The organism is Variovorax sp. RTB1 (genome assembly GCF_035018765.1).
In the GTDB taxonomy this organism is placed as follows: domain Bacteria; phylum Pseudomonadota; class Gammaproteobacteria; order Burkholderiales; family Burkholderiaceae_C; genus Variovorax.
In genome coordinates, this window is the sequence record NZ_JASJXG010000009.1 from 1 (window position 1) to 113,876 (window position 113,876).

Annotated in this window: 111 protein-coding genes, 2 tRNA genes and 1 pseudogene (1 of these 114 running past the window's edge); 46 read left to right on the plus strand and 68 right to left on the minus strand. The window is 62.4% G+C overall.

From position 1 onward, the window contains the following. Window positions 1–6: 6 nt before the first annotated feature. Window positions 7–456: a DUF1993 domain-containing protein gene (locus QN397_RS08305; RefSeq protein WP_323500710.1), complete on the plus strand. Its 450-nt coding sequence runs from the start codon at window positions 7–9 to the stop codon at window positions 454–456. Here QN397_RS08305 and QN397_RS08310 read toward each other — a convergent pair. The 6 genes and pseudogenes from QN397_RS08310 to QN397_RS08335 all read right to left on the minus strand — a co-directional run bounded on the left by QN397_RS08310 (window position 440) and on the right by QN397_RS08335 (window position 7,550). Continuing rightward, complete coding sequence (locus QN397_RS08310; RefSeq protein ID WP_323500642.1) at window positions 440–1,402, minus strand: GSU2403 family nucleotidyltransferase fold protein; 963 nt, start codon at window positions 1,400–1,402, stop codon at window positions 440–442. The genes QN397_RS08305 and QN397_RS08310 overlap by 17 nt on opposite strands. Window positions 1,403–1,531: 129 nt before the next feature. Continuing rightward, window positions 1,532–3,874 (minus strand): SbcC/MukB-like Walker B domain-containing protein, encoded by a 2,343-nt coding sequence (locus QN397_RS08315; protein WP_323500711.1) that lies wholly within the window; start codon window positions 3,872–3,874, stop codon window positions 1,532–1,534. A 555-nt stretch (window positions 3,875–4,429) separates the two neighbouring features. Then, window positions 4,430–4,999, minus strand: a pseudogene (locus tag QN397_RS08320) (AAA family ATPase); the annotation flags it as partial. Continuing rightward, complete coding sequence (gene sbcD, locus QN397_RS08325) at window positions 4,996–6,231, minus strand: exonuclease subunit SbcD (protein WP_323500643.1); 1,236 nt, start codon at window positions 6,229–6,231, stop codon at window positions 4,996–4,998. The gene sbcD and the pseudogene QN397_RS08320, both read right to left, overlap by 4 nt. 84 nt (window positions 6,232–6,315) lie before the next feature. Further along, the gene (locus tag QN397_RS08330; protein WP_323495111.1) at window positions 6,316–6,957 is read right to left on the minus strand and encodes a DUF1109 domain-containing protein; all 642 of its coding nucleotides are present in this window, start codon (window positions 6,955–6,957) and stop codon (window positions 6,316–6,318) included. Then, window positions 6,954–7,550, minus strand: a complete 597-nt coding sequence (locus tag QN397_RS08335) for a sigma-70 family RNA polymerase sigma factor (protein ID WP_323500644.1) — start codon at window positions 7,548–7,550, stop codon at window positions 6,954–6,956. Before QN397_RS08335 ends, QN397_RS08330 begins: the two co-directional genes overlap by 4 nt. A 191-nt stretch (window positions 7,551–7,741) precedes the next feature. Here QN397_RS08335 and QN397_RS08340 point away from each other — a divergent pair, with 191 nt between their 5' ends. From QN397_RS08340 to QN397_RS08370, 7 genes are all read left to right on the plus strand, one after another. After that, window positions 7,742–9,070, plus strand: a complete 1,329-nt coding sequence (locus QN397_RS08340) for a GTP cyclohydrolase II (protein WP_323495109.1) — start codon at window positions 7,742–7,744, stop codon at window positions 9,068–9,070. Further along, entirely contained in the window at window positions 9,067–10,491 is a 1,425-nt protein-coding gene (locus QN397_RS08345; RefSeq protein WP_323500645.1) for a URC4/urg3 family protein, read from the plus strand. The genes QN397_RS08340 and QN397_RS08345 overlap by 4 nt, the downstream gene beginning before the upstream one ends. A 90-nt stretch (window positions 10,492–10,581) precedes the next feature. Beyond that, window positions 10,582–11,625 carry a cyclopropane-fatty-acyl-phospholipid synthase family protein gene (locus QN397_RS08350; protein ID WP_323495107.1) on the plus strand — a complete coding sequence of 348 codons (1,044 nt, stop codon included), beginning with the start codon at window positions 10,582–10,584 and terminating at the stop codon, window positions 11,623–11,625. Window positions 11,626–11,654: 29 nt separating this feature from the next. Further along, complete coding sequence (locus tag QN397_RS08355; RefSeq protein ID WP_323500646.1) at window positions 11,655–12,209, plus strand: DUF2878 domain-containing protein; 555 nt, start codon at window positions 11,655–11,657, stop codon at window positions 12,207–12,209. Continuing rightward, entirely contained in the window at window positions 12,202–13,029 is an 828-nt protein-coding gene (locus QN397_RS08360) for a DUF1295 domain-containing protein (RefSeq protein WP_323500647.1), read from the plus strand. The genes QN397_RS08355 and QN397_RS08360 overlap by 8 nt, the downstream gene beginning before the upstream one ends. After that, entirely contained in the window at window positions 13,026–13,712 is a 687-nt protein-coding gene (locus tag QN397_RS08365) for a DUF6134 family protein (protein ID WP_323500648.1), read from the plus strand. The genes QN397_RS08360 and QN397_RS08365 overlap by 4 nt, the downstream gene beginning before the upstream one ends. Before the next feature lie 76 nt (window positions 13,713–13,788). Beyond that, on the plus strand, window positions 13,789–14,214 hold the full coding sequence (locus tag QN397_RS08370; RefSeq protein ID WP_323495103.1) for a DUF2177 family protein: 426 nt from the start codon (window positions 13,789–13,791) through the stop codon (window positions 14,212–14,214). 43 nt (window positions 14,215–14,257) lie between these two features. Here the strand turns inward: QN397_RS08370 and QN397_RS08375 are convergent, their stop codons facing one another. Then, window positions 14,258–14,914, minus strand: coding sequence for a ChrR family anti-sigma-E factor (locus tag QN397_RS08375; protein WP_323495102.1), 657 nt, complete (start codon window positions 14,912–14,914; stop codon window positions 14,258–14,260). Continuing rightward, complete coding sequence (locus QN397_RS08380; protein ID WP_323500649.1) at window positions 14,911–15,570, minus strand: sigma-70 family RNA polymerase sigma factor; 660 nt, start codon at window positions 15,568–15,570, stop codon at window positions 14,911–14,913. Before QN397_RS08380 ends, QN397_RS08375 begins: the two co-directional genes overlap by 4 nt. A gap of 134 nt (window positions 15,571–15,704) precedes the next feature. Here QN397_RS08380 and QN397_RS08385 point away from each other — a divergent pair, with 134 nt between their 5' ends. From QN397_RS08385 to QN397_RS08405, 5 genes are all read left to right on the plus strand, one after another. Beyond that, on the plus strand, window positions 15,705–17,126 hold the full coding sequence (locus tag QN397_RS08385; RefSeq protein WP_416352319.1) for an NAD(P)/FAD-dependent oxidoreductase: 1,422 nt from the start codon (window positions 15,705–15,707) through the stop codon (window positions 17,124–17,126). Next, complete coding sequence (locus QN397_RS08390; protein ID WP_323500650.1) at window positions 17,123–17,953, plus strand: DUF1365 domain-containing protein; 831 nt, start codon at window positions 17,123–17,125, stop codon at window positions 17,951–17,953. Before QN397_RS08385 ends, QN397_RS08390 begins: the two co-directional genes overlap by 4 nt. Then, a complete protein-coding gene (locus QN397_RS08395; protein WP_323500651.1) occupies window positions 17,950–19,254 on the plus strand; it encodes a cyclopropane-fatty-acyl-phospholipid synthase family protein in 1,305 nt (434 codons plus the stop codon). Before QN397_RS08390 ends, QN397_RS08395 begins: the two co-directional genes overlap by 4 nt. 162 nt (window positions 19,255–19,416) lie before the next feature. After that, a complete protein-coding gene (gene upp, locus QN397_RS08400; protein WP_323495098.1) occupies window positions 19,417–20,046 on the plus strand; it encodes a uracil phosphoribosyltransferase in 630 nt (209 codons plus the stop codon). 33 nt (window positions 20,047–20,079) lie between these two features. Beyond that, window positions 20,080–21,363 (plus strand): amidohydrolase family protein, encoded by a 1,284-nt coding sequence (locus QN397_RS08405; protein ID WP_323500652.1) that lies wholly within the window; start codon window positions 20,080–20,082, stop codon window positions 21,361–21,363. On the opposite strand, the gene QN397_RS08410 is transcribed toward QN397_RS08405, so the two are convergent. The 3 genes from QN397_RS08410 to QN397_RS08420 all read right to left on the minus strand — a co-directional run bounded on the left by QN397_RS08410 (window position 21,341) and on the right by QN397_RS08420 (window position 23,762). Next, on the minus strand, window positions 21,341–22,204 hold the full coding sequence (locus tag QN397_RS08410) for an NAD-dependent protein deacetylase (RefSeq protein ID WP_323500653.1): 864 nt from the start codon (window positions 22,202–22,204) through the stop codon (window positions 21,341–21,343). The genes QN397_RS08405 and QN397_RS08410 overlap by 23 nt on opposite strands. A gap of 80 nt (window positions 22,205–22,284) precedes the next feature. After that, a complete protein-coding gene (locus QN397_RS08415) occupies window positions 22,285–22,875 on the minus strand; it encodes a hypothetical protein (protein ID WP_323500654.1) in 591 nt (196 codons plus the stop codon). Between the two features lie 125 nt (window positions 22,876–23,000). Beyond that, the gene (locus QN397_RS08420; RefSeq protein WP_323500655.1) at window positions 23,001–23,762 is read right to left on the minus strand and encodes a response regulator transcription factor; all 762 of its coding nucleotides are present in this window, start codon (window positions 23,760–23,762) and stop codon (window positions 23,001–23,003) included. A 156-nt stretch (window positions 23,763–23,918) separates the two neighbouring features. Here QN397_RS08420 and QN397_RS08425 point away from each other — a divergent pair, with 156 nt between their 5' ends. Then, the gene (locus QN397_RS08425) at window positions 23,919–24,692 is read left to right on the plus strand and encodes a response regulator transcription factor (RefSeq protein ID WP_323495092.1); all 774 of its coding nucleotides are present in this window, start codon (window positions 23,919–23,921) and stop codon (window positions 24,690–24,692) included. A 46-nt stretch (window positions 24,693–24,738) separates the two neighbouring features. Here the strand turns inward: QN397_RS08425 and QN397_RS08430 are convergent, their stop codons facing one another. The 5 genes from QN397_RS08430 to clpS form a co-directional block, all read right to left on the minus strand. Next, entirely contained in the window at window positions 24,739–25,071 is a 333-nt protein-coding gene (locus QN397_RS08430) for an FHA domain-containing protein (RefSeq protein WP_323495091.1), read from the minus strand. Window positions 25,072–25,419: 348 nt separating this feature from the next. Beyond that, window positions 25,420–26,859 carry an exodeoxyribonuclease I gene (gene sbcB, locus QN397_RS08435; protein WP_323500656.1) on the minus strand — a complete coding sequence of 480 codons (1,440 nt, stop codon included), beginning with the start codon at window positions 26,857–26,859 and terminating at the stop codon, window positions 25,420–25,422. A 1-nt stretch (window position 26,860) separates the two neighbouring features. Next, the gene (cls, locus tag QN397_RS08440) at window positions 26,861–28,306 is read right to left on the minus strand and encodes a cardiolipin synthase (protein ID WP_323500657.1); all 1,446 of its coding nucleotides are present in this window, start codon (window positions 28,304–28,306) and stop codon (window positions 26,861–26,863) included. 174 nt (window positions 28,307–28,480) lie between these two features. Continuing rightward, window positions 28,481–30,802 carry an ATP-dependent Clp protease ATP-binding subunit ClpA gene (clpA, locus tag QN397_RS08445; RefSeq protein ID WP_323500658.1) on the minus strand — a complete coding sequence of 774 codons (2,322 nt, stop codon included), beginning with the start codon at window positions 30,800–30,802 and terminating at the stop codon, window positions 28,481–28,483. Between the two features lie 76 nt (window positions 30,803–30,878). Beyond that, window positions 30,879–31,238 (minus strand): ATP-dependent Clp protease adapter ClpS, encoded by a 360-nt coding sequence (clpS, locus tag QN397_RS08450; protein ID WP_187052173.1) that lies wholly within the window; start codon window positions 31,236–31,238, stop codon window positions 30,879–30,881. A gap of 365 nt (window positions 31,239–31,603) precedes the next feature. Between clpS and QN397_RS08455 the strand changes: the two genes are divergently transcribed. The 3 genes from QN397_RS08455 (at window position 31,604) to QN397_RS08465 (ending at window position 32,824) form a co-directional block, all read left to right on the plus strand. Further along, on the plus strand, window positions 31,604–31,921 hold the full coding sequence (locus QN397_RS08455; protein WP_187052174.1) for a cell envelope biogenesis protein TolA: 318 nt from the start codon (window positions 31,604–31,606) through the stop codon (window positions 31,919–31,921). 155 nt (window positions 31,922–32,076) lie between these two features. After that, window positions 32,077–32,271, plus strand: a complete 195-nt coding sequence (locus QN397_RS08460; RefSeq protein WP_187055160.1) for a hypothetical protein — start codon at window positions 32,077–32,079, stop codon at window positions 32,269–32,271. Between the two features lie 88 nt (window positions 32,272–32,359). Continuing rightward, complete coding sequence (locus QN397_RS08465) at window positions 32,360–32,824, plus strand: DUF192 domain-containing protein (protein ID WP_323500659.1); 465 nt, start codon at window positions 32,360–32,362, stop codon at window positions 32,822–32,824. Window positions 32,825–32,902: 78 nt separating this feature from the next. Here the strand turns inward: QN397_RS08465 and QN397_RS08470 are convergent, their stop codons facing one another. Together QN397_RS08470 and xseA are read right to left on the minus strand one after the other, a co-directional pair. Further along, window positions 32,903–33,484 carry a superoxide dismutase gene (locus tag QN397_RS08470; RefSeq protein WP_323500661.1) on the minus strand — a complete coding sequence of 194 codons (582 nt, stop codon included), beginning with the start codon at window positions 33,482–33,484 and terminating at the stop codon, window positions 32,903–32,905. 48 nt (window positions 33,485–33,532) lie between these two features. Continuing rightward, window positions 33,533–34,846 carry an exodeoxyribonuclease VII large subunit gene (gene xseA, locus QN397_RS08475; RefSeq protein WP_323500662.1) on the minus strand — a complete coding sequence of 438 codons (1,314 nt, stop codon included), beginning with the start codon at window positions 34,844–34,846 and terminating at the stop codon, window positions 33,533–33,535. Window positions 34,847–35,156: 310 nt separating this feature from the next. On the opposite strand from xseA, the gene QN397_RS08480 reads away from it, so the two are divergent. The 6 genes from QN397_RS08480 (at window position 35,157) to adk (ending at window position 39,078) form a co-directional block, all read left to right on the plus strand. Beyond that, window positions 35,157–35,789, plus strand: coding sequence for a MotA/TolQ/ExbB proton channel family protein (locus QN397_RS08480; protein WP_323500713.1), 633 nt, complete (start codon window positions 35,157–35,159; stop codon window positions 35,787–35,789). An 18-nt stretch (window positions 35,790–35,807) separates the two neighbouring features. After that, window positions 35,808–36,233 carry an ExbD/TolR family protein gene (locus QN397_RS08485; protein WP_187052176.1) on the plus strand — a complete coding sequence of 142 codons (426 nt, stop codon included), beginning with the start codon at window positions 35,808–35,810 and terminating at the stop codon, window positions 36,231–36,233. A 2-nt stretch (window positions 36,234–36,235) separates the two neighbouring features. After that, window positions 36,236–37,228, plus strand: a complete 993-nt coding sequence (gene lpxK, locus QN397_RS08490) for a tetraacyldisaccharide 4'-kinase (protein ID WP_323500663.1) — start codon at window positions 36,236–36,238, stop codon at window positions 37,226–37,228. After that, the gene (locus QN397_RS08495; protein WP_187052178.1) at window positions 37,209–37,391 is read left to right on the plus strand and encodes a Trm112 family protein; all 183 of its coding nucleotides are present in this window, start codon (window positions 37,209–37,211) and stop codon (window positions 37,389–37,391) included. The genes lpxK and QN397_RS08495 overlap by 20 nt, the downstream gene beginning before the upstream one ends. An 80-nt stretch (window positions 37,392–37,471) precedes the next feature. Beyond that, the gene (kdsB, locus tag QN397_RS08500; RefSeq protein ID WP_323500664.1) at window positions 37,472–38,272 is read left to right on the plus strand and encodes a 3-deoxy-manno-octulosonate cytidylyltransferase; all 801 of its coding nucleotides are present in this window, start codon (window positions 37,472–37,474) and stop codon (window positions 38,270–38,272) included. Between the two features lie 149 nt (window positions 38,273–38,421). After that, window positions 38,422–39,078, plus strand: a complete 657-nt coding sequence (gene adk / locus QN397_RS08505; RefSeq protein ID WP_323495082.1) for an adenylate kinase — start codon at window positions 38,422–38,424, stop codon at window positions 39,076–39,078. A gap of 77 nt (window positions 39,079–39,155) precedes the next feature. Here the strand turns inward: adk and QN397_RS08510 are convergent, their stop codons facing one another. Beyond that, on the minus strand, window positions 39,156–40,175 hold the full coding sequence (locus QN397_RS08510; protein WP_323500665.1) for an asparaginase: 1,020 nt from the start codon (window positions 40,173–40,175) through the stop codon (window positions 39,156–39,158). Window positions 40,176–40,247: 72 nt separating this feature from the next. On the opposite strand from QN397_RS08510, the gene lexA reads away from it, so the two are divergent. The 4 genes from lexA (at window position 40,248) to QN397_RS08530 (ending at window position 43,691) form a co-directional block, all read left to right on the plus strand. Continuing rightward, window positions 40,248–40,922, plus strand: coding sequence for a transcriptional repressor LexA (lexA, locus tag QN397_RS08515; protein WP_323495278.1), 675 nt, complete (start codon window positions 40,248–40,250; stop codon window positions 40,920–40,922). Between the two features lie 140 nt (window positions 40,923–41,062). Continuing rightward, complete coding sequence (locus tag QN397_RS08520; RefSeq protein WP_323495080.1) at window positions 41,063–41,428, plus strand: hypothetical protein; 366 nt, start codon at window positions 41,063–41,065, stop codon at window positions 41,426–41,428. An 83-nt stretch (window positions 41,429–41,511) separates the two neighbouring features. Continuing rightward, on the plus strand, window positions 41,512–42,519 hold the full coding sequence (locus QN397_RS08525) for a D-2-hydroxyacid dehydrogenase family protein (protein ID WP_323495079.1): 1,008 nt from the start codon (window positions 41,512–41,514) through the stop codon (window positions 42,517–42,519). Window positions 42,520–42,527: 8 nt separating this feature from the next. Next, window positions 42,528–43,691 (plus strand): MFS transporter, encoded by a 1,164-nt coding sequence (locus tag QN397_RS08530; RefSeq protein WP_323500666.1) that lies wholly within the window; start codon window positions 42,528–42,530, stop codon window positions 43,689–43,691. A 24-nt stretch (window positions 43,692–43,715) separates the two neighbouring features. Here QN397_RS08530 and QN397_RS08535 read toward each other — a convergent pair whose 3' ends face one another. Both QN397_RS08535 and QN397_RS08540 read right to left on the minus strand, forming a co-directional pair. Next, on the minus strand, window positions 43,716–45,083 hold the full coding sequence (locus QN397_RS08535; RefSeq protein WP_323500667.1) for a hypothetical protein: 1,368 nt from the start codon (window positions 45,081–45,083) through the stop codon (window positions 43,716–43,718). A 119-nt stretch (window positions 45,084–45,202) separates the two neighbouring features. Continuing rightward, the gene (locus QN397_RS08540; RefSeq protein ID WP_323500668.1) at window positions 45,203–45,520 is read right to left on the minus strand and encodes a hypothetical protein; all 318 of its coding nucleotides are present in this window, start codon (window positions 45,518–45,520) and stop codon (window positions 45,203–45,205) included. Between the two features lie 566 nt (window positions 45,521–46,086). Between QN397_RS08540 and QN397_RS08545 the strand changes: the two genes are divergently transcribed. The 5 genes from QN397_RS08545 to QN397_RS08565 are packed head-to-tail and all read left to right on the plus strand — an operon-like array spanning window position 46,087 to window position 51,591. After that, window positions 46,087–47,607, plus strand: a complete 1,521-nt coding sequence (locus QN397_RS08545; RefSeq protein WP_323500669.1) for a 3-hydroxyacyl-CoA dehydrogenase — start codon at window positions 46,087–46,089, stop codon at window positions 47,605–47,607. An 11-nt stretch (window positions 47,608–47,618) separates the two neighbouring features. Continuing rightward, entirely contained in the window at window positions 47,619–48,398 is a 780-nt protein-coding gene (locus tag QN397_RS08550) for an oxepin-CoA hydrolase, alternative type (RefSeq protein WP_323495075.1), read from the plus strand. A gap of 59 nt (window positions 48,399–48,457) precedes the next feature. Further along, window positions 48,458–49,177, plus strand: coding sequence for a Crp/Fnr family transcriptional regulator (locus QN397_RS08555; protein ID WP_187052185.1), 720 nt, complete (start codon window positions 48,458–48,460; stop codon window positions 49,175–49,177). 7 nt (window positions 49,178–49,184) lie between these two features. Next, the gene (locus QN397_RS08560) at window positions 49,185–50,291 is read left to right on the plus strand and encodes a phosphotransferase (protein ID WP_323495074.1); all 1,107 of its coding nucleotides are present in this window, start codon (window positions 49,185–49,187) and stop codon (window positions 50,289–50,291) included. A gap of 28 nt (window positions 50,292–50,319) precedes the next feature. Further along, a complete protein-coding gene (locus tag QN397_RS08565) occupies window positions 50,320–51,591 on the plus strand; it encodes an acyl-CoA dehydrogenase family protein (RefSeq protein ID WP_187052187.1) in 1,272 nt (423 codons plus the stop codon). 30 nt (window positions 51,592–51,621) lie between these two features. Here the strand turns inward: QN397_RS08565 and QN397_RS08570 are convergent, their stop codons facing one another. From QN397_RS08570 to QN397_RS08595, 6 genes are all read right to left on the minus strand, one after another. After that, entirely contained in the window at window positions 51,622–52,101 is a 480-nt protein-coding gene (locus tag QN397_RS08570) for a GNAT family N-acetyltransferase (protein ID WP_323500670.1), read from the minus strand. Beyond that, window positions 52,098–52,640 carry an MOSC domain-containing protein gene (locus QN397_RS08575; protein ID WP_323495277.1) on the minus strand — a complete coding sequence of 181 codons (543 nt, stop codon included), beginning with the start codon at window positions 52,638–52,640 and terminating at the stop codon, window positions 52,098–52,100. Before QN397_RS08575 ends, QN397_RS08570 begins: the two co-directional genes overlap by 4 nt. Before the next feature lie 8 nt (window positions 52,641–52,648). Beyond that, the gene (gene glmM, locus QN397_RS08580) at window positions 52,649–53,986 is read right to left on the minus strand and encodes a phosphoglucosamine mutase (protein WP_323495072.1); all 1,338 of its coding nucleotides are present in this window, start codon (window positions 53,984–53,986) and stop codon (window positions 52,649–52,651) included. Next, on the minus strand, window positions 53,983–54,891 hold the full coding sequence (gene folP / locus QN397_RS08585; protein ID WP_416352121.1) for a dihydropteroate synthase: 909 nt from the start codon (window positions 54,889–54,891) through the stop codon (window positions 53,983–53,985). Before folP ends, glmM begins: the two co-directional genes overlap by 4 nt. Window positions 54,892–54,951: 60 nt before the next feature. Beyond that, window positions 54,952–56,871, minus strand: a complete 1,920-nt coding sequence (gene ftsH, locus QN397_RS08590; protein ID WP_323495071.1) for an ATP-dependent zinc metalloprotease FtsH — start codon at window positions 56,869–56,871, stop codon at window positions 54,952–54,954. 177 nt (window positions 56,872–57,048) lie between these two features. After that, window positions 57,049–57,717 (minus strand): RlmE family RNA methyltransferase, encoded by a 669-nt coding sequence (locus QN397_RS08595; RefSeq protein WP_323500671.1) that lies wholly within the window; start codon window positions 57,715–57,717, stop codon window positions 57,049–57,051. Between the two features lie 20 nt (window positions 57,718–57,737). Here QN397_RS08595 and QN397_RS08600 point away from each other — a divergent pair, with 20 nt between their 5' ends. Continuing rightward, window positions 57,738–58,217 (plus strand): YhbY family RNA-binding protein, encoded by a 480-nt coding sequence (locus QN397_RS08600; protein ID WP_187052192.1) that lies wholly within the window; start codon window positions 57,738–57,740, stop codon window positions 58,215–58,217. 62 nt (window positions 58,218–58,279) lie between these two features. Continuing rightward, entirely contained in the window at window positions 58,280–58,999 is a 720-nt protein-coding gene (locus tag QN397_RS08605) for a glycosyltransferase (protein WP_323495275.1), read from the plus strand. Window positions 59,000–59,057: 58 nt separating this feature from the next. Here QN397_RS08605 and QN397_RS08610 read toward each other — a convergent pair whose 3' ends face one another. From QN397_RS08610 to rpsB, 21 genes are all read right to left on the minus strand, one after another. Then, window positions 59,058–59,483 carry a DUF4149 domain-containing protein gene (locus QN397_RS08610; protein WP_323495069.1) on the minus strand — a complete coding sequence of 142 codons (426 nt, stop codon included), beginning with the start codon at window positions 59,481–59,483 and terminating at the stop codon, window positions 59,058–59,060. A 35-nt stretch (window positions 59,484–59,518) separates the two neighbouring features. After that, on the minus strand, window positions 59,519–60,007 hold the full coding sequence (gene greA / locus QN397_RS08615) for a transcription elongation factor GreA (RefSeq protein ID WP_187052194.1): 489 nt from the start codon (window positions 60,005–60,007) through the stop codon (window positions 59,519–59,521). 62 nt (window positions 60,008–60,069) lie between these two features. Continuing rightward, on the minus strand, window positions 60,070–60,939 hold the full coding sequence (locus tag QN397_RS08620; RefSeq protein ID WP_323500673.1) for a Kdo hydroxylase family protein: 870 nt from the start codon (window positions 60,937–60,939) through the stop codon (window positions 60,070–60,072). Window positions 60,940–60,968: 29 nt separating this feature from the next. Further along, window positions 60,969–64,196 (minus strand): carbamoyl-phosphate synthase large subunit, encoded by a 3,228-nt coding sequence (gene carB / locus QN397_RS08625; RefSeq protein WP_323500674.1) that lies wholly within the window; start codon window positions 64,194–64,196, stop codon window positions 60,969–60,971. After that, the gene (gene carA, locus QN397_RS08630; RefSeq protein ID WP_323495066.1) at window positions 64,189–65,373 is read right to left on the minus strand and encodes a glutamine-hydrolyzing carbamoyl-phosphate synthase small subunit; all 1,185 of its coding nucleotides are present in this window, start codon (window positions 65,371–65,373) and stop codon (window positions 64,189–64,191) included. Before carA ends, carB begins: the two co-directional genes overlap by 8 nt. Window positions 65,374–65,521: 148 nt before the next feature. Beyond that, complete coding sequence (locus QN397_RS08635) at window positions 65,522–66,301, minus strand: RNA methyltransferase (protein ID WP_323495065.1); 780 nt, start codon at window positions 66,299–66,301, stop codon at window positions 65,522–65,524. Then, the gene (gene rnhB / locus QN397_RS08640; protein ID WP_323495064.1) at window positions 66,298–67,017 is read right to left on the minus strand and encodes a ribonuclease HII; all 720 of its coding nucleotides are present in this window, start codon (window positions 67,015–67,017) and stop codon (window positions 66,298–66,300) included. Before rnhB ends, QN397_RS08635 begins: the two co-directional genes overlap by 4 nt. Then, window positions 66,989–68,140, minus strand: coding sequence for a lipid-A-disaccharide synthase (gene lpxB / locus QN397_RS08645; protein WP_323495063.1), 1,152 nt, complete (start codon window positions 68,138–68,140; stop codon window positions 66,989–66,991). Before lpxB ends, rnhB begins: the two co-directional genes overlap by 29 nt. A gap of 41 nt (window positions 68,141–68,181) precedes the next feature. Beyond that, complete coding sequence (gene lpxA / locus QN397_RS08650) at window positions 68,182–68,970, minus strand: acyl-ACP--UDP-N-acetylglucosamine O-acyltransferase (RefSeq protein ID WP_323500675.1); 789 nt, start codon at window positions 68,968–68,970, stop codon at window positions 68,182–68,184. Window positions 68,971–68,983: 13 nt separating this feature from the next. Further along, on the minus strand, window positions 68,984–69,466 hold the full coding sequence (gene fabZ, locus QN397_RS08655; protein WP_323495061.1) for a 3-hydroxyacyl-ACP dehydratase FabZ: 483 nt from the start codon (window positions 69,464–69,466) through the stop codon (window positions 68,984–68,986). After that, window positions 69,463–70,452 carry a UDP-3-O-(3-hydroxymyristoyl)glucosamine N-acyltransferase gene (gene lpxD, locus QN397_RS08660; protein WP_323500677.1) on the minus strand — a complete coding sequence of 330 codons (990 nt, stop codon included), beginning with the start codon at window positions 70,450–70,452 and terminating at the stop codon, window positions 69,463–69,465. Before lpxD ends, fabZ begins: the two co-directional genes overlap by 4 nt. 13 nt (window positions 70,453–70,465) lie before the next feature. Beyond that, window positions 70,466–71,008: an OmpH family outer membrane protein gene (locus QN397_RS08665; protein WP_323500679.1), complete on the minus strand. Its 543-nt coding sequence runs from the start codon at window positions 71,006–71,008 to the stop codon at window positions 70,466–70,468. After that, window positions 71,008–73,449, minus strand: a complete 2,442-nt coding sequence (gene bamA / locus QN397_RS08670) for an outer membrane protein assembly factor BamA (RefSeq protein ID WP_323500680.1) — start codon at window positions 73,447–73,449, stop codon at window positions 71,008–71,010. Before bamA ends, QN397_RS08665 begins: the two co-directional genes overlap by 1 nt. Window positions 73,450–73,487: 38 nt before the next feature. Continuing rightward, window positions 73,488–74,858, minus strand: coding sequence for an RIP metalloprotease RseP (gene rseP / locus QN397_RS08675; protein WP_323500681.1), 1,371 nt, complete (start codon window positions 74,856–74,858; stop codon window positions 73,488–73,490). Between the two features lie 23 nt (window positions 74,859–74,881). Further along, window positions 74,882–76,072: a 1-deoxy-D-xylulose-5-phosphate reductoisomerase gene (gene ispC, locus QN397_RS08680; RefSeq protein WP_323495056.1), complete on the minus strand. Its 1,191-nt coding sequence runs from the start codon at window positions 76,070–76,072 to the stop codon at window positions 74,882–74,884. Next, complete coding sequence (locus tag QN397_RS08685) at window positions 76,059–76,928, minus strand: phosphatidate cytidylyltransferase (RefSeq protein ID WP_323495055.1); 870 nt, start codon at window positions 76,926–76,928, stop codon at window positions 76,059–76,061. Before QN397_RS08685 ends, ispC begins: the two co-directional genes overlap by 14 nt. Window positions 76,929–76,943: 15 nt before the next feature. After that, complete coding sequence (uppS, locus tag QN397_RS08690; RefSeq protein ID WP_323495054.1) at window positions 76,944–77,678, minus strand: polyprenyl diphosphate synthase; 735 nt, start codon at window positions 77,676–77,678, stop codon at window positions 76,944–76,946. Window position 77,679: 1 nt separating this feature from the next. After that, entirely contained in the window at window positions 77,680–78,240 is a 561-nt protein-coding gene (gene frr / locus QN397_RS08695; RefSeq protein WP_187052207.1) for a ribosome recycling factor, read from the minus strand. A gap of 13 nt (window positions 78,241–78,253) precedes the next feature. Next, the gene (gene pyrH, locus QN397_RS08700) at window positions 78,254–78,976 is read right to left on the minus strand and encodes a UMP kinase (RefSeq protein WP_187052208.1); all 723 of its coding nucleotides are present in this window, start codon (window positions 78,974–78,976) and stop codon (window positions 78,254–78,256) included. A 44-nt stretch (window positions 78,977–79,020) separates the two neighbouring features. Further along, window positions 79,021–79,944, minus strand: a complete 924-nt coding sequence (tsf, locus tag QN397_RS08705) for a translation elongation factor Ts (RefSeq protein ID WP_323500682.1) — start codon at window positions 79,942–79,944, stop codon at window positions 79,021–79,023. Window positions 79,945–80,024: 80 nt separating this feature from the next. Then, window positions 80,025–80,783 carry a 30S ribosomal protein S2 gene (gene rpsB / locus QN397_RS08710; protein WP_187052210.1) on the minus strand — a complete coding sequence of 253 codons (759 nt, stop codon included), beginning with the start codon at window positions 80,781–80,783 and terminating at the stop codon, window positions 80,025–80,027. A 300-nt stretch (window positions 80,784–81,083) separates the two neighbouring features. Here rpsB and QN397_RS08715 point away from each other — a divergent pair, with 300 nt between their 5' ends. The 3 genes from QN397_RS08715 to QN397_RS08725 all read left to right on the plus strand — a co-directional run bounded on the left by QN397_RS08715 (window position 81,084) and on the right by QN397_RS08725 (window position 85,271). Further along, a complete protein-coding gene (locus QN397_RS08715) occupies window positions 81,084–82,409 on the plus strand; it encodes an amidase (RefSeq protein WP_323500683.1) in 1,326 nt (441 codons plus the stop codon). An 85-nt stretch (window positions 82,410–82,494) separates the two neighbouring features. Continuing rightward, complete coding sequence (locus QN397_RS08720; protein WP_323500684.1) at window positions 82,495–83,751, plus strand: D-amino acid dehydrogenase; 1,257 nt, start codon at window positions 82,495–82,497, stop codon at window positions 83,749–83,751. 14 nt (window positions 83,752–83,765) lie between these two features. Continuing rightward, window positions 83,766–85,271, plus strand: coding sequence for an NAD(P)H-hydrate dehydratase (locus QN397_RS08725; protein WP_323500685.1), 1,506 nt, complete (start codon window positions 83,766–83,768; stop codon window positions 85,269–85,271). Window positions 85,272–85,289: 18 nt separating this feature from the next. On the opposite strand, the gene QN397_RS08730 is transcribed toward QN397_RS08725, so the two are convergent. Both QN397_RS08730 and rnr read right to left on the minus strand, forming a co-directional pair. Beyond that, entirely contained in the window at window positions 85,290–86,051 is a 762-nt protein-coding gene (locus QN397_RS08730; RefSeq protein ID WP_323495049.1) for an SDR family oxidoreductase, read from the minus strand. 47 nt (window positions 86,052–86,098) lie between these two features. Further along, a complete protein-coding gene (gene rnr, locus QN397_RS08735) occupies window positions 86,099–88,390 on the minus strand; it encodes a ribonuclease R (protein ID WP_416352320.1) in 2,292 nt (763 codons plus the stop codon). Window positions 88,391–88,471: 81 nt separating this feature from the next. Between rnr and QN397_RS08740 the strand changes: the two genes are divergently transcribed. Then, window positions 88,472–88,556: transfer RNA gene (locus QN397_RS08740), tRNA-Leu, on the plus strand. A 90-nt stretch (window positions 88,557–88,646) separates the two neighbouring features. On the opposite strand, the gene rimO is transcribed toward QN397_RS08740, so the two are convergent. From rimO to QN397_RS08780, 8 genes are all read right to left on the minus strand, one after another. Next, on the minus strand, window positions 88,647–90,056 hold the full coding sequence (gene rimO, locus QN397_RS08745) for a 30S ribosomal protein S12 methylthiotransferase RimO (protein WP_323500686.1): 1,410 nt from the start codon (window positions 90,054–90,056) through the stop codon (window positions 88,647–88,649). Window positions 90,057–90,096: 40 nt separating this feature from the next. Continuing rightward, window positions 90,097–90,645: a polyhydroxyalkanoate synthesis repressor PhaR gene (phaR, locus tag QN397_RS08750; protein WP_323495047.1), complete on the minus strand. Its 549-nt coding sequence runs from the start codon at window positions 90,643–90,645 to the stop codon at window positions 90,097–90,099. A gap of 103 nt (window positions 90,646–90,748) precedes the next feature. After that, the gene (locus tag QN397_RS08755) at window positions 90,749–91,144 is read right to left on the minus strand and encodes a hypothetical protein (RefSeq protein ID WP_323500687.1); all 396 of its coding nucleotides are present in this window, start codon (window positions 91,142–91,144) and stop codon (window positions 90,749–90,751) included. A 170-nt stretch (window positions 91,145–91,314) separates the two neighbouring features. Then, window positions 91,315–91,391 (minus strand) — tRNA-Val (locus QN397_RS08760). A 46-nt stretch (window positions 91,392–91,437) separates the two neighbouring features. Continuing rightward, window positions 91,438–93,642, minus strand: coding sequence for a bifunctional (p)ppGpp synthetase/guanosine-3',5'-bis(diphosphate) 3'-pyrophosphohydrolase (locus QN397_RS08765; protein WP_323495046.1), 2,205 nt, complete (start codon window positions 93,640–93,642; stop codon window positions 91,438–91,440). A gap of 57 nt (window positions 93,643–93,699) precedes the next feature. Beyond that, window positions 93,700–94,647, minus strand: coding sequence for an alpha/beta fold hydrolase (locus QN397_RS08770; protein ID WP_323500688.1), 948 nt, complete (start codon window positions 94,645–94,647; stop codon window positions 93,700–93,702). A gap of 105 nt (window positions 94,648–94,752) precedes the next feature. After that, window positions 94,753–95,436 (minus strand): SIMPL domain-containing protein, encoded by a 684-nt coding sequence (locus tag QN397_RS08775; RefSeq protein ID WP_323500689.1) that lies wholly within the window; start codon window positions 95,434–95,436, stop codon window positions 94,753–94,755. A 112-nt stretch (window positions 95,437–95,548) separates the two neighbouring features. Beyond that, entirely contained in the window at window positions 95,549–95,932 is a 384-nt protein-coding gene (locus QN397_RS08780; RefSeq protein WP_323500690.1) for a hypothetical protein, read from the minus strand. Between the two features lie 156 nt (window positions 95,933–96,088). On the opposite strand from QN397_RS08780, the gene ompR reads away from it, so the two are divergent. Continuing rightward, window positions 96,089–96,820: a two-component system response regulator OmpR gene (ompR, locus tag QN397_RS08785; RefSeq protein ID WP_068632698.1), complete on the plus strand. Its 732-nt coding sequence runs from the start codon at window positions 96,089–96,091 to the stop codon at window positions 96,818–96,820. A 71-nt stretch (window positions 96,821–96,891) separates the two neighbouring features. Beyond that, window positions 96,892–98,331: a sensor histidine kinase gene (locus tag QN397_RS08790; protein WP_323495273.1), complete on the plus strand. Its 1,440-nt coding sequence runs from the start codon at window positions 96,892–96,894 to the stop codon at window positions 98,329–98,331. Window positions 98,332–98,337: 6 nt separating this feature from the next. On the opposite strand, the gene ispF is transcribed toward QN397_RS08790, so the two are convergent. Further along, on the minus strand, window positions 98,338–98,826 hold the full coding sequence (ispF, locus tag QN397_RS08795; RefSeq protein ID WP_323495042.1) for a 2-C-methyl-D-erythritol 2,4-cyclodiphosphate synthase: 489 nt from the start codon (window positions 98,824–98,826) through the stop codon (window positions 98,338–98,340). Then, entirely contained in the window at window positions 98,823–99,548 is a 726-nt protein-coding gene (gene ispD / locus QN397_RS08800; protein WP_323495041.1) for a 2-C-methyl-D-erythritol 4-phosphate cytidylyltransferase, read from the minus strand. Before ispD ends, ispF begins: the two co-directional genes overlap by 4 nt. Before the next feature lie 146 nt (window positions 99,549–99,694). On the opposite strand from ispD, the gene mfd reads away from it, so the two are divergent. Then, a complete protein-coding gene (gene mfd, locus QN397_RS08805; RefSeq protein WP_323500691.1) occupies window positions 99,695–103,174 on the plus strand; it encodes a transcription-repair coupling factor in 3,480 nt (1,159 codons plus the stop codon). Beyond that, window positions 103,171–103,884, plus strand: a complete 714-nt coding sequence (gene serB, locus QN397_RS08810) for a phosphoserine phosphatase SerB (RefSeq protein WP_323500692.1) — start codon at window positions 103,171–103,173, stop codon at window positions 103,882–103,884. Before mfd ends, serB begins: the two co-directional genes overlap by 4 nt. A 22-nt stretch (window positions 103,885–103,906) precedes the next feature. On the opposite strand, the gene QN397_RS08815 is transcribed toward serB, so the two are convergent. Further along, entirely contained in the window at window positions 103,907–104,449 is a 543-nt protein-coding gene (locus QN397_RS08815) for a Dps family protein (RefSeq protein WP_187052225.1), read from the minus strand. 31 nt (window positions 104,450–104,480) lie between these two features. Then, complete coding sequence (locus tag QN397_RS08820) at window positions 104,481–104,819, minus strand: DUF6172 family protein (protein ID WP_323500693.1); 339 nt, start codon at window positions 104,817–104,819, stop codon at window positions 104,481–104,483. An 88-nt stretch (window positions 104,820–104,907) separates the two neighbouring features. Here QN397_RS08820 and QN397_RS08825 point away from each other — a divergent pair, with 88 nt between their 5' ends. After that, on the plus strand, window positions 104,908–105,135 hold the full coding sequence (locus tag QN397_RS08825; RefSeq protein ID WP_187052227.1) for a hypothetical protein: 228 nt from the start codon (window positions 104,908–104,910) through the stop codon (window positions 105,133–105,135). Window positions 105,136–105,138: 3 nt separating this feature from the next. Here QN397_RS08825 and QN397_RS08830 read toward each other — a convergent pair whose 3' ends face one another. Continuing rightward, a complete protein-coding gene (locus QN397_RS08830; RefSeq protein ID WP_323500694.1) occupies window positions 105,139–106,326 on the minus strand; it encodes a PLP-dependent aminotransferase family protein in 1,188 nt (395 codons plus the stop codon). A 130-nt stretch (window positions 106,327–106,456) separates the two neighbouring features. Here QN397_RS08830 and QN397_RS08835 point away from each other — a divergent pair, with 130 nt between their 5' ends. From QN397_RS08835 to nth, 3 genes are read left to right on the plus strand one after another with little or no spacing between them, the layout of a single operon-like run. Beyond that, the gene (locus QN397_RS08835) at window positions 106,457–106,717 is read left to right on the plus strand and encodes a helix-turn-helix domain-containing protein (protein ID WP_187052229.1); all 261 of its coding nucleotides are present in this window, start codon (window positions 106,457–106,459) and stop codon (window positions 106,715–106,717) included. After that, window positions 106,711–108,096, plus strand: coding sequence for a type II toxin-antitoxin system HipA family toxin (locus QN397_RS08840; protein ID WP_323500695.1), 1,386 nt, complete (start codon window positions 106,711–106,713; stop codon window positions 108,094–108,096). The genes QN397_RS08835 and QN397_RS08840 overlap by 7 nt, the downstream gene beginning before the upstream one ends. Window positions 108,097–108,134: 38 nt before the next feature. Then, entirely contained in the window at window positions 108,135–108,779 is a 645-nt protein-coding gene (gene nth, locus QN397_RS08845; protein ID WP_323500696.1) for an endonuclease III, read from the plus strand. A 36-nt stretch (window positions 108,780–108,815) separates the two neighbouring features. Here the strand turns inward: nth and QN397_RS08850 are convergent, their stop codons facing one another. From QN397_RS08850 to QN397_RS08870, 5 genes are all read right to left on the minus strand, one after another. Then, entirely contained in the window at window positions 108,816–109,379 is a 564-nt protein-coding gene (locus QN397_RS08850) for a histidine phosphatase family protein (protein WP_323500697.1), read from the minus strand. Between the two features lie 14 nt (window positions 109,380–109,393). Further along, window positions 109,394–110,233 carry an adenosylcobinamide-GDP ribazoletransferase gene (locus QN397_RS08855; protein ID WP_323500698.1) on the minus strand — a complete coding sequence of 280 codons (840 nt, stop codon included), beginning with the start codon at window positions 110,231–110,233 and terminating at the stop codon, window positions 109,394–109,396. Next, the gene (gene cobT, locus QN397_RS08860) at window positions 110,230–111,267 is read right to left on the minus strand and encodes a nicotinate-nucleotide--dimethylbenzimidazole phosphoribosyltransferase (protein WP_323500699.1); all 1,038 of its coding nucleotides are present in this window, start codon (window positions 111,265–111,267) and stop codon (window positions 110,230–110,232) included. The genes QN397_RS08855 and cobT overlap by 4 nt, the downstream gene beginning before the upstream one ends. A 44-nt stretch (window positions 111,268–111,311) precedes the next feature. After that, window positions 111,312–112,769, minus strand: a complete 1,458-nt coding sequence (locus QN397_RS08865) for a cobyric acid synthase (protein WP_323500700.1) — start codon at window positions 112,767–112,769, stop codon at window positions 111,312–111,314. Window positions 112,770–112,866: 97 nt separating this feature from the next. Then, window positions 112,867–113,876, minus strand: partial view of a hypothetical protein gene (locus QN397_RS08870; protein WP_323500701.1) — the 3' portion only. Its footprint extends 265 nt past the window's final position; the window shows 1,010 of its 1,275 coding nt (coding positions 266–1,275); its start codon lies beyond the right edge, outside the window — the gene reads right to left on this strand; the stop codon is at window positions 112,867–112,869.

Here is a 113,876-nt window from a genome sequence, read left to right on the forward strand (position 1 = left end):
ACCGCCGTGCCGGTCACGTTCGCCGGAATGGCGGTCACGTTGCCGGAATCACCGGTCACGTTCGACCGGAATACTCAGCGGTTGGCGCCCGACATGTTTCCGCTGCTCAAGCAAGTACAGATTGCTGCCGATTTTTCACGTGGTGTTTCGGCGCGTCTGGCCGGGGTAGATGTGCCCACCTTTGCAGGCCAAGAGAAGAGCTTTGGCGATCTGGATGTGCTTTTGACCCAAACCCTGGCGTTTCTCGACAGCGTCAACGCATCGCAGTTTGAAGGCAAGGAAAGCGCCGAAATCGTCTTGCGCCCCGGCACGCCGAAAGAGAAGAAGCTCAGTGGGCAGACCTACCTCGCGAACTACGGTTTGCCGCAGTTCTTCTTTCATGTGACAACGAGCTACGACATCCTGCGCCACAACGGTTTGCCCATTGGCAAGCGTGACTTCATGGGCGCGTACTGACCTCTTGAAGCTGGGGCAAGTACTGCTCCAGCAGCACCTGCACCGCATCGGCCTGCAGCACGTCACGACGGCGTTTAAGGGCGTCGCGATCGGCTTGCCCGGCCATCCAGCGTTTAAACGCCATCAACGTGGCCGGGTGCACGGTGTTCATGCGCGCCATGGTGCCGTTGGTGGCAACGATCACGGCAGAGAAGCCCGGCGAGTCGAGCAGTACGTTGGCGCGGTGGGCCTGGGCCACCCAGAAGTCGTCGTCTTCGTCGCTGAGCTTGATGGGGTGTGGGTCGCCATCGGTCTGCTCACGGCGAATGATGTCGACCTCGAAGCCGTCTTTGTTGACAGCGGTGTACTTTTGGCTTTGGCGCATGCGAAAGGTTGGGTCCACCTTTTTGAGCACCCCCAACATGGAACTGTCCACGCGTGCGAGCTGGGTAGAAAAGATGATGCGTTTGCGGGTGTCCCACAGCAAATCGATGTCGCGCGTTGCCAGTGCGTCTGCATCCAGGCGGACCCCGGCGGCGGCCTCGTACGCATACAAGGCATGGGTGCCGACCACGCGAAAGTGCTCACTCAGATGAGTGCTGGCCAACCGGTTGAGAAGCGCCACCACCAGCGGGTCCACCCTGCCAACGCGCAGGGCGCGGTTCATGCGCTGCTGCTGGTCCAGCGCAGCTTTCAGGCTGGAAAGCCGTTCGACGCTGGCCTGCTTTCTTCGGGTGAATTTGTTGTAAACGGCTTGCGTCTCTGGCGTGTCCGGGCCCAGACTTTTCTCTGCCCCGGCAGGCGTGGTGCGCACCAGATATCTGGACTCTGGCGACGACGCGGTCCCCGCATGCCAATACATCCCACCGCGCACCTGGGCAGCTTCCGCTACGGCGTCATCCAAGGCTTCGAACACGGCGACAGCATCGATGTACTGGCGGGTGATAGCGGGGCTGAGTTCATGCATTTCGGTAGATTTTAATGTTTTGGCATTTTTTGCCGAAACACAATAAATAACAATAAGTTAGGTGTTTTTTTTAGTCACTTTGTAGTGCGTTTATCTATCTTCTTCGAACGCCGCACGCCAGTTTTTGCACTACACCACCAACCGCGAATGCCCAATTCCCCCGCCCTTCTCCACCCGGATCTGCGCGGGGATGCGCTCTTTCAGCGCCTCTACGTGGCTGATGATGCCGATCATCTTGCCGCTGGCGTTCAGTGAATCCAGCGCCGTCAGCGCGATCTCCAGCGTGTCGCCGTCGAGCGAGCCAAAGCCTTCGTCGAGGAAGAGCGAATCGATGGACGTTTTGTTGCTCACCAGGTCCGACAGCGCCAGGGCCAGCGCAAGGCTGACCAGGAAGCCTTCGCCGCCCGACAGGGTGCGCGTGTCGCGCGTGGCATCGCCCTGCCATGCATCCACGATGTCCAGTTCCAGTTCGCCAGTGGGCTTGCGACGCAGCAGGTAGCGGCCGTGCAGGCGCGCCAAGTGCCGGTTAGCAAGGTGCAGCAAATGGTCGAGCGTGAGCCCCTGGGCGAACTTGCGGAACTTGTCGCCTCTGGCAGAGCCGATCAAGCCGTCCAGCCGTTGCCAGATATCGGCCTCTCCGGTCTGTTCGCTGATTTGCGCAAACAGGGCTTGCTGGTTTTGGCGGTGTTGCGCATCGCTCGTAAGCAAGGCGCGCTGGGCACCGATTTGTTCGCTGAGGGCACTGCGCTGCGCCTCTAGCGCCTCCATTTGCTCAACGATTTCTTCGGCGGCGAGTGGCGTGAGTGCTTGTACTTCCAACTGCGTTTGTTTGTCGCGTGCGGCCTGCAACAGTGCGTTGGCCCGCTGTTGCGCGGCGTTCAGTGAATCTTTCAGCGCACTCAAGCGCTGGCGTTCGGGCTCGGGCAAAAGTGCGACCTCAAACGCTGGCGCGTCGGCAAAAGGGCTGGCGTTCAGGGCGGTGTGCCACGCGCCTTCCGCGTCCAGTAAGGCTGCGCGTTGTTGCGCGAGAGCTGCCTCTGCCTGCGCATGTCGGCCCGTCAGGGCGGCGATGGTTTGGGTCAGGATGGCGATGTCGTGAGTGCAAGCGGCGAGCGCGGCCGGCAGTTCATCGGCCGCCACTTCCTTGTGCGCGGGCGAGGCCATCGCGGGTTGATCCGCGCGGGCCTGCAGGTCGGTCCATCGTTGCGCCCACGAGCTGGCTTCTGTCTGTGTCGCGTCGCACTGGGCTTGCTGGCGGGTGATGGCTTGGGCCAGCGCCTGAAGTTGGCGCTGGGTCTGCTGCCAGTGTTGCCACTCACCGTCTCGCTCTTGTAGCCACGGCTTGGGATCGGCTGGCAGCGCGTAGCCGGCTTCGGCCAGTGTGGTTTGCAGGCTCGCCTCCACGGTCGCGAGCTCTTCCTGATTTGTTTGACCGGTTTGCACCAGCGTCGTCTGGCGCACCTGCGAATCCTTGGCCGCCTGTCGCATCAGGGCCAGCTGGCCCTGTGCCGCCTGCAACGCCTGGGCGCTTTGGTTGGCGGCTGCCTGGGCGCGCTGAATCGTCTGTTCGCCCGTCTCTGCGGCTTGCAGATCGTCGGCGAGTTGGACGAGAGCCTGTGCAACAGTCTGGCGCCCGGCAGCCAAGTGCTCGGCGCTGTGCCAATCGTCAACGGTCAATGCGGGCGTGGTTTTCACCTGGCTGATCGACGCGGTCCAAACGGTTTGCCACTGGCTGATGTGCTGTGCGGCTTTCTCTTGACTGTTCAGCCGCTCTGTTTGGCGAGCGTTGCTCGCAGCCAAAGCGGCGGAGGCGATTTCCCCCTGTGTTTTCAGTTTCTCGAGCGCATCTTGTTTGAGCTTCAAGGTGGCGGCGGTGGCTGAAACATCGAGCGCTTGGTAAGCATCGATTGCGGGGTGTTCCACGGCACCGCACAAGGGGCAAGCCTCCCCGGGCTGCAATGCCAGGCGGTGCGCATCCAGGCTTTGAATGCGGCGCTCCTGGTCGAGCAGTTTTTGCTTGTCTGCAACCTGCTCTTTCACCGCTTTGTATTCTTCCCGCAGCGCTGACACCGCAGCAGTTTGCGTACCTATCGTGGCGTTGCCTTGCTGCACGTCCGCGGCCAGCGTGCCCTGCTGGGTCGCGAGTTCACGACGCTGTTTGGCCAGAGCTTCCAGCTGTTGCCAGCGGTTCAGATGGCCCTGCTCGGCCTGCCACAGCGCGCGCAAACCGGCGGGCGTCTGCCCGGCCAATCGCTGATCTTGTGCGGCCTGCGCCGATTGCTGCGCGGACGCCGATGCGGTTTTTGCCAGGGCCGCTGTATCCACCAGGGCGCTCTGTGCCGTGAGTTTGCGGCTGCGGGCCGCTTGCTCTTCTTTCAGCGCCTGCAAAGCCTGTTGCTGGGTGACTAGGTTGTGTTGCAGCCGATGGCGTTGGTCGAACTGTTGCCGCCAACTGCCCAGGCGTTCGCCCAAGGCGGCGCGCTGTGGGTACGTTACGCAAAAGTCGGTGAGCTGCTGATGCTCACCTTTTCTCAGCGTGAGTTGGTCTTGTGCATGCTGCGCAATTCGGCTGGACAGCGTTTGGGCAAGGTGGTGTTGCTGGTAGTGAGCGGTGGTCTCGCGTTGCCGATCGACGCGGAGCGTTGCCAGCACGGTTTCGCTATGGCCGCATGCGGCTTGCGCTTGTTGCCAAGCGTGGTGCAGCGGCTTGAGCGTTTGCGCAGGCTCGCTGTCGGCAAGGCGGCGAAGTTCGGGTGCGGCGGTTTCCAGCGCCGCTGCCGCTGCAATGCCTTGCGCCTCCATGCTTTGCACCTCTTGCGCGCTTTGCGCCAGGTTCAGCTGCCATTGGCGTTGTGCTTGGGTGACCTGCTGGTTGGCTTGCACGCCCAGCAGTTCATCACCCCAACGCTTCACGTCGCCTTGCATGGCCTCGCGCTTGTCTGCGGTCAACAGTTCCACGCCGTCTGCGCGAGCCTTGAGTTGCTCCAGTTGCTGCTTGGCCTGTCGCGCCTCGTCGAACACTTTCTTGGAGATTTCGCCATAGATTTCAGTGCCCGTCAGCTCCTCCAGCAACTCGGCTCGGTCGTTGGCGCTAGCGTTCAAGAATGCAGCAAAGCCGCCTTGGGCCAGCAGCATGGACTTGGTGAAACGGGGGAAGTCGAGGCCGGTGATCTCCGCCATGCGCTTGAGCTTGTCGCCGCTTTGGCGCGTCAAGATCGTCCCTGCGCCGCTGGTCCGGTCGACGCTGGCCAGTTCCACTTTGGGAGCCTGCAGCGCGCCGTCGACTTTGTCGCGGGCGCGGCGCTGGCTCCAGAACGCGCGGTACACAGCGCCCTTCACTTCGAACTCCACCTCGGCCAGGCAATCGGCGGTGTGCCGCGTCATGATGTCGTTGGCCGACGCCGAGATGCTCTTCAGGCGCGGCGTCTCGTGGTACAGCGCCAGGCAGATCGCGTCGAGCAAGGTCGACTTGCCCGCGCCGGTGGGGCCGGTGATGGCAAACAGGCTGTTGTCGGTAAAGGGGGATTTGGTGAAGTCGATCGTCCACTCACCTTTGAGTGAGTTGAGGTTCTTCAGGCGCAGACTCAGAATTTTCATGCTGCACCCTCCGTGAGACCGGTCACGATGGCTCGGTAACGCTGGCTCAAGGCCACCAGCAGTTCAGGCGTCAGTTCTTCTTGCGCCAATCGGCGCGAAAATACATCGTGGGGGCTGAGTTCATCCAGCGTTTCACTCACCTCGCCAGCCATGCTGGCTGCCGCATTGCCACGCTGGCGCCGCACGCGCAAAACCTCCACGGGCAAGCCTTGCGTCATGACCTCGATGCGCGCAGGCAAGTCGGACAAATAGTCGTCCTCCGCGACGGTGACTTCCAGCCAGACCGGTCGCGCAGCAGACCCTTCAAGAGCGGCTGCGGTGATGGCACTGGCCAGCGCCATCAAGTTGCCGCCGACAGAGATCAACGGCTGGAACCGCGGCACCATCAGCGGCGTGATGGCCGTCAGTCCGTCCGCGCCCAGGTCCACCAGCAACATCTCTTTTTGCTGCCGCGCTTCGTCGAACCCCAGAGGGATGGGCGAGCCGCAATAGCGAATGTGATCGAGTCCACCAACCTTTTGCGGCTTGTGAATGTGCCCCAACGCGATGTAGTCCACCGGCGGAAACGCCGACGTGGGATAGGCATCGAGCGAGCCCACATAGATCTCGCGGACCGACTCATTGCTGGTGGCGCCCACGGTAGTGAGATGCCCGGTGGCGATCAGCGGAACGACGCGGCCCAGTTCGCTTTTCAGTTCTGCTTGCCGTGCGCGGCCCGCCTCGTAGACCGATTGGTAATAGGCCTGAATGGCAGCTCGCATGGACTGCTGTTTTTCGTCGGCACTCTGCCCGGCCTGGCTCTGCAATACGTCACGCGGGCGAATGAATGGAATCGCACAGACGATGCAGCCCGCCTCACCCTTGCCGCCCCGCAACGGCAGCACGACGACTTGGCTTGCGGGGTCGTCCACCGTCGCGATCACTGTCGAGCTCAGGCAGGCGAGCAATCCGCGGCTTTCGCCCAGTGTCGCAACCGAATCATGGTTGCCCCCGAGCAGCAGCAGCGCAACACCCGCGCCGTGCAGTCGAACCACCAATTGGCTGTACAGCTCGCGCGCATAACTTGGGGGAGATCCGGTGTCGAAGATGTCGCCGGCGATAAGCACCGCATCCACCGCATGCGCATCGACTTGAAGCAGCAGCCAGTCGATCAGGCATTGATGCTCCGCCTGGCGGCTCTTGCCCATGAAATGCTGGCCCAAATGCCAGTCGGAAGTGTGAAGAATTCGCATCAGCTCTTGTTCCCTGTCGGTCTGTGGCTCATTTTCACCAACTCATCTTCCGTACTCCTCCCGCCCCCACCCACTCCTGCAGCATCACCAGCGCAGCAAGCGCGGCCCCACGACAGCCCCGATCGCAATCGCCAGGACGATACCGCCCACGTACCAGACCGCCAGGAACGGCGCGGCCAGCTCCATGCAGTGCAGCGCATAGACGCTGCCGCCGATGCCACCCGCCAGTGCACCGGCTGCGGCGCCCGCGAGCGCAGGGCGGGTCGGCGCCAGGCTGCGCAGCGCGACGATCGCCGCGACGAACACCGGCAAGCCGATCAGGCAGATGCTCAATGCGCAGGTCTTCCAGGTCTGCCCCATCAGCATCGGCATGCGTGCATCGGCGGGCGCGCCGAGCCAGGCGACGATCGCCAGCAGCCACACACCCACCGCCGGGAGCAACGCAGCCCACCAGGCATTCCGCACCGGAACTCCGGGCCGCGCCAGCCTCTGCAGCATCACGAAGCCGGCGACAGCGATGCAGGCCGGGAAAAGCAGCTTGAACCAGAACATCGGCCAGAACATGACCTCGACAAGATCGCGCCGGAGGCCGTATTCGGCAAACAGGATCAGCAGCGACAGCGGCAAGCCGACGGCCACCGCCCAGGTCATGCGCCGCGACGCCGCATGCCGCGGCACGGGCGCCACGCCATTGGCGAGCATCGTCACGAGATCGTCGGTCTTCATGGCGCGCTCCTGAATCGTGCAGCCAGCGCCTTCAGGCCGCGGTGCACGTTGACCTTGACGGCCGACTCCGACATGCCGATGAGCCGCGAGGTCTCGGCGACCGACAGCCCTTCGATCTTCACGTGGACGATCGGCAGGCGTTGGCGGTCGGGCAATGTGGCGAGCAATCCACCCAAGTCGCGCCGGGCGTCGCTGGCATCGGTAGCCGACGCGGCGAAGACTTCGAGGTCTTCGTCGATCGGATCGTGCAAGGCCTCGCGGATCGATTTGGAGCGCAGCAGATCGATCATTTTGTAGCGGGCGATGGCATGCACCCATGCCGTCAAGGGCTGGTCGGGCTGGTACGTGTGACGCTGGTTGTGCATTGCGAGCAGGCATTCCTGTACGAGGTCTTCGACCTCATCGGGCCAGCCGAACAGGCGCTTGCCCAAAAACGCGCGAAGGTGCGCGCAGAGTTTCGACAGGAACGTGTGGTACGCCGCGGCGTCTCCGGTAAGTCCACGAAGGAACAAATCACGAAGGACGGTTTCGACCGTTTCGCCGGCATTGGCGCCGCGCGCACCCGTCGCGCTGTCCCTTGTTATTCGTGGCATGGGGTGGAACGGTTACGGCACTGGCGAAAAAAGAGGTCAAAGAATTGTGCCGTGCGCTGGCTTGCCAGTTCACAAGGGGGTCGCTACATTGATGTTTTTGAGGGCCTGCAATGTCTGTTGATGCCGTTTCGATTCCTTCTCTTGCTCCCGCTGCTCCCGCTGCTTCCGCTGTTTCCGGTCCTCCGTCCCTGATGTTCTCTCTGTCGCCCGACATTGCAGTTTCCGTCGACATCCCCGTTGGCGGCGCCTTGCCCTCACCGCTGCCGGCCGTCCCTGCAACACCAGCTCAACGCCACATCCGACTCACCTCGCACAGCGGCGGCTTCGGCGCGCTGCCCATCCGTTGGGCAGCGGCCAGCGCGGCCGAACGCGGTCCGGTCGTCGGCACCACGACCTCGCGCGCGCACCGCAACGTCATCGGCACCCACAGTGGTTCGTACAGCGTGTACCGCGCGCTCGCCGTCGCGGCCGGCGCACTCAAGCGCGAGCATCGCGCCGACCTGACCAACACCGCGCCGACCGACCTCATCGGCCCCTATCCGCAGTGGAGCGAGCCCGGCAAGATCGTCTCGCTAGACCCTTGGGGCGCGCTGGTGGCCGATGTGTTTTCGGGCGAGCTCGCGGCCGGCTACGACATCCGCCCGACTATCGCCATCACGCAGGCCCACGTCATCCTGCCGGAGGTAATCGAGGCGCTGCAAAGCGGACGCCTCAAGGCCGACGGCAAGTTCCTGACCGCCGGCGGTGCCGCGATGGTGACCAAGGCGGCGATCGAGCCCGTCTGGTTTTTGCCAGACGTGGCCAAGCGCTTCGGTTGCAGCGAAACCGATCTGCGCCGCACGCTGTTCGAGGAGACCGGCGGCATGTACCCCGAGCTGGTCACGCGCTCCGATCTTGAAGTGTTCTTGCCACCCATCGGCGGACAGACGCTCTACATCTTCGGCAACCCGCGCGATCTGGCGAATCCGGAGGTCGAACTCACCGCGCGCATCCACGACGAGTGCAACGGCTCCGACGTGTTCGGCTCCGACATTTGCACTTGTCGGCCGTATTTGACCCATGCCATTGAGGAATGCATTCAGGGCGCGCAACGTGGCGGCGTCGGGCTGGTCGCCTACTCGCGCAAGGAAGGCCGGGCGCTCGGTGAAGTCACCAAGTTTTTGGTCTACAACGCGCGCAAGCGCCAGGTCGGCGGCGACACGGCAGACCAGTACTTCGCGCGGACGGAGTGCGTGGCCGGCGTGCAGGACATGCGCTTCCAGGAGCTGATGCCTGATGTCTTCCACTGGCTCGGCATCCGGAAGATTCACCGGCTGGTTTCGATGAGCAATCTCAAGTACGACGCCATCACCGGCTCGGGCATCGAGATCGGCGAGCGAGTCAACATTCCGGACGACCTGATCCCAGCCGACGCCAAGGTCGAGATGGACGCCAAGAAAGCCGCCGGCTACTTCACACCAGGCCATGTGCCCAATGCCGATGAGTTGAAGCAGGCCAAAGGTCGGGGGCTCGCCAAATGAGCCGCGACAACTACGGCGTCGACCCGGAGCGCCCGACACACAACGCAGCCGTTCGAAGTGCGGACGCGGAAGGCCATGTCGATCCGATCGTCGAGCTGACCGACGACAGCAGTCATGCGGCGGGCGCTGCGGCGTTGTTGCGCACCACTGCGGCTGTCCGCGAGCGCTCGGCCGCCTTGCTGGCACGCGCGCGGCGCGGCGAGTCGGCGTGGTTCACCATCGGCAACGACAGCACCATCGAAGATGCCGCACGGGCCGTGGCAGAAGTAACGCTTGAACGATACCCGTGGGACACGATTCCGTACCACAGCCGCTGGCGCCATTTCGAGGCCGGTGGTGTCGACCGGCTGGCCGAGTTGAACACCCTGTTGGGCGAAGCCGCGACATCGCGTGAGCGTGCCCGCGCGCAGATCGATCTGGCGTTGGTCAGCGTGTTGCTCGACGCCGGTGCCGGGCCCGATTGGCGCTACATCGAAACTGCCTTCGGCGACGAAGAAGGCCAGAGCTTCTCGCGCTCAGAAGGCCTGGCCGTGGCGAGCTTTCATGCGTTCACCAGCGGCCTGTTTTCATCCGATCCCGACCGTCCGCTGCAGGCCGACGCGGCCGGTCTGAAGGCACTCGTCACAGACCGTCTCGGCGACGCACTGCAAGTGAGCGAAGCCAATCCGCTGATCGGCCTTGCCGGGCGCGCGATGCTGTTGCGCAGGCTCGGCGAGGCGATGACCGAGCAGCCCGAGGTGTTCGGCGACAGCGGCCGGCCCGGCGGACTGTTCGACGCGCTGGTCGGCCCGTACGGCCCCGCCGCGCCACCGACGGCCGAGGTCACGGCGCACGAGATTCTGTCGCTGTTGCTCGATTCGTTCTCGGGCATCTGGCCGGCATCCAACGCCATCGACAGCCTGGCCGCCGACGGCAGCGACAACGCCGGCGGCTTCGGCACCAGCGACCGGGCATTGGCGCTCGGCGATTGCTGGCGCCACAGCGCAGTGACCGGCCCCGGCTTGACCGATGGATGGATGCCGTTTCACAAGCTCTCGCAGTGGCTGACCTATTCATTGCTGGAGCCGTTCGCTTGGGCCGGCGTCAAGGTGCGGCATCTGGAGACGCTGACCGCACTGCCCGAATACCGCAACGGCGGCCTGCTGATCGACAGTCAGGTCATCGTGCCGAAGGACCCTGCGTTTCTCGAACGCAGCTGGAAGGTCAGCGACGAGTTCATCGTGGAGTGGCGTGCGCTCACGGTCGCGCTGCTCGATGAAGTGGCGCCGCGTGTGCGCAAGGTGCTGAACCGCACGGAAGAAGATATGCCGCTGGCGTGCGTCCTTGAAGGCGGAACCTGGGCGGCGGGACGCGCGTCGGCACATCGCCTGCGCAACGGCGCACCGCCACTGATGATCGAGAGCGACGGCACCGTCTTTTAGAGACGAATTCGACCTGCAGATCCAAACGGCATCGGGCTGCGTAACAGCTCTGGAATCACACACATCGTGTGCCTGGAGAAGAAAGCGCACATGTCGCAAAACACTGCCACCGCGATCCATTGGGTCGAACAGGGCTACGTGCCAGACCGAGTCGTGCGGGCAGGCATCCGCCGCTTGTTGAAAGCGCGGGTGATCGAGCTGGAAAGCGCCGATACCGAATCCACGTCTGATCAGACCAGCGATTTTCTCGCAACAATGCGCAGCGCTGAACTGGCGCCTCTGCCCGAAAAGGCCAACGAGCAGCACTACGAAGTACCGGCCGCGTTCTTCGGCGCCGTACTCGGCAAGCATCGTAAATACAGCAGTTGCTATTGGCCCGACGGCGTCGACACGCTCGAAGCGGCCGAGGCGGCCTCGCTCAACGCAACATGCGAACGCGCCGGCCTGAAAGATGGGCAGCAGGTGCTGGAACTCGGTTGCGGCTGGGGTTCGCTGACGCTCTTCATGGCCCAGCGCTACCCCGGCAGCCAGATCACCGCACTGTCGAATTCCAGCTCCCAGCGCGAGTACATCGAATCCGAAGCGACGCGCCGCGGGCTGACCAACGTTCGCGTGCTCACCCGCGACTTCAACGTCTTCAGCAGCGACGAGCAGTTCGACCGCATCGTGTCGATCGAGATGTTCGAGCACCTGCGGAACTGGCCACGTGCATTCGCCAACGTCGCCTCATGGTTGAGGCCGGGAGGCCGCTTCTTCATGCACGTGTTCGCGCACCGCGACGCGCCCTACCCCTTCGTCGAGCGCGATGCCAGCGACTGGATGAGCAAGCACTTTTTCTCTGGCGGCATGATGCCCAGCGACGACCTGGCATTGCACTGCCAGGACGACTTGCGCCTGCTGCAACGCTGGCGCTGGAACGGCACGCACTACCAGCGCACGTCGGCAGCGTGGCTGCGCAACATGGATGCGCACCGCAGCGAACTGATGCCGCTGTTCGAGAGCACCTATGGTGGTGAAGCCAACGTGTGGTGGACGCGGTGGCGCCTGTTCTTCATGTCGGTCGAAGAGCTGTTCGGTTACGACGAAGGCCAGCGGTGGTGGGTCAGCCACTACCTGTTCGAGAAGCGCGCGTGACAGTCGCTCCAGCGCAACCAACGCGGACCATGCAACTCGCGAACGTGGTGCTGGCGCAGATCGGCTGGTTCGCGGCAGTGCTCGGTGCCGCGCACGACCGGCCGCTCTGGGGATTGGCATGCGGGCTCGCGGTGATCGCATGGCACATCGCCGTTTCCTCGCGACCTGCGCAGGAGGCTGCACTCGTTGCGCTGGTTTGCCTGATCGGCTTTGCATCGGAGACGATTCATGTCGCGCTGGGCAACATCGGCTATCCGTCGGGGCAACCCTTGGCCCATCTGCCGCCCTACTGGATGATCGGTCTTTGGGGCTTGTTCGCGATCCAGTTGAACGTGACATTGCGCTGGCTGCGCCCGCGGCTGTGGCTGGCCGTCGTGCTCGGCGCTATTGCCGGCCCGGCCTCTTTTGCGTCGGGCGTGCGGCTTGGCGGCGCGTCGTTCATTCATGCCACGCCGGCGCTGGCCGAACTGGTCGTTGGCTGGGCCGTGCTGATGCCACTGCTGGTCTGGTTGTCGATCCGATTCGATGGCGTGATCGTCGAGGCGGTCATACATGCCGATCTTCCGGAGACTGCTCATGCGTGAGGTGATTGCAATGTGGCCGATAGCCTTTACTGGATTGGGCGTGACCGCCGTGCTGGCAGTGTTGACCTGGCTGGTGAGCCTGTCGCGCACCGACGTGAGTCTGGTCGACCGCATGTGGCCGATCTTGATCGCGGGTGCGGGGTGCGTTTACTTCGTGCTAATGCCGGCGCCGGGCATTCGAAGCGTTTGCATGATCGCCATCGCGGTCGCGTGGGCGTTGCGCCTCAGTCTGTTCATCACGGTACGCAACTGGGGGCACGGGGAAGATCGCCGCTATCAGGAGATCCGCGCCCGCAACCAGCCGAACTTCGGGTTTAAAAGCCTGTACCTCATCTTCGCTTTGCAGGTGGTGCTCGCGTGGATTGTCTCGGCTCCGTTGTTCGTGGGCGTCGTCGCGGGAAATACCGTTGGCGTTGTCGCACCGAACCCGCTTGGCTTGCTCGATTGGGCGGGCATGTCGATCGCGATCTTCGGCGTGGTTTTCGAAGCCATCGGTGACCAGCAAATGGCCACTTTCAAGTCCGACCCCGCCCAGAAGGGCCAGGTCATGGACCGCGGCCTGTGGCGCTATACCAGACACCCCAACTACTTCGGCGAGGCCTGCGTCTGGTGGGGACTGTGGCTGATGGCGCTGTCCGCCGCAGGCTGGGGCGGTGCGTGGAGCGTCGTTTCGCCGCTGCTCATGACGGTACTGCTGCTCAAGGTGTCCGGCGTGACGCTGCTCGAAAAGGACATTGCTGAGCGCCGGCCGAAGTACCGTGAATACGTCGAGCGGACCAACGCATTCGTGCCGGGCCCGCCGCGCAAAGGTACGCCATGAAAGCGCTGCATGCTGTCCATGTCGGTAAAACGCTGGCGCTTTCGCTCTCGTTCGGCCTGCTGGCAACGGCACCGAGCCATGCGGCGACAGCACCGACCGGCGAATGGAATTTCGTTGCCTCGCTGAACGACAAGCCCATTGGGGAACACCGCTTCAATGTGACCGGTTCCGGCGACGAGCGGCGAGTTGTCGGAGAGGCGAACTTCGACGTCAGATTCATCGGCATATCGGCTTACCGCTACCAGCACAAAGTCGTCGAGAAGTGGCGCGGCAACTGCTTGACCGACCTCGTCTCGAAGACGGACGACGATGGCAAGATCATGCGCGTGCGCACGCAAACCGAAGGCGAAGGCAGCTCTGGAGGCGAAGGGCTCATGGTCTTCGCGGATAACGCCACGGGCTTGTCCGTGGCGGGCTGCGTGATGAGCTTCGCCTATTGGAATCCGGCCCTGCAGACGCAGACACGACTGCTCAACGCGCAGACCGGCAAGCTTGAAAAAGTGCAGATCACGCGCGTCGGTAGCGGCGAGATCGATGTGCGCGGGCAATCGACCGTGGCGACGCGGTGGCGCATCACGGGCGCCACGAATCCGATCGACGTCTGGTACTCAGCCACCGGCGACTGGCTCGGTCTCGACTCGACTGTCGACGGCGGCCGCAAGCTCAGCTACCGGTTGAAGTAAAAGTGGCGCAAGCATTGCGTCTGAAGTGATCCATGGTCGGCCATGCGTCGTAATGGTTGCAGGAGAACCACCCACCATGTCCATTCGAAACTTCCTCATCGCCTACCCCATCACGGCCATTATCTTTCTGGGGCTAGATGCCATCTGGCTCACCACCATGGCCGACCGGCTCTACCGGCCGGCCCTCGGCAACATGATGCTGGAGCGCTTTTCGCCGGCACCGGCGATTGCGTTCTACCTGATCTACATCGTGGGTGTCGTGTTCTTCTGCGTGGCGCCATCGGTCAACGGCCGGGCTTGGCTGTCGGCGCTCGGCTCGGGCGCCTTGCTCGGGCTGGTGGCCTATGCGACCTATGACCTAACCAACCAGGCGACGCTGAAAAACTGGCCTGTACAGGTCACCATGGCCGACCTGTGCTGGGGGACTTTCGTGACTGCCGTGTCGGCCGCAGCAGCCTGCTGGATCACCGGGTGGATCAGCGATTTCATCGGCCGCCGCTGATTTCGCTGGAGCTAAAAAAAACCGCTGCGACGCAGCGGTTTTTTTACATCCCGACCAGCCCGCCGAACCAGCGGGCGATCGCACCTTCGAACATTACCTTGCCGCGCACCGATGCCAGGCAGATGCATTCACCATCGGCGAGGACGACCGGCTGGTGAAGGATGGACCCGTCGGCCTCGTCGAAATCACCCGGCCCGAACAGTGCCCGACCATCGTGGAAGGTGCCGTACAGCACCTGCGTCAATTCGACTTCACTGTGGCTGTGCATCGGCAGTTTTTTACCGGCGCCTATGCGCAACAAGAACACGTTGGCAGCCCGGTCGTAAGGCAGCGTCACGCGGCTCCAGCGCATGCCGGGGCCAAGCCAACGCCAGCGCGTGGTCGTGCAGCCGTGGAGTGACCGTGGCCACTTCATGCCGACCGGCAATGCGGCGCGAAGCCCCACCGCTGTCGGCGGTTGGAACGCCGGCGGCGATGGTGCGTCGATGGCGGCCAGGGCCTTCGTCAGCGCGTCGGTTGCAAGCACTGCAGGGTCAAGCGCCTCCAGCATGTCGCCGCCGATCGTTTCCAGCACGCGAATGCGCTCCTGGCAATGCGCGCAGCCCTCGACGTGGCTGGACACGACCAGCGAAGGGCCGTTATCGAGATTGCCCGCCGCAAGGGCCAGCAAGAAGTCATCGTCCGGGTGGTGGTTCATCATGGTTCGAGGCCGTCGAGCAATCGACGCAGGTGGTTGACGGCAAGCCGCACGCGCGACTTGACAGTGCCGAGTGGAATGCCCAGCTCGAGCGCGATGCGGGAGTGGGGATGCTCTTCGTAGAACGACAGGCGCACGATTTGCGCCTGCTCTGGCGACAATTTGCACATCGCCTCGCGAACGCCCTTTTCGCGCCGGCCAGTCCGCACCTGATCTTCAAGTGCGGGGGCCGTGTCCGGCATGTCGTCGGCTTCGGTGCCGTCGCCTTGCACCTCGCGCTGCCCTTGGCGCCGGAAGTGGTCGACGCGCAGATTGCGCGCTATGGTGAAGATCCAGGTCGACACCGCAGCCTGAGCCGGATTGAACATGGCGGCCTTGCGCCATACCGAAATCATGGTCTCCTGCACCAGCTCTTCGGCCAGACCCTCTGCCGTACCCGACCGCATCAGGAATGCCTTCACGCGCGGCGCGAAATGCTTGAACAGGGCAGCGAAAGCCTGCCGGTCGCCCGCGGCCGCTATGGCCTGCACCAGGGCGTTCAGTTCATCGCTTGTCGGCATCGCTCCCCGTGGTTGTTTCAACGTAACGACCGACAGGCGGGCAGCCGTGGCTGGCTGGGCCAGCAAGGCGGCTACCGTGGACTGTGGGACGGGGCTCATACGGCTTCGTACGGCCCGCTGGGGGAATTAGATCACGTCGAATTACAAATACCGTGATCCAAATGGCCAACCGCCGCGTATCTCCTCCAAGCCCTGTCCTCAGACCTGGCCTCAGGCATTCCAGGAGCCCCAGTATGCAAACGATATCGACCGCCGCTGCGCCTACGATGCGCACGCCGCCCCCCGCCAATGCAGGTGCGGCACTCGATATCGCTGTCATCGGCAGTGGCATCTCGGGTCTGTCTGCGGCATGGCTGCTGTCGCAAAAGCACCGCGTGACCGTCTTCGAGGCCGACACCCGGCCCGGCGGGCACAGCAACACGGTCGATGTGCAATCCACGCAAGGTGGCGCCGGTGCGGTTATCGCTGTCGACACGGGATTCATCGTCTACAACGAGCCGGCCTACCCCAACCTGACGGCGCTGTTCGCGCACCTCGGCGTCGAGACCAAACCGTCGGAGATGTCTTTTGCGGTAAGCCTGGACGACGGTGCGCTCGAGTACTCGGGAACAGGTCTGGGCGGCGTGTTCGCGCAAAAGCGCAACCTGGTCAGCCTGCGCTTCTGGTCGATGCTGCGCGACCTGGTCCGTTTCTATCGTCAGGCACCGGCGCACGCCGCCAGCGCTGGCCTGATGCCGCTCGACCAATACCTCGACATGCAGGGCTACGGCAGGGCGTTTCGCGACGACCATCTGTATCCGATGGCGGCTGCAATATGGTCGACGTCGGCCGCACGCATCGGCGAATACCCGACCGAGGCTTTCGTGCGGTTCTGCGAAAACCATCATCTGCTCAAGCTCACCAACCGGCCGGCGTGGCGCACCGTAGAAGGTGGCAGCCGCCGCTACGTCGAGCAGCTCACCAAGGGAATGGGCGATCGTTTGCGCCTGGACAACGCCGCCGTCGAAATCCGGCGTAGCGCCGAGGGCGTGCATGTCTGCACCGAAGCCGGCTGGGCGCCCGAGCGTTTCGACCAGGTCGTGATCGCCACGCACGCCGACCAAGCGCTGCGACTGCTGCCTGATGCGCACGCCGAGGAATCGCGTGTGCTCGGTGCTTTCGGGTACAGCCGCAATCGCGCCGTGTTGCACAGCGACCCAGCCCTGATGCCGCAACGCCGCGCAGTGTGGTCGAGCTGGAATTACGCGGCCGATCGCGCTCGGCCCGATGCCTTGTGCGTGACCTACTGGATGAACCGGCTGCAGGGGATTCCAGACCACACGCCGCTGTTCCTGACGCTCAACCCCATGCAAGAGCCCCGCCCCGAACACCTGATTCGCAGCGAGACATACGAGCATCCGATGTTCGATGCCGCCGCGATCCGCGCGCAAGACCAGTTGTGGTCGCTTCAGGGTCATAACCGCACCTGGTTTTGTGGTGCGTACTTTGGCTCGGGGTTCCACGAAGACGGGCTGCAGTCCGGCCTGGCGGTGGCCGAGGCGATAGGCGGCGTGCGTCGGCCTTGGACGGTCGCCAACGAGTCCGATCGCATCCGGCTGAAGACTGTGCTTCGACCCGCGATGGCCGAAGCCGCAACGGCTGGTCAAACCGCATGAACACGACACTGCAGCAGTCCGCGCTCTACCCCGGACGCGTCATGCATCAACGGATGCGCCCCGCGCGCCACCGGCTTGCCTACCGTGTTTTCTCGCTGTTGATCGACCTCGACGAACTGCCGGAGCTGGCGCAACGGCTGCGCTTCTTTTCCCTGAATCGTTTCAACCTGTTCAGCCTGCATGAAGCCGACTATGGCGCGCGCAAGGGCAAGGACGGCAACGGCCATAACCTGCGCCAGCGGGTCGATGAGCAGTTGACCGCCGCGGGCCTGCTCGCGGGTGGCCCCATCCGCCTTCTCAGCATGCCGCGCATCCTCGGGTACGCCTTCAACCCGCTCAGCGTGTACTTCTGCCACCTGCCCGATGGCGAGCTGCAAGCGATCCTCTACGAAGTGAACAACACGTTCGGCGAACGCCACAGTTACCTGATCGAAGTGGACAAGGACCAGCGCGCCCGGAGTACTCAGGGTGCGCCGATCGACCAGCACTGCGCCAAGGAGTTTCACGTCTCGCCCTTCCTCGGCTTGCAGATGGACTACGGCTTTCGCGTGCAAGCGCCCCACGTCGACCAGCCCGAAATGCGCCTGGACATCACCGCGAGCGATGCCGACGGCCCGATGTTGTTCGCACGGCTCGACGCACATCGCCGCGTACTGAACGATGCCGCCTTGTTGCTGGCATTCTTTTCGCATCCCCTGCTCACGCTGAAGGTCGTGGGCGCCATCCACTGGGAGGCACTGCGCCTCTGGGTCAAGGGCGTGCGGTTGCACGTTCGGCCGCCCGCACCGACCCGGTCGGTGACCGTTATCAAAGCCGAAGAATCATGAGCACACCTTCTTCTCCGCCAAACAGCCTCCAGACCGAAGAACCGCGCAGCGGCGTTGCCTCGACCCTGTCGTCGCTCGGAGGTTGGCCGATGCGCCGGCTGCTGACGCGACTGTTGCGCGACGTGCGCTGTGGGACGCTCAGCGTCGAGCTGCCCGGTGGCGAGCGCATCGAAGGCCGGGGCACGGCGCCGGGCCCGCAAGCTTCGATACGACTGCATCGCTGGCGCCCACTGGTGCGTTTGCTGCTGCAGGGCGACCTGGGCCTGGCCGAGTCGTACCGCGATGGCGACTGGTCGACGACAGACCTCACCGCGCTGCTTGAATTCGGGATTTGCAACGAGGCGAATTGGGGCCGTGCGCTCGAAGCCTCGCTGCCGGCGCGCTGGCTCACTCGGCTGTTTCACCTGATGCACGCCAACTCGCGGCGGGGCAGCCGCCAAAACATCTCGTTCCACTACGACATGGGCAACGACTTTTACGCCCAGTGGCTGGATCCGGACATGCTCTATTCCAGCGCCCTGTACGCCACGGGCGACGAATCGCTCGAAGAAGCGCAGGCTGCAAAGCTGGATCACATCGTGTCGCTGCTCGACGTGCCCGACGATGGCAAGGTGCTCGAAATCGGCTGCGGTTGGGGTGCGCTGGCTTTGGCGCTGGCCCGCAAGCATCGCGCCAGCGTGACCGGCCTGACCCTTTCCACCGAGCAGCTGGCCCACGCCAACAAACGAGTCGCCGACGAAGGTTTGACGCAGGCCGTCGACCTGCGGCTGCAGGACTATCGCGATGTGCAAGGCGAATACGACCGCATCGTTTCCATCGAGATGCTAGAAGCGGTCGGCGAGCGTTACTGGCCTGTTTACTTCGAGACGCTGCGTCAGCGACTACGGCCCGCGGGTTCGGCGGTGCTGCAGGTCATCACCATTGCCGACGACTACTTCGATCACTACCGGCGCGGTACCGATTTCATCCAGCGCTTCATTTTTCCAGGCGGCATGTTGCCGTCGGTCAGTGCCATGAAGACACAGGCGGCGCAAGTCGGCATGCGGCTTGAAACCGCGGTGTCTTTCGGTGCCAGCTACGGCACCACGCTGGCGGAGTGGCGCAACCGGTTCCTGCGGGCGTGGCCGTCGATCGAGGCGCTGGGCTTCGACGCCTCGTTCAAACGCCTCTGGGAGTACTACCTGTGCTACTGCGAAGCCGGATTTAGAACCGGCCGTGTGGACGTGGGTCTGTTCACCGTGGTGCATGCCGATCACGGCGGCCAACCTGGGCACGCTGGCATAAGCGCCGTCGCAGCTTAAGCGCCGCGACGACAAGCCTGAGCCTGCCAACAAACGACCGAGTGGCAGCGGTCTAGGGTCGACCGGGCGTTGGCTTGGCTCTTGCTTGACACCTGCTAAAAGAAGGGCGATCTTCAGCCCTCTCTTTTGCAACGCAAGAACACGGAAAGCCTCCGCCCCTCCATGAGCAACGTTCACCTCGTCGACCATCCCCTCGTCCAGCACAAGCTCTCTTTGATGCGTCGCAAAGACGCTTCGACCAACAGCTTTCGCCGCCTGCTCAACGAGCTGAGCATGCTGATGGCCTACGAGGTGACGCGCGACATGCCGATGCAGGACATCGAGATCGAGACGCCGCTCGAAACCATGACGACCAAGGTCATCGACGGCAAGAAGCTCGTGCTGGTGTCGATCCTGCGAGCCGGAAACGGCATCCTCGAAGGCATGCTCACCGTGGTGCCAGGCGCACGTGTCGGTCACATCGGCTTGTACCGCGACCCCAAGACACTGACCGCCGTCGAGTACTACTTCAAGATGCCGAGCGAAATGCAGGACCGCGACATCATCGTGGTCGATCCGATGCTGGCCACCGGCAACTCCGCGATCGCCGCCGTCGATCGACTGAAGGAACTGAACCCGAAGTCGATCAAATTTGTTTGCCTGCTGACTTGCCCTGAAGGCGTCAAGGCGCTGCAGACCGCACACCCTGACGTGCCCATCTACACCGCAGCGATCGATCGCGAGCTCAACGACCACGGCTACATCCTGCCGGGCCTGGGCGACGCTGGCGACCGGATCTTTGGCACGAAATAAGGCTCGCGCCACGACTCCGCGGTTTCGCTGACCATGCTCGACCTTCTCGTCACCCACGCCACCCTACCCGACGGTCGCACCGACATGTCGATCGCCGTGCAGCACGGCCGCATCGTTGAGTTGACTAAGGGGCTCGATGCGCCCGCGCACGAAACCATAGACGCCCAGGGGATGCTCGTCGCCCCGCACTTCGTCGATCCGCACTTTCATATGGATGCCACGCTCAGCTACGGCTTGCCGCGCGTCAACGAAAGCGGCACGCTGCTTGAAGGTATCGCGTTGTGGGGTGAGCTCAAGCCGTTGCTCAAGGCCGAAGCCTTGATCGAACGTGCCCTCACCTATTGCGACTGGGCCACCGCCAAGGGCTTGCTCGCGATTCGTACCCATGTCGACACGAGCGACCCGAGCCTGCTCGCAGTCGACGCGCTGCTCGAAGTGAAGCGACGGGTCGCGCCGTACATCGACCTGCAGCTCGTGGCGTTCCCGCAAGACGGCGTGCTGCGTGCGGCCGGCGGCGTCGACAGCCTGAAGCGTGCGCTCGACAAGGGCGTCGACGTGGTCGGCGGCATTCCGCATTTCGAGCGAACGATGGCCGAAGGCGCTGCGAGCGTGAAGCTGCTGTGCGAGATCGCAGCCGAGCGCGGCAAGCTGGTCGACATGCATTGCGACGAATCGGACGATCCGCTGTCGCGCCATATCGAAACGCTGGCGTACGAATCGCAACGCCTTGGCCTGCAAGGCCGCGTCAACGGATCGCATTGCACGTCGATGCACAGCATGGACAACTACTACGTCAGCAAGCTGCTCCCGTTGATCGCCGGGAGCGGCGTCAGCGTGATCGCCAACCCGCTCATCAACATCACGCTGCAGGGCCGCCACGACACCTACCCCAAGCGCCGCGGCATGACACGCGTGCCGGAGCTGATGGCGGCTGGCGTCAACGTCGCCTTCGGCCACGACTGCGTGATGGACCCGTGGTATGGCATGGGTTCGGGTGACATGCTCGAAGTCGCGCACATGGGCCTGCACGTGGCGCAGATGACGAGCCAGGCCGGCATTCGCGCGTGCTTCGAAGCGGTGACCACCAACGCTGCGAAGGTGATGCACCTCGACGGCTACGGGCTCGATGCCGGTTGCGATGCCAGCTTCGTGTTGCTGCAGGCGCGAGATGCTGTCGAGGCGATAAGGCTGCGCGCCACGCGGCTCAAAGTGTTCAAGAAAGGCAAGCTGCTGGCAGACACGCCAGCGTCGACTGCACGTCTGCATGTGGAAGGTCGCGCGGAGGCGACATCTTTCATGCCGTCACGCGGTGCCTGAGTGCCTGAACCAGTGCCGAAAGGGTCTCCCCGACCGGTAACTCGACCTTCAACTCAAAAAGATCGTCCGCGCGGGTACGACCGAGATTGACCGCTGCTACAGGCTTGCCGGCAGCCACCGCCGCCTGCACGAACCTGAAGCCCGAATACACCATCAGCGACGAGCCGATAACAAGCATGGCGTCGGCTTGGCTCAGGGCTGCGAAAGCCGCGGCAACACGATCGCGCGGGACGCCCTCACCGAAGAACACCACGTCGGGTTTGAGCAGGCCTCCGCAGGCGGAGCACGGCGGCACGTCGAATGTGGAGAAGCCGTGGCCTTCGATGTCGGCGTCGCCATCGGGTGCGGCGCGCGCTTCGAGCCTTGCCCATGCAGGGTTGCGACGGCGCAGTTCGATCTGGAGTTCGGAGCGTGGCGAGCACGTCTCGCAGGCCATGCAGCGAACGGTGTCGATACGGCCGTGCAGGTCAATGGTATTGCGGCTGCACGCCGCGTCGTGCAGCCCATCGACGTTTTGCGTGAGAAGGAGTTCGACGCGACCGGATGCTTCGAGTTGCGCCAGTGCACGATGGGCTGGTCCTGGCGTGGCCAGCGCCATGGTCGGCCAGCCGATCAGGCTGCGCGCCCAGTAGCGTTTGCGCGTCGCCTCTTCGCCCATGAAGGCCTGATAGGTGACGGGCGAGGGCCGCTTCCAGTCGCCCTTCTCGTCGCGGTAGTCGGGAATGCCCGATTCGGTACTGCAACCGGCGCCGCTCAACACGAAAAGTCGACGGTGACGCGTAGCGAAATCAGCAAGTGCGGCAAGTGCAGATACCGGGGCTGCGGCGGCGATGTCATCCATTCGGCGGAGCATACGAGGACGCGCAAGTGCTCGCAGCGGCGGGGCTGTTCAGCGACCGCCCCGCGAACGTCCGTCAGCCCTCAGTGGGCAGCTGTTCTTTGCGGCGCTCGACCTTGCCCGGAGGTCAGCACATAGCCCGATCGCAAAAGACTCTGCAGGTTGAAGCCGTGCCGGCCATCGAGTTCGAGATGCTTGCGCAGGTGATCCGTCATGGTCTCGGGCGGGCCACCCATCAGCGCAGGGATTTCATCCCAGGAAGACATGTCGAGACGCGCCTCGGACAACGGGGTGTTCTGGTTGCGAAAGAACGTGAGCGCGACGCTGAAGGCGCTGTCGCTCAGCGACTTCAATTCGTTCTCGACAAAGACCTGACCGGGCGGCCGAAACTCGTAGTTGCCGAACGACAGCGGTGAGGGAGAAATGCTGCCGCCTGCCCTGACCTTGGCCAGCACTTGCTTGACCTTGGCCTGGATTGCTTTTTCGTCCAGCACGCGCAACGCCGGGTCTTGCGCGAACCCGCCTGAGGGCAAATAACTCGCCTTGTTGACCACCATCAACGCTGTGCGCGGGTTGACAAGCAGCCGGATGCGCTCGGCGCTTTCAGACGCGCCGGCCAGGGTTTCCCCGATGACAATCATCGACAACGCCTTGCCGCTCGCAAGCAATTTCAAGAGGCCCGCCGCAGAGTCATAGGCCAGCGATGCACAGCAATTTGCTGCGAGCAAGCGTCGCAGCCGGGCGCGTTCCAATGCGTTTTCACTCCATACTGCCGCCACCGGGCCAGCGCCTTTTTCAATCATTGTGCAGCCTCTGCATAGGACGTGGTAATCAACGGCTGCGCGTATATTCTGTCGCTCGCAGGTGATTTCCAGAGTTGTGTTTTATCGATCAGGCAATAGCCTGTCCCGTGTACCGATCGGAGAATGAAACCATGCTCGCCTTTGAGTTCCAGTGCGCTACGCAATTGAGCAATGGCTGTATCGACCACGCGTGAATTGGTCATTCGTGGCCATATCGCCTCGTAAATTTCTCGACGCGATACCGTACGACCAATTCGACTGAACAACAGACGCGCTAGCCGAAATCGCTTTGGTTGCAGATGAACTTCGTGGCGACCCATATGAATGGTAAACACGGAAGCATCGAATCGGTAGGGCCCGACTTCCAGTGCATCTTCTATCTCGTCGCCTTTGCGACTATAAGCCAATCTGCTGTAAAGCAATTGAATTCGAGCTACCAATTCCTCATCGGAAAAAGGTCGCACCAGAAAATCGAAGAACTCTTTGTGGTCGCTTCGTTGTATATCGCTTATTGCGTTGGGCATGACCACTGCAAGCAGTGGAATGCTGGCGCCGAGGCTGTCGTGCGCTATTTCGACTTCCTCAATCGACGTGGCCTGCTCGCCGAGGCCTAGTACGACGAGGTCGACAACGGCGCCCCACTTCATTGCTTTCGACAGGTCTGCGAGCGAAGAAAAAATCTCGGCTTCGCTTGATACTTTCGACAACATTTCTTGAATGATTGCTGAAGGGCGGGGTCCAACGATAGCGATGTTCATGCACCGGATGATTCCTTTGGTTTGCCTTTTTCGCATTGCAAACGCGAGGATTCGAAAGTATTGAACAGTTATTTTTTACATTTTGTTTAAAAGGTCACAGATCATGAACAGGTTTGACCGAGCTCAATCTGCATTGGGAGATTTTGGTAGATTTGGATGTTTCAATTCGACAAGAATCTAGAGAGAAACTCGGGAGAAATGATGCGTATCGCCTTGCTTGAAGATGAACTACCGCAAATGCAATTACTGGTCGCCACCCTGGAGACGCTGACTGTGGCCGGTTACGAAAACACGAGCTGCGAGCAGTTCACAGACGGTGAGATGCTGCGGACGGCACTGCGAACCGATTCGTTCGACCTTCTGATCCTGGACTGGAACGTGCCGGGGCTGGATGGGCTGGAGCTCTTGCGATGGCTGCGCGACTACCGCCGATTGACCGTGCCGGTCATCATGCTCAGCGCCCGCGGTGCCGAGCGGGATGTGGCCGAGGCACTCAGCGCAGGCGCCAATGACTACGTGATCAAACCTTTCAGGCCGATCGAGTTGGTCGCGCGCGTCAAACGTTTTCGCACGCCGCAGGAAACCGCAAAAGGCTGGGTGGAAACGATCGGTGAGTGGAAGTTTTTCCACGAGAGCGCTACGGTAATCCGTGCCGGTTTGCCTCCGCAGCTTTTTACGTTGAGCGAACGTGAATTCAGTTTGGCGATCGCCCTGTTTCGCAACTTGGGACGGGTCGTCTCGCGCTTCTATTTGCTGGAGGCGACCAACCAGGACGCGCGCTCCAGCAGCACTCGGATTCTGGACAATCAGATCTTCAAGGTGCGCCGCAAACTTTTGCTGGAAACCAACGGGTTGCAGCTCCAGACCATTTATGGGCAGGGTTACCGGCTGGCGCCCAGCCATGCGGCCGAGCCCGATTCGGACAGCTGAAAGAGACACGCCAAGGCCATCGGTAGATTGCTCCGGCAAGTGATCTTCAGGTGCTGTGCATCAACGCCAGCGCGGAGTCTGGTCCGACCGGCGCAGTCTCGAAGAACCTGAAACGCGTGTTGCCGATCCGAATGACATCGAGATGCCGCAGCTGACCGGCCTTGACCTTAAGGCCGTTCACGTACAAGCCGTTGCGGCTCGACAGATCGAGGATGCCGGACGTGTACCGCGACATGGCGATGCGCACATGCTGACGACTGACGCGCTCGTCGTACACGACGACGTCACACACAGAGTCGCGGCCGATCACCACGTTATCGGACGGAAGTATGGTCAGCTTGGAAAGACCGTGGTCGAGCTGAATCAGGCTGCGTTTCATGGAGCACCTCCGGAGTCAAAGAGAGGCGTGGGCGTCAGGCGACCATCACGCACAGCGTGAAAGTCATCGCGACGAGCAGGAGAACGATGTGGACTAGGGTTGGCATACCGCCATCGTCGAACGCCGGGCCAAAATCAGAGACGCGAAAAAAAGGTTCTGATAGGTTTCAAGTAACACTAAGGCACGCGTCGCGCAGAATGTCACACAGCCAACTGCGCTACTCCTGAAGCGGTGTCCAAAGGTCTAGCCGCATGTGAATCTTCGACACAAACGTGCAGTCTGGTAGTGAAGGCGTCCAAATGCTGCGTTTAGCGGGCGACGGATGGACACCACTACGCTCCTTGTTGACTAACGCTCTGGCACGATCGCCTCGGCGTACTCGTACAACGCACCGAGCAGTTCTTCGCCACGCTCGTCTGCACTTTCCGACAAGGCATCGATCTCGGTAAAGAGCATGTCGACGCTGCGAGCGCCGCCCTCGCCTTCGAGCAACCGCGCCGCGCGATGCGCTTCCCAGCGCTCGCTTTCTTCGACTGTCAGCGTCTCGGGCCAGTTGCGCGCGCGGTAGCGGAACACGATCTCTTCGAGCCGCGGGTCGTCGAAGCCGACGCGCTCGCGCGCAAGGTCGGCCGGAGACAGGCCGCGCACGCGAAGCAAACGACGACGGTCCGCATCGCCAACAAAGCCGCCATACAGGTCTTCATCGACGTCAGGAGTCGCCTCTTTGGGCCGCGCATAGACCTGTGGCCAGATCGCGCTCATGTCGGGCAAGCCGCGTGCGATCTCGGCGTTGCGCGAAGCCGCTTCGAGGTCGATGCCCCAGCGTTCGGCCATCGCCGGCGCGAGCGTGCGCAGATTGCCCACGACCATCGGCGACTTGTTGAGATGAATGCCCTTGACCGGCAGTCTCACTACACCTTCCGGCAGGTCTGCAGTGCGGGTGAACAGGCGCAATCGCAACGTTTCGACATCCAGATCGCGCAACTCGGCAGGATCGTATGCAAGATCCCAGGCGATCAGTTCGTTCTTGTTCGCCGGATGGCTCGCGAGCGGCCACATGACGGCCAGGCAGCCGCGCTCGGTTGGGAACATGCCGGACACGTGCAGGAAGGGCTTTGCCGTGTCACGCGTGGACGGCAGGCCGAGCTCACGCGCGACGCGGTCCTTCTTGTGCAGGCTGAAGGCGAACTCGAAGAGCTTGGGCTGCTTGTCGTGAATCAGGCGCGCCAGAGCGATGGTCGCGCGCACGTCGGACAGCGCATCGTGCGCAGCCTCGTGCAGCAACCCATTGGCGCGTGCCAGGTCGCCCAGCTTGAAGCTGGGCTTGCCGTCTTCCTTCTTCGGCCACTCGATGCCGTCCGGGCGCAACGCCCAGGTGAGGCGCACCACGTCGAGCAAATCCCATCGGCCGCAGTCGTTTTGCCACTCGCGGGCGTACGGATCGATCAGGTTCCGCCAGAACATGAAACGGGTGACTTCGTCGTCGAAGCGAATGGTGTTGTAGCCGACGCCAACGGTACCGGGTTGCGCAAAGGCACGTTCGATCTGCGCCGCAAATTCGTGCTCGGGAATGCCGCGCTCGAGGCACAACTGCGGCGTGATGCCGGTGATCAGGCAGGCCTCGGGACTCGGCAAATAGTCGGGCGCCGGCTTGCAATAGATCATGAGCGGCTCGCCGATTTCATTCAGCTCCGCGTCGGTGCGAATCGCTGCAAACTGCGATGGCCGGTCGCGCCGTGGTGTAGCACCGAAAGTTTCGTAGTCGTGCCAAAGAAAGGTGTGGGACATGTCAGAGCAACGGTGAAAAAAGACGAGCGACAGCTTCCCAGAGGCGGCCCTGAAAAGTCTGATGGCGGCGGGCACGCACCGCAGCAGAACTGTGCAGATCGGTTTCGAACTGCGCAGCCAGCGGCTTGGCGAGCGCCGGGCCATAGACCACGGCCATCACTTCGAAGTTGAGGCGAAAGCTGCGATTGTCGAAGTTGGCGGTGCCGATCATCGCGCAGTTGTCGTCGACTAGAAGGGTCTTCGAGTGCAGCATGCGCGCCTTGTACTCCCACACCTTGACGCCGGCGGCGATCAACTCGTCGAAGTACGAGCGCGCCGCCGCGCTGACCACCAAACTATCGCTGCGCCGAGGCACCAGCAGGCGCACGTCGACACCGCGCAGTGCAGCGCTCGTCAACGCCATGAGCGCCGGCTCGCCCGGCACGAAGTACGGCGTCGTAAGCCATGCGCGCTCGTTCGCCAAGTTGATCGCAGACACATGCATGCGATGGATCGCCTCGAGTGGGCTGTCGGGCCCACTGGTCACGATTTGCACCGGAATATCGCCTGCCTCGGCGCGCGGTAGCAAGTGCGGCAGGGTGTCGTCCATGTCACGCGGATCTTCGCCGGTCGCGTACGTCCAGTCTTCGAGAAACGTGGTTTGCAGCCAGCGCACCGCACTGCCCTCTATGCGCAAATGCACGTCGTGGTATGCGTCTGCACGGGTGCGCTTGTCTTCCTCGTCGGTGATATTCACGCCGCCGGTGAAACCGGTAAAGCCGTCGCAGACGACGATTTTGCGGTGGGTGCGGTAGTTGGTTACCGGACGCAAACGTCGGCCGATGCGCGTGTCATGAAAGAGCGCGACCTTGACGCCCGCCGCGTGCATCGGTGCCATGAACTTGCGGCCGATCCGCTTAGAGCCCAAAGCGTCCAGCAACAGCCGCACCACGACACCTTGCTGCGCCTTCTGCACGAGCAGATCGCGCAGGGCGGTGCCGATGGTGTCGGGCTCGAAGATGTAGTACTCGAGGTGCACGTGATCGCGCGCGTCGCGGATGGCTTCGAAGATGGCATCGAAGGTGCACGCACCGCCAGACAGCAACTCGACCTCGGTGGCGCTCGACACCGGCAGGCCGCATGTCGCCGTGCCCAGTCCGGCCATTTGCCTTAACGCAGGCGGTGCGTGCTGGCGTGCCTCGCGAAGCAAGGCGAGGTCGGCCGTCGCGTTGGCGCTGGCACGGCTTCGCAAACGCTTGAGGCGTTGCTTCTTGAGCCGCTGCGGCCCGAGAAAGTAATAGATGACGAAGCCCGCGAACGGCAGCAGTGCGAGCGACAGTATCCAGCTCATCGTCGACACCGGCGCACGCTTTTGCATCACGATCCAGATCGATAACACCGCGATGTAGCCGCTCCATGCGAAAGAGAGGCCGGTTTTCCATTCCTGGCTGAGTTCGGGGAGGATCAAAAGATGCGGGCCAAGAACGAGCGGCCAAAAAATAGAGCCGAAAGAACAGAAACGGGAACGGAAGCGACGAAGGGATCAAGGCAGAAACGACAAAGGCCGGGAGCGAATGCTACCGGCCTTTGGAGGCGACGCGACCACGAGGGCCGCGTACAACGTCAAGTCAACGTGTCAGAGTCAACCCGCTGCAGTCTCTTCCGCTTCGGGCTTGGACTTGCCTTCCTTCTTCGACAACGGCTGAATGTCGAGCAGCACTTCGCCCTTGTCATCGACGTCGACCGACAGACGGCCGCCGTCGATCAGGCGTCCGAAGAGCAATTCGTCGGCCAGCGCGCGACGGATCGTGTCCTGGATCAAGCGCTGCATGGGGCGAGCGCCCATCAACGGATCGAAGCCCTTCTTCGCGAGGTGCTTGCGCAACGCATCGCTGAAAGTGACGTCGACCTTCTTCTCGGTCAGTTGCTGCTCGAGTTGCAGCAAGAACTTGTCCACTACGCGCAGGATGACGATTTCATCCAGGGCCTTGAAGCTGACGGTCGCATCCAGACGATTGCGGAACTCCGGCGTGAACAGTCGCTTGATGTCGGCCATCTCATCTCCCGCTTGACGCGGGTTGGTGAAGCCGATGGTCGCCTTGTTCATGGTCTCTGCGCCCGCATTGGTGGTCATCACGATGATCACGTTACGGAAGTCGGCCTTGCGCCCGTTGTTGTCGGTCAGCGTGCCATGGTCCATGACCTGCAGCAGCACGTTGTAGATGTCCGGATGGGCTTTCTCGATTTCGTCGAGCAGCAGCACAGAGTGCGGCTTCTTGGTAACAGCTTCGGTCAGCAGGCCACCTTGGTCGAATCCGACATAGCCCGGAGGCGCACCGATCAGGCGGCTCACCGCATGACGTTCCATGTACTCCGACATGTCGAAGCGAATCAGCTCGATGCCCATGATGTAGGCAAGCTGCTTGGCGGCTTCGGTCTTGCCGACGCCGGTGGGACCGCTGAACAGGAACGAGCCGATCGGCTTGTCTGCACGGCCGAGGCCGGAGCGCGCCATCTTGACTGCGGATGCCAGCACTTCGAGTGCCTTGTCCTGACCGAACACGACGCTCTTCAGGTCGCGCTCGATGGTCTGCAGCTTGCCGCGATCGTCATTACTGACATTGGCAGGCGGAATGCGCGCAATCTTAGCGACGATGTCTTCGACTTCGGTCTTGGTGATGGTCTTCTTGCGCTTGCTCGGCGGCAAGATGCGCTGGGCCGCGCCCGCTTCATCGATGACGTCGATCGCCTTGTCAGGTAAATGACGGTCGTTGATGTACTTGGCGCTCAATTCAGCCGCAGCTTGCAGAGCCGCCACCGCGTACTTGACGCCGTGATGCTCTTCGAAGCGAGATTTCAAGCCCTTCAGGATGTCGACCGTTTCCTGCACGGTCGGCTCGACCACGTCGACCTTCTGGAAGCGCCGTGACAGGGCCGCGTCCTTCTCGAAGATGCCGCGGTATTCGGTGAAGGTGGTCGCACCAATGCACTTCAGCTGGCCGCTCGAAAGCGCAGGCTTCAGCAGGTTGGAGGCATCCAGCGTGCCGCCCGAAGCGGCGCCTGCACCGATGAGGGTGTGGATTTCGTCGATGAAGAGAATTGCGTTTGGCTTGTCCTTGAGCGACTTGAGCACGCCCTTCAGGCGCTGCTCGAAGTCACCGCGGTACTTGGTGCCCGCCAGCAATGCGCCCATGTCGAGCGAATAAACCTGAGCTTCAGCCAGGATCTCTGGCACTTCGTTTTGGGTAATGCGCCATGCAAGGCCTTCGGCAATAGCGGTCTTGCCAACGCCGGCTTCACCGACCAGCAGCGGATTGTTCTTGCGCCGGCGGCACAGGATCTGGATCACGCGCTCGACCTCGTACTCGCGGCCGATCAGCGGATCGATCTTGCCTTCCTTGGCCATCTGATTCAGATTTTGAGTGAACTGTTCGAGTGGCGAAGCCTTCTCGTTCTTTTCACTCCCGCCCTCTTCGCTCTCGCTCGCAGACGATTCGCCCGCGCCCTTGGCGGCTTCCGGCGGATCGCTCTTTTTAATGCCATGAGCGATGAAATTCACCACGTCGAGGCGCGTGACACCTTGCTGGTGCAAGTAGTACACGGCGTGCGAATCCTTCTCGCCGAAGATCGCTACCAGCACGTTGGCGCCGGTGACTTCCTTCTTGCCGTTGCCGGTGGATTGCACATGCATGATCGCGCGCTGAATCACGCGCTGGAAACCCAGTGTGGGCTGTGTGTCGACATCGTCGGTACCAGCCACCTGCGGGGTGTTGTCCTTGATGAAGTTGGTGAGCGACGCGCGCAGATCGTCGACGTTTGCCGAGCAGGCTCGCAAAACTTCTGAGGCGCTCGGGTTGTCCAGCAAAGCGAGCAACAAGTGCTCTACGGTGATGAACTCGTGGCGCTGCTGCCGGGCCTCGACAAAGGCCATGTGCAAGCTGACTTCCAGTTCCTGGGCAATCATGTGATTTCCTTTTGCCTTGCTGTAAATAAAAACTCAGATGGGTTGGAGCGTACCGAAATCAACAGGTTCATTGCGTTCATTCGATAGGCTCACTCACGCATTGCAACGGATGGCCGGCCTGATGGGCCGCCTCCATTACCTGATTTACTTTGGTGGCAGCCATGTCGCGGGAATAAACCCCGCAAACGCCGCGGCCGTCCAAATGAATCTTCAGCATGATCTGGGTTGCCGTTTCGCGGTCCTTGCTGAAGAACTCCTGAATCACGACGATGACGAACTCCATCGGGGTGTAGTCGTCGTTCAGCATGACCACCTGGTACATCTGAGGAGGTGCTGTTTTCTGCGGTCGACGCTCGAGGACGACCGAGTCGCCATCGTCCCGCCGCGGCTTCTGGGCCGGCGGTGTCTTGGGGGTCGAGGGAATTCTGGTTGCCATGAAAAATGATTCTATAGAGCGTGCAAGCGGCGTGCCGGGGTGAGAGGAATTGGTGGCAGCTTGCCGACAAATCAAGGCTTCGGTATCGTGAACGCTTCGGGGTCACCACAAAAAAGCCCGGACCCACACGCCGAGACGGTGTCGCGAAGGTGCGAGTTGGATGAAGGCGCACTACACGGTGACCTTTTGGCAAGAAGTGGCGACGTAGCGACAGTGCGTTTTCGGCCGACTGAATAGCCTTAGAATTTTAGATGCAACCGGAGGAGGCGCGGGTCGCTGTCAACCGCATGCCCAACGGCATCGTTGTTGACTGACCTTCTGCTGGCCGGGAGGCGTTTTAAAATCAATCCACTGAGGAATCCGTAATGAGCAAAGTTCTCGCAGTCATGATCGCCGGCCTGTTCGCAGCCGGTGCCTACGCCCAAGCCACGAAGCCAGGCGAACTCGACCCCACGGCCCAAGGCAAGTCTGCTGCCAAAGCAGAAGCCAAGGTCGCTGCGCGTCCTGCTGGCATGGTCAAGGCGCCAGGCGGCGACGAACCCAAGACGGCCGAAGGCGGCGCCATCGGCACCGGCAAGGCAGCCGCTGCCGGTGAAGCCCGCGCCGAAACGCGCGATGCACGTCGTCGCAACAAGGACGGCAGCCTGAAGCGCCGCAGCACGCAGGGCGGCACGCCCAACTAATTCGGCTCTCCGCCAGATTGAAAGAAGCGCCCTCAGGGCGCTTTTTTTTCGCGTGGGCTGTGAGCAAACGTGTCAACCGCCACGCATGGCATTCGTTGAAAGTGGATCCTTCCACAGGGGGAGGGTTCTTAAATCAACGATTCACAGGATTTCTCATGAACAAGCTGCTTGCCGTGCTCGTCGCCGGTCTCTTTTCTGCTGGCGCATTTGCCCAGGCTCCCGCTCACGTCACCGTTCCGATGGCGCATGTCCACACAGTGGCGCACGCGCCGGTGCATCACATGAAGAAGCACAAGGTGATGGCTCGTCATTACCACCACCGCAAGGCCGTTCGCCGCCACGCGATGTAAGCCTCACCGCTTGCCGACGATGCCCGCGCCTGCGGGCATTTTTGTTTGCGCCGAGAATTGCGCCTTCGCGTTTTGAAAGTCCCTGTTCATGTTCCAGCGTTTCGTCGCCTTGCTCGCGCTGTCTGCCTTCATGGCGCTGTTCTTGGCTCTGCCTGCCCAGGCACAAGAGCCGCAACTCGACCTCCGGCGCGTCAAACTCACGGCCGGCATGTACCAGATAGACACACAGTTGGCGATGACGCCTCAACAGCGCGAGGTCGGCCTGATGTTCCGGAAGGAAATGCCCCAGGCGGAGGGGATGCTGTTCATCTTCGAGCAACCAGCGACGCAGTGCTTCTGGATGAAGAACACGATCTTGCCGCTGACCGCGGCATTCGTTGCCGATGACGGGCGCATCGTCAATCTGGCGGACATGAAGCCGCAGACCGAAGACTCGCATTGCTCAGAAGAACCGGTCCGATACGTTCTTGAGATGAACCAAGGCTGGTTCGCCAAAAAGAACCTGAAGAAAGGAAACAAGCTCGCTGGAGCACCGTTCGAAATGCAGCGTTGATCGGCGGTGACACCAACTCGATGCCCGCAAAAAAGCCGACTCGCGAGTCGGCTTTTACTGTCTCCGCAGAGTACTGGCTTAACCGAAGTTCTTTGCTGCGAAGTCCCAGTTCGCCAGCTTTGCCAGAAACGTCTCGACGTATTTTGGGCGCAGGTTACGGTAGTCGATGTAATAGGCATGTTCCCAAACATCGACCGTCAGAAGAGCCGTGTCGGCAGTGGTCAGAGGTGTGCCGGCAGCGCCGGTATTGACGATGTCGACCGAGCCATCAGGCTTTTTCACAAGCCACGTCCAGCCAGAGCCGAAGTTGCCGACAGCTGACTTCACGAAGGCTTCCTTGAATGCGTCGTAGCCGCCCCACTTGGCATCGATGGCCTTTGCCAAAGCGCCGGTGGGGGTGCCGCCGCCCTGTGGCTTCATGCAGCTCCAGAAAAACGTGTGGTTCCAGACCTGGGCCGAGTTGTTGTAGACGCCGCCGCTCGACTTCTTGATGATCTCTTCCAGCGTCATGCTCTCGAACTCGGTGCCCTTTTGCAGGTTGTTCAGGTTCACGACGTAGGCGTTGTGATGCTTGCCGTAGTGATACTCGAACGTTTCTTTTGAGTACTCCGGAGCCAATGCGTCCATTGGGTATGGCAGGGGTGGCAGAACGTGTTCCATGTTTTTTTCTCGCGGGTTGGTTGTGGGATAAAGCATTCTAGAAAGGAATCACGACGGTGGTGTCGGACGCGTGCCCGTTGGCCGCACGCCCGTCACGCCAAGGTCGACGGCACCGTCGGCAAGTCGTACTTCAACCGCGTCCTCCACGTGGAGCTGCGAGACGCTCGTGACGGCGTGGCCTTCCGTGTCGGTGAGCCATGCATAGCCGCGCTGCAGCACCAGCGCCGGGTCCAGCAGGCGCAACCGTGAGGCCACGCGCTCCAGCCGCTCACGCCGCTGCGCCTGACTGCGCTTGAGTTGTTGCGGGAAATCTGCGCGCAGCCGGGTCTGAACCTCCCCCGCCCGCTGGGTTTTAGACAGCACCGCATAGTGCAAGCGCTGCGCCTGGTAAGTCAGCCGCAACCTCTGCCGAGCGACAAGGGTCGAAGGACGTGCGAGACGACCGGCCGCCAAATCGAGACGCTGGCTCAAGACATCGATGCGACTGCCCAGCGCACCGACGAGCCGCTCCTCGATCAACACCAGCGCACCGAGCCACAGCTCCTGCGATGCGGCGACGAGTTCTGCGGCGGCAGTAGGAGTCGGCGCACGAAGGTCGGCGCAAAAGTCCGCAATGGTGAAGTCGGTTTCATGGCCGACGCCACAGATGATCGGCACCGGGCTTTGCACGATGGTGCGCGCCAGCGTTTCATCGTTGAAGGCCCACAGATCTTCGATCGAACCGCCACCTCGCACCAGCAGGATGACATCGACCGGCGGCCGCATTGCGTAGAGCGCCTGCAACGCGCGAACCAGTTCGGCGGGCGCATTCGCTCCCTGCACTGCGGCTGGCGACAGCACGACCGGTATGTGCGGTACCCGACGGCGCAGTGCGGTCACGACATCGTGCAAGGCCGCAGCGCCCGTCGACGTAACCAACCCGATGGCGCGGGGCATCGATGGCAGCGGTCGTTTGCGCGCCGGATCGAAAAGGCCTTCATGTTCGAGCTTGGCTTTGCGCTGCAAAAATTGGTCAAAGAGCGCACCCTGCCCCGCACGCCGCAGACTTTCGACCACCAGCTGCAGGTCGCCGCGCGGTTCGTAAACGGTAAGCCGGCCGCGCACTTCGACCTGATCACCGTCGCGCGGCACGAAGTCGAGCAGGCTCGCAGCGCGGCGGAACATGGCGCTGCGCAGTTGCCCAGATTCGTCCTTCAAGGAGAAATAGCAGTGACCGCTCGACGCCCTGGTGAAACCGGAAATTTCACCGCGCACGGTCACTGGGTTGAAGCGCGCTTCGAGCGCGTCGCCCACGGCGTGGCACAGCGCGCCAACGGCCCATACCCGACCACCTGGTGCCGAAAAAAGTCCGTTGTCACTCATCACTATTCGCCTTGCCGCTTATCGACTCGTCCACATTCCACATTGCGATCAGCAAACAGGCCTGACAGGCCAGCAAGCCGCCCGAGTTGCGGTGCAACTCGTTGATTCGATTGGGGAAACAGCTGCTCAAAATTCAATCGATCCAGCGAAAGCCACGGCGGGCGTGGTTTCGCATCGGTTGCTCATGGTGTTAGTCACAAAGTTATCCACAGAATCTGTGCGTCGGCGCCTACAGCAGCACATTGCACTTTGTGAAGCGGGCTCGGTGGATAATCGCCGCGCATTTGCAATCCACGGGCCGGAGGGTTCTTTGTTTTCGATCATAGTTGCTGCGGGCTGGCCAATCTGGCCGCTGCTCGCCTGTTCAATACTGGCGCTCGCGCTTGTCATTGAACGATTCACCAGCCTGAAAACCGCCCGTGTGCTGCCACCAAAGCTGCTCGACGAAGCCATTACCGTGTCGCAGACCTCGATCCCGGGGCCCGACGTGGTGACAAAGCTGGAAAATAATTCGTTTCTTGGCCAGGTGCTGGCTGCCGGCTTTCGTGCGCTGAACGCGAATCCGCGTTGTACTGAAGACGATCTTCGGGCAGCGATGGAGGCGTCCGGTCGCACGGTTGCTCACAAGCTCGAACGCTGGTTGCCGGCACTGGCAACCATCGCTTCGGCAGCGCCGCTGCTCGGGCTGCTCGGTACGGTCATCGGCATGATCGAAATCTTCGGCTCGCAATCGTCGGCCGGCGGGGCGGTGGGAGCAGGCAACCCGGCACAGCTGGCCCACGGCATCTCGATCGCTCTGTACAACACTGCCTTCGGCCTCATCGTAGCCATTCCGACACTGATTTTCTGGCGCTACTTTCGCACCCGGGTCGACGAGTATTTGCTGAATCTCGAACTTGCCGGCGAGCGCTTTGCGCGGCACCTCAACGCGCTGCGCAAGTAACCGATGAAGCCCGGACGCATGCACTTTCGACACGGCGCGCGCGATGAGCCGGAGATCAATCTGATTCCGTTCATCGACGTGTTGCTGGTGGTGCTGATTTTTCTGATGCTGTCGACGACGTACAGCAAGTTCACCGAAATGCAACTCAAGTTGCCGGTGGCGGATGCGGATGCGCAACGCGACTATCCGAAAGAAGTGATCGTTGCGGTGTCGGCGGATGGTCGCTATTCGATCAACAAGAATGTCCTGCCCGACCGCAGCGTGGAAAGCGTAGCGGCTGCTCTGGCTGCTGCGAGTAACGGAGCCAAGGACAACGTCATCATCATCAGCGCGGACGCGATGTCGCCGCACCAGGCGGTCATCACTGTCATGGAAGCAGCACGGCGCGTTGGCCTTATGCAGATCACCTTCGCAACCCAATCGGCCGCGCAGGCGGGGCGCTAGCCTTGCAGACTGGCCTGCAGCTGCAGCGCGAGTGGCTGCGACGCGGCGCACTGGCGCGGCTGCTGCTGCCGCTGGCCGCGGTTTACGGTGTGCTCACCGGCTTTCGGTGCCTGCTCTTTCGCTTCGGGGTTTTAAAGACCACGCGCGTTGGCGTTCCGGTGATCGTCGTCGGCAACGTGATCGCGGGCGGCTCGGGCAAAACGCCTGTTGTCATGGCAATCGTCAGACATCTGCAAAGCCAGGGCTTGTGCGTCGGGGTGGTGTCGCGCGGCTACGGTCGGAACACGACCGATTGCCGCGAAGTCTCGAACGACTCCGATCCTGCCGAAGTGGGCGACGAACCCGCGTTAATACGGCGTTCGACCGGCGCGCCAGTGGTCGTGGCAAGACGACGCGTCGTAGCGGCACAGACGTTGCTGGCGCGCCATCCCGACATACAGGTGATCGTCAGCGACGATGGCCTGCAGCATTTGGCGCTCGCACGCGACATCGAAATCTGCGTGTTCGACGATCGCGGTGTGGGCAACGGCTGGCTGCTGCCCGCAGGCCCACTGCGGGAAACGTGGCCGCGGCGATGCGACCTGGTGCTGCATACGGGAACGCGTCCTGCGTTTGCCGGCTTCAAGGCCACCCGCGAATTGGGCGGCGACGTAGTGCAGAGCAACGAAATGCGCACGCCGCTCGCCGACCTCGCCGGTCCGGAGGTCGATGCCGTAGCGGCCATCGCCCGCCCCGAGGCGTTCTTCGACATGCTGGCAGCCCGTGGCGTGCGGATCGCAAAGCGGATCGCGCTGCCCGACCATCACGACTTCAAGGGCTGGGTCTGGGCGCAGCCGCGTGCAACCCGGCTCCTTTGCACGGAAAAAGACGCATTGAAACTTTGGCGCTCGACGCCGGAAGCGTATGCCGTGCCGCTGGTCTTCACGCCTGAACCGGGCTTCTTCGCAGCGCTCGATGCAAAGCTATCATCGGTCGATGGATACCAAGCTGCTTGAACTGCTCGTTTGCCCCGTGACCAAGGGCCCGCTGACATGGAATGCCGACAAGCAGGAGCTTTCGTCGCGCAGCGCGCGTCTGGCCTACCCGGTGCGCGACGGGATTCCCGTGCTGCTCGAAGACGAAGCCAGAACCTTGTCGGATGAAGAGCTTGGGCTTTGACTCAGCCGGCCGGTCAGTCGTCTCTTGAGCCCGTTATTGCGCCCGTTATTGCGCCGGTGATTGAGCACTTTGCTGAGCCGGTGCCCGCGCCAACGGCCAACGCCGCTTTCATAGTCTTGATCCCGGCACGCCTTGCCTCCAGCCGCCTGCCAGACAAACCTCTGGCGGACATCGCCGGTTTGCCGATGGTCGTGCGGGTGGCGCAGCGAGCGCGATCGTCGCGCGCCGATCGCGTGGTGGTCGCAGCCGATCATCCGAGCATCGTGGCCGCCTGCGAAGCCCACGGCATCCTCGCGCTGCTGACCAGCGCCGACCACCCCAGCGGAAGCGACCGGCTGGCCGAGGCTTGCATTCAACTCGGGCTCGCAGACGACGCGATCGTGGTCAACGTGCAAGGCGACGAGCCGCTGATCGATCCATCGTTGATCGATGCGGTGGCAGAGACGCTCGCCGCCAACCCTGATGCGCCGATGAGCACTGCGGTGCACGCGATTGATGACCCTGCAGATTTCGTGAATCCCAATGTCGTGAAAGCGGTGCTCGACGCCAAAGGGTTTGCGATGTACTTCAGCCGCGCGCCGATTCCTTGGTGGAGAGACGGCGCCGGCCAGGGCGGCCAAAATGGCCAAGTCACCACCCCCGCAATGCCGACGCCACCGCCTTTGCGGCACATCGGCATCTATGGCTACCGGGCCAGTTTCGTGAAACGCTTTCCAAGCCTGCCTCCAGCGCCGATCGAGGCCATCGAGGCACTCGAACAACTGCGCGTTCTGTGGCACGGACACCGGATCGCAGTTCATGTCTCGCAACAGGCGCCGGGTCCCGGCGTCGATACGCTTGAAGACTTGCAGCGCGTACGCGCGATCTTTGAAAAAGCCTGATCGCGACCGCAACTGCAAGCGGGATTTGCCGGCATTTCAGCACGAAGTCGCATGCTATCCTCGACCCGACCCCGCCCGGCATTGCCCCGTAGATCGACGCCTCGGCAGGCTTGGCGCGACACAAATTCCAAGAACCTTCCGAGGACACCATGAGACTGATTTTGTTGGGCGCCCCCGGGGCAGGCAAAGGCACGCAAGCCGCCTTCCTCTGCCAGAAGTACGCCATTCCGCAAATCTCGACCGGCGACATGCTGCGGGCTGCCGTCAAGGCCGGCACGCCGCTCGGTTTGCAGGCCAAGGCGGTCATGGCTTCGGGTGCGTTGGTGAGCGACGACCTCATCATCAATCTGGTAAAAGAGCGGCTGGCATTGCCCGACTGCGCCAACGGCTTTTTGTTCGACGGCTTCCCGCGCACCATTCCGCAAGCAGATTCGATGCGTGCAGCGGGCGTCAAGCTCGACTACGTCCTTGAAATCGACGTGCCTTTCTCGGACATCATCGATCGCATGAGCGGCCGCCGATCGCACCCGGCCTCAGGCCGTACCTACCACGTCAAGTTCAACCCGCCGAAGCGCGTTGGGCACGACGACGTCACGGGCGACGAACTCATCCAGCGCGAAGACGACAAGGAAGAAACCGTCCGCAAGCGGCTCGACGTCTACAGCGAGCAAACGCGACCGCTGGTGGACTATTACGCGACTTGGGCCAAGTCTGATCCGACGGCAGCGCCAAAATACCGCGCCATCAGTGGAGTGGGCTCGGTTGACGAAATCACGCAACGCGCGCTGACGGCTTTGAGCAGCTGAGGTGGCCTTCGAGGCGAACGAAGAAGTCGCTACGGCGGCTTTTTTTGCGCCTTTGATGGGTTGAGCCCCAGGCCACCTCAAGCCGAAACAGGTGGCGAAGCCAACATCAACTCAAGCATCAACGCGATGCGTGCTTTGACCGGGGACAAGCCGCCGGCGTCGGGCCACGTGTCGTCACCGCGCGGCAGGATGCGGCCGTTGACGCAGCGTGTTGCACGTCGAATTTCGATGCCGGCCGCGTGCGCTCGAGCCGCGGCCGCTTCGATCGCGTGGTGCAGCGTGCCGTTGCCCGTCGCAGCGAGGATGAGGCCGCGGACCGGACCGGCCGCATCCTCCGCGCCATGCGCCATCAGCGCATCGATGACTGCACCGGTCGCACCCGCGTGGCTCATGATGATCTCCACACGCGGCCATTTGACGTCCGCACTGATCACTTTGAGTTTGAGTGCTGCGTCGAGGCCGGCAGTACCGACCTTGGCGTCAGGGGCGCCCGGCCAGTCACGGACGCGGCGCACCGCCCCTTCTTCCACATAGCCAAGAGGCCCGGCGTCCCCGGACGCGAAGGCATCGAGCCGGTAGGTGTGTACCTTCTGGACATCGATGGCGCTGTGAATGGTGCCTGCACACACCACGGTCACGCCTCGGGCGCCCGCGGTCGCTGCTACGGCAATCGCATCGCGCACATTTTGCGGACCATCGGGCGCGAGTGCGGAGGCCGGGCGCATGGCACAAGTCAGCGCCACGGGCTTCTCCGCAGGCAACACAGAGTGCAAAAAAAACGCTGTCTCTTCGAGCGTGTCGGTGCCGTGCGTGATGACGATGCCGATCACGTCGGGCACGTTCGACCAATGCATGCATCGTTGCGCCAGCTGGTGCCACACATCGAAGCTCATGTCCTTGCTGTCGAGCTGCGCGACCTGTTCGGCAACTAGCGTCACGCCAGATGGCGCTCCAATCCCAGCGAGCAGATCTGCGACGCCCACCTCGCCCGCGGTGTAGCCGAGGTTGTCCCCAGCGGATGCCGCACGGCCGGCGATCGTGCCCCCGGTGCCCAGCACCACAAGGCGACGCACTTCCGATTGCTCTGACTTCATCATTGCTTGCAAACTTTGAAAAACTGTTTAAAAATACAGCTACTGGACATTCAACCAGTGCCGCAAGGAGTTCCCATGCAATTCGCAGTGAAGCTTACCGCCCGCCAGCAACAAATTCTGGACCTTATCCAGAGCGCCATCGCGAGCACTGGTGCGCCGCCCACCCGTGCAGAAATCGCAACCGAACTCGGCTTCAAATCGGCCAATGCGGCAGAAGAGCACTTACAGGCCTTGGCACGCAAGGGCGTCATCGACCTCATCAGTGGCACGTCGCGCGGCATCCGGCTTCGGGGCGATGCGCTCCGTTCGCTCAACGAGTCGCGCAACAACCAGTTTTCGCTTTCACTGCCGGGCATGGCTCAACTGGCGCTGCCGCTGATTGGTCGCGTAGCCGCCGGTTCGCCCATCCTCGCGCAAGAGCATGTCGATCGAACCTACTACGTCGAGAACACGCTGTTCCAGCGGCAGCCCGACTATTTGCTCAAGGTCCGCGGCATGTCGATGCGCGACGCCGGGATCATGGATGGCGACCTGCTGGCTGTGCAGTCCACCAAGGAGGCGCGTAACGGGCAGATAGTGGTGGCGCGACTGGGCGATGAAGTGACCGTCAAACGTTTGCGCCGCAACAAGCAAGTCATCGAGCTACACGCCGAGAATCCAGATTATCCAACCATCATCGTGCAGCCTGGCGAACCTTTCGAGATCGAAGGTCTCGCCGTTGGCCTCATCCGCAACACGATGCTGATGTGAGGTAGCACCTTTCTTACGCGCATTCAGCGCGCAAAAACCGGCTGCGACAGGTGGCGGGCGTATGGCGAAGAGCCATCACCCTGGCACAGCCGTTCAAGCAATCCTGCCTGTGTTCAACCTCTGACCTATTTGGAGATCGCATGGGACTCGCTTCGCTTACTTTTTCAGACCTCTTCGCCGACCTATGGATGCCGATGCAGTTGCTGGCCGATCGCTGGTTGCCCAATAGAGGGCTCGCCGCATCGCCGCGCAGAAACGCGACCGGCTTGCGCTATGTCGCGGTCAGGCCGTCATGTGGTTCGCGGGCGGCGGAGCCGGGTTGCGCAAGCGCCGTTTCGCCGTCGCGTCCGCTGCGCGTGGTGCGTGTCGTTGACCCGCAGGAGCCCGGTCGTCGCACGGGCCGCGTGGTGATTTCGGGTCGCATAGCGGACGTGTGCGCCGAACTCGATCGACTGGCCGCACTCGAGGCTGCCGAGACAGTCGACGGTCGCCATCGACTTCACTGACGAACATTTCGTTGCCGCCTTCCGTGGCGACAACGACGTCGACTGCCTGTTAAGGCCGATGACGCGAGGCACAATGGCACGCCATGAACATTGTGATCCTCGACGACTACCAGGACGCGGTGCGCAAGCTGCGCTGCGCCGCCAAACTCGACGCCTACGCAGCCAAGGTTTATACGAACACCGTCAAAGGCATCGGACAGCTTTCGGTGCGCTTGAAAGACGCCGATGTGATCGTGCTCATTCGCGAGCGGACGCAGATATCGCGGCAGCTGGTCGAGAAGCTGCCCAAGCTCAAACTGATTTCGCAGACCGGCCGCGTCGGCAGTCACATCGACGTCACCGCGTGCAGCGAGCAAGGTATTGCGGTGGCAGAAGGTTCCGGCTCGCCACTGGCCCCGGCCGAGCTGACTTGGGCGCTCATCATGTCGGCGATGCGCCGTCTGCCGCAGTACATCAGCAACCTGAAGCACGGCGCGTGGCAGCAGTCAGGCCTTAAATCGGCATCGATGCCGGCCAATTTCGGCCTCGGCTCGGTGCTGAAGGGCAAGACGCTCGGCATCTGGGGCTACGGCCGTATCGGTCAACTGATCGCGCGCTACGGCCAGGCATTCGGTATGCAGGTGGTGATCTGGGGCCGTGAGGCCAGCTGCGCCAAGGCGCGCTCCGATGGCTTTCAGGTCGCGCCGAGCCGGGAGGCCTTCTTCATGGCCGCAGACGTGCTGTCGGTCCACCTACGGCTCAACGAAGAGACGCGCGGTGCCGTCAAGCTGGAGGACTTGTCTCGCATGAAGCCGACCGCCCTCTTCGTCAACACCTCGCGCGCTGAACTGGTCGAGCCCGACGCCTTGCTGGCTGCGCTCAATCGCGGCCGTCCCGGGCTTGCCGCTATCGACGTTTTCGAAAGCGAGCCACCGCTGCAAGGACATGCTCTGCTGCGACTCGAGAATTGCATCTGCACGCCGCACATCGGATATGTCGAGCAAGACAGCTACGAGCTCTATTTCGGTCAGGCTTTCGACAACGTTGTGAGCTTTATCAAGGGCAACCCGACCAACATCGTCAACCCGGGCGCGCTGCAGGTTCGACGTTGACATCGGCGGTGCGCCCGCCGCTCCCAGGCGCGCTATGGGCTCTGCTTGCCGGTAACTTCGTCATCGGCACCGGGGTCATGGTGGTGCCCGGCACGCTCAACGAGATCAGCGCGTCGCTGGCGGTTAGCGCAGCGACGGCCGGGCAGCTCATCACGGTGGCGGCCATCGTGATGTGCCTCGGCGCACCGCTGCTGGCAGCCGTGTTCGCCGGGTGGGACCGCCGCGTGCTCCTCGCCTGCACCATGCTCTGGTATGCGGCTGGCCATGCCGTCGGCGCGCTGACGAGCGACTTTGGTGGTTTGCTGCTGGTGCGCACACTGACGGTGATCGCGCCTGCGATTTTCACTGCGCAGTCGGCTGCCTGCGCTGGCCTGCTCGTACGGCCCGAGCAGCGCGGCAGGGCCGTCACCTTCGTTTTTCTCGGCTGGTCGATGGCGTCCGTGCTGGGCCTTCCCATCGGCGCGCTCATTGGAGGTCACTTCGGCTGGCGCAGCGCCTTCATGGTCATCTCGGCGCTCTCGGTTGCAAGCGCGATCGGCATCTGGTTCACTCTGCCGGCCCACATTCATCCGGCCGCCTTGTCACGCGCAGCCTGGGGGCGCGTCTTGAAGAGTCCGATCCTCATGGGCGTGGTGTCGGTCACCGCATTGCAGGGCGTCGGGCAATTCGTGTTGTCGAGCTACTTCGCCCCGATCTTGAAGCTGACACTGAACGCGGACGCGACATCGCTCAGCCTCATGTGGGCATGGTTTGGCGCATGCGGTCTCATCGGCAACGTACTGGTCAGCCGGAACATCGATCGGCTGGGCGCGGGGCGCATGGTCATGCTCACCACAGCGATGATCGCGGTGAGCCTGCTGCTCTGGCCGCTGGGGATGACCATGGCATCGATGGCCCTGGTTCTGGTGCCTTGGGGTCTGGGCTGCTTTGCTGCCAACTCAGCGCAGCAAGCGCGCTTGGTGGGCTTGGCACCGACACTTGCGCCCGGCTCTGTCGCGCTTAACAGCTCCGGCATCTACATCGGTCAGGCAGTGGGTGCTGGCGCTGGCGGCTGGATGCTTGCACATGACGCGATCGATTCCATGCACTGGGTCGGCCTCGCGACGGTGCTGGCCGCGATGCTACTGAGCTTTTTGGTCGAACGCGCTCAGAGGCCTGTCGTCACGGCGTAAAACGCCGAGGCCCCGAGCCTGACCTCAGCGTTTTGTGTCTGGCGACTTCTTCGGCGCGATTTCGGCCTCGGTTGCCGGATCAAAAAGATCAAAGTCGATGATGTGCGGATTTTTCTCACGCTCTGCCGTCGGAGCGGATACCTCGATGGGTGCCGGCATCGTTTCGTAGGCCGTCTTGTCGAACTCGGCCAGGTCCAGATCGACACCCGGACGATGCGGAGCGCGTGGGCGCGCCGCTGGCGGAACGGCAGCAGGGGGCAAAGTGGTGGGCGCCTGAACATACGCCGTGTTGTGCTGCAACCCGTCGTCGATGCCGCCATAGATCGAATCCGGCAACGTCGGCGCACCCTCGATAGCATCGGGTGGCGACCCCGCTTCGAGAGTGTCGAGTGGCATCTCGCGGGTTGGAATTTCGCGATCGATCGGTGCCGGCATCGTCGGCTCGAGCTCGTGGCCGAAGGTATCGACGAACGACAGCGGAGTGACGGGCGCTGGCGGCGCGCTGTCTGGGTCGATGACTTCCTTTGCCACCGAATACAGCAACAGAAGCTCTTGATATGCGGCCAGGTCGAACGCTTCGTCGCCATGCGTTCCGGGTTTGCGGAACACCAGCTCTTCGATCAATGCCAGCGTACCAGGTGCCGGCCACTGCGACTCGATGCGTGCCAGCGTGCTGCGATAGTGTTCGAGGCCGCGTCCGGCTTCCGAGAATTTGTCGAATTCCGGCACGTCGGCATTGAAGGCGCGCTCAAACTCATGGCGCAGGCGCGCGTAGTCATCGCGCCGTCCGAGCGAGTGGAAGATGCGCAGCAAATCGAGGTACGCCAATGCGCTGGTGCCCGGGTTGTCGGCGATGTGTTCGCTCAATACGGCGATGGCCTGGTCGTGCTGCCCTAATGACAAAAAGAAGTCCGACTGCTGCTGCACGTCGAACAACTCCTCGGTGTTAACTGGGCGCACTGGCGCACCATCAGGCGTGCGAACCACTGTGTTTTCCAGCGAGCCGTAGCCGCTGAGATAGGCGGGCTCGATGTCGTCGAGCGGCGCGGGGCGTGACGCCGCGGCAACCTGACGCGTCGGAAATGCGCGTGGCTCTGGCAACCGGCCAGCGCTGCGAGGCATGCCGCCTGCACCCGGTTCGTCGGGTGCCCGTCCGCCAGCGGCCGGCGCTTCGCCCCACCATGCAGGCGCTGCGGCTCGTTTGGCTAGGCGCCACAGCAACAGCATGCCGATCAGTGCCAGCAGCAACAAAGCGATCAACGCGTAGACAAGCGGGTTGCGGTAGCGGCTGTCGCGGGCAGCCGCAAGCTCCTGCCGCATTTCGAGCAGCGTGCGCTGGTTTTGAGCGGTCTGCTCGCGCAAGGCAGTCAACGTCGCTTCGAGCGTTTGCATGCGCTGAGCATCGCGTTGGGCATCTTCGGAAGGCGTACCAACGGCCTTCCAAAGCGCGGCAGCTTCGGCACGCTTGGCAGGATCTTCAACGGGCGGTGCTATCAGTTCGGGAGAAGCTTTCAGGCCCGGGTCGCGTGCCGCTGTTGGCTCCATCGCGTCGAGTTGCAGGCGCGGGCCAACGCTCGCGGCAGGTTTTGCATCAGCAGCAGCAGCGGTTGCGGCTGCTGCAGGCGTGCGAGGCGCGACGGGTGATGCCGCGGGGGGTGCAACAGGTGCGGCAGCGACCACGACGCGACGTGAAGGCGCCGGCGGTTTGGCCGGTGCGGGCCGACGCGGTGCTGCAGCCACGGCGTCAGGATCGCGAGGACGGACGACGCGTGGCGCGGCACTGCGGCGCGCTGTTGCTGCACCGGATGTCGCACCGTTGAACGATCCATTCGAGTCGCCGCCGAATCTGCTGTCCGAGGAGGAGAACGCTGAACTTCCGGTCGAGCCATTGCTCGACGAGCGCCCGCCGGGCGAAGTCGTTACGCCAGGCACCGCGATATCCGCAGGCACATCGGCAAGCAGTACGTAGCGGTGCGTGGAGCGGGTGGCGCACCCTGCGCTCACTGCAACCGTCACGACCGGCTCGTCGACGATCACCGTCGATCTGACATGCATACGAGGCGTAGCGGCGCTGCTGCCCGGTTCGAGGGATACAGTTACGCGTTTGTCGTCTATCCGCGTGTCGCCTTGCAGAACCTCTGCTCCCAGGCATAGCGAATCCCCGCCATCGCCCTCTTCGAGGGTGAGCGGAATGACGAGATCTACAGGCTTGCCGATCCACGTCGACCCTTGAGGACGACCGATCGTCAAAGCGAATGATGGGAGCGCAACCCCGATAGAAATCAGAGCGGCTGCGATGCGTCGGAGTTGCAAAATGAGCCCAAAAGCAATCGAAAGTAGACACATTCTGACACGTGCGTCAGAGTCGAAAATTCCCTATGGAGACAATTATCAAATGAGTGTGAATTTTTCCAAGATCGGCGTGGTCGGCGCCGGCGCCATGGGCCGGGGCATTGCACAAATCGCGGCACAAGCCGGAAGCCAAGTGCTCGTGCTGGACAGTTTCGATGGCGCAGCGGAGCGCGCGAAGGAGGCGCTTGTCGCCCAATGGCAAAAATTGCACGAAAAAGGGAAACTAGACGAAGCCACACGCGATGCCCTCATCGCAAGGGTTCATCCTGTGTCGTCGATGCAACAACTTGCCGATTGCGACCTGGTGATCGAAGCCATCGTCGAAGACCTGGGCGTCAAGCGAGCGCTCTTCAAGGATCTCGAAGCGGTGGTGGCACCTGGCGCAACGCTGGCGACCAACACCTCGTCGTTGTCGGTGACGGCTATCGCTGCGGTGATGGCACACCCGCAGCGCATGGCGGGCTTCCACTTTTTCAATCCGGTGCCACTGATGAAGGTGGTCGAAGTCATTGCAGGCTTCAAGACCGACCCCGCAATTTGCGACCGCCTGGCCGGTTATGCCGTGCAAATGGGCCACAGCGCGGTGCGGGCGAACGACACGCCAGGCTTTATCGTCAACCATGCCGGCCGCGGTTTCGGTACTGAGGCCCTGCGCATCGTGGGTGAAGGCGTCACCGATTTCGCGACGATCGACCGCATCCTGAAAGACCAGGCTGGCTTTCGCCTCGGGCCGTTCGAACTGATGGATTTGACCGCGCTCGACGTCTCGCATCCGGTCATGGAATCGATCTACCGCCAGTACTACGAGGAGCCGCGCTTTCGCCCGAGCGTGATCACTGCGCAGCGTCTTGCTGCCGGCGCGCTCGGCCGCAAGACCGGCGAGGGTTTCTATCGCTATGTCGATGGCGTCATGCAGCAAGCAGCGGAACCGCCCGTACCGGTGATCGATGCGACGCCGGCCGTCTGGGTGTCGCCCCGCGCCGCACGCCGCGCCGACCTGCTCAAGCTCATTCATGCGCTCGGCGCCCAACTCGAAAGCGGTGCGACGCCTTCCTCAGCGGCGCTCATCGTGGTCGCGCCGCTGGGCTTCGACGTGACCACCGTCGCAGCGGTGGAACGCCTCGACGCCACGCGCACCATCGGCATCGACCTGATGATCGAAGACGCTGCCACCAAGCGCCGCGTGATTGCGACCAACCCCGCCACGCGGCGCGACATGCGCGACACGGCGCATGCGCTCTTCTCACGCGATAGCAAGCCGGTGAGCGTGATCCGCGACAGTGGCGGCTTCGTCACCCAGCGCGTGATCGGCACCATCGTCAACATCGCTGCCGACATGTGCCAGCAGCGCGTCTGCTCGCCACCCGATCTCGAGACAGCGGTGAAGCTCGGCCTGGGCTATCCGCAAGGTCCCCTGGCCATGGGCAATCTGTACGGCCCGACGAACATGCTCGAAGTGCTGTTCAACCTGCAGACGGTCTACGGCGATCCGCGTTATCGACCGAGCCCGTGGCTGCGTCGCCGCGGCGCACTCGGCCTGAGCCTGCTCCATGAAGAAGAGTGAGAACTGACCCGATGACCGCTGAACTCAAGAGTACGAGCGAAGGCCGCACCATGGTGCTGACGCTCTCGAATCCGTCGCAACGCAATGCGCTCGGTCCGGAGATCTATGCCGCAGGCATCGAAGCACTCAACGGCGCCGAAAGCAGCGATGAAATCCGCAGCGTCGTGATCGTCGGCGAGGGCGCATGGTTCTGCGCCGGCGGCTCGCTGCAGCGCCTGTCTGCCAACCGCGATCGAGAACCATCCGTGCAGGCGGAAAGCATAGAAGGCTTGCACAACTGGATCGACTCGATCCGCACGTTTCCCAAGCCGGTGATCGCCGCGGTGGAAGGCGCGGCCGCGGGAGCCGGGTTCTCGCTGGCGCTGGCATGCGACTTCGTCGTCGCTGCACGCGACGCGGTGTTCGCAGCGTCGTACAGCAACATCGGCTTGTCTCCCGACGGCGGCTTGAGCTGGCATCTTGCCCAACTGTTGCCTCGGCAATTGGCGAGCGAATGGTTGATGGGTGGCCAACGCATAGCAGCCGAACGCCTCCATGCGCTCGGCCTGGTGAACGAACTCGCTGGAAGCGGCCAGGCGTTGGCTGCAGCCCTGGCGCTCGCAGAACGTTTGAACTCGCGGGCGCCGAATGCGTTGGCCAGCATCAAGGAGCTGCTCAGCGATGGACGCGGAGCGACTTTGTCGTCACAGCTTTCTGCCGAGCGCGATCAGTTCGTGCGCAACCTGCATCATCCGAACGCCGGCATCGGCATCGCCGCCTTCCTTGCCAAAGAGACGCCGCAGTACCCTTGATCGGGTCCGGTCACTCCCGTGACAACCCTCAGCCTTTCAGTCGCCGACAGGACAGACCAATGGACGACCCCATTCTTACCATCGAAGAACGTGAAGCGATCAACAACGGTCGCTGGTTCTCCTCCCTTTCCCCCTCTTTACGCCACGACATCCTCCGATGCGCTTTCGTCAAACGCTACAAAGACGGCGAACTACTTGCTGCACGCGGGGATCCGCCAGAGCAGTGGATCGCCTGCGCCAAGGGCGCTGTGCGCGTCAGCTCGACAGCGGTGTCTGGCAAGCAAGTCACGCTGACTTACGTCGAGCCGGGCATCTGGTTCGGCGACGTGGCGATGTTCGACGGGGACCGGCGCACGCACGATGCGTACGCGCATGGCGACACCACGACGCTCAATGTTGCGCGCGCCGACTTCCAGAAGATCCTCGCGGCGCACGTCGAGTTGTACGAAGCCTTAATGCGGCTGCAGGCGCGGCGCATCCGCCAGTTGTTCGGCCTGGTGGAAGACCTCAACACCCTGCCCTTGCGTGCGCGGCTGGCCAAGCAGCTCATTCACCTCGTGCGCAGCTATGGGGTCGCAAGCTTGTCGGACGGCAACCAGATGCGCATCGGTCTTCACCTCGCACAGGAAGAGCTCGCGCAATTGCTCGGTGCATCGCGTCAGCGCGTCAACCAGGAGTTGAAGGCGATGGAGCGCGAGGACGTCATCCGGATCGAGCCAGGTGGCCTCGTGGTGCTCGACCGTCCCGCGCTGATGCGCATTTCCGAAGCCGACGTTTGAGCGCGCCATGACCCAGGACTTCAGTAACTTCATCGGCACCCGCGCGGTGTCCCCACAGCATGCCCCCGACATCGACGCACTTTCCGCGTGGCTCGAGAAGAACCTCGACGGCTTCAAAGGCCCACTGACCATCGAGATGTTCAAGGGCGGGCAGTCCAACCCGACGTACAAACTACTGACGCCATCCCAGAGCTACGTGATGCGCGCCAAGCCGGGCCCGGTCGCCAAGTTGCTGCCTTCGGCGCACGCGGTCGAACGCGAATACAAAGTCATGAGCGGTTTGCAAGGCACAGATGTGCCGGTGCCACGCATGTACTGCCTGTGCGAAGACGAAGGCGTGATCGGTCGCGCTTTCTATGTCATGGAGTTCATGGCCGGACGCGTGCTGTGGGATCAATCTTTGCCCGGTATGAGCAACGCTGATCGCAGTGCAATCTACGACGAGATGAACCGCGTGATCTCCGCTTTGCACACCGTCAAGTTCGCCGAGCGTGGGCTGGCTGGCTACGGCAAGCCAGGCAATTACTTCGAGCGTCAGATAGGCCGCTGGAGCAAGCAGTACGTGGCTTCCGCCGATGGCAAGGGCGAGATGTCGCAACCTATCGATGCCATGGCGCGCCTGATGGATTGGCTCCCGACACATATCCCCGCAAGCGCGCGTGACGAAAAGATGATCTCCATCGTGCATGGCGACTACCGTCTCGACAACCTCATGTTCGACGCCAAAGAGCCACGTGCCATTGCCGTGCTCGATTGGGAGCTTTCGACGCTGGGCCATCCTCTTGCCGACTTCAGCTACCACTGCATGTCCTGGCACATTTCGCCGGGCTCGTTCCGCGGTATCGGCGGGCTGGACCACAAGAGCATGGGCATTCCGACCGAGGAAGAGTACATCGCGAGTTATTGCAAGCGCACGCAGTTCACTACACCCGAGGCGCTCGCAGAGGACTGGAACTTCTACCAGGCCTACAACCTGTTCCGCATGGCGGCCATCCTGCAAGGCATCGCGAAGCGGGTCGAGGCCGGCACCGCATCGAGCGAGCAAGCCGTAGCGTCTGCCCGCGGCGCCCGCCCCATGGCCGAGATGGCCTGGGACTTCGCACAGCGCGCCTGACCACCCTATTTACCCAAGGAGACAAAAGATGGACTTCGAGTATTCCTCCAAAACCAAGGAACTGCAAAAGCGCGTCAGCGCGTTCATGCAGGAACACATCTACCCGGCCGAGTCCGAGTACACCGCCGAACTGGCCGCCAACACCGCAGCCGGCAAGCGGTGGACGGCTCTCAAAACGGTTGAAAAGGTGAAGGAAAAAGCCAAGGCCCAAGGCCTTTGGAACCTGTTCCTGCCAGTCGACAGCGCGTCGGCTTCTGGCTATGACGGCGCGGGCCTGACCAATCAGGAATACGCGCCGCTGGCCGAAATCATGGGCGCGGTGCCATGGGCGAGCGAAGCTTTCAATTGCTCGGCACCCGACACCGGCAACATGGAAACCATTGCGCGCTACGGCTCGACAGATATCAAGGCACGCTGGCTCAAGCCACTGCTCGAGGGTCAGATCCGTTCAGCCTTTGCAATGACCGAACCCGACGTCGCGTCCAGCGATGCCACAAACATCGCAACCCGCATCGAGCGCGATGGCAACGACTATGTCATCAACGGCCGCAAGTGGTGGATTTCCGGCGCGGCCGATCCGCGTTGCGCCGTGTTCATCACCATGGGCAAAACCGATCCCGAAGCCGCGAAGCATTCGCAGCAGAGCATGGTGATCGTGCCCGCCGACGCCAAGGGCATCAAGATCGTTCGACCGCTCAACGTGATGGGCTACGACGATGCGCCACACGGCCACGTCGAGATGACGTTCGAGAACGTGCGTGTGCCGATCGACAATATTCTGCTCGGTGAAGGCCGCGGCTTCGAGATCGCCCAGGGTCGCCTTGGCCCCGGACGCATTCACCACTGCATGCGACTGATCGGCCTGGCGGAACGCGCGCTCGAGCTGATGTGCAAGCGCGCTTCTTCGCGTGTGGCTTTTGGCAAGACCGTTGCGTCGCAAACCGTCACGCAAGAACGCATCGCCGAAGCGCGTTGCAAGATCGACATGGCCCGGCTGCTCACGCTGAAGGCCGCCTGGCTGATGGACACGGCAGGCAACAAGGTCGCCCGCAACGAGATCGCGATGATCAAGGTCGTGGCACCGACGATGGCGTGCCAGGTCATCGACTGGGCCATGCAGGTTCACGGCGGCGGCGGCATGAGCGACGACTTTCCGCTCGCCTACGCCTATGCTGGCGCGCGTACGCTGCGCTTTGCGGACGGTCCGGACGAAGTGCACCGCAATGCGATCGCGAAGTGGGAGTTGGGCAAGTACGCGGTGGAAAAGCGCGACATCGAAGCGCCGGTCACGCGCTTCTAACCGTCGCGCCGCTGATCGACAAGCCTTCTTCTACAGCCTCTTTTGTAGAAAAAGTGCCGTGCCGAAGGACGGATCGAGCTGAAACGCAGCAAAGCCCTCGCGCTCGTACGCGCGCAGGGCTGGCTGGTTGCCCGATAGCACCTCGAGCGTGAGTTTGCAGGCGCCACGCGTGCGCGCCTCGGCCTCTACGCAAGCGAACATGCGATGCACGATGTGCCGGCCGCGATGGCTCTCCAACACGACGACGTCGTGCACGTTGACCAATGGTTTGCATGCAAAGGTTGAGAAACCTTCTATGCAGTTGACCAGCCCGATCGGTTCACCGTCGTCAAAAGCCAGCACACTGAACATCTGCGGCCGCGCGGCCAAGGCTGCAGGAAGGTCCTGCTTGATGTCTTCGGCCAATCCAACGTTACCTCCCGCAGGATCGCGTGCGTAGCTGTCCAACAGGCTGACGACTGCTGCGATCTGTGCCGGAATGCGGTAGTCCGCAATGAAAACTTCGATCACACCGGCTCCAATCGTTTCAGTTTGCCTGCGGGCAATTCGATGCCGATCGGATCGCCTGCGCGCACTTCGCCGCCCGCCACGACGATCGACATCACGCCCGCCTTGCGGACCAGACGACCGTCGGCATCCTTGCCCAACGTCGCAGTCATGAGCCCCGGCTGAAATCGATTAAGTTGACTGCATGGATTGCGCAGCCCGGTGACTTGGACCACAGCACTGCGCCCGATCACCAGGCGTGCGCCGCTCGGCAGTGCCAGCAGATCGATCCCGCGCGTCGTGATGTTCTCTCCGAGGTCGCCCGGAAACACCGCGAATCCCGCCTCGATCAACTCATCGAACAACTCGGCGTGCAGCAGATGAACCTGCCGCAAGTTGACCGCATGTGGATCTCTGGCAACGCGAGAGCGATGCTTGACGGTCAGGCCGGCATGCGCATCTCCGGCGACTCCGATTCCCGCTATGAGCGTGATCGACGGCTCTGTAAATTTGGAGAAGCTGTGCCCGTCACTTGCGTGCACGGCATTCACCAACGGCACGATCTGCGTGCTCAATCGGCGGTTTCCAGTGTGGCGGCAATGCGCCGCGCAAAGCTTTCGGCGTCTTGCGCGTTGCGCGCCTCGACCATCACGCGCACGACGGGCTCCGTACCACTGGCGCGAATCAGCACGCGACCGGCGTCGCCCAACTTCGCTTCAGCGCGTTCGCTTTCTTTCGCGAGCGCCGCATTGGTCTGCCAGTCCTGCCCGGGAGCGACCCGCACGTTGATCAGCGTCTGCGGAAAGAGCGTCACACCCTCCAGCAACTGTGCGACCGTCTTTCCGCTACGCACGCAGGCTTGCAGCACCTGCAGCGCGCTGACGATGCCGTCGCCTGTCGTATGCCGATCGAGGGCGAGCAAATGGCCCGAGCCTTCCCCACCCAGCAACCAGCCGCGCTTTTCGAGTTCTTCCAGCACATAGCGATCGCCGACCTTGGTGCGTACGAATTCGACGCCGAGTTTGCGCAGGGCGACTTCGACGGCTTTGTTGGTCATCAGCGTGCCGACTACCCCCACTGGCTTCTCGCCCCGTCCGATGCGTTCCGCCACCATCAGGTACAGCAGTTCGTCGCCGTTGAAAAGACGACCGGTCGAGTCGACGAGTTGCAATCGGTCGGCGTCACCGTCCAGCGCAATACCGTAATCGGCGCCACGGTCCTTTACCGCCTGGATCAGCGCTTGCGGGTGCGTCGCACCGACGTCCTTGTTGATGTTGAGCCCATCGGGCGCGCAGCCGATGCTGGTGACATCGGCGCCCAACTCATGGAAGACCTGAGGTGCGACTTGATAAGCAGCGCCGTGGGCGCCATCGACCACGAGCTTCATGTTGCGCAGCGTCAGGTCATAGGCGAAGGTGCTCTTGCAAAATTCGGTGTACCGACCCGCCGCATCGCCGAGACGTCGGGCCTTGCCAAGTTGCGCCGAGTCGGCCCACACGGGCGCTTCTTCGAGCGCGGTCTCGACCGCCAGCTCCCACTCATCGTCCAGCTTTGTGCCCTGTGCGCTGAAAAACTTGATGCCGTTGTCGGGAAAAGCATTGTGGCTGGCGCTGATCACCACGCCCAGGCTGGCGCGCTGGGCGCGTGTCAGGTAAGCCACGCCAGGCGTCGGCAACGGCCCTAAAAGCACCACATCGACGCCTGCCGAATTGAAACCCGACTCGAGTGCCGACTCGAGCATGTAACCCGAGATTCGCGTGTCTTTGCCGATAAGCACTCGCGGACGCGATTCGGTTTTTTTAAGCACGCGGCCGACTGCGTGCGCAAGACGCAAGACGAAATCCGGCGTGATCGGCGGCTGGCCGACCGTGCCGCGAATGCCATCGGTTCCGAAGTATTTTCTGGTCATGTCGACTGCTCCTGTGCTGGTTGTTTTTCTGCTTTCATCGCGCGCCAGACGGCAAGTGCCGCGACGGTTTCGCGCACATCGTGCACGCGCAGGACCGAAGCGCCACGCTCGGCCGCCAGTACCGCCGCAGCGACGCTCGGCACCATGCGCGCCGCTGCCGATTCGATGCCCGCTACTGCGCCGAGCGAAGATTTGCGCGACCAACCAACGAGCAGCGGACGACCCACCGCAATCAACTCGCGCTGACGCGCAAGCAATGAAAAATTCTGCGCAACGGTCTTGCCGAAACCGATGCCTGGATCCAGCACGATACGCTCCGCTGCAACCTCCAGCGCCCGAAGCGCCGCTGTACGCTGCGCCCAAAACGACAGTACGGGCGCGACAACGTCGCCCTCCATCGGCAGTGCCTGCATCGTCTGCGGATCGCGGTGCATGTGCATCAGGCAAACACCGCACGACGGATGCGCAGCGATCACTTCCAGCGCACCAGGCTGCCGCAGAGCCCACACGTCGTTGACGATGTCGACACCCAGATCGAGCGCAGCGCTCATCACTTCGGGCTTGTACGTATCGATCGACACCGGTAGTCCTAACTTCAGCGCCTCGCGCAGCACAGGAAGCACGCGATTAAGCTCTTCTTGCAGCCCTATCGCGGGACTGCCGGGCCGTGTCGACTCGCCGCCAATGTCGAGAATGTCCACGCCCTCTTCGACCAAGTGCTCACAGTGCCGCAATGCCGCTTCGGTCGAAGCGTGTTGTCCGCCATCGGAAAACGAATCGGGAGTCACGTTGACGATGCCCATCACGCGAGGCTGCGTGAGGTCGACTTTGAAGCGCGTGGTCTGCCAGTACAGCCTCGACGACAACGGCTGTTCAGCGAGCGCCATCATTTGGTCGCCACCCATTGCTTCGCCCAATAAAAAACGGGGCCAGAGGCCCCGTTCATCGCTGCTGCGAATTTCACCTCAGGCCGCGGTCGGCGCCGGATCGGGTTGAACCGTCGGCGCGCCGCCGCTGCCACCACCGCTGCCTGAAGGTGGTACGCGTGGCGTCCAGTCTTTCGGTGGGCGCGGCGCCTTGCCGGCCATGATGTCATCCAGTTGCTCGGTGTCGATGGTTTCCCATTCGAGCAAGGCCTTGGCCATCGCATGCATCTTGTCGCTGTTCTCTTCGATCAGCCGACGCGCCATGGCGTACTGGTCGTCGATGATGCGGCGCACTTCGGCGTCGACCTTTTCCATGGTTTGCTCGCTCATGGTCGTCGTCTTGGTGACCGAGCGGCCTAGGAACACTTCGCCTTCGTTCTCGGCATAGACCATCGGGCCAAGCGACTCGGTCATGCCGTAGCGGGTGACCATGTCACGCGCGATTTGCGTCGCACGTTCGAAGTCGTTGCTCGCCCCAGTTGTCATCTGGTGCATGAACACCTCTTCAGCAATGCGGCCACCAAATAGCATGCTGATCTGGTTCAGCATGTACTCACGGTCATAGCTATAGCGGTCTTGCGCGGGCAGGCTCATCGTCACGCCCAAGGCACGGCCCCGCGGAATGATGGTGACCTTGTGCACCGGGTCGCACTTGGGCAGGAGCTTGCCGAGAAGCGCGTGACCCGACTCGTGATACGCCGTGTTGCGACGTTCTTCTTCGGGCATGACCATGCTCTTGCGCTCGGGGCCCATGAAGATCTTGTCTTTAGCCTTTTCGAAGTCCTGCATTTCGACCACGCGGGCATTGCGGCGGGCGGCCATCAAAGCGGCTTCGTTGCAGAGATTCGCCAAGTCGGCGCCGGACATGCCGGGCGTGCCGCGTGCGATCACATTCGGGTTCACGTCCTGGCCGAGCGGCACTTTGCGCATGTGCACGGCAAGAATTTGCTCGCGCCCGCGGATGTCCGGTAGCGTCACATACACCTGACGGTCGAAACGACCCGGGCGGAGCAGAGCAGCGTCCAGAATGTCCGGGCGGTTGGTCGCCGCCACAACAATCACGCCGAGATTGGTTTCGAAACCGTCCATCTCGACCAGCATCTGGTTCAAGGTCTGTTCGCGCTCGTCGTTGCCACCGCCAAGACCGGCGCCACGCTGGCGACCGACCGCGTCGATTTCATCGATGAAGATAATACAAGGCGCGTTCTTCTTGGCGTTCTCGAACATATCGCGCACCCGTGCTGCGCCCACACCGACAAACATTTCGACGAAGTCGGAACCGGAAATGGAGAAGAACGGAACCTTCGCTTCGCCGGCGATCGACTTAGCAAGCAGTGTCTTGCCGGTGCCGGGAGGGCCGACCAGCAACAAGCCACGCGGAATGCGGCCGCCGAGTTTCTGGAATCGTGCGGGGTCCTTCAGGAAATCGACGACTTCCTTCACTTCTTCCTTGGCTTCGTCGCAACCCGCGACGTCGGCGAAGGTGACCGTGTTGGTGTTCTCGTCCAGCATGCGAGCCTTGCTCTTGCCGAAGCTGAATGCACCGCCCTTGCCGCCGCCCTGCATCTGTCGCATGAAATAGACCCAGACGCCGATCAGCAGAAGCATGGGCCCCCAACTGACCAGTAGTGTCATGAGAAGCGAGCCTTCTTCACGCGGCTTGACGTCGAACTTGACGTTGTTGGCGATCAAGTCGCCGACCAAACCACGGTCCAGGTAGGTCGCGGTGGTGCGGATCTTTCGGTCATCGTTGGTGACCGCCACGATCTCGCTGCCGCCCTGTCCCTCTTGAATGGTCGCGCTCTTGATGCGGTTACCGCGCACTTCTTCAAGGAAGTCCGAATAACCGACATTGTTGGCGCCTGCCGCGCCGCGTGTGTCGAACTGTTTGAAAACAGTGAACAGCACCATCGCGATGACGAGCCAGACGGCAACTTTTGAAAACCACTGATTGTTCAAACAAAACTCCAGTCGGAAGCGCGTGACAGAAAAATGAAAACGCGCGGTAGACAACGCAACTGCAGCTTATTTTAGGCTTTTCAAGCTGCGAAACCCCGGAAATTACCTATAGCAGCCATAGGGCCGGCACGGGTTTGAGGCAAATTCAAGGGCATTGCCCAAAACGGTGCGCGCGCTTCACTCCGTACGTGCGCCCAGCAAACCCATGCCAACCAAAAACGTCTCGGAAGATTTGTCCCTCGACGCCTTGGGTTTGATGGGCTTGACCGTTCTGAAGTTCGCTTTAAACAGCTTGACCAGCGTGTCGTAACCCCCGCTGTGAAATACCTTGGCGACCAAAACGCCTTCTGGCTTCATGTGGTTCTGTGCAAACTCGATAGCAAGCTCGACCAGATGCTCGATTCGAGCGGTGTCGGCCGAAGCAATGCCGGACAGGTTTGGAGCCATATCGGACACGACCACATCTGCCAGCCGCCCGCCCATGGCGATTTTCAATTGGTCAACCACCGCATCTTCCCGAAAATCACCGAGAAGAAAAGTGACGCCCTCGATCGGTTCCATCGGCAGCAAGTCGAGCGCGATGATCGTGCCCTGCAACGCCCCGGCCGCTGCGCCACCCGGAGACATGCGCCGCCGGACGTACTGGCTCCAAGCGCCAGGCGTGGAGCCGAGGTCGACCACCAACTGCCCCGCTTTGATCAGCCCCAGCGTCTCGTCAATCTCCTTGAGCTTGTAGGCTGCCCGAGCACGATAGCCCTCCCGGGTCGCGAGCTTGACGTACGGATCGTTGATGTGATCGTGCAGCCAAGCCTTGTTGACCTTCTTGCCCGTGGTTTTGGTATTCATCTACGCTCGATAATACGGGGATGCCTGCCATTCAACTTTCCCCCGCACAACGCAAGGTGCATCGCGCCGAAGCGCATCACCTCGATCCGATCGTCATGGTCGGTGGCGACGGGCTCACCCCTGCCGTCTTAAAGGAGGCCGACGCCGCCCTGAAAGCGCACGGCCTTATCAAAGTGCGTGTTTTCTCGGACGACCGCGTCGCTCGCGAAGCCATGATGCAAACGCTGGCCGACGAGCTCAGCGCCGCACCTATCCAGCACATCGGTAAGCTGTTGGTGCTCTGGCGCCCCAAGGTCGAGAAAGAACGCGAAGTCGACGAAGACCGCATGCCCGGCCCGCGGGACGTCAAGATCGTCAAGTACAGCAAGCGTTTCGGTCAGCGCCCCGAGATCAAGACGCTTCGCGTGCTCGGCAACCAGCGCCTGACCCCCGGCGGCACCATCAAGCGGGCGAAGGCCAAGCGACCACTGTCGGCCAAGAAGCGCCGCCAGGCAGACTGAGCGTGCCTGCGAGCCCGTCGCTGTCGCCTGCGAAGTCGGGTGGCCAGCGCCACATCCTCTGCATGAAGTGGGGAACGAAGTACGGCCCTGAATACGTCAACCGGCTCTATGCGATGGTGCGGCGCCATCTGAGCGGAGACTTCAAATTTGTCTGTTTAACGGACGATGGCGCCGGCATACGGCCAGAAGTCTTGTGCCTTCCGATCCCTCCGCTGGACCTGAGCCTCGCGCCCGGCCAGCGTGACGGCGCCTGGAAAAAGCTGACCACCTTCTCTGCCGATCTGTACGGTCTAAGCGGTACGGCGCTTTTCCTGGATGTCGACGTGGTCGTCGTAGGCGGTCTCGATGCGTTCTTCGAGCAGCCCGGTGAATTCCTGATCATTCATGACTACGCGCGGCCCTGGCGGCGCGAGCGCATCACCGGCAATTCATCGGTGTATCGATTCGAGCTGGGTGCCCACGCCGATGTGCTCGACTACTTTCGTGCCAATACGGAGAAAGTTCAGGACGAGTTTCGAAACGAACAGCGCTATCTGTCGGATTTTTTGTACCGACAGCACAAGCTCAACTACTGGCCGACGCAGTGGTGCCCCAGCTTCAAGTACCACGGGATTCCGCCATTCCCGACCAACTTGTGGCGTGAACCCTTCGTGCCCGACGGTTCGCGGATCATGATTTTTCATGGTGAATGCAATCCGCCCGATGCGCTTGCGGGACGACGCAACCGGTTGTTTCGCTACATCCGGCCCGCGAACTGGGTTGCGCGTTACTGGAAAGAGTAGCGGCTTCGCAGCCGCCCGCGGTCGCTCGGGCTGCAGTGGCTCAGCAATGACCCAAGTTTCAGGCCGCGGGTTTTTGCGCTGAGGGCGCCATACGCCAGAGCAGGACTGCTGTAAGAGCCCATTGCGCCAGATACATGCCGCTGCCGACGGCGTGCCAGAGCTTGAGGTCGTCGCGCGCCAGGATGCGGGGCGAAACGGCGTACTCCTGCATCAGGGCGAGCAAGAGTGCAACGACGATCAAAGAGATCGCGATTCGAATTGCCGGCGCCACGCCATCGACCATCTTCGATCGAAAGTAAGTCAGCAGTGCAATGCCGCAGCCCAAAGCTACCCAAGTCTGCGCGGCAAACAACTGCCCTGCAAAATTGCCGGCGACCGCCGGGCTGCCAAGCTTGGCGAATGCCATAGGCACCACCAAAAAGCCGGTTGTCGTGAGGCTTCCCCACCAAAAGGAGGCGAGCAGCAGTGCGAATCGGTCTTTCATTGCGGCAAAAGTCTCGGCTCTCGGAGTCTTCAGAATCAGACGTAGCTGACGCCCATGATCTCGTAGCGCTTCAGCCCGCCAGGCGCTTGCACCTCCGCAGTGTCGCCCTCTTCCTTGCCGATAAGCGCACGCGCAATCGGGCTGGAGATGTTGATGAGCCCGAGCTTCAAGTCGGCTTCGTCTTCGCCAACGATCTGGTACTTCACGACTTCGCCGGATGTTTCTTCTTCCAGCTCGACCGTCGAGCCAAAGACGACTTTGCCACCGGCGTCGACCTCGGTCGGATCGATGATCTGTGCGGCCGACAGCTTACCTTCGACCTCCTGGATGCGGCCTTCGATAAAGCCCTGGCGGTCTTTGGCGACTTCGTATTCGGCGTTCTCGCTGAGATCGCCTTGCGCACGCGCCTCGGAGATAGCGTTGATGACCCAAGGCCGTTCAACCGTCTTCAGGCGATGCAGTTCTTCGCGCAGCTTCTCGGCGCCGCGCTTGGTGATGGGGATGGTTGTCGAAAGAGTAGCCACGTTTGTTGCTCCAGAAAACGAAACCGCCGAACGATACCGTTCGGCGGTCGGTTGGGGACAGGTCAGACGAGATTGCGTCCGGTCAGCCGGCTCAGTATGGCGAGCGGGCTCGAATTCGGATTGTATTGCTTGGCAGGAGCAAGGTGCAGCGTCTGCTCCAGCATGTACTGGCCTGACATGACCGCATGAGATGTCTGGTCCGAAAAGCAGACCCACACCGACCCGGCAGGGAACGACACGGTTTGCTGCGGCGAGGTCTTCTGGTATTCCAGATCGGACTTCATGCCGTCGTGCAACTGCAGCATGAGGTGGTCGTATTCGCTGCGCAGCGACTTGGTCACGCGCAAAGCCCGCATCAGCTTGGCCTGCCATCGCACATAGGGCTTGGTCCGCGGCAAGAAGCGGGCAGCCACTGCCTCGAATGGTTCACCCACCCGCCAGACCCGCGGCAGTCCGTCTGGGTTGGCGTTGGTGAACACACGCAGGATGCGCTCGCCGTAGTTGGGCCGAGAGGGAAACGAATCGACGTGCAGCCGCTTGTCGTCGGCGCGCCAGGACTGTACTCGCGTCTCCACCTGCGCTGGCCGATAGCTCGTGGGCGCGAGTCGCAACGCGGGCGTGTAGTGGGGCAACAGCCCGTGTATGAGCTGCTGCGCCTGCTCACGAAATCGCGACACCATAGCGGCGGCGGCGCGCTGTACCGCATCGTCGCCGGCTGCGCCCTTGAGCTTGCCATCGGCGTTCAGGCTGATATTGCGCACATCGGGCGAAAGAACGGCCGGCGTCAACAGGCCCCGCTCTTCCGGCAGTAACTCGAATCCGAGGCGCGGAAAATAAAGCACCTTGCCCGCTTCCAACGCCGCGATCCACGCATCGTTCGGCTTCGCCGCAGTCCAGTCGGCGAGATCGAGCTCTACAAGCTGCGTGTCCATAGCGCACTCCCCTCGCTCTGCTGCAGGCATTAAGCCGCAGCGAGCTGCGCGTGCATTTCCTGAATCGAAATGACACCCAGCTCATCCATGTGCTGCATGCCTTCGACCGCGGCTTCTGCCCCGAAAATCGTAGTGAAGGTGGTCACGCGGGCCAGCAGCGCCGACGTGCGGATCTGGCGCGAATCGGTGATCGCATTGCGACGCTCTTCGACCGTGTTGATGACCAACGCGATCTCCTTGTTCTTGATCATGTCGACGATGTGCGGACGGCCTTCGGTTACCTTGTTCACGACCGCGCAAGCGACGCCTGCTGCCGAAATCGCAGCCGCGGTGCCCTTGGTCGCAATCAACTCGAATCCCAGCTTGGCAAGGCCACGTGCCACGTCCACGGCGCGCGGCTTGTCGTTGTTCTTGACCGAGATGAACACCTTGCCGGACTTGGGCAACATCGTGCCTGCGCCGATCTGCGACTTCACGAAAGCCTCGCCGAAGGTCTTGCCCACGCCCATCACTTCCCCGGTCGACTTCATCTCAGGACCCAGGATCGTGTCCACACCCGGGAACTTGACGAACGGGAACACCGCCTCTTTCACGCTGAAATACGGCGGCGTCACTTCTTTTGTCATGCCTTGCGACTTGAGCGATTGGCCGGCCATGCAGCGCGCCGCCACCTTGGCGAGCTGAATGCCCGTCGCCTTGCTGACGAAAGGCACCGTACGCGACGCTCGCGGATTCACTTCGAGCACATAGATGACGTCTTTGCCGTCCTTTTGCTGAATGGCGAACTGCACATTCATCAAGCCCACGACGTGAAGCGCTTCGGCCATCGCGGCGGTTTGCCGCTTGAGTTCGGTGATCGTGTCGGCGTTCAGGCTGTAAGGCGGCAACGAACACGCCGAGTCCCCCGAATGCACGCCCGCCTGCTCGATGTGCTCCATCACGCCGCCGATCAGCGTCGTGCCTTCGGTGTCGCGGATGCAATCGACATCGCACTCGACAGCGTCGTTCAAGAAACGATCGAGCAGCACTGGTGAATCGTGGCTCACCTTGACAGCCTCACGCATGTAGCGTTCGAGGTCGCGCTGCTCGTGCACGATTTCCATTGCGCGTCCGCCGAGCACGTAGCTCGGGCGCACCACCAGCGGATAACCCAAGGATGCTGCCTTTTCAAGGGCTTCAGGCTCAGTGCGCGCCGTCGCGTTCGGCGGCTGACGCAAACCGAGTGCGTGCAGCAGCTTCTGGAAGCGCTCGCGGTCTTCGGCCGCATCGATCATGTCGGGCGAGGTGCCGATGATCGGCACGCCGTTGGCTTCGAGGTCGAGCGCCAGCTTGAGCGGTGTCTGGCCGCCGTACTGAACGATCACGCCGATCGGCTTCTCTTTATCGACGATTTCGAGCACGTCTTCGAGCGTGAGCGGTTCGAAGTACAGGCGGTCGCTCGTGTCGTAGTCGGTCGAAACGGTTTCCGGATTGCAGTTGACCATGATGGTCTCGTAGCCGTCTTCGCGCAGCGCCAACGCAGCGTGCACGCAGCAGTAGTCGAACTCGATGCCCTGGCCGATGCGGTTGGGACCGCCGCCAAGCACCATGATCTTCTTCTTGTTCGTCGGCGCAGCCTCGCACTCGTCTTCGTACGTCGAGTACATGTACGCGGTGTTCGTCGAAAACTCGGCTGCGCAAGTGTCGACGCGCTTGTAGACCGGGCGCACACCGAGGGCTCGGCGCTTCTCACGGACCGCGGTGTCGGTTGTCTTCAACTGGAACGCCAGTCGACGGTCAGAAAAACCCTTCTTCTTCAGCGCAAGCAGAGTGTCTTTGTCGATGTCGTCGAGTGACTTCGTTTCAAGTTCGAGTTCGATCTTCACGATCTCTTCGATCTGCACCAAAAACCACGGATCTATCTTGGTCAGCGCAAACACTTCGTCCACGCTGAGGCCCATCGCGAAAGCATCGCCGACATACCAGATGCGCTCGGGGCCGGGTTCGCCCAATTCCTTCTCGAGAACTTCGCGGTCCTGCGTTTTCTCGTTCATCCCATCGACGCCGACTTCGAGACCGCGCAATGCTTTCTGGAAGGACTCCTGAAAGGTGCGGCCCATGGCCATCACTTCGCCCACCGACTTCATTTGCGTCGTCAAACGCGAATCGGCCTGAGGAAACTTCTCGAAAGCGAAACGCGGAATCTTGACGACCACGTAGTCGATGCTGGGCTCGAAACTGGCGGGCGTAGCGCCGCCCGTGATCTCGTTGCGCAATTCATCGAGCGTGTAGCCGACTGCCAGCTTGGCAGCAACCTTGGCAATCGGGAAACCGGTAGCTTTGGACGCCAGAGCCGACGAACGCGACACGCGCGGGTTCATCTCGATCACGACCATGCGCCCGTCTTTGGGATTGATCGAAAACTGGACGTTGGAACCACCGGTGTCGACGCCGATTTCACGCAGCACGGCGAGCGACGCGTTGCGTAGGATTTGATATTCCTTGTCGCTCAAGGTCTGCGCCGGCGCTACCGTGATCGAGTCGCCTGTGTGCACGCCCATCGGGTCCAGATTTTCGATCGAGCACACGATGATGCAGTTGTCCGCCTTGTCTCGCACGACCTCCATCTCGTACTCTTTCCAGCCGAGCAGCGACTCTTCGATCAGCAGCTCGTTGGTGGGCGATGCTTCGAGGCCGCGCTTGCAGATGGTCTCGAATTCGTCGGGGTTGTAGGCAATGCCACCGCCGGTACCACCGAGTGTGAAGCTGGGGCGGATCACGGTCGGAAAGCCCAACGTCTTCTGCACGACCCACGCTTCGTCCATCGAATGCGCAATGCCCGAGCGCGCCGACCCAAGACCGATCTTGGTCATCGCGTCTTTGAACTTGAGACGGTCTTCTGCTTTGTCTATGACCTCCGGCGTAGCGCCGATGAGTTCGACCTTGTACTTGTCGAGAATGCCGTTGCGCCAGAGGTCGAGAGCGCAGTTGAGCGCAGTCTGGCCACCCATGGTCGGCAGGATCGCATCGGGGCGCTCCTTGGCGATGATCTTTTCGACCGTCTGCCAGGTAATCGGCTCGATGTAGATCACGTCGGCCGTGGCCGGGTCGGTCATGATCGTCGCTGGATTGCTGTTGATGAGGATGGTCTTGTAGCCCTCCTCGCGCAGCGCCTTGCAGGCCTGAACGCCCGAGTAATCGAACTCGCAGGCCTGGCCGATGATGATCGGGCCGGCGCCGATGATGAGGACGCTTTTTAGATCGGTGCGCTTAGGCATTCTTGTTCCCTGCTTTGTGCTTTTCCATCAATGCCGTGAAGCGATCGAACAAATAGCCGATGTCGTGCGGACCCGGCGACGCTTCCGGATGACCCTGGAAACAAAACGCGGGCTTGTCGGTACGCGCCAGGCCTTGCAGCGTGTTGTCGAACAGGCTGATGTGCGTCGGTCGCAAGGTGGGCGGCAACGATTTCTCGTCCACCGCGAAGCCATGGTTCTGACTCGTGATGCTCACGCGGCCGTTGTCGAGGTCTTTCACCGGATGGTTCGCGCCATGATGGCCGAACTTCATCTTGAAGGTCTTGGCACCGGAGGCCAGCGCCATGATCTGGTGGCCGAGGCAAATACCGAAGACCGGAATACCGGTGTCGATCAATGCACGTGTCGATTCGATCGCGTAGTCGCAGGGCTCCGGGTCGCCCGGGCCATTGGCCAAAAAGATGCCGTCGGGCTTGAGCTTGAGCACGTCGGCCGCCGGTGTTTGCGCCGGCACGACGGTGATGCGCGCGCCACGTTGCGCGATCATGCGCAGGATGTTTTTCTTGACGCCGTAGTCGTAGGCGACGACATGGAATTTCGGCGTGATCTGCACGCCGTAGCCGGAGCCGAGCTTCCACTCGGTCTGGTTCCACTCGTAGGCATGCTGCACCGACACCACCTTGGCTAGGTCGAGCCCGGCCATATTGGGGGCGCCATTCGCGGCGGCGATCGCCTTGTCAATGAGCGCCTGCGTCACGGCTTCTCCTTCGGCCAAACCCAGGATGCAGCCGTTTTGCGCGCCGTGGGTCCGCAGATGGCGGGTGAGCTTGCGCGTGTCGATGTTGGCGATGGCAACAGTTTTGCCAACCACCAAGTATTCGCTCAGCGTAGCGGTCTTGCGGAAGTTGGACGCGATAAGCGGCAAGTCTTTGATGATCAAGCCTGCCGCGTGAATTTTGTCGGCCTCGACGTCTTCCTCATTGACACCGTAGTTGCCGATGTGCGGATACGTGAGCGTCACGATCTGCTGGCAATAGCTGGGGTCGGTCAGGATTTCCTGATAGCCGGACATGGCGGTGTTGAACACCACTTCGCCAGTCGTGGCGCCGGCGGCGCCAATCGAGTTGCCTTGGAAGACTGTGCCGTCTGCAAGCGCCAGGATGGCGGGTGGGAAAGCTCCCTTGAGAGACAAAAGCACTGGGGTTCTCCGGATGGATTACGCCCAAAACGAACCCTGATTTGACTCGAAGGGTCGCGACTTTCGTCCAGGAGTTGGCTAGCGTTCGCTGTGGGCGGGGTATGAGCGGGAAAGCCTTTGATTATAGCCGCGAGCTGCTGCCCCAAACTTACAAAACGGACGTCGCAGCGCTGGCATGAAGGCAGATTGCGGCGGCCGCGGCCACGTTCAACGACTCTTCGCCACCCGGTTGCGCGATGCGCACGTGCGTTGTTGCGCGCGCAGCGAGTGCGGCGGACACGCCCTGCCCCTCGTGGCCCATCAGCCAGGCACAGGGATTCGGCAAGCGGAGCTGGTGCAGCCATTCGCCTTGGTGCGAACTGGTGGCGACGAGCGGCACCTTTAGGTTGTCGAGAACGTCGACCTCGACGCCTTCGATCAGACGCAAGCCGAAGTGCGCACCCATCCCCGCACGCAGCACCTTAGGGGCCCAAAGCGCCGCAGTGCCCTTGAGCGCTATCACTTGCCTGAAACCGAACGCCGATGCGCTGCGCAAAATCGAGCCCACATTGCCCGCGTCCTGCAAACGATCGAGGATGACGGTGGGCGCGTTTGGCAAGAGCACGAGCGGCTCGGGCAGATCGATCACGAAACCCATCGGCGCCGGCGACGCGAGCGCGCTCACTGCGGCCAGCAACGCATCCTCGATCACGATTGTTTTGACTGCCGCGCCGGACCATTCCACCTTGGCCTGCGGCCAGTACGTTTCGGAAAATACTGCTATGGCCGGCCGCACGCCACGTTCCAGCGCGGCTCGGCATAGGTGATCCCCCTCCAGCCAGAGGCGGCCGAGTCTGCGATAGGCGCCTGCGTCGTGCGACAGCTTGCGCAGGTCTTTCAGGAGCGGGTTGTCGCGCGAGCTGACATGGCTGACGTCGGGCGACGTCACTGCCCGAATCCGAGCATCGAAGGCGTTGTGGGTAAGACGCGCAATTCGATTTGTGTCACCGTCGTTTCGACCCGAACGCCGATAGCGACAGCGCCCATGCGCACCAATGCCGCCGCGACAGGACTGAATGAACGCCGGTGGTGAATGCATGCACCGTGACGCAGCAATGCCTCTAGGTGTTCGGGCGTGCCGTAGCCCTTGTGACCGGCAAAGCCGTACTGCGGAAACTCGTCGTGCAACTGTTGACAAAGCTTATCGCGATGCACCTTGGCAATGATCGATGCGGCCGAGATCGACTTGATGAATGCATCGCCCCGAATGACCGCTTCGGCCAGCACATCGAGCGTCGGCAACCGATTCCCGTCGACCAGCACCTTGGCAGGCTTCAGTCGCAGCCCCTCGACGGCACGACGCATGGCGATCATCGTCGCCTGAAGGATGTTGTGAGTGTCGATCTCTTCGACAGTTGCGTGCGCGATGGAGCAACACAACGCCTTCGCCAGAATCTGCTCGTTGAGCCGCTCCCGCTGCAACGCCGTCAGCGTCTTGGAATCGGCCAGGCCGCGAATGGGCCGTGAATCGTCGAGGATGACCGCGGCCGCGACGACGGGGCCAGCGAGCGGACCACGGCCTGCCTCGTCCACGCCCGCAAGCAGACCTGGCGCGTCCCACACCAGGCGCGACTGTTCAGCCTTCAAGAACTTTTTGGATCGCATCGGCACACAGTGTCGGCGTATCTCGCTGCAGTTGCTGATGCAGCGTCGTAAAACGTTGTTCGAGCGCACGCACCTTGTCGGGGGCTTGCAGCCATGCCAGCGTAGCCTCGGCCAGAGCCTCGGGCGTGGCAGCGTCTTGCAGCAATTCGGGTACGACGAACTCACCGCAAAGGATGTTCGGCAATCCGACCCAAGGCTGCAACTGCTTCTTTTGCATGATGCGCCACGAGATGCCGTTCATGTTGTACGCGATGACCATCGGACGCTTGAAAAGCGCGGCCTCCAGCGTGGCAGTGCCGCTGGCGATCAAGGTCGCATCGCAGGCAGCGAGCGCCGCATGAGATTGGCCATCGAGCAGCGTTATCTGGTCGGCTATGCCGCTGGCCTGAAGCGCGGCAACGACATCGGCGCGCAGGCTGGGAATGACCGGCACCACGAATTGCATGTTCGGTTTTGCGCGCTTCATGAGCGCCGCCGCTGCGAAGAATCGTGATGCCAGGTAACGCACTTCGGAGCGGCGACTGCCCGGCAGCAGCGCGACGACCGGCGCATTCGCATCTAGGCCCAACGCCACGCGGGCTGCGGCGCGATCGGGCTTCATCGGAATGACATCGGCCAGCGGATGACCCACGTAGCTCGCCGACACGCCGTGCTCGGCCAACAGCGCGGGTTCGAACGGAAAGATACACAGCACATGATCGGCTGCTGCGCGGATCTTTTCGACGCGGTCGGCACGCCACGCCCAGATCGACGGACAAACGAAGTGCACGGTCCTGATGCCGCGACCTCGCAGGCTTGCCTCGAGGTCGAGATTGAAATCAGGCGCATCGACGCCGATGAAAAGATCGGGCCATTCGCGCAGCAGCCGGGCTTTCAGCTGTCGGCGAATGCCGGAAATCTCTGCGTAGTGGCGCAGTACTTCGACATAGCCGCGCACTGCCAGCTTCTCTTGCGGCCACCAGGTCTCGAAGCCGCGTGCAAGCATGCGGGGACCGCCGATGCCGACCATCTTGAGGGCAGGCCAGCGAGCCCGCAACCCGTCGAGCAGCAGTCCGGCCAGCAGGTCGCCAGATGGCTCGCCCGCCACCATCGCGAATTGCCGCGGACCGACCTTGCTGTTCATGCCCGCTTCAGCGGTTCGGGTTTCTGAATGCTTCACCCGGCTCAACGCGCGATACCGCGCGTGACGCTGGACAGAAAGTCGCTCATGAGCGCGGCCTCGGCCGCCGCGTCGGGCATCTCGGCCGTCAACTCGCTGATGCCGGCACGGGCCTCGTCGAGCGTCTTACCTTGCCGATACAGCAGACGATGCATCTGCTTGACCGCGGCGAGTCGCTCCGGCGAGAAACCGCGCCGCCGCAGGCCCACCAGGTTGAAGCCGCGTACCGCCATTGGATTGCCATCGACCAGCATGAAAGGCGGTACGTCCTGCGACACGGCGGTGGCGAAGCCGACCATCGCATGTGCGCCGATCTTCACGAACTGGTGGATGCCGACGAGCCCGCCGATCGTCACCCAGTCGCCGAGCTCGACATGGCCCGCGAGCGTCGTGTTGTTCGCCAACGTGGTGTGGTCGCCGACCAAGCAGTCGTGCGCGATGTGGGTGTAGGCCATGATCCAGTTGTCATGGCCCACGCGCGTAACGCCGCCCGCGCCTGGCACGCCGAGGTTAAAGGTGCAAAACTCACGGATCGTGTTGCGATCACCGATGACCAGTTCGGTCGGCTCGCCCGCGTACTTTTTGTCTTGCGGCACTGCACCGAGCGACGAGAACTGAAAAATGCGGTTGTCCTGGCCGATCGTCGTGCGACCCTCGATCACGCAGTGCGCACCGACCGTGGTGTTCGCACCGATCTTCACGTGAGGGCCGATGACCGTGTAAGGGCCGACCGCGACGGAACCGTCGAGTTCGGCTTTGGGGTCGACGATCGCCGTCGAATGAACCTGCGTCATGCGCCGTTCAGGATCAGTTGATCTGGCGCATGGCGCACATCAGGGTCGCTTCGCATGCGAGTTCGGTGCCTACGAGCGCACGACCCTTGAACTTGGAAATACCGGCCTTCATGCGCTCGATTTCAACTTCGAGCGTGAGCTGATCACCGGGCTCCACAGGCCGCTTGAAACGCGCGCCATCGATCGCAGCAAAGTAATAGATGGTGTTCTCGTCCGGCACCATGTCTAGCGAACGGAACGACAGCAACGCGGCGGCTTGCGCCATGGCTTCGAGCATCAGCACACCCGGCATCACCGGCCGGTGCGGAAAGTGTCCGTTGAAAAAGGGCTCGTTCATCGTCACGTTCTTGATCGCCGTGATCCGCTTGCCTTTTTCCATCGACAGCACTCGGTCAACCAGCAAAAACGGGTAGCGATGCGGCAGCAGCTTGAGGATTTGATGGATGTCCAGCGATGTGTCGAGCGCTGAATCGAGCGTGGAGTCGGGCGTTGTCATGGTGCTTTGTTGTCTTGCGTGGCCGCTTTCTCAAGCGCCCTAAGTCGATCGCGCAGAGTGTGTAACTGCCTGACGGTCGCGGCGTTTTTCTGCCAGGAAGCATTGTCGTCGATGGGGAACACACCAGTGTAGTGGCCCGGCTTGAGGATGGACCCCATGACCGTGGTGCCGGCCGAGATATGCACCCCGTCGGCGATGGTCACGTGCCCGATGATGATTCCCTGCCCGCCGATGGTGCAATGCGCGCCGATGCTGGTGCTGCCCGCGACGCCGGTGCAGCCGGCCATCGCCGTATGCTTGCCGATTCGGACGTTGTGACCGATCTGGATAAGGTTGTCGAGCTTGACGCCGTCTTCGATCACGGTGTCATCGAGCGCTCCACGATCGATGCATGTATTGGCGCCGATGTCGACGTCGTCGCCAATGCGTACCGCACCAAGCTGCTCGATCTTGACCCACTTCCCTTCGTGCAGTGCATTTCCGAAGCCATCGGCACCGATCACCACGCCCGGATAGAGGTTGCAACGCGCGCCAATGATGCAGTCTTCGCTCACCGTCACGTTCGATTTAAGGACAGTGTCTGCGCCGATCCGCACGCCACGCTCGATCACGCAGAGCGCGCCGATACGGGCCGTCGAGTCGATGTCTGCGCCGGGATCGATGATGGCGCTGGGATGGATGCGCGGCGTGGCCGGTCGTGCAAGGTGTGCCTTCCACAACTGCGTGAGCAGTGCGAAGTAATACTGCGGGTCACTTGCAACGATAAAGGCGCCGCGTGCTGCGGCGATTTCGCGCATCGCGGGAGCAACGATCACGCAAGCCGCCTTCGATACGACGAGGTCGTCGTTGAATTTGGAGCTGCTGAGAAAAGTGAGAGCGTCTGCCTGCGCGCTTTTCAATGGCGCGAGCCGCTCGATCGAAACCGCGCGGTCGCCATGGAGTTCGCCACCCAGGGCGTCGACGATGGCGCCAAGCGACAGTGCCACGGCGATCGTCCTCTTATTTGCTAGCGGCCGGCGGAGGCGCCGAAGAAGGAGCGTTCAACGCCTTGATCACCTTGTCGGTGATGTCGTGCTTTGGGTTGATGTAGATCGCTTCCTGCAGGATGGCGTCGTACTTCTCCGCCTCGGCAACTTGCTTCACGACGCGGTTGGCCCGCTCGTAGACCTGTTGCAGCTCTTCGTTCTTCCGGGCATTCAGGTCTTCCTGAAACTCGCGTCGCTTGCGCTGAAAGTCGCGGTCCTGGTCTACCAACGTGCGCTGTCGCGACGCACGCTGGGCTTCAGGCAATGTCGGCGCTTCCCGCTCGAACTTTTCAGAGGCGCTCTTCAAGGCATCGCCCTGCCCCGCGAGGTCTTTCTCACGTTTCGAGAACTCTGCTTCGAGTTTGGCTTGCGCTGCCTTGGCAGGTTGTGCCTCGCGCAGCACACGATCCGGGTTGACGAAGCCGACGCGGAACGTTTCCTGCGCTTGCGACGGTGCACAAACAAATGCCAGTAAAGAGATCAGCAGCGTACCGGCCGCACGAACCAAATTGCTCATCAGAACGAAGTTCCAATCTGAAATTGCAAGCGTTGAACGCGATCGGCAGGCACCAATTCGATCAACGCATTATTCGGATCAACGACCTGCTTCTGCTGACGAATCGGGATCGCATAGGCAAGGCGCAGCGGTCCGAGCGGCGAAACCCAACTGATGCCCAAACCAACCGAGGCGCGAATCTTTTGCTGCGCTTTCCATTGTGCGTCGGTCACACCGGTGCCACGGGTGGAGAACACATTGCCTGCGTCGAAGAACGAGTACAGCCGCAGCGTACGGTCGTTACCGGCACCTGGAAACGGCGTGCTCAATTCGGCATTGAAAATGGCCTTCTTGGTACCGCCGAGCGAAGCGCCCGTGACGAAGTCGCGCGGGCCGAGCGAGTTCTGCTCGAAGCCGCGAACCGAACCCAGGCCCCCGGCATAGAAGTTCTTGAAGATCGGGTACGCCTTGTCACCATACGGCCGGGCATAACCTGCTTCGCCGTTGATCGAGAACGTGTATTGCTTGGTGATCGGGAAAAACTGCTGGTACTGATAGCTCGACTTGAGATATTTCATGTCGCCACCGACACCGATTTCCAGGTTGGCGCGCTGCAGGCGACCGCGGGTCGGAACCAGTGCGCTGTCGCGGTCATCGCGCGACCAGCCGATGGTCAGAGGGATGCCAAACACCGACGCGTTAGAACAACTGGTCACGATGCCGGTGGTGCCATTTGTCGTGCACCCGAAGTAGTCGCGATATGCCTGAGGCGAGGCGCTGTAGACGTATTGCCCGTTGACCAGCGTGTAGGTTCCGTTCGAGCCGGGATCGAAACGATAGCGCTCAAGCCCGATGCCGAAGAACACTGTGTCGACTTCGCTGAACGGCACGCCGAAACTGATCGAGCCTCCTTCGTGCACGAGTTTGTAGTCACCGTCCGCCGCATAGTAGGGACGCGTTGTCGCGGAATAGAGGCTGAAGGTCCGGGAGATGCCATCGGCCGTGAAGTACGGATCGGTCGCCGTAATTGAGATCGTGCGGTTGTACTTGCTGGTGTTGATCTGCAAGCCAAGGTAGTTGCCCGAACCGAAGACGTTTTCTTGCGTGATGCCGAACGTCAGAGAGACCTTTTCTGCACTGGAGAAGCCGGCACCCAGCTGCAGAGTGCCTGTAGGTTTTTCAACAACGCTCACCGTCAGGTCGACCTGATCGGGTGTGCCGGGGATTTCGACCGTGTCGACGTTGACCTCGGTGAAAAAGCCGAGACGGTCCACGCGATCGCGCGACAGCTTGATCTTGTCGCCGTCGTACCACGACGCCTCGTATTGACGGAACTCACGACGGACGACTTCGTCACGCGTGCGGTTGTTGCCGCCGATGTTCACGCGGCGAACATACACGCGGCGCGAAGGTTCGGCCTGCAGCGTCAGGTTGACGCGGTTGTTGACGCGGTCGACTTCGGGCTGTGCCTGCACGCGTGCAAAGGCATAGCCGAAGGTACCGAAATAGTCTGTGAAAGCCTTGGTGGTAGCCGTGACGTCTTCGCCGTTGTAGGCCTCGCCCGGCTTGATGGTGACGAGCGACTTGAACTCTTCATCGCGGCCAAGATAGTTGCCCGCGAGCTTGACGCCAGCCACGACAAACTTCTCGCCTTCTGTCACGTTGACGGTAACCGACAGATCCTGCCGGTCGGGCGAGATGGCGACCTGGGTCGAATCGATGCGGAACTCGAGGTAGCCGCGCGTGAGGTAGTACGAGCGCATCGTCTCAAGGTCGGCATTGAGCTTGGCGCGCGAATACTGGTTGGACTTGGTGTACCAGCTCATAAAGCCGCCGCTGTCCTGATCGAACAAGTCGAGCAAGGTCGACTCGCTAAAGGCCTTGTTGCCGACGACCCGGATTTCGCGGATGCGGGCGGAATCGCCTTCGTTCACCGTGAAGGTCAGGTTGACGCGATTACGTTCCGTCGGCGTCACGGTGGTCACGACGGTGGCGTTGTACAGGCTCTTGCTGATGTACTGGCGCTTCAGTTCTTGCTCGGCCTTGTCGGCCAGTGCTTTGTCGTAGGGGCGCCCTTCGGCCAGCCCGACTTCGCGCAGCGCTTTTTGCAGGACGGCTTTGTCGAACTCCTTGGTGCCGGCGAAATCGACATCGGCAATCGTCGGACGCTCTTCGACGATGACTACCAGCACGTTGCCGCTCACGTCGATTCGAACGTCCTTGAACAGCCCCAGATCGAACAGCGCTCGAATCGCAGCAGAGCCACGATCGTCGCTGTAGGTGTCGCCGACACGGAGCGGCAACGACGCGAAGATCGTTCCCGGCTCCACGCGTTGCAGGCCTTCGACCCGGATGTCGCGAACCGTGAATGGCTCGACAGCCCATGCGGCTGTTGCAGCCAGTGCACCGGCGACTACCGCTGCCACGCTACGCAAGCGAAAGCGACTGAAGTGTTTGTTCATCTGTGAAATGGGCCGGCTCGGAAAGAGACGACCGAAAGTTAACCAAGGAGCCGATTTACGTCGTTGAACAGTGCGATCGACATCATGACGAGAAGCAACGCGACGCCGCCGCGCTGAAAGCGTTCCATCCATGCGTCGGATACGCTTTTGCCTGTCAGGCCCTCCCAAAGATAATACATCAGGTGCCCCCCGTCGAGGACAGGCAAAGGCATGAGATTCAGGACCCCCAAACTGACGCTGATAAGTGCCAGAAATATGAGGTATTGGGTGAGCCCCATGCTCGCAGATTTGCCTGCGTAGTCAGCGATGGTGAGAGGTCCGCTGAGATTCTTGAGAGACGCCTCGCCGATAACCATCTTGCCCATCATGCGCACAGTCAGAGCAGACACTTCCCAGGTGCGAACGACGCCGCGCCAGAGGCCCATGATCGGACCTTGGCGCACAGTCACCATGACCGGCGGCGCGCCAACGTAGGCGCCAATGCGACCCACTTTGGCGGTGCCTTCGTCGCGAACGTCAGGAACGACATCGATGCTTATCGAGCGCCCGCCGCGCTCGATTGCCCAAGCCTGCATTTTCGGCTTTCCGTCATCCACCGAAGCGCGGATGACCTCGCGCAGTTGCTGCCCGTCCACGATGGCCGCAGTCCCGATCGATCGCACGAGATCGCCTTTCTTCAAGCCGGCGCGGTCGCCTGCGCTGCCCGCAACGACATCACCTATCTCAGGACGGGTCAGCGGTGCGATGACGCCTATCTTGCGAAACATCTGCGCGTCGGCATCCTTGGCCTCGACGCGGCTGAGCGGCAGCACCAGCTCGCGCGCAGGCTTACCACCCTCGTTCGAGATTTCGAGCGTCAGGTCGCGACGATCGAGTGCTGCCCGTGTCATGCGCCAGCGCAAGTCTTCGAACGAATCGACCGTGTCGAGCTCGCCGTCGAAGCCGGCACGCGTGATGTGCTCGCCGCCGCGCAGGCCGGCCTGTTCAGCTAAAGATGCCGGCACCGGACGTGCCAGCGTCGCCACCGGCTCCTGCACGCCGATCCAGTTGACGACGGTATAAAGCGCGACCGCCAGCAGCAGATTCGCAATCGGACCCGCCGCCACGATGGCCGCGCGCGAACGGAGCGGCTGGACGTTGAAAGCGCGATGCCGCTCTTCAGGCGCCACCACACCTTCGCGCTCGTCCAGCATCTTCACGTAGCCGCCGAGCGGAAACATACCGATGACGAACTCGGTTTGCTGACCCGGGCGCTGGCGCTTCGGCTGCCACCGGTAGAGCGTCTTTCCAAAACCGACCGAGAAGCGCAACACCTTGACGCCGCAGGCCACCGCGACGCGATAGTGGCCGTACTCATGAACAGCGATAAGTACACCCAGCGCGACGATAAAGGCAACGACTGTGAGCATCGGAATTCCCCCTGTTTGAAACGTCAGGCCGCGGCGAATCGTAGCGCGGCGGCGTTGGCAGCCCGTCGCGCTACCGCGTCGAGCGCCAGCAGATCGGCGAGCGACGACGGTTTGGAGGAAGCAACCACCTCCAAAGTTTCCATGTTCACTGCGTGTATGAGGTCGAAGCGCAGACGTCTATCCAGGAAAGCTTGAACGGCAACTTCATTGGCTGCGTTCAGCACGGCCGTCGTGCCCGGCGCAGCGCGCAGTGCCTGCCATGCCAGATCGAGACCTGGGAAGAGCGCCGCATCAGGCGTCTCGAACGTCAAGGCACCCATCGTCCGGAAGTCGAGCCGCGCCGCACCGCTCTCGATGCGCTCAGGCCATGCGAGGCCAACGGCGATAGGCACGCGCATGTCGGGCGTACCCAATTGCGCGACGACCGATGCATCGGTGAACTGCACCATCGAATGCACCACGCTTTGAGGGTGGATCACCACCTCGATCCGTTCGGGCAAGACACCGAACAGATGACGCGCTTCAATGACTTCGAGCGCCTTGTTCATCATCGTCGCGGAGTCGACCGAGATCTTGCGGCCCATCACCCAGTTGGGATGGGCACAGGCTTGCTCCGGCGTGACCTGGCTCAAGCTGCCGGCGGCGCGTGTGCGGAACGGACCACCCGAAGCGGTGAGGATGATTTTATCGATGCGCCGACCCCAGGTCGCCGGGTCTTCGGGCAGCGATTGAAAGATGGCCGAATGCTCGCTGTCGATCGGCAGCAATGTCGCGCCTCCCTCACGCACGGTGTGCATGAAGAGTTCGCCGCCGACCACGAGCGCCTCCTTGTTGGCCAGCAACAGCCGCTTGCCGGCGCGCGCAGCAGCAAGGCAAGCGCCAAGCCCCGCCGCGCCGACGATGGCGGCCATGACTGCGTCTACTTCGTCGTGCGAGGCTATCGCTTCGATTGCGTCCGGCGCCGTCAGCACGCGCGTTGCACTGCCGTTTTGCTTCAGCTTGTCGGCCAGCAGGTCAGCGTGTGGCACGCTGACCATCACAGCGAAGCGCGGCTTGAAACGCATGCATTGGGCGAGCAGTTCGTCGACCTTGGTCGCGGCCGACAACGCGAAAACCTCGAAGCGATCGAGATGGCGCGAAATCACATCGAGCGTGTTGACGCCGACCGAGCCGGTCGAGCCCAACACGGTAATGCGCTGCTTAAGCGTATTCACAGAATGACCACAACATCATCGCGATCGGCAAAGCCGGAAGCAGTGCGTCGACCCGATCGAGCACCCCTCCATGGCCGGGCAGCAGACTGCTGCTGTCTTTGGCGCCGGCGCTGCGCTTGATGAGCGACTCGACAAGATCGCCGACCACGCTCATCGCCGCCATGAACACCACGCCGATCAGCAGCAACCACCAGCCCCGTTGCGCCAGCCGCGTGTAGAGGCTCGCAACCATCGCCTGTGCCGACGCATCGGCCCAAACCCATGCCAGCGCCAGCACCAGGACACCGGCCATACCGCCCCAAACCCCTTCCCAACTCTTGCCCGGACTGATCGACGGTGCCAGTTTGTTGCGCGTAAATTTGAGGCCAAAGGCGCGTCCGGCGAAATACGCGAACACGTCGGCCACCCACACGAGCAGCAAGATCGACAGCAAAAAATTAATGCCGATCATGCGAGCCTGCACTGCGGCCATCCAGGCCACCCACAACGCCAGCAAGCCGCCCACCACGCGCAACGGTTTGGGGATGCGCGGCCAGCCGGGCACTGCGGCGCGCAGCAAAAAGGCCCCGCCCAACACCCATGCCGCACTCGCGACGATCCATACGATGGAAAGCGACTGGTCTAGCAAACCTAGCGCCCAGGACAACAGGCAAAGACAAAGGATCTCGGCCCCGAACAGCAGCGAGATACCCTGCCCATAGCCATTTAGCTTGCCCCACTCCCAACCCGCTGCGGCAATCAACGCCAGCATGACACAAGCGAAAGGAATCGAAACGGTGCCGTGGGAAGGATAGAAGAGAGCCGGCAACAAGATCGCCAGAAGGACGATCGCCGTGATGATTCTTTGCTTGAGCATTTGACCTAAGTTGCGTCAGGCCGGCTGTCTGGCGCGCTCGGCGCCCGACGAAAGCTGCGCAGAGGTCTTTCCAAAACGACGCTCGCGACGCTGGAAGGCACCGATCGCCTCATCCAGCGCGGCCTCGTCGAACTCCGGCCAGAGCTTGTCGCTGAAGAACAGCTCCGCATAAGCGCTCTGCCAGAGCAGGAAGTTCGACAATCGCTGCTCTCCACCGGTGCGAATAAAAAGATCGGGGTCCGACACATGGGAAAGCGCCATCTCGCGGTCGAGGCTCACTTCGGTGATCGGCTCGCCGCGCTCCGCCAATGCAGCTGCGGCACGGGCGATGTCCCATCGACCACCGTAGTTGAAGCACACGTTGAAAATTAGGTGCGTGTTGTTCGCCGTCGCTGTCTCGGCCTGCACCAGTCCAGCGGATATCTTTTCGGACAGACCGCCACGCTCACCGACGAAATGCAAACGCACACCGTCTTTGCTCAGTCGCGGCACTTCACGCGTCAATGCACCCACCATCAGGTCCATGAGGCCGGAGACTTCCTCGACTGGACGATTCCAGTTCTCGGAAGAAAACGCAAACACAGTCAGCACGCCGACGCCACGATCAACGCAAGCCTTGACGCAGCGACGGAGCGATTCGACACCCTGCTTATGACCGGCAACACGCGGCAAAAACCGCCGCGTGGCCCAGCGGCCATTGCCATCCATGACGATGGCGATGTGATTCGGCACGGCAGGTGTTTGCCCCATGCTAGACGGCCATGATCTCCGCCTCTTTGGCGGCGACGAGGCGGTCGACTTCCGAGATATGACGGTCGGTCACTTTCTGGATCTCAGCCTCGGCACGCTTCTGGTCATCTTCCGAAGCCAGCTTGTCTTTCACCAGTTTCTTTACCGATTCGTTGGCATCGCGTCGAAGATTGCGCGTAGCGATCTTGGCGCTCTCGCCCTCGTTGCGGACCAGTTTGGTCATCTCGCGCCGACGCTCTTCGCTCATGGCTGGCAACGGCACACGAATGAGGTCGCCCATCGACGCCGGGTTGAGCCCCAGATCGCTTTCGCGAATCGCCTTTTCGATCTTGGCGCCCATGCCTTTTTCCCAAGGCTGGACGCTGATCGTGCGCGAGTCGAGCACCGAGACATTGGCGACCTGGCTCAGCGGCACCGACGATCCGTAGTAATCGACGTGGATCGAATCGAGTAACGCCGAGTTGGCGCGGCCGGTGCGGATCTTGGTAAGGTTGTTCTGGAATGCGGCGAGCGACTGGTTCATCTTGACGTCGGTCGCGCTGCGAATGTCTGCAATGGTCATCTCTAAGTACTCCTCAAGCGTGCACCAAAGTGCCTTCGTCTTCACCCAACACGACGCGTTTGAGCGCACCGTTCTTAAAGATCGAAAACACCTTGATCGGCAGCTTTTGATCCCGGCACAGCGCAAATGCCGTGGCGTCCATGATCCCGAGATTGCGCGAAATCGCCTCGTCGAAGGTCAGGCTCGTGTAGCGAGTCGCGTTCGGGTCTTTCTTGGGGTCAGCGCTGTACACGCCGTCCACCTTTGTCGCCTTCAGCACCAGTTCGGCGCCGATCTCGGCACCGCGCAACGCGGCAGCCGTGTCGGTCGTAAAAAATGGGTTGCCGGTGCCGGCAGCGAAGATCACGACCTTGCCCTCTTCGAGATACTGAAGCGCCTTCGGCCGCACGTAAGGCTCGACCACCTGCTCAATGGCGATGGCCGACATCACGCGGGCCACGAGCCCCTGCTTGTTCATGGCATCGGCAAGTGCTAGTGCGTTCATGACAGTGGCGAGCATGCCCATGTAGTCGGCAGTGGCCCGGTCCATTCCGACCGAACCGCCGGCCACGCCGCGAAAAATGTTGCCGCCGCCGATCACGACCGCCAGTTCGACGCCCATGTTGACCACCTCAGCCACCTCTTCGACCATGCGGACTATGGTCGCGCGATTGATGCCGAAAGCGTCATCGCCCATGAGCGCCTCCCCGGACAGCTTCAACAAGATTCGCTTGTGGGCTGGGCGGGGTTCGGACATGGGCATTTTCCTTCGGTGTTTGCGGGGCGAGTGTAGAGCGGGAATTACGCCGCCGCCTTGGCTGCAGCCACTTGGGCAGCAACTTCTGCGGCAAAGTCATCGACCTTTTTCTCGATCCCCTCGCCGACCACGTAAAGGGTGAAGCCCTTGACGCTCGTACCGGCGGCCTTGAGCATGGCTTCAACGGTCTGCTTGTCGTTCTTCACGAAGGCCTGGTTATGCAGTGAAACCTCTTTCAGGTACTTCTGCACGCCGCCTTCGATGCGCTTGGCGACGATGTCGGCCGGCTGGGTTTTCTTGCCCTCGGCTTCGGCGGTCTTGCGGTCTTCCTCAGCTTTGCCGGCAGCCACAGCGCGCTCTTTTTCGATGAGTTCCGCAGGCACATCGGTGCTCGAAATAGACACGGGTTTCATCGCTGCAATATGCATTGCCACGTCTTTCGCTGCAGTGTCGTCACCTTCGAACTCGACCATCACGCCAATGCGCGTGCCGTGGAGGTACGACGCCAGCTTGCCGTTGCCCGCGAAATGCTTGAAGCGGCGAAAACTCATGTTCTCGCCGATCTTCCCGATCAGGCCCCGACGCACGTCTTCAAGCGTCGGGCCAAAGCCATCTTGCGCATACGAAAGCGCGCCAAGTCCAGCAATATCAGCTGGGCTGTGCTTCGCCACGAGCATCGCGGCGGCGTTGGCAAAAGCCAGGAAGCTGTCGTTCTTGGTAACGAAGTCGGTTTCGCAATTGATTTCGATCATGCCGCCCGCATCGCCATCGACAAACGCCGTGACGACGCCTTCGGCGGTGATGCGGCCCGACGCCTTGCCGGCCTTGTTGCCGAGCTTGATGCGTAGCAACTCTTCGGCCTTTTCCATGTTGCCCTCGGCCTCGGTCAGGGCCTTTTTGCATTCCATCATCGGCGCGTCGGTCTTCGCGCGCAGTTCGCCGACCATGCTTGCGGTGATTGCAGCCATTTTTCTATCTCCGTAACTTCAAAAATCAGTATAAAAAAAAGGGCAACGAAGCCCCTTCTTCAGGCTCGCGAGAGCGTGGATCAGGCCGAAGCACCTTCTTCGACTTCAACGAATTCGTCGCTGCCGCCGCCTTCGGCGATGGCCTTGACGACGTCACCGGCGGCATTGTTGCGGCCTTCGATGATCGCGTCGGCGATGCCACGGGCGTACAGCAAGACGGCCTTCGAAGAGTCGTCGTTGCCGGGAATCACGTAGTCGATGCCTTCAGGCGAATGGTTGGAGTCGACCACACCGATCATGGGTATGCCGAGCTTCTTGGCCTCGAGCACTGCAATCTTGTGGAAACCCACGTCGATCACGAAGATCGCATCCGGCAGAGCGGCCATGTCCTGAATGCCACCGATGTCCTTCTCGAGCTTGGCGATTTCACGTGAAAAGGTCAGCTGCTCTTTCTTGCTCAGGCTTTCGAGCCCGACTTCTTGCTGCGCCTTCATGTCCTTCAAGCGCTTGATCGACGTCTTGACGGTTTTGAAGTTGGTCAACATGCCGCCGAGCCAGCGGGTGTCAACGAAAGGAACGCCGGCGCGGCGGGCTTCCGAAGCCACAATTTCACGGGCCTGGCGCTTGGTGCCGACCATCAGGATCGTGCCGCGGTTGGCCGTGAGTTGCTTGGCGTACTTCATCGCGTCCTGGAACATCGGGAGCGACTTTTCCAGGTTGATGATGTGAATCTTGTTGCGATGGCCGAAGATGAACGGGGCCATCTTGGGGTTCCAGAAGCGGGTTTGGTGACCGAAATGGACACCGGCTTCCAGCATTTCGCGCATGGTGGTCGACATAGAAATAACTCCAAAGGTTGGGTCTAAAATCCAGCCCGTTTTGAGCCTTTTTCGAACATCTTCGAAGTAGGACACAACACCTTGATTGGGCTGGTTTGCGGATGCGTTTCAACAGGCACAGTAACAAGTAACTTGGGAGAAACTTGCCAGAAAGCAAGCTCACCAAACACCGTCACCGCATGACCAGCGAAACCATACGAGTATAGCACTGCCGCTCTCGTTTTACCTCCGTCACTCCTCCTTGTCGCGTCCCACTTCGCGCTCCTGCCCACCCCTTCCGCGCTTACGCTTTCCATCCCCATGAACGACCTCCATGCCACACGCCTTGCACTGCTCGCGGGCCAGACCGATGCGGCCACAGCCACGGAGGAAGCGGTCCTCATCGCCGCGTCTGCGGCATGCGCCCATGCCTTCACCCGCACCATGTTTGATGAAGCTCAATCCGCGGCTGCCCTTGCGCCCCCGCAAAGTCCTCTGAGTGGACTCGCGTTTTCAGCCAAAGACCTTTTCGACATTGCCGGCCAGCCGACCCCCGCCGGATCGGTCGTCCTCGCACATTCAACGACGGCCAGGGCCGACGCGACCGCCGTTACCCGCCTGCGTCAGGCCGGCGGTGTCAATATCGGCCGGACCAACATGACGGAGTTCGCTTTCTCGGGCGTCGGCGTCAATCCGCACTATGGCACGCCGGCCAACGCATGCGACACGGCCACGCCGCGCATTCCGGGTGGCTCGTCGTCCGGCGCCGCGGTGTCTGTCGCGACCGGCGCGGTCTTCATTGGACTGGGCTCCGATACGGGCGGCTCGATCCGTATTCCGGCCGCTCTGAATGGCATCGTCGGCTTCAAGAGCACGGCACGGCTGGTGCCAACCGATGGCGCAGTCCCGCTCTCCACCACGCTCGATACGGTCTGCGCGATAACGCGATCGGTACGCGACGCAGTCACTGCGCACGAAATTCTGGCGGCACGACGCGTCGTCGCTGGCACGGCATCGCTTTCAGCTTACCGACTCGCCGTCGTCAAGAACGTTTTTTTCGACGACCTAGAGCCGACCGTGGCCATCGCTTTCGAGCGAGGTCTCAAGTCTCTCCGAGCTGCCGGTGCGTACATCCAGGAGATTGAACTGCCTGAGCTGGCCGAACTCGCCAACCTCAACGCGACCGGGGGTTTTTCAGCCCCCGAGGCTTATGCGTGGCACCGGTTGTTGCTGGAGCGCAGCGGTGCCGGCTACGACCCCCGTGTGGCACAGCGCATCCTGAAGGGTGCTGCCATGACGGCTTACCAGTACATCGATCTGGTTGCTGCGCGCCGAGACTGGATTACTCGCGTCGAGCGCAGCCTCGCGCCCTTCGATGCTGTGCTGTCACCGACGGTGCCGATCACGGCGCCCACGATCGAGAGTGTGGCGCCGGGCGAAGAACGCGACGACGTGTTCTTCCGCATTAACAGTCTGCTCTTGCGCAACCCGTCGATCGTCAACATGCTCGATGGCTGCGCCATCTCACTCCCTTGCCACGCGAAAGGCGAGCTACCCGTTGGCCTCATGCTCTGGCATGGCGCCCTGCACGATGATGCGGTGCTTGCCATCGCTTTGCAAATCGAGCGGACACTACAAGAACGGTAGCTTGCAAGGACAGTTGCTTCTCGCGGCTTTCAAACGCTGTATTGCACAGGCAAGCAGCGGACCCCTCATTGATTAAAGAGTTCGAATGAAAATCGCGATCGTTGGCGCCGGCATCATCGGCGTCACAACCGCTTGGGAGTTAGTGGCCGACGGACATGAGGTGACTGTCTTCGAACGCCGCGGCGCAGCCGCTGAAGAGGCCAGCTTTGCCAACGCTGGCGTGGTCGCACCCGGCTACGTCACGCCTTGGGCAGCGCCAGGCATGCGCGGCAAGGTGCTTCGGTCGCTGCTTTCGACGCACGGCGCCATCAAGCTTCGCTGGCCGATCAGCGCGCGCGATGTCAGGTGGATGTCACGCTGGCAAAAGGCCTGCAAACTGGAGACGTACCTGGCCAACCGAAGCCGCATGCAGCGCCTAGCGTTCTACAGTCGCACGCGCCTGCACGAGATTACCGAAGCCCGCGAGCTGAGCTACGAGCGAAGCGATGGCTACCTGGTTTTGCTGCGCTCGAAACGCGAGCAGAAACTGGTGCAGCCTGGCCTCGACGTATTGCGCGAAGCGGGTACGAATTTCCGGGAAGTCGATGCCAACGAAGCCCGGCGCATCGAGCCGGCACTGAGTACCGACACGGACCTGGCGGGCGCCATTCATCTGCCGGACGACGAGGTCGCCAATTGCCGCCAATTCGCGTTGCTCCTGAAGTGGGAGGCCGAGGCACTTGGGGCTCAATTTCATTTCAATTGCGATATCGCTCCCCTGAGTCGATCGGCACCCACTTCCCTTTCGTTGGCTGCCGGTTCACCCGCCCTTCCCTTCGATGCGGTCGTTGTGTGTGCTGGCTTGGCTTCTGCGCGTCTTCTGCGCCCGCTGGGCCTGCGGATTCCGCTGACGCCGGTGTACGGGCACTCGATCAGCGCAAACATCCGCGAGCCGTTGAACGCGCCGCAAAGCGCGGTAATGGACGAGCGCCACAAAGTCGCCATCTCTCGCCTCGGCCAACGCGTTCGCGTAGCCGGCAGCGCAGAACTCGGTGGATCACTCGACACCATGAACCCCGCTGCACTTCAGACGCTTTACAAGGTGTTGCAAGACTGGTTTCCGGGCGCAGCGACGCTTCAGTCGGGCGTGCAGCAATGGAAGGGTGCGCGACCGATGCTGCCCGACGGTCCGCCGGTGCTCGGCGCCAGCGGAGTGACAGGTATCTGGCTCAACCTCGGGCACGGCTCGAGCGGCTGGGCGTTGTCTTGCGGAAGCGCGCGCGTACTGGCCGACTTGGTCGGAGGGCGACGACCCGAGATCGATCTCGAAGGTCTGGGCGTCGAACGATTGATGTTGGCCTGAAAATATCGAGTGTCATGCAACGCATCACATCCGAAACGATTTGCGATCTATTCGACATCGCGGCCACGCGCCGCATCGAAATTGCACACGCCGCCGGCCTTCCTGCGCACACGCTCATGCAGCGCGCCGGCATGGCGACCGCGCGGCTTGCGATGGCGATCACGCCGCACGCCCGCACCGTCTGGATCGCCTGCGGTCCGGGAAACAACGGTGGTGACGGCTTCGAAGCTGCGTGCGAGTTGCAGCGCCGCGGATTCGCGCCCGTAGTCACTTTTTGTGGCGATGCGGCGCGTTTGCCCGCGGACGCAATGGCATCTCTGCGGCGGGCCCGCGACGCAGGCGTCGTCATCGTCCACGAGCCACCCGCACGACATGACCTTGCGATCGACGCCCTGCTCGGCATAGGCTCGACACGCGCGCCTGAAGGCAAGATGGCTGAGTGGTTGCAGCTGATGCGCGCGGCCGAAGCGCCGCTGTTGAGCATCGACGTGCCGTCGGGCCTGAATGCCGACACTGGCGTGCTTGTGGCGAATTCCGCGAACGCCGTTGATGGCGCGAAGGCCTTCTCAGGCGACATACAGGCGAACAACAAAACAACGACGGCCGCCACACGCTACTGCCTGAGCCTTCTGACGTTGAAGCCCGGCCTCTTTACCGCGCACGGCCGCGACGCCGCTGGCGAAGTCTGGTTCGACGACTTGGGATGCGCTACCGCGGTCGAAACATCGACTGCAAAGCTGGCTGGCAAACCCCTGATAACCCGGCGGGCGCATGCGTCGCACAAAGGCAGCTACGGCGATGTCGCCGTGATCGGTGGCGCGCCCGGAATGGTGGGCGCAGCGCTACTCGCGGCGTCTGCTGCCCTTCACGCCGGCGCCGGGCGCGTGCTTGTCGGCTTGCTCGATCCGCATGCCGCGGCGGTCGACACCCAACAACCCGAGTTGATGTTGCGCAAGGTCGAGTCGCTCGACCTGTCCGCGCTTACCGTGGTCTGCGGCTGCGGCGGCGGAAACGCAGTACGCGCCCTGCTGCCGCGCGTCATCTCGACGGCCAAAGCACTGGTGCTCGACGCCGACGCCCTGAACGCGATCGCCCTCGATATGAGCCTGCAGCAATTGCTCGAAGCGCGCGTGCGACGCGGTCGCGCTACGGTGCTGACGCCACATCCGCTCGAAGCAGCACGCCTGCTCGAAGCGTCGGCGAGTGAAGTGCAATCGCACCGCCTTGCCGCTGCCCGAAGTTTGGCCGCGCGTTTCGGTGTCGTGGTGCTGAAAGGGTCAGGCTCGGTCATTGCCGCAGGCGCTGCCGCACCGATCATCAACCTCACCGGCAATGCGCGCCTGGCCACTGCAGGCACCGGCGACGTGCTGGCCGGGATGGTGGGCGCAGCGTTGGCTAGTGGACGATCGGCAATGGACGCAGCGCGCGAAGCGGTGTGGCGGCACGGTGCCCTTGCCGACCGTTGGCCCGAAGACCACCCGCTTACGGCTGACGGCTTGGCCCGCCAACGACCGGATTAGCTCCAGCCCTGCTTCAGGTCAGCCGCGCCCCACAAACGGCATCTTGGTCGCCATGATGGTGTGGAACAAGACGTTCGCCTCAAGCGGCAGGTTCGCCATGTACAACACCGACTGACCGACGATCTTCACGTCGATCAATGGCTCGATGCCCAATTCGCCATTGGCCTGCGGCACGCCCTTGGCCATGCGTGAAGCGAGCTCGGTCATGGCGTTGCCGACATCGACCTGCCCCACGGCGATGTCGTACTTGCGGCCATCGAGGGACGCTGTCTTGGTCAGCCCCTTTACCGCGTGCTTCGTCGCCGTGTAAGCGATCGAATTCGGGCGCGGCGTCGTTGCCGAGATCGAGCCATTGTTGATGATGCGACCACCGCGCGGCGTCTGCGCCTTCATCGTGCGAAAAGCCTGCTGGATGCAATAGAACATGCCGCTCAGGTTGATGTCGACGACGCCCTTCCATTGCGCTTCGGTCCAATCTTCAAAGGGACCTGCGGGATTACCGACGCCAGCGTTGTTGAACAGCAAGTCGACACGGGCAAAGCGATCGACAGCGGCAGCGAACAATGCCTGGACCGACTCGGGACGGGCCACATCGGTCGGCACGGCAAGCACGCGTACACCAGCGCCCGATTCTTCGGCCACAGCTTCGAGTGGCTCGAGCCGGCGGCCAGCGAGAACGACATTCCACCCATCGCCCAGCAATGCGAGTGCCGCCGCGCGGCCGATGCCGGAACCGGCACCCGTGACAACCGCGACGCGGCCCTTGTTCTCAACGCTCATGTCTGTTTTCTCCTGGTGTTCAAAGTGAAACTCGTTCAAAGATGAAATCAACGGCGCGGCTTGCGCCCCTTCATCTTGTTTGCGGCGTTCTTCACGGCCGACTTGAAAGCCTGCATGGCCGATTGCGGCGCCGCCGCTGCCATTGCTACGTTGCCGCCCGCACTCGCAGCAGCAATGACTCGATCATGTCCGCGCTCGGCAACGGATTCGGACTTGTGCCGCGACCCGCGCTTGGCCGAAGCCTTGACGGGTGCGCCGCTCGACGACACGCCCTTGTCCTTCATCGCGCGCGAGGTGAGGTCTTCGCCCTCGCGCACCAGACGGAAATCGATCTTGCGACCATCCAGATCGACGCGACTCACCTGCACACGAACACGCGTGCCTATCGCATACCGCATACCGGTGCGTTCGCCACGAAGTTCCTGCCGCATCTCGTCGAACTTGAAGTACTCGCCACCCAGTTCGGTGATGTGCACCAGCCCTTCGACGTACATCGCGTCGAGCGTGACGAAGATGCCGAAGGTCGTCGCCGAACTGACGACGCCACCATATTCCTCGCCGAGATGCTCGCGCATGTACTTGCACTTGAGCCACGCCTCGACGTCGCGGCTGGCTTCGTCGGCACGGCGCTCGTTGGCACTGCAATGCAAGCCGGCGGCCTGCCACGCCTGGACTTCCTTGGTGGGCGCCACGGCAGCCTTCTCGGGCTTGGTGGTCGGCGCCTTGACGCGCGATGCCAGCCGCTTTGCGAGCTTGGCATGCGCCTCGCCAGGCGTCGGCAACATCGGCAGCGTGTACTTCTGCTTGTTGAGAATCGCCTTGATGACGCGGTGAACAAGCAGATCAGGGTAACGGCGAATCGGGCTGGTGAAGTGCGTGTAAGCCTCGTACGCCAAACCGAAGTGACCGCTGTTGATCGGCGTGTAGATCGCTTGCTGCATCGAGCGCAACAACATCGTGGATATCTGCTGCGCGTCGGGCCGCTCCTTCGTCGCCAACGCGATCGCCTGGAACTCGCCGGGCTTTGGATCATCGGTGATCGACAAGCCGACGCCCATTGCTTTCAGGTAGCCCCGAAGGATTTCCTTCTTCTCGGGCGTCGGGCCTTCGTGCACGCGATAGAGACCGGGGTGCTTGCCTTCTGCGATGAAGTCGGCGCTGCATACGTTGGCCGCGAGCATGGCTTCTTCGATCAGCCGGTGCGCCTCGTTGCGCGTACGCGGGACGATCTTTTCGATGCGCCCGGCGTCGTCGCAAATGATCTGCGTCTCGGTGGTTTCGAAGTCGACCGCGCCACGCTTGCCGCGTTGCTTTAGCAGCGCCTTGTACACGTCGGACAGGTTCAGCAAGTCCTTCACGCGGTCTTTGCGCTTGGCCGCTTCAGGGCCACGCGTGTTGACCAGAATCGCTGCGACTTCGGTGTACGTGAAGCGCGCATGACTGAACATCACGGCCGGGTAAAACTGGTACGCGTAGATCTCACCGTCGGCTGCAACCAGCATGTCGCACACCATGCACAGGCGCTCGACTTCAGGGTTGAGCGAGCACAAGCCGTTGCTCAACTTCTCCGGCAGCATCGGAATGACACGGCGAGGAAAATAGACGCTGGTGGCGCGGTCGTACGCGTCGATGTCGATGCCCGAGCCGGTCTGCACGTACGAGCTCACATCGGCAATGGCAACGAGCAATCGCCAGCCCTTGCCACGTCCGACCTTGGCCGGCTCGCAGTACACGGCATCGTCGAAGTCGCGTGCGTCTTCGCCGTCGATGGTGACGAGCGGCACATCGGTCAGGTCGATGCGCCCCTTCTTATCGGCAGGGCGCACCGCGTCGGGCAATGCCCTGGCTTCGGCCAGACACGCCTCCGAGAACTCATGCGGCACACCGTACTTGCGCACCGCGATTTCGATTTCCATTCCGGGATCGTCGATCTCGCCCAATACCTCTTTGACGCGACCGACCGGCTGACCGAACAGTGCAGGCGGCTCGGTGAGTTGCACCACCACGACCTGGCCGACCTTCGCGGTGCCGGTAGCGCCTTTCGGGATCAGCACGTCTTGCCCGTAGCGCTTGTCTTCGGGAGCGACAAGCCAGATGCCGCCTTCGTGCAACAGCCGGCCGATGATGGGTTGCTCGGGGCGCTCGACGATCTCTACGACACGGCCTTCAGGCCTGCCGCGACGGTCTTGTCGCACCACGCGCGCCTTGACGCGGTCTTTGTGCAGTACCGCACGCATCTCATTGGGCGGCAAATAAATGTCGGCTTCACCATCGTCGCGTTGTACGAAGCCGTGCCCATCGCGATGTCCTTGAACCGAGCCTTCGATCTCATCCAGCAAGCCGCTGGGATGGCCATTATTTTTGATACAATCTCTCTCTTTCCTGAAATTCAAAACACGTTGCACTTGTGCAGCATGTGGGCCCAGGTGGCGGAATTGGTAGACGCACTAGTTTCAGGTACTAGCGAGTAACATCGTGGGGGTTCGAGTCCCTTCCTGGGCACCAAGTTTAAATAAAACCATTCAAGGTTTATACGAATCAAGCCACCGGTCTCCGGTGGCTTTTTTGTTGCCCGATCGAAATGCGCGTGCGCCATCAAATCGGCAGCGCGATCAGGTCGTGGCCTTCGGCGCCGACAATGCGAGCGCGGGTGAATTCACCCACCTTCATGGTCTTGCTGATCTTCTCTGGCGGCAGCAACCGAACAGTGCCGTCGATCTCGGGCGCGTCGGCATAACTCCGGCCCACACCGCCCTTTCGGCCCAGACCCGGCGCTGAATCCACAAGCACTTGCATCGTGGCGCCAATGCGCTTTTTCAGCTTCTCGATCGACACCGCTTCAGCCACTTCCATGAATCGGCCACGGCGGGCTTCGCGCTCTTCGATGGGCAACATCCCGGGGATGTCGTTGGCAGTCGCGCCCTCGACCGAACTGTAGGCAAAACAACCGGCCCGATCGATCTGCGCTTCTCGAATGAAGTCCAGCAAATGCTCGAACTCGGCTTCTGTCTCGCCCGGAAAACCGGCAATGAACGTACTCCGGATGACCAGTTCAGGACAGCCTTCGCGCCACCTTGCGATGCGCTCCAGATTCTTCTCGCCGCTGGCCGGACGCTTCATGCGCTTGAGCACATCCGGATGGCTGTGTTGAAGCGGCACATCGAGGTACGGCAATACCTGCCCGCTCGCCATCAACGGAATAATTTCGTCAACGCTCGGGTATGGATACACGTAATGCAATCGAACCCATGCGCCGTAAGGCTCTGCGATTTCGCCGAGCGTCTTCACCAAATCGAGCATGCGCGTCTTGACCGGCTTGCCGTCCCAAAAACCGGTGCGGTACTTGACGTCGACACCATAGGCCGACGTGTCCTGGCTGATGACCAGCAGCTCCTTCACGCCGCCTTCAAACAAGGCTTTGGCCTCGCTCAGCACGTCGCCTACGGGTCGTGACACAAGGTCACCGCGCATCGACGGGATGATGCAGAAGGTGCAGCGATGATTGCAGCCTTCGCTGATCTTCAGGTACGCATAGTGGCGCGGCGTGAGCTTGAGCCCGGCGATGCCGAAAGCGCCCGGCACGAGATCGATGAACGGATCGTGCGGCTTGGGCAAGTTCAGATGCACCGCATCCATGACCTCCTGCGTCGCATGGGGGCCGGTGACGGCGAGCACGCTCGGATGCATCTGGCGCACGAGGTTGCCGCCAAGCTCGCCGGTCTTTGCGCCGAGGCATCCGGTCACGATCACGCGGCCGTTTGCAGCCAGCGCGTCCCCGATGGCGTCGAGACTTTCTCTGACGGCATCGTCGATGAAGCCGCAGGTGTTGACGATCACCAGATCGGCGCCTTCGAACGTTTTGGAGGTTTGATAGCCCTCGGCGCTGAGGCGCGTAAGGATCAGCTCTGAATCGGTCAGTGCTTTGGGGCAGCCAAGGCTGACAAAGCCGACTTTAGGGGCGGCGACCACAGGGGCCGTTCGTTCGGGGAAAACAACTTCGCTCATATCCCCGTATTGTCCCAGCTATCGTCGGGCAATACCGCTTTCAGGGGCGCTTCAGACCGAACGCGCCGAGCACCTGCTCCGTGTTCTTCTGCATCTGCTCCTGCATCTGCAGAAAGACGTTCTTCGATTGCTCGACGTAGTTGCCCATCAGGCCTTGCAACATCGGGGACTGCGTCGTCATGAAGTGCGACCACATCTCCGGCGACAGACCTTCGGCTTTCTCGGAGAGTTGGGCCTGCACCTCGGTCATCGCCTGGATGTTCTTTTCCAGATACGGGCCCATGTAGCTTTGCATGGTCTGCCCGTAGAACCGGATGAGACTGGACAGCACCTGCTCGGTAAACATCGGTGCGCCACCCGCTTCTTCTTCGAGAATGACCTGCAGCAGGATGCTGCGCGTCAGGTCGTCGCCGGACTTGGCATCCCGCACCACGAAAGGCGCGCTCTGCATCACGAGTTGCTTGATGTCGGTCAACGTGATGTAGGTGGAGGTTTCCGTGTCGTAGAGCCTTCGATTCGGGTACTTTTTGATGACGCGTTGTCCCGGCTTGCTACCGGACTTCTTGCTCTGCACTGGGAACTCCTTCATGTGTTCGCGCCGTCGCGTCGAAGGCATTCTAGGGAGCGGGTTCGCAGCGTCGCGCCAAGGTTTACCCTGACCGGCACCCGTGCCGCGCGTCGAGGCTGCTGCGTCAGTCCAGCGCGGTGGCGTATTCAGCGCCGCAGACCTTGCATGCAGCGGATTCAGGGCGCGTGTCGGTCGGCTCACGGTAATGAAGCGGACTCTTGATACCGTTGAAGATCCAGCAACGCGGGCAATGCTCCTGCCCCGCGACGGGCAGGTAGGCCCGAGCTCGCTGCTCGGCACGCTCTCGCGTCACCGGTGAGCCTTGGCGCACCGTACGCGCAACCTCCTCGGCCGCCATGGTGCCGGCACGGCCATTGGCACGGTCGTTCAGCCCATAGACGACGCGCGCGAACTCGAGTGGCGCCTGGCGCAACAACGCGGCGAGCCGCATCTCTTCGAGTGCGGACTCGATCGCGGTCTGCGACGAAGCGGAAGTCGGAACTGTGGTGGTCGAGGACATCTGGTTACGTAGTATGTCCAAAATACCGCGGTCGGTGGTGAGAGTTGACCCGCTTGCTGCAAAAAACCTGAGCCGAGCGGATCGACGAGGCGAATTGCGCAACGATCCACAGTGCTGGACCGGCCTGAGTTGAACAGTGATGCCGGAACTGTGATCTGAAAACGGGAAATTGGTAGGCGCGATTGGACTCGAACCAACGACCCCCACCATGTCAAGGTGGTGCTCTAACCAGCTGAGCTACGCGCCTAAGGATGCATTCGAGAGCGCAATTATAGCCCGAGAAATCGAGCTATTCAGCGCCGACGTGCAGAACGCACACCAGCAACTCCAGCAACGACCTTCAAAACATGCGCCAGCCGCGCCGCATCGGTGATTTCGACAGTGAACGTCATCCACGCCGTTCCCTTGATCGACTGAGTCAGCACGCCGATGACGTTCATCTTTTCGCGGGTGAGCACTTCTGAAATATCGCGCAGCAAGCCCTGCCGGTCCGATGCCTCAACCGCCACGTCGACCGCATACACGGCGCCGTCCTCAGGCTTGGACGCGCCCCACTCCACATCGATGACGCGCTCTGCATTGCGGCTCGCCATTTGCCGAAAGTTGCTGCAGTCCGCGCGGTGAATGCTGACGCCGTGGCCGCGCGTGACAAACCCACCAATCACGTCGGGCGGCGCCGGTTTGCAGCACTTGGCAAGCTGCGTCATGAGCGACGAAACGCCAACCACCAGCACGCCACCCTTGGCCGACTTCTCGCTCCCGCGAGACTTGCGAATCAGCGCGCCGTCATCGGCACCCGGCGCGGGCTCCGGCGGACGCAACAACATTTCGATGTTGCGCAACGAGAACTCGTCCTTGCCGACCACCTCGAAAAGGTTGTCGGCGGACTTGAAGCCGAGCTGCGATGCCAGGTCGTCAAGCTTGATCGACGTCTTGCCTTCGCGCTGCAGTACCTTTTCGACAGCCTCGCGACCGCGCGCAACCGTCTCGTGCGTAATCTGCGCGTTGAACCACGCACGCACCTTGGCGCGTGCACGGTGGCTCGCCAGATAGCCGAGTTCGCCGTTAAGCCAATCGCGCGACGGGCCACCTTCTTTCGCCGCGACGATCTCGACCGTCTGGCCGTTTTGCAGCGGCGTGTTCAGCGGAACCATCGCGCCGTCGATGCGCGCGCCGCGGCAACGGTGGCCGAGACTCGTGTGCACCGTGTAAGCAAAGTCGACTGCGGTCGCGCCCTGTGGCAATTCGACGATGGCCGCATCCGGCGTCAGCACATAGATGCGATCGTCGAACAGCCCCTGGCCTTGCGAACCGCCCGACAGGTCCCGTTCCCACGCCAGCAATTGACGCAGCACTGCGATCTTGGCGTCGTATTCTCCGCTTGCCCAAACCCCCGCATACCCTTTGTGGCCGGCCTCTTTGTAGGCCCAGTGTGCGGCAACGCCGTGCTCGGCATGGTCGTGCATTTCTTCGGTGCGTATCTGGATCTCGATCGGCTTGCTGGCCTGCCCATCGACGACCGCCCGCACCACGGTATGCAGAGATTGATAGCCATTCGGCTTGGGGCGCGCGATGTAGTCGTCGAACTCTTCGTCGATCGGCTGAAAGTGCGAGTGCACCCATGCCAGCGCCGCATAGCAGTCCTTGACGTCGGGCACCACCACGCGCAGCGCAAGGATGTCGAAGACTTGTGCGAAGTCGAGCGACTTGCCGCGCATTTTCTTGACGATGCTGTAAATGTTCTTCGGCCGCCCCTGAACCTTGGCCTGCACGCCTTGCTCGTTCAACTCCTGCTCGAGCGTCGAGCGCAGTTGCTCGACATAGCCTTCGCGCTCGATGCGCTTTTCATCGAGCAGGCGGGCGATGAGCTTGTACGTTTCCGGCTCGAGGAACCGGAAGGAAAGATCCTCGATCTCCCACTTGACTTGCCAGATACCGAGTCGGTTGGCCAGCGGTGCAAAGACCTGCAACGACTCGCGCGCCACGTTCTCGGCCACCGGAACTTTGCAGGCGGCCGCATGCCGCAAAGTCTGCAGCCGCGAGGCAAGCCGCAACATCACGACACGCAGGTCGCGAGAAAACGCCAGCAGCATCTTGCGGACGTTCTCGGTCTGCGAGCCGAGGCCATCGGACAGCTGCGTGCTGGCCGTGGCAGAACGCGCCTGCTTCTGCACATGAACCAGCTTGGTCGTCTCGACGGCCAGCGCCGCGAAGTTGTCGCCGAAGACCTTGGCGATCACCTCTTGCGGGCGGTTCAGGTGCTGGCACGAATAGACCAGATAGCTCGCCGCCTGCATCGCCTCCGAACCGCCCATGTGCGCCACGATCTTGGCCACGGCGTCGGCATGCGCCAGCGTGTTCTCGCCGGTGTCTAGTGTCTCGTCCGCAATCAACGGTTCGGCGAACGCTCGCGCACGCGACAGCATCTGGTCGATGACGGGCGCGCGATCAGCCGTGGCGGCAGACAGTGGGTAGTCGACGACGAGATGCTCAGGCATGGATACAGACACAGGAAAGACCAGCGGACAAAAGTAAAACGGAGGACGACCGACCTGTCAGTCGAGCAGGAACGACGCGACGACGGCAATCTGATCCGCCGCCACGAATGTCGGCGCATGACCGACACCGGCGAATTCCACGAGGCGCGCGTGCGGGCCCCGTGCGGTCATGGCAGAGGCCGTTTCACGCCCAAGCAAATCCGACTGCGCCCCACGCGTAAGCAAAGTCGTGGCGCTGATGGCGTCGTACAACGCCCACAGCACCGTCTCGCCTTGCGTGGCGGCCTCAACGCTCATTGCACGCAGAGGCAGTGCGATCGCCGGGTCGTAGTGAAGCACGTAGGGGCCGACATCGCCACCGCCTGCAACCTTGGCGTCTCCGGTCTCGCTGCGCGACGCGGCAGGAACCACCATGTGCCGCGACAGTTCCAGCCACTGCGCCGAAGAGTGCGGACCGAAGGTGCTCGACAGCGCCCAGAGTGCGTCGGCCGCTGAATCGAGGGTTTCATATGTCCCGCCATGCCCAATATAAGCGCCGATGCGCTTGAGCGCCGCAGGATCGAGCGTTGGGCCGACGTCGTTGAGGACCAACCGACGGATCGGCGATGGCAAGGGGACGCCCGGGCTGCCGGCGAGCGCGATGCCAATCAAACCGCCCATGCTGGTGCCGACATAGTCGAGCGTTCCGATCGCTTGCTCCGAATGCAGCTGCGAAATCAGCGCAATGACGTCGGCTGCGTATTGCGGCAGCTGGTAGCCATCCGGATTGGCGAGCCAGTCGCTTTCGCCGCGTCCCACGATGTCAGGGCACACCACCCGAAGATCGCTACCGGCCCGCGCCAACAGCGAAAGAGTCAAAGCATCGAAATCGCGACCCTGGCGAGTGAGCCCATGGACGCCCAACACCACATGCGCGCTGCGCGGATCGCCCCACTGCCAGTAAGCCATGCGGTGACCGCCGGAGGCGTCGTGGCAAGCCACATGATGCAGGGTCGGTTCGGTCATGAAAGCGGGCTTCGGGAATGCAAACAATTGTCTCAGCGCATCGTAAGTCATCCGGTGAACGGCCCTTGCGGAGCAGACCATCCATGGACATTCGAAAAGCCCCGACTACTTCAGTTGTACCGAGCCCGACACGTTGACCACCACGCTGGTCTTGCCAGCCTCGACAGGAACGGCCGAATCGGACGCCATCGACTTGGCCTCCATCGCCATCATGCGCGGCCGCATCGGGCTGGCCTGGTTGGCGTTGACCGACACCTCGCGCAAGCTGTAGCCAGCGAAACCGAAGTCCTTGGCAAGCTCGGCGGCCTTCTGTTTGAAGTTGTCGATGGCGAGCGTTTGCGCCTCCGCCTCGACCTTGGTTCGTTGCTCACGACTCAAACCGAAGCCGACATTGCCGACGCTCAGCGTCGTGATGCGGCCGGCCGTCTGCGTTATGCGCGGAAAGTCGCGCCCTTCGAGGATCAGTTCGGCCGAACCCTGCCAACCGCTGATCTTGCCGTCTCGCGTGTAGCGTGGCGACAGGCTGAAGTTGCCGGTGCGCACGTCGAGTTGGCCAGGCTGCGCGGCCTTGCGCGCCTCGGTCAGGGCGGCGTCGACGGCGGTCTTCAACTGCGTCTGCACGATTGCCGCGTCGGCGTTGTCTCGCGAGGTGACGAGCGCCATGCTGAGCAAGTCTTGCTGGACTTCGACCGTGCCGTTGGACGACAACTGCAGTACGTTCTGCGGCGGCGCCGAGGTCGTGGTCTGAGCGAAGCCCGTGGCAGCCGCGGAAAGAACGGCGTATGCCACTGTCAATTTAGTAGCGTTCAAAACAAGGGACTTCCATTTTTAAAAGAGAGATGGAGCAAGCCGGCGCGCGGCATAGGTCGCGTGCGTCGCATTTCGGCGCCGCGATCAGGGGTCAGGGCCGCTGAAAACGCGGCGCCGGGATCTGTACGGCACGCGACTCCGGAGCGCTGACCATACGCTCGACAGGTTGCGATTCCACAGATCGGATCAGCTCGGTCCGCGCTGCCCATTGTTGCCGCACTTGGTCACGCAACTCCGCAAGTTCTGCAGCCGTCAGGCGACGGCCGGCGGTGGCTTCCTCGCGCCGCACTTCCTCGCGTTGCGAAGCACGATGCGCGTCCACTGCAGTGCGCAGCTCGCTGCGGCGCTGTTGACGCGCCAGCGTCGGCCCGTCTTGCGCCGCGACTGCAGGCACCAAGAGCAGCACGGGCAAGCACAGCAAAGCAACGACCAAAGGCAGCGTCTGACGTAGAAAGATGATGTGGCGAAAAGGCAAGATGGTGGCACTGTGCCACCGGCGTGCAACGCGCAAACGTCTGGACCGCGTGCGTCCGCAAGTTTTGTAACTTAGTGTCAAAGCACTGTGAAAACCGGCTCAATGGCCTGCTAACGCATTCAGAATCGGCTTTGTTACAAATTCAATGTTGTAGAAATGAATCAAAACCCCGCTCGCACCGACAAGATCGTGATCGTCGACGACGACGCCCGCATCCGCGACCTGCTGCGTCGCTACCTGACGCAAGAGGGCTTCGAAGTCATCGTTGCCGAAGACGGCAAGGCGCTCAACCGCATCCTGCTGCGCGACACGGTCGATCTGATCGTGCTCGACCTGATGATGCCCGGCGAAGACGGCCTTTCGGTGTGCCGCCGCCTGCGTGCCGCCAACGACCGCACGCCCATCATCATGCTGACGGCCAAAGGCGAAGACGTCGACCGTATCGTCGGTCTCGAGGTCGGTGCCGACGACTACCTGGGCAAGCCTTTCAACCCACGCGAATTGCTGGCGCGGGTGCATGCGGTACTCCGCCGCCGCCCGCCACTCGAGGCGCCGGGGGCGCCGTCGACCGACAACGAAACCGTCAACTTCGGCCCATTCAGTTTCGACCTCGGTTCGCGGACGTTGAAAAAAGACGGCGAGGAGCTGTCGCTCACCACCGGTGAATTTGCGATGCTGAAGGCGCTGGTGCGCCATCCGCGCCAGCCGCTGTCGCGCGAAAAGCTCGCGCAGCTGGCACGCGGCCGCGAGTTCGAGCCCTTCGATCGCAGCCTCGATGTGCAGATCTCGCGCCTGCGCAAGCTGGTCGAATCCGACGCCGCGGCGCCGCGCTATATCCAGACCGTCTGGGGCGTCGGCTACGTGTTCGTGCCGGACGGCACCACCTGATTTCCGTGGCGGCCACCGGCCCCAAATCGACGTTGCCGAACCCGCTTGGCGAGGACACCGGCGCGGTCACGCTGCCAAGCCCGCTCGAAGGGTTGCCGCAGCGCGGTCGCGCTCGCCTGAAGCTCGGCTTCAACCTGTTTTGGCGTACCTTTTTCCTGTTGGCGCTGCTGCTGTTCGGCTGCACTTTTGCCTGGCTGCAGACCTTTCGCGCCCTCGAATACGAACCGCGCGCCATCCAGACCGCACATCAGATTGCGTCGCTGGTCAACCTGACGCGCGCGGCGCTGGTGTATTCCGATGCGATCACCCGCGTGTCGCTCATCAAGACGCTGGCCGACCAGGAAGGCGTGCGGATCCTGCCGCGCGAACCGAACGACCGCGTCGAGGCCTACACCAGTGGCTCGCTCGACCAGCGCGTGACTGAAGAGCTGATCGATCAGCTCGGCGAAGGCACCAATGTGGCGAGCCGCGTCAACGACGAGCCGGGCCTGTGGATCGGCTTCACGATCGAAAGCGACAACTACTGGCTCTTGCTGGACCCGACGCGTTTCAGCCGGGTCGGAGGACGCACGTGGCTGGTCTGGCTCGCGACGGCCGTGGTGCTGTCGCTGGCCGGCGCCGCGCTGATCACGCGCTTCATCAACCGGCCGCTGAAGCAGCTTTCGCGCGCGACGCGCCAGGTGCGCGAAGGCGAATACGAGGCGCACCGGCTCGACGAAGGCGCGCGCACCAGCGAGATTCGCGCCGTCAACATCGGCTTCAACCGCATGGCCGACCAGCTTGCCAAGATCGAGCAAGACCGCGCGGTGATGCTGGCCGGCATTTCGCACGACCTGCGCACGCCACTGGCACGGCTGCGGCTCGAAACCGAATTGAGCGTGGCAGACGAAGATGCGCGCAACCATATGGCTGCCGACATCGCCCAACTCGACTCGATCATCGACAAGTTCCTCGACTACGCCCGGCCGGACCATGTCGACTTCAAACCCGTGTTGCTGCGCGACGTGGTCGATGCCTGCATCTATGCCGTGCAGGACCACGACGACATGAAGATCAAGGTCGATGTCGCGCCCGATTTACGCGTGATGGCGGACGAGGTCGAGCTGCAGCGCGTGATGTCCAACCTGGTCGAGAACGCGCGGCGCTACGGCAAGACGCCTGCGACCGGCGTGGCCGATATCAACATCCAGGCTCAGGCCCACAACGATGCGGTGCTGATCAAGGTGCGCGACCATGGCCCCGGCGTGGCGCCCGCCCTGCTCTCGCAATTGACCAAGCCGTTTTTCCGAGGCGACGCGGCACGCACGTCGGCAGCCGGCGCGGGCCTCGGGCTGTCGATCGTGGCGAAGAACATCGAGCGAATGGGGGGCACCTTCGCGCTGACCAGCACGCCCGGTCGCGGCCTGGCGGCGCACATTCGCATGCCGCGGGGCTCAGCGATCAAGCCCGACGCGCCGTTGGGTAAGAAACCTGAAACGCCACCGAAGGGCGGCAGCGCGTTCGGGCCCTAGAGAAAACTAGCGCGAAAGAAGTACTACGGCCCGTGCCTCCATCGCTCGCCCTTCGCCGACCGGTCCAAGCTTTTCGGCCGTCTTGGCTTTCACGTTCACTCGGTCGATCGCGATGTTCAACACGGTCGCGATCCGCTCGCACATCGCCGGGATGTGCGGCGCCAACTTCGGAGCCTGCGCGATCACGGTGCTGTCGACATTGCCGATCGCCCAGCCAGCCGCCCGCACGCGCGCCGCTGCTTCAGCCAGCAGCGCGGCGGAATCGGCGCCGTGGAATCTGGCATCTGTGTCCGGAAAATGTCGCCCTATATCGCCCAGCCCCGCAGCGCCCAGCAGCGCATCGGTGATGGCGTGCAACAGCACGTCGGCATCGGAATGGCCGAGCAGGCCCGCGGTGTGCGGCACCTCGATGCCGCCCAGCATCAGCTTGCGACCGGCGACCAGCTGATGCACGTCCCAGCCTTCGCCGACGCGAATGTCGAAGGGCATCGTCATGGTTTGTCGGTGCGCTCAATACGGCGCCGGCTGTTCAGCACGGCCTCCGCCAGTGAGAAGTCTTCTGCATAGGTCACCTTGAAATTTTGTGCGCTGCCCGGCACCAGCAGGGGCGCCAAGCCCAGCGCCTCGATGGCGCTCGCCTCGTCAGTCACGCTGTCGCCGGCACGTTCGAGGGCGTCGCGCAACATCCCGATGCGAAACATCTGCGGTGTTTGCGCGAGCCACTTGTCGGCACGGGTCAGGGTCGCTGCCACACGGCCTTCGGGTGACGCGACCTTGAGCGTGTCGGGCAACCGCTGCGCCAGCAGGCCACCGGCGGCATCGTGCTCACAGGCAGCAATCAGCGCTTCGATCTGCGTCGGCGTGACGAGGCATCGCGCGGCGTCGTGCACGAGCACCCAGTCGTGCGGACCCGCGCCTTGCCCGCGAAGCGCCTGCAACCCATTGCGCACGCTGGCCGCGCGGTTCGCGCCGCCGACCTTGAACAAATGCTCGGCGGTCCCCGGAAAGTCCGGAAGCACCGTCGCGATGTCGCGGTCACCTTCGGCCACGACCAAGGCCAATGCGGTGAAGCGACCCGTCAGCGCCCAAAAAGCATCGATCGTGTGCGCCACCATCGGCCGACCGGCGATCTGCTGGTATTGCTTGGGCAGCGTGCCGCCCGCGCGATGGCCGGAGCCTGCGCAAGGGATGAGCACATAGAGACGCGAAGACGACATGCAATTCCTGTAGATCGGCGCGGTGAGAACGTCGAATGGTGAATGAGCCAGCGCGCCAGCAGCAATGAGGCCACCATTCTAGAATTGCACGGTCGTACACCCCTCGCCATCCGGCGCGGGGTGTTCTGCATTTTTCGAAGCGATTCATGGACCTCCCCCATCTCACGGCGGGCAAGCGATTCACGCTGCCGCGCCCCCCGTTGTCGGCCGACGCGCTCATGCTGGCGCAGCTCGCGACACGCGAAAAATCCGCTGGTCGTGCGACCGCAGTGTTCACCGCTGACGCCAACGACGCCCAGCGACTGATCGACGAAATCGCCTTCTTTGCACCGGAGCTTCGCTGTGCGCTGTTTCCCGACTGGGAGACGCTGCCCTACGATAGCTTCTCGCCGCACCAGGACTTGATCAGCGAGCGGCTGGCCACCCTCTGGCGCATCAGCCAGAAAGAGGCGGACGTCGTCCTCGTGCCAGCTACCACGGCGCTGTACCGGCTGGCGCCGCCATCGTTTCTGGCGGGCTACACCTTTCACTTCAAGACCAAGCAAAAGCTGCAGGACACCAAGCTCAAGGCGCAGCTCACCCTCGCCGGCTACACGCACGTCACGCAGGTCGTGAGCCCGGGCGAATACGCGGTGCGCGGCGGCCTGATCGACCTGTTCCCCATGGGTTCACTCGTGCCCTTTCGGGTCGACCTGTTCGACGACGAGATCGACTCGATCCGCACCTTCGATCCCGACACGCAGCGCAGCCTCTATCCCGTGCCCGAAGTGCGGTTGCTGCCTGGACGAGAGTTCCCGATGGACGACGACGCCCGCGCACGCTTTCGCAGCCGCTGGCGCGAAATGCTCGAAGGCGATCCGACCAAGAGCCGCATCTACAAGGATATGGGCAACGGCGTCGCGACCGCCGGCATCGAGTACTACCTGCCGCTCTTTTTCGAAGAGACGGCGACGGTGTTCGACTATCTCGGTGCCGACACCACGGTTGTCTTGCACGGCGACCTGGAGCCGGCGTTCCAGCATTTCTGGCAGGACACCGGCGAGCGCTACCGGCTGGTGCGCGGCGACCCTGAGCGGCCCGCGCTGCCACCGGAAACGCTGTTCCTGAGCGCCGAACAGTTCTACCTGCGCGCCAAGCCGCATGCGCAGCTGGCCATCCGCTCGGTCGATGACAGCGTGCCTTACGCCGAGTTCGACAAGCTACCGCCCTTCGCCGTCGTTCGCGGCGCAGACGATCCGTTGGTCGGCCTCAAGCTACACATCGACACCACGCCGCACCGCGTGCTGCTCATCGCCGAGAGCGATGGCCGGCGCGAGAGCCTGCTCGACTTCCTGCGGGCCAGCGGTGTCAATCCGCCTTCGTTCGATTCGCTCGCCGAGTTCGAGGCGTCGCCCGACGAGAAGATCGGCATCGCCACCGCGGCGCTGGTCGCCGGTTTCGCATGGCGCGAGACAGGCATCGACTTCGTCACCGAAACCGAACTGTTCGCGACCACGCCGACCACGCGCCGCCGCAACAAAAAGCAGGAACAGGTCAGCGATGTCGAGGCGCTGATCAAGGATCTGTCGGAACTCAAGGTCGGTGACCCGGTGGTGCATTCCGCGCATGGCATCGGACGCTACCGTGGCCTCGTGCACATGGACCTCGGTCAGGGCGTCGACGCCGAAGGCAAGCCGCTGCTGCAGGAGATGCTGCACATCGAGTACGCCGACAAGGCGACGCTCTATGTGCCGGTGAGCCAGTTGCACCAGATCAGCCGCTACACCGGCGTCAGTGCGGACGAGGCGCCGCTGCACAAGCTGGGCTCCGGTCAATGGGAAAAGGCCAAGCGCCGCGCCGCAGAACAAGTGCGCGATTCGGCGGCCGAACTGCTCAACATCTACGCGCGGCGGGCTACTCGCCAGGGCCACGCATTCCGCTATTCAGCCGCCGACTACGAAGTGTTTGCCAATGACTTCGGCTTCGAGGAAACGGCTGATCAGAAGGGCGCGATCCACGCCGTCATTCAGGACATGATCTCGCCGCAACCGATGGACCGGCTGGTGTGCGGCGACGTCGGCTTCGGCAAAACCGAGGTGGCCTTGCGCGCCGCTTTCATATCGGTCACGGGTGGCAAGCAGGTCGCGATTCTGGCGCCGACCACCCTCTTGGCCGAGCAGCATTACCAGACGTTGGTCGACCGCTTTGCCAAGTGGCCGGTCAAGGTGGCCGAGATGAGCCGCTTTCGTTCCGCGAAAGAGATCACCGCCGCCGCCAAGGGGCTGGCAGAAGGCACGGTCGACATCGTCGTCGGCACGCACAAGCTGCTTTCAGCATCGGTCAAGTTCAAGAACCTCGGCTTGCTCATCATCGACGAGGAGCATCGTTTCGGCGTGCGCCACAAGGAGGCCATGAAGGCGATGCGCGCCGAGGTCGACGTGCTCACGCTGACAGCCACGCCGATTCCGCGCACGCTCGGTATGGCGCTCGAAGGACTGCGCGACCTGAGCGTGATCGCGACCGCGCCGCAGCGCCGGCTCGCCATCAAGACCTTCGTGCGCAACGAAGGCACCGGCGTGATTCGCGAAGCCGTGCTGCGCGAGCTGAAGCGCGGCGGGCAGGTCTACTTTCTGCACAACGAAGTCGACACCATCCAAAACCGACGCCAGAAGCTCGAAGAAATCTTGCCCGAGGCTCGCATCGCCGTGGCCCACGGCCAGATGCCGGAGCGTGAGCTTGAACGTGTGATGCGCGACTTCGTGGCGCAGCGCTACAACCTGCTGTTGTGCTCGACCATCATCGAGACCGGCATCGACGTGCCGACCGCCAACACCATCGTCATGAGCCGCGCCGACAAGTTCGGCCTGGCGCAACTGCACCAGCTGCGTGGCCGCGTCGGGCGCAGTCACCATCAGGCCTATGCCTACCTGATGGTCCCCGACATCGAAGGCCTGACCAAGCACGCCGCACAGCGGCTCGAAGCCATCCAGCAGATGGAAGAGCTCGGCTCGGGCTTCTACCTGGCGATGCACGACCTGGAGATTCGCGGCGCGGGCGAAGTGCTCGGCGATAACCAGAGCGGCAACATGATGGAGATCGGTTTCCAGCTCTACAACGAGATGCTGAGCGAAGCCGTCCGATCGCTCAAGGCGGGCGAAGAACCGGACTTGCTATCGCCGCTCAGCGTCACGACCGAGATCAACCTGCACGCCCCTGCGCTGCTGCCGGACACCTACTGCGGCGACGTGCATTTGCGCCTGTCGTTCTACAAGAAGCTGGCGACCGCGAAGACCTCCGACCAAATCGACATCCTGTTGGAAGAGATCGTCGACCGCTTCGGCAAGTTGCCGCCGCAGGCGCAGACACTCATCGACACGCACCGCCTGCGCGTGCTCGCGCGGCCGTACGGCGTCATCAAGGTCGATGCTGCGCCGGGTGTGATTCACATCACTTTCAAGAAAGACCCGCCGGTCGATTCGATGGCGATCATTCACCTGATCCAGAAGAACAAGCACATCAAGTTGGCCGGCAACGAAAAGCTGCGCATCGAACGCGAGTTGAAGGAGCCGAAAGAGCGGGCGCAGATGGTGCGGGATGTGCTGCGGAGCCTGGGGCAACCGGTGGTCAAGGAAGCGGTCGTCGCATGAACAAACTCACGGCACCTACGTCCGGCCTTGTGCTACAGCGCGTGAAGGCGCCGCTGCGCCTCGCCGACTTCAAGCTCATCGCATTCGACATGGACTCGACGCTGATCAACATCGAGTGCATCGATGAGATCGCCGATGCAGTCGGCAAGAAGGCCGAGGTCGCGGCCATCACCGAAGCCACCATGCGTGGCGAGATCAAGGACTTCAAGGAAAGCTTGCGACGCCGCGTCGCGCTGTTGAAAGGCGTGCCGGTGGCTGCGCTACAGCAGGTCTACGACGAGCGCTTGCACCTCAACCCTGGCGCCACCGAACTCGTCACGGCGTGCAAGTCAGCAGGACTCAAGGTGCTGCTGGTGTCGGGTGGCTTCACCTTCTTTGCGAACCGGGTGAAGGACCGGCTCGGCATCGATTTCGCACGTTCCAACCTGCTCGACGAGGCCGACGGCAAGCTCACCGGCGCGGTCGCACAGCAAAGCTGGGGCGATATCTGCGACGGCGTCGAGAAGCGCCGCACGCTACTCGAAGTGGCTTCTTTGCTCGGCATCTCGCCGACCGAAACCATCGCCGTCGGCGACGGTGCCAACGACCTGCCGATGATGGCCGAAGCCGGCCTGTCGGTCGCCTATCACGCCAAGCCGAAGGTTCGCGAACAGGCCATGGTCGCAATCAACGAAGGTGGCCTCGACCGGCTGCTGGAGATCCTGCAGTAAACGACGCTAATGCGTCGACGGATCAGGCCGGCGTACCGCGCCGGCTGGATTCGAACAGGAACCAGGTGCGCCGCTCGGTTTCGTCGATCCAGTTTTCGAGCAGGCTCGACGACGCGATGTCGCGATGCTCGTCGGTCACGTTATGGGCTTCGCGCAGGCGGGCCGCCAGCGTGGCATTGTCTTCGCGCAGCTCAGACAGCATGTCGAGCGGATCGACATAGTCGCTGTCGTTGTCGCTGATGCGCTGCATGCGCGCGATGTGGCCGATGGAACGCAGGGTCGTTCCGCCAGTCTTCCGGATTCGCTCGGCGATCGGGTCGGTCATGGCGTACAGCTGGTCGCCCTGTTCGTCGAGCAGCAAGTGATAGTCGCGAAAGTGCGGGCCGCTCATGTGCCAGTGGAAATTCTTGGTCTTCAGATAAAGCGCGAACACATCGGCCAGAACGCCGTTGAGCGCCGCCGCGATATCGACCGTGGCCTCGGCTGCCAGGTCGCTCGGCGTCGCGAGCGGAGCCTTGCGACGTGTCTTGAGGTCAGCAGTTTTGCTGGCGGTGGGTTTTGCCATGATGAGCCCTTTCGTTTGAGGAAAATGAACTTTAAGCCTTTGTCTCGGGCAGCGCATTGCCCTCAAGTGCGGGTGTGCCCGATGCTGGTTTGGCCGTGCGATGACCCGGCTTGCCGAGGATCTCTACGTAGAACTGCGGGCCGGCTTCTTTGGCAACGCCGTCCATCAGTGCGGTCAACGCCGACAGGTGCACCGCTTCGGCCGTTTCAGCGGTCGTGCCGAACTTGCAATCGAAGTCGAGAAAATCAGTGTCTGCCTGCACCGGACGCCGACGCTCCCGCTTGATGTATTTGCGGACCTCATGCTTGATCGCCTCGAGAACGCGGTCGGGGTGCTTGCCTTCGGGGCGCAGCTGGAAAGTCTTTTTCATGGGTCATCGTACCGTGCGCCCCCGCGCCAATGACAATGACTGCAGACCGCGGCTACATTCGGCACTCAACGCGCATCAGGGAAATTTCATGGCACGGGCAAACGATTGGGCAAGCAAGGTGATGTCGCTCATCAACGGCGGCAACGCAGGCGCGGCGATCGCGCAGATCAAGGTAGCACCCAGCGTCAAGGATCTGAAGGCGCTGCAAACGATCATGACGCTGTCGCGTCTGTCGGGCCGCTGGCCCAATGTCGACGCTGCCATCGCGGACAACCTCGTGGCGCTCGGGGCGCCGCGGCTGCACCGCTCGCCGTAACTTTCAGAGCGCCTTGCCCAGCCGCGCGATGCCTTCTTCGATCTTCTCGACGTTGGCCGTCGCGAAGCTCAGGCGCAAGGTCGCCATGTCGGGCTTCTCGGCATAGAACGGCGCGCCGGGCACGAAGGCCACGCGCTGTTCGATGGCCCGTTTAGCGAACGCAGCCGCATCCGACGACCTGCCGTTCGCGCCCGTGAGTCGGGCCCAGAAAAACAGCCCGCCGTCCGGCTGCTCGAAGGCAACGGCATCGCCCAGTGCACGTTCCAGCGCTGCAGCCATCGCCTTGGCACGCTCGCCGTAGACCTTGCGCACGTTGTCCAGCGTTGCCGGCATACGGCCGCTCTTCAGGTACTGGCCGGCTGTCGCCTGCGCGAAGGTGCTGGTGTGCGCATCGCTGAACTGCTTGCACATGGTGGCTTTGGCCAGCAGTTCGGCCGGCGCGATCATCCAGCCGATGCGCAGGCCCGGGCTCAGCACTTTGCTCATGCTGCCGCAGTGCGCAAGCAGCTCGCGGCTGCCGGGCACGTCTTTGCTCAAAGCCATGATCGACGGCGGCGGCGGCTCGTTGAAATACAGGTCGCCGTACGGGTCGTCTTCGACCACCAGCGTCTGGTATTTGACCGCCAGCTCGAGCACTTTCTTCCGACGCTCCAGGCTCAACAGCGCGCCGCTCGGATTGCCGAAGGTCGGAATCAGGTAGACGAACTTCGGCTTGTGCTCGGCGATGAGCGCCTCGAGCTCGTCGGTCTTCACGCCGTGCGCGTCGATCGGTGCGCTGATGAGCTGCGCGCCATACAGGCGGAAGCACTGAATGGTCGCGAGGAATGTCGGCCCTTCGACGATGACCTTGTCGCCAGGCGAGATCATCGTCTTGCCGAGCAGATCGAGCGCCTGCTGGCTGCCGGTCGTCACGATCAGGCCGCTCGGATCGACATCGACGCCTTTGCTCTTCATGAAGGCGCTCAATTGCGTGCGCAGCGGCTCGTAGCCTTCGGTGGCGCCGTATTGCAGGGCGCCGGACGCCTCTTCGTTCAAGGCCCTGGCGCTGGCTTCTTTCAGGCCCTCGACGTCGAACATGGCGCTGTCCGGAAAGCCACCGGCAAAGCTGATGATGCCGGGTGTGCCGAGCAGCTTGAAGAGTTCGCGAATGGCGGAGGTTTCGACGTTGTCGAGGCGGGAGGCGAATTGCATGGTGATTTCACTTTCTGACCGCCATTGTCGAACCAAGAAGGCCGCGGCGCATTACCAGTCCAAGGTAGTTTATTGACTTTACTATTTTTGAGTAGTAAATTCCATTCACCACTTCAAGGTAGTAAGCCGCATGCGGTATCCACTCGAAACCAGCCAGCAACTCAGCGCCGTGCTGAAGGCATTGCGCCAGTCCCGCCACCTCACCCAAGCCGAGCTCGGCGAACAGTTGGGCGTGAACCAGAAACGCGTGGCCCGGATCGAAGCGGCACCCGGTGTCACGAGCTTCGACCAGATCTCGCGACTGGTCGCACTCATGGGTCATCGTCTGGTTCTGGAAGCATTGCCGTCTGCCGAAGCGCCGATCACCGACAAGGGAGACACATCATGGTGAGCCGTTCCAAACGAGGCCGCGGCCCCCGGCACCCGCACCCCTTGACGGTCTGGATCAATGGTCAGACGGTCGGCGAATGGACGGTTCGCGAAGGCGAGCACCGTTTTCAGTACGCTGACGAATGGACCGCTTCGCCCGCGGCACGCCGACTTTCGCTGTCGCTGCCGATGACGCCAGGCAACGCGCCGCAGCGCGGGCCGGTGGTGCAGAACTATTTCGACAACCTTCTGCCCGACAGCGATGCGATTCGCACGCGCCTGCAAGGCAAGTTCGCGACGCCGAGCACCGACGCGTTCGACCTGCTGACAGCCATCGGCCGCGAGTGCGTCGGCGCCGTGCAGTTGCTGCCGCCCGGGGTGCTGCCCACCGGCTTCGACCGGATCGAAGCCGAGGCGCTGGATGATGCGGGCGTCGAACGCGCCATCAACGCGTCGCTGTCGACGGGCCGCGTGCTCGGCCAGCGCGACGACGAGGACTTCCGCATTTCGATCGCCGGCGCCCAGGAAAAGACGGCCTTGCTGCAACGCGAAGGTCAGTGGTTTCGCCCGCTGAGCGCCACACCGACAACCCACATTTTCAAACTACCGCTCGGCCTCGTCGGCAACATGCAGGCCGACATGAAGGAGTCCGTCGAAAACGAATGGCTCTGCTCCCGCATCATGACGGCCTTCGGGCTGCCGACGGCGCATTGCGACATCGCGACCTTCGGCGAGCGCAAGGTGCTCGTGGTGCAACGCTTCGACCGCGCGCTGCAGAACGCCGGCAGTGCTCGCGGCGACGACAGCGACCACCGCGATCCGGAATGGATCGCCCGTTTGCCGCAGGAAGATTTCTGCCAGGCACTCGGCGTGCCGGGCCCGCAGAAGTACGAGACCGACGGCGGCCCCGGCATGCGCGACATCCTGCGCGTGCTCGATGCCAGCAGCAACGCCACGGCCGACAAGCTCGCGTTCGTCAAGGCGCAGATGGTGTTCTGGCTGCTTGCAGCAACCGACGGCCATGCCAAGAACTTCTCGATCTTTCTGGAGCGGGGCGGTGGCTACCGGCTTACGCCGTTCTACGACGTGCTGTCGGCCTGGCCTGTCATTGGCAGCGGCGCCAACCAGCTTGCCTTTCAAAAGGCGAAGCTGGCGATGGCGCTGCGCAGCAAGAGCTCGCACTGGGCATTGCAGGATCTGCGCGCGCGCCACTGGGACGGCGTCGCCAAACTCGCGGGTCTCGGCGATGCACACGCCCTCTGCGATGAACTCCTCGCGCAGTTGCCGGGGGCGCTCGATGCAGTCGAAACCCAGCTGCCGTCCGGCTTTCCGGAGCATGTAGCGCGCACGATCTTCGAGGGTGTGCGCAACACCGCAAAGCGCCTGACCGAAGCCGATTGAATCCGCCGCCAGCCAAGCCGAAGAACCGACCTTACATCATGAAAAAAGACGACATCGTCCCCTTCTTCGCGACGCTGCAGGCGGCCAATCCGAATCCCGAAACCGAGCTGGAATACACCACGCCTTTCGAGCTGCTGGCGGCCGTTTTGCTCTCGGCGCAAGCGACCGATGTGGGCGTGAACAAGGCCACGCGCAAGCTCTATCCGGTGGCCAACACACCGCAGGCGATCTTCGACCTGGGTGTCGAAGGACTCGAGAGTTACATCAAGACCATCGGGCTGTACCGCAGTAAGGCGAAGCATCTGATCGAGACATGTCGCATGCTGATCGAACTGCATGGCAGCGAGGTGCCGAGGACGCGCGCCGAGCTCGAAGCGTTGCCCGGCGTCGGGCGCAAGACTGCCAACGTGGTGCTCAACGTGGCGTTCGGCGAGCCGACGATCGCCGTCGACACGCACATCTTTCGTATCGGCAACCGCACGGGCCTGGCCGCCGGCAAGACGCCGCTCGCGGTCGAGCTCAAGCTGGAGAAGCGCGTGCCGATGGCGTTTCGACTGCACGCGCATCACTGGCTGATATTGCATGGCCGCTATATCTGCGTGGCGCGCAAACCCAAGTGCTGGGAGTGCGCGGTGCACACGATGTGCGACTACAAACCGAAGACGCCCGCGCCCAAAAGTTGAGCGGTGGGCGCAGGCAGCGAATGAGCACCGCTGCGCTCAGACTTCAATCGTCACGCACTCGCCGAAAGCGATCGGATGCGCTGGCCAATCGGCTGCGGTGACCGGCACGCGCACACCGCGCTGCAACAGCGTCACGGCCCGCATCACGCCTGCATGCGTCACCCAAAGTGCGTCGGTGCCCGAGGCAAGCCACGTGTCCCATGCAATACCCACGCGCTGCATGAAGAGGCGCGTGCTCTCCCCGGTACTACCGGCGCGCCCATCGGCGAAGTCGGCCATCCATGCATCGAACTCGGTGCGCGCTACGTCTTGCCACGGGCTGCCTTCCCATACGCCGAAATCCATCTCGGCCAGGTTGGGGTCGTAGCGGCACGGCGGCAGATCGGTGCGCAGCACGGCGACCTCTTTTGCCAACGCCGCACAACGCTGCAACGGCGAGCTGACAAACGCCATGCCATCGAGAAGCCGCGTGCCGGTGGCGACAGATACGGCAACTGCAGCGGCCAGCGTGCCGTCGTGATGTGCAGCGAGGTCGGTCGCGCCATAGCAAAGGCCGGCCTCGGCAATAACCGGCGCGTGTCGGACCATCCAGAGCTTCATCGCCTTCCTCGGCTTCAGCGCAGCGCGGCCGGTGTCATCGCGAACGCCAGAGCCAGATAGATTGCCAGTTCGCAGACCTGCTGCGTGGCGCCGAGTCCATCGCCGGTAAAACCTTGCAGGCGACGCCAGAACAAACGTGCCATGACGGCGGCCGCAACGATGCATGTCGCCAGCGCCGCGACCGTTGCCGACCCGCCCTGCACCCACGCAAGCAGCGCCACCGCCGGCACCGCCCACAAAATGCCAACCCCCAACGCACCGTTGGCAATCGCATCCGCCAGCGGCTTGGACTTGCTCGCACCGCTGTCGCCGACGTAAGGCATCCAGCGAATCAGAAATAACGGCGCCAGTCGTGACAGCACATGCGCGAAGACGATCGCGCTCAGCGCGACGGATGCGCCCCGTTCATCACCACCGGCAGCGCCAACGCCACCGGCCAGCATCGCCAGCAACGCAAACTTGAGCCCCAGCGCCAGCACCAAAGCGATGGCACCGAAGGCGCCGATGCGTGAGTCCTTCATGATCTCCAGCGCACGCGATCGATCGGCCGAACCGCCGAGTCCATCTGCTACGTCGGCCAGCCCGTCCTCATGAAACGCACCCGTCAGCAACACGGTGGCGATGGTGCTCAGCACTGCCGCGACCCAGGCTCCGTCAGCGCCCGGCAAGCCACGCTCGACCACGAAGAAAACCGCCGCACCCAGCGCGCCGACGATCCAGCCGACACCGGGGAAATGCGCGGCGCTGGCACGCAGCATTTGCGGGCTGAAGCCGACCCATTGCGCCAGCCGACCGGTGACCGGCACGCGCGTGAAGAACTGAAGCGCCAGCAGGTAGTGGCGTATGCCGTTCATGCGCCCTCTTGCCGCGACACACCCGCCGCCTCGAAGCTCGCCATCTCGCGCAGGATGCGCGTTGCCGATTCGAGCAACGGCCAAGCCAACGCGGCGCCCGAGCCTTCACCCAGGCGCAGATCGAGTCGCAGCAGCGGCTGCAGTCCCAGGTGTGCAAGCAGCAGTGCATGACCAGGTTCGGCGGACACGTGCGCAGCAACGCAACGCTGAACCACGTGCGGCTGCAATGCGTATGCGATCAGCACCGCGGCACCGGTGATGAAGCCGTCGACGACGATCATACGGCGCTCTTCGGCTGCCTGCAGCACGGCACCGACCAGCGTGGCAACCTCGAATCCACCGAACGCAGCGAGCGCATCCAGTGGCGCGACAGCATCGCGATGCAACGCCATCACCTCTGCGAGTACGCTGCGTTTGCGCGCCAGCCCTGCAGCATCGAGTCCCGTGCCGATGCCGACGCAATCGTCGAGTGACAGGCCGGCCAGCCGTGACAGCAACATCGACGCAGCGGAAGTGTTGCCGATGCCCATCTCGCCGAGCAGCAGCGCGTTGCCGGGCAACGCGCGCACCACGTCGCGGCCGTTGGCGATGGCGTCTGCGCATTGCGACGGTGCCATCGCCGGGCCGATCGCAGCGTCGGCCGTACCCGCAGCGATCTTGCGAACGACCAGGCCCGGCATCGGAGTGAAGTCGTGCCGTACGCCGCAATCGACCACCGTCAGCGCCAGTCCGTGCTGGCGCGCGAGCACGCTCACCGCCGCGCCGCCGCCCAGAAAGTTCTGCACCATCTGCCAAGTGACGTCGCTCGGATAGGCCGACACGCCGCGTGCCGCCAGCCCGTGGTCACCGGCGCAGACCAGCAGTTGTGGATGCTGCAACGTCGGCGACTCACTGCCGAGGATGGTGCCCAGGCGAATGGCCAGCGCTTCCAGTTGACCTAGCGCGCCGACGGGCTTGGTCTTGTTGTCGATGAGGTGCTGCAGGCGTGCAGTGAGTGCGGCGTCATGCAAGTCGACGATGTCCGGGATGTTCATTCGGGTTCAGTTCGATTCAAGTTCAAGTTCAAGTTCAAGTTCAATCAGTCGATCAGCGAGCGCAGGACGCCCGCATCGAAATGCGTGTCGATGTAGTCGGCCAGTCCGTCGAACACCGAGTCCAGCGTCGGCACCGTCGCACCGAACAGCGCATGCAGCACGGCCGGGTCTTCGAACATGCCGTGCAGGTAGATACCCAGCACATTGCCCGCGCCGTTCTGCCACGCCAAGCCGTCGTTCATCACCGGCAATGCGTGGTCGCCGGCTGCCGCCATGGCGCTGTGCTCGTTAGTACGGCCGTGGTGAATCTCGTAGCCGTGCATCGCCACGCCGGACAGCGCGGCCCACGCCCCACCGACCGCACCAAAACACGCATCCCGATGCCGCACGGTCTTGTCGGGATCGAACACAGTGACCAGCGGCAGCAAGCCCAGGCCAGCTGCGTTGCCGTCGATGCCATGCGTGTCGATCAGTGCCTCACCGAGCATCTGCAGGCCGCCGCAGATTCCGAGCACGGCACCACCACGCGCTGCATGCGCGGCGATCGCGCGGTCGAGCCCCTGTGAACGCAGCCAGACCAGGTCGCCGCTCGTGTGCTTTGAACCCGGCAGCACGATCCAGTCGGCGTCGGCCAGTTGGCTGGGCGTGCGTGCCCACCGCAGTCGAATGCCCGGCACGTTCTTCAACGGCTGGAATTCGTCGAGGTTGCTGATGCGTGGGTAAGCGACAACCGCAACCGTCTTGCCTGCGCCGAACTCCGCCGTATCGAACACGCCATCTTCTTCCGGCAAGCCATGCGACCACCACATCGGCAACGTCGCCACGGTCGGTACACCCGTCAGTTCCTGCAGCTGCTCCGGCGCTGGCGAAAGCAACAACGCATCGCCGCGAAATTTGTTCAGCACGAAGCCGCTCAGCAATGCCCGGTCCGCCTCCGGCATCAAAGCCCAGGTGCCGTACAGATGCGCGAAAGCGCCGCCGCGATCGATGTCCGTCACCAGCAGGCAGCGCGCGTTCGCGTGGCGCGCCACGCGCAGGTTGACGATGTCCGATGCCATCAGGTTGATCTCGACTGGCGAGCCGGCGCCTTCGATCACGACCACGTCGTTTTCGGCACGCAGTGCGTCGAGCGCCTGCACGATGGTCGGCCACACGCGCTCGCTACGGCCGCGCCACGGCAAGGCCGACAGCGCTTCGCTCACCTGCCCCATCAGCACGACCTGGCTGTGCGTGTCGCGCTCGGGCTTGAGCAGCAAGGGGTTCATGCGAACCTCGGGCATCGCGCGGGCGGCCAGTGCCTGAAAGTATTGCGCGCTGCCGATTTCGCCGCCCTGGTTGCCGGCCGTGGCGCCCACGACGCGAGCGTTGTTGCTCATGTTCTGCGCCTTGAACGGCGCGACCTTGAGCCCTTGCCGCGCATACCAGCGGCACAACGCGGTGGCGAGCCAGCTCTTGCCGGCACCGCTGGTGGTGCCGAGCACCATGACGCAGCGTGCGGTCACGGGCTCGAAAACGAGGTGGAAGACAAGGCGTAAAACGAGGCGTTCATACCCTCGATTGTGGCGCGCTGCGGTACCCGCACCGAGCGCCCCTTGCGGCTCACTCTTTCTTGTGTTCCGGCTTCGGCCGCTCGCCTGGATGGCTTCCTGGCGATGGCCGGACGGCTTGCCTTTGGGGCGGTTGCGCGTGTCCGGCAAACCGCTCGGGCGGGCGCTGCGCATGCTGGGCTGCCTGCTGGACATTGGTCTGCTTGGCGGCTTCGATCCGCTCGTCGCTGACGCGCGACATACGTTGAGCCTCCGGCAACGCCGCTGGACTCGCAGCCGCCTGCCGATGCTCCGGTTCCGGCCGCTGCAAGGATGCTACCGACGGTGCCGACGGTGCCGATGGTGTGCCGATGGCAGGTGCAGGCCGAACCACCTGCGCTGCCGGCAAGGCGACAGGTGTCCGGCCGGACATGAAGGCGGCAACCGGTTTCGTGCTCACCGGAACCGGCGCTTCGAGGCGCATCACCGGCGGCAGTGCAGCCGCGAGATGCGCAGCCGCCGGCACTGCCGCTTCAAACGGTTTTCCGCTTGCAGTGGCAGCGGCCGGCGCCGTCACCATGTAATTGCGTGTGTTGGCAACGTTCGTCACGTTGGTCGTGTTCGTCACGTTGTTTGTCACGTTATTGGTGACGTTGTTGTTGTTGATCGTCGTGTTTTGAATCCGCATGCCGACGTTGGTGACCGGCGGTGCGCTCGTCACCACGGCCGGCGGCGTACCGATGGGCGCGGGCACGATGAGGCCCGGCCTCGAACCGGGCGGCGGCGGCACGAACACGCCCTGTGGACCGATTGGAGGTAGCCCCGCGACGACGCCTACCCCGAGAGCGGCGAAGGCAATCGAAATCCCGAGCGGCGGCGGCACGAACCGCAATCCTGGGGCCGACCAATAGCCGGAAACAAACAGGACCGCGTTGTCGCGATGCTCGTAGTACGGCTGGACCCAGCCATAGCCCAATTGCGGCGGTGCCATCCAGCGCCCGGCAGACCAGACCCAACGGTCGTGCCAATCCCAGTAACCGCCGGTCCACACCGCCATCGGAAACGGCGAAAGCGGGGGCACTT

Coding starts and splice junctions, on each gene's coding strand:
- QN397_RS08310 (WP_323500642.1), bottom strand. CDS start 1,402: ATGCATGAACTCAGCCCCGCTATCACCCGCCAGTACATCGATGCTGTC.
- sbcD (WP_323500643.1), bottom strand. CDS start 6,231: ATGCGAATTCTTCACACTTCCGACTGGCATTTGGGCCAGCATTTCATG.
- QN397_RS08330 (WP_323495111.1), bottom strand. CDS start 6,957: ATGAAGACCGACGATCTCGTGACGATGCTCGCCAATGGCGTGGCGCCC.
- QN397_RS08335 (WP_323500644.1), bottom strand. CDS start 7,550: ATGCCACGAATAACAAGGGACAGCGCGACGGGTGCGCGCGGCGCCAAT.
- QN397_RS08340 (WP_323495109.1), top strand. CDS start 7,742: ATGTTCTCTCTGTCGCCCGACATTGCAGTTTCCGTCGACATCCCCGTT.
- QN397_RS08345 (WP_323500645.1), top strand. CDS start 9,067: ATGAGCCGCGACAACTACGGCGTCGACCCGGAGCGCCCGACACACAAC.
- QN397_RS08350 (WP_323495107.1), top strand. CDS start 10,582: ATGTCGCAAAACACTGCCACCGCGATCCATTGGGTCGAACAGGGCTAC.
- QN397_RS08355 (WP_323500646.1), top strand. CDS start 11,655: ATGCAACTCGCGAACGTGGTGCTGGCGCAGATCGGCTGGTTCGCGGCA.
- QN397_RS08360 (WP_323500647.1), top strand. CDS start 12,202: ATGCGTGAGGTGATTGCAATGTGGCCGATAGCCTTTACTGGATTGGGC.
- QN397_RS08365 (WP_323500648.1), top strand. CDS start 13,026: ATGAAAGCGCTGCATGCTGTCCATGTCGGTAAAACGCTGGCGCTTTCG.
- QN397_RS08370 (WP_323495103.1), top strand. CDS start 13,789: ATGTCCATTCGAAACTTCCTCATCGCCTACCCCATCACGGCCATTATC.
- QN397_RS08375 (WP_323495102.1), bottom strand. CDS start 14,914: ATGATGAACCACCACCCGGACGATGACTTCTTGCTGGCCCTTGCGGCG.
- QN397_RS08380 (WP_323500649.1), bottom strand. CDS start 15,570: ATGAGCCCCGTCCCACAGTCCACGGTAGCCGCCTTGCTGGCCCAGCCA.
- QN397_RS08385 (WP_416352319.1), top strand. CDS start 15,705: ATGCAAACGATATCGACCGCCGCTGCGCCTACGATGCGCACGCCGCCC.
- QN397_RS08390 (WP_323500650.1), top strand. CDS start 17,123: ATGAACACGACACTGCAGCAGTCCGCGCTCTACCCCGGACGCGTCATG.
- QN397_RS08395 (WP_323500651.1), top strand. CDS start 17,950: ATGAGCACACCTTCTTCTCCGCCAAACAGCCTCCAGACCGAAGAACCG.
- upp (WP_323495098.1), top strand. CDS start 19,417: ATGAGCAACGTTCACCTCGTCGACCATCCCCTCGTCCAGCACAAGCTC.
- QN397_RS08405 (WP_323500652.1), top strand. CDS start 20,080: ATGCTCGACCTTCTCGTCACCCACGCCACCCTACCCGACGGTCGCACC.
- QN397_RS08410 (WP_323500653.1), bottom strand. CDS start 22,204: ATGGATGACATCGCCGCCGCAGCCCCGGTATCTGCACTTGCCGCACTT.
- QN397_RS08420 (WP_323500655.1), bottom strand. CDS start 23,762: ATGAACATCGCTATCGTTGGACCCCGCCCTTCAGCAATCATTCAAGAA.
- QN397_RS08425 (WP_323495092.1), top strand. CDS start 23,919: ATGTTTCAATTCGACAAGAATCTAGAGAGAAACTCGGGAGAAATGATG.
- QN397_RS08430 (WP_323495091.1), bottom strand. CDS start 25,071: ATGAAACGCAGCCTGATTCAGCTCGACCACGGTCTTTCCAAGCTGACC.
- sbcB (WP_323500656.1), bottom strand. CDS start 26,859: ATGTCCCACACCTTTCTTTGGCACGACTACGAAACTTTCGGTGCTACA.
- clpA (WP_323500658.1), bottom strand. CDS start 30,802: ATGATTGCCCAGGAACTGGAAGTCAGCTTGCACATGGCCTTTGTCGAG.
- clpS (WP_187052173.1), bottom strand. CDS start 31,238: ATGGCAACCAGAATTCCCTCGACCCCCAAGACACCGCCGGCCCAGAAG.
- QN397_RS08455 (WP_187052174.1), top strand. CDS start 31,604: ATGAGCAAAGTTCTCGCAGTCATGATCGCCGGCCTGTTCGCAGCCGGT.
- QN397_RS08460 (WP_187055160.1), top strand. CDS start 32,077: ATGAACAAGCTGCTTGCCGTGCTCGTCGCCGGTCTCTTTTCTGCTGGC.
- QN397_RS08465 (WP_323500659.1), top strand. CDS start 32,360: ATGTTCCAGCGTTTCGTCGCCTTGCTCGCGCTGTCTGCCTTCATGGCG.
- QN397_RS08470 (WP_323500661.1), bottom strand. CDS start 33,484: ATGGAACACGTTCTGCCACCCCTGCCATACCCAATGGACGCATTGGCT.
- xseA (WP_323500662.1), bottom strand. CDS start 34,846: ATGAGTGACAACGGACTTTTTTCGGCACCAGGTGGTCGGGTATGGGCC.
- QN397_RS08485 (WP_187052176.1), top strand. CDS start 35,808: ATGCACTTTCGACACGGCGCGCGCGATGAGCCGGAGATCAATCTGATT.
- QN397_RS08495 (WP_187052178.1), top strand. CDS start 37,209: ATGGATACCAAGCTGCTTGAACTGCTCGTTTGCCCCGTGACCAAGGGC.
- adk (WP_323495082.1), top strand. CDS start 38,422: ATGAGACTGATTTTGTTGGGCGCCCCCGGGGCAGGCAAAGGCACGCAA.
- QN397_RS08510 (WP_323500665.1), bottom strand. CDS start 40,175: ATGATGAAGTCAGAGCAATCGGAAGTGCGTCGCCTTGTGGTGCTGGGC.
- lexA (WP_323495278.1), top strand. CDS start 40,248: ATGCAATTCGCAGTGAAGCTTACCGCCCGCCAGCAACAAATTCTGGAC.
- QN397_RS08520 (WP_323495080.1), top strand. CDS start 41,063: ATGGGACTCGCTTCGCTTACTTTTTCAGACCTCTTCGCCGACCTATGG.
- QN397_RS08525 (WP_323495079.1), top strand. CDS start 41,512: ATGAACATTGTGATCCTCGACGACTACCAGGACGCGGTGCGCAAGCTG.
- QN397_RS08535 (WP_323500667.1), bottom strand. CDS start 45,083: ATGCAAACGCTCGAAGCGACGTTGACTGCCTTGCGCGAGCAGACCGCT.
- QN397_RS08540 (WP_323500668.1), bottom strand. CDS start 45,520: ATGGATCGTTCAACGGTGCGACATCCGGTGCAGCAACAGCGCGCCGCA.
- QN397_RS08545 (WP_323500669.1), top strand. CDS start 46,087: ATGAGTGTGAATTTTTCCAAGATCGGCGTGGTCGGCGCCGGCGCCATG.
- QN397_RS08550 (WP_323495075.1), top strand. CDS start 47,619: ATGACCGCTGAACTCAAGAGTACGAGCGAAGGCCGCACCATGGTGCTG.
- QN397_RS08555 (WP_187052185.1), top strand. CDS start 48,458: ATGGACGACCCCATTCTTACCATCGAAGAACGTGAAGCGATCAACAAC.
- QN397_RS08560 (WP_323495074.1), top strand. CDS start 49,185: ATGACCCAGGACTTCAGTAACTTCATCGGCACCCGCGCGGTGTCCCCA.
- QN397_RS08565 (WP_187052187.1), top strand. CDS start 50,320: ATGGACTTCGAGTATTCCTCCAAAACCAAGGAACTGCAAAAGCGCGTC.
- glmM (WP_323495072.1), bottom strand. CDS start 53,986: ATGACCAGAAAATACTTCGGAACCGATGGCATTCGCGGCACGGTCGGC.
- folP (WP_416352121.1), bottom strand. CDS start 54,891: ATGGGTGGCGACCAAATGATGGCGCTCGCTGAACAGCCGTTGTCGTCG.
- QN397_RS08595 (WP_323500671.1), bottom strand. CDS start 57,717: ATGAATACCAAAACCACGGGCAAGAAGGTCAACAAGGCTTGGCTGCAC.
- QN397_RS08600 (WP_187052192.1), top strand. CDS start 57,738: ATGCCTGCCATTCAACTTTCCCCCGCACAACGCAAGGTGCATCGCGCC.
- QN397_RS08605 (WP_323495275.1), top strand. CDS start 58,280: ATGAAGTGGGGAACGAAGTACGGCCCTGAATACGTCAACCGGCTCTAT.
- QN397_RS08610 (WP_323495069.1), bottom strand. CDS start 59,483: ATGAAAGACCGATTCGCACTGCTGCTCGCCTCCTTTTGGTGGGGAAGC.
- QN397_RS08620 (WP_323500673.1), bottom strand. CDS start 60,939: ATGGACACGCAGCTTGTAGAGCTCGATCTCGCCGACTGGACTGCGGCG.
- carB (WP_323500674.1), bottom strand. CDS start 64,196: ATGCCTAAGCGCACCGATCTAAAAAGCGTCCTCATCATCGGCGCCGGC.
- rnhB (WP_323495064.1), bottom strand. CDS start 67,017: ATGCGATCCAAAAAGTTCTTGAAGGCTGAACAGTCGCGCCTGGTGTGG.
- lpxB (WP_323495063.1), bottom strand. CDS start 68,140: ATGAACAGCAAGGTCGGTCCGCGGCAATTCGCGATGGTGGCGGGCGAG.
- lpxA (WP_323500675.1), bottom strand. CDS start 68,970: ATGACGCAGGTTCATTCGACGGCGATCGTCGACCCCAAAGCCGAACTC.
- fabZ (WP_323495061.1), bottom strand. CDS start 69,466: ATGACAACGCCCGACTCCACGCTCGATTCAGCGCTCGACACATCGCTG.
- QN397_RS08665 (WP_323500679.1), bottom strand. CDS start 71,008: ATGAGCAATTTGGTTCGTGCGGCCGGTACGCTGCTGATCTCTTTACTG.
- bamA (WP_323500680.1), bottom strand. CDS start 73,449: ATGAACAAACACTTCAGTCGCTTTCGCTTGCGTAGCGTGGCAGCGGTA.
- rseP (WP_323500681.1), bottom strand. CDS start 74,858: ATGCTCACAGTCGTTGCCTTTATCGTCGCGCTGGGTGTACTTATCGCT.
- QN397_RS08685 (WP_323495055.1), bottom strand. CDS start 76,928: ATGCTCAAGCAAAGAATCATCACGGCGATCGTCCTTCTGGCGATCTTG.
- uppS (WP_323495054.1), bottom strand. CDS start 77,678: ATGGGGCAAACACCTGCCGTGCCGAATCACATCGCCATCGTCATGGAT.
- frr (WP_187052207.1), bottom strand. CDS start 78,240: ATGACCATTGCAGACATTCGCAGCGCGACCGACGTCAAGATGAACCAG.
- pyrH (WP_187052208.1), bottom strand. CDS start 78,976: ATGTCCGAACCCCGCCCAGCCCACAAGCGAATCTTGTTGAAGCTGTCC.
- tsf (WP_323500682.1), bottom strand. CDS start 79,944: ATGGCTGCAATCACCGCAAGCATGGTCGGCGAACTGCGCGCGAAGACC.
- rpsB (WP_187052210.1), bottom strand. CDS start 80,783: ATGTCGACCACCATGCGCGAAATGCTGGAAGCCGGTGTCCATTTCGGT.
- QN397_RS08715 (WP_323500683.1), top strand. CDS start 81,084: ATGAACGACCTCCATGCCACACGCCTTGCACTGCTCGCGGGCCAGACC.
- QN397_RS08720 (WP_323500684.1), top strand. CDS start 82,495: ATGAAAATCGCGATCGTTGGCGCCGGCATCATCGGCGTCACAACCGCT.
- QN397_RS08725 (WP_323500685.1), top strand. CDS start 83,766: ATGCAACGCATCACATCCGAAACGATTTGCGATCTATTCGACATCGCG.
- QN397_RS08730 (WP_323495049.1), bottom strand. CDS start 86,051: ATGAGCGTTGAGAACAAGGGCCGCGTCGCGGTTGTCACGGGTGCCGGT.
- rimO (WP_323500686.1), bottom strand. CDS start 90,056: ATGAGCGAAGTTGTTTTCCCCGAACGAACGGCCCCTGTGGTCGCCGCC.
- phaR (WP_323495047.1), bottom strand. CDS start 90,645: ATGAAGGAGTTCCCAGTGCAGAGCAAGAAGTCCGGTAGCAAGCCGGGA.
- QN397_RS08755 (WP_323500687.1), bottom strand. CDS start 91,144: ATGTCCTCGACCACCACAGTTCCGACTTCCGCTTCGTCGCAGACCGCG.
- QN397_RS08765 (WP_323495046.1), bottom strand. CDS start 93,642: ATGCCTGAGCATCTCGTCGTCGACTACCCACTGTCTGCCGCCACGGCT.
- QN397_RS08770 (WP_323500688.1), bottom strand. CDS start 94,647: ATGACCGAACCGACCCTGCATCATGTGGCTTGCCACGACGCCTCCGGC.
- ompR (WP_068632698.1), top strand. CDS start 96,089: ATGAATCAAAACCCCGCTCGCACCGACAAGATCGTGATCGTCGACGAC.
- ispF (WP_323495042.1), bottom strand. CDS start 98,826: ATGACGATGCCCTTCGACATTCGCGTCGGCGAAGGCTGGGACGTGCAT.
- ispD (WP_323495041.1), bottom strand. CDS start 99,548: ATGTCGTCTTCGCGTCTCTATGTGCTCATCCCTTGCGCAGGCTCCGGC.
- mfd (WP_323500691.1), top strand. CDS start 99,695: ATGGACCTCCCCCATCTCACGGCGGGCAAGCGATTCACGCTGCCGCGC.
- serB (WP_323500692.1), top strand. CDS start 103,171: ATGAACAAACTCACGGCACCTACGTCCGGCCTTGTGCTACAGCGCGTG.
- QN397_RS08815 (WP_187052225.1), bottom strand. CDS start 104,449: ATGGCAAAACCCACCGCCAGCAAAACTGCTGACCTCAAGACACGTCGC.
- QN397_RS08820 (WP_323500693.1), bottom strand. CDS start 104,819: ATGAAAAAGACTTTCCAGCTGCGCCCCGAAGGCAAGCACCCCGACCGC.
- QN397_RS08825 (WP_187052227.1), top strand. CDS start 104,908: ATGGCACGGGCAAACGATTGGGCAAGCAAGGTGATGTCGCTCATCAAC.
- QN397_RS08830 (WP_323500694.1), bottom strand. CDS start 106,326: ATGCAATTCGCCTCCCGCCTCGACAACGTCGAAACCTCCGCCATTCGC.
- QN397_RS08835 (WP_187052229.1), top strand. CDS start 106,457: ATGCGGTATCCACTCGAAACCAGCCAGCAACTCAGCGCCGTGCTGAAG.
- QN397_RS08840 (WP_323500695.1), top strand. CDS start 106,711: ATGGTGAGCCGTTCCAAACGAGGCCGCGGCCCCCGGCACCCGCACCCC.
- nth (WP_323500696.1), top strand. CDS start 108,135: ATGAAAAAAGACGACATCGTCCCCTTCTTCGCGACGCTGCAGGCGGCC.
- QN397_RS08850 (WP_323500697.1), bottom strand. CDS start 109,379: ATGAAGCTCTGGATGGTCCGACACGCGCCGGTTATTGCCGAGGCCGGC.
- QN397_RS08855 (WP_323500698.1), bottom strand. CDS start 110,233: ATGAACGGCATACGCCACTACCTGCTGGCGCTTCAGTTCTTCACGCGC.
- cobT (WP_323500699.1), bottom strand. CDS start 111,267: ATGAACATCCCGGACATCGTCGACTTGCATGACGCCGCACTCACTGCA.